The sequence below is a fragment of the Bacillus sp. FSL K6-0994 genome, from assembly GCF_038630815.1.
In the GTDB taxonomy this organism is placed as follows: Bacteria; Bacillota; Bacilli; order Bacillales; family Bacillaceae; genus Bacillus; species Bacillus safensis.
The window spans coordinates 802,611-917,953 of record NZ_CP152043.1; the positions used below are offsets into that span (position 1 = coordinate 802,611).

Below are 115,343 nucleotides of genomic sequence, written 5' to 3' on the forward strand. Positions count from 1 at the left end.
CGATGTCCTTATATGATTTTATTTTACGAAAAAGCCTGAATATGCCGATCAGCGGCTGGAAAACGATACGCATTTCCTGGATTGCGAACTCCTTTAACAGTGTTCTTGGATTTGGCGGTCTATCAGGAGCAGGGCTTAGAACGCTTCTCTATAAGGAGTACATAACAGATACGAAAAAATTGCTGAAAGGCATTGCCCTTTTGACTTCCTCTGTCCTTTTGGGCTTATCTATTTTCAGTGATTTGATCTTGGTCAGGGTGCTTCCAGTTGAAAGTATTATCAGCCAGGAGCCGTGGCTATGGGCATTTGTCATTATCTTTGCCTGTATTGTACCGATATATATCGTCATGGCATCCATTCGAAAAAGCTCGATTGAGAGCGGTGAAAATGGACTGAAGCATCCAATTTACGCTTATATCGGGGCATCGTTTTTAGAATGGCTGGCAGCTGGACTTGTCATGTACATGGCTGTCGTCTCTATGGGGATGAATGTCGATGTCCGAATTGTCTTAGGTGTATTTGCGATTGCGTCAATCGGCGGTTTAATCAGTATGGTTCCGGGCGGCTTTGGTTCGTTTGACCTTATCTTTTTACTGAGCATGCAATACATTGGTTTTGATAAAGAGATGGTGCTGACGGCGCTCGTCTTGTACCGCTTCGTGTACTCGATTTTCCCGTTTATTTTAGGGCTTTGTCTAGCTGCTTACGATTTAACGGGAACGACGCTTAGACGTCTTGAAGGCAATCCGAAAATGGCACCTGCCATTGAAACAACGAACGTTTTAATTGTTTTGCACCGTGCTTTATTAATCCGTTTATTGTACGGATCTTTATCGATTTTAACCTTTGGAAGCGGCTTGCTTATCATGGCATCTGTTGTGCTTCCAGTCGATCGATTAGGTGTGATTACCAGCATTCCGCGCTTTCTGTTATCAGGATTTAATGGTCTTTCTTTAATGTTCGGAATCATTCTGATGATTTTGTCCATTGAAGTGTATAAAAGAACGAAAAGATCGTACGTGCTGACAATGATCTCCTTAGCAGGCGGTTTTGTGTTTACTTTGTTAAAGGGGTTTAACCTCAGTCTGATCTTTATTTTGCCAGTCATCATGGCTGTGTTTTTCTCTCTTCGAAATCAATTTGTGAAGCAGCAGGCACCTTACTCCTTAAATCAGTTTGTGACGGCTGCCGCTGGTTATTTATTCGTGCTCTTTAACTATAATGTGATTGGCAACTTTATTTGGACAAAAATCGGGCATTTCTTGAGTAAGGATTACTTGGTGCATAATGAACGGCATATCACGATGACAAGCATGATCGCTCTCATCGGTGTACCGCTTTTCTTCTTCATTAGTAAATTGATTTTTAATAAGAAAGCCTTTCCGATTGGAGAAAAAGCAGATGATGAAAAATTAAAAACGTTTTTAGAAGAAAAGGGCGGAAATGCCCTCAGTCATCTTGGCTTTTTAGGCGACAAAAAACTATTTTTCTCAAGTGATGGAGAAGCAATGCTTCAGTTTGGGCGAATTGGCCGCTGCGTCATTGTGCTCGGAGATCCATCTGGACGTGAGGCGTCTTATCCGCTTGTACTTGAAGAGTTTTTACAGGAGACAGAAAAAGCCGGCTACCGCGTCGCTTTTTATCAAGTAGAACGAGAAGGGATGGCTCTTTATCATGACTTAGGCTTTCACTTCTTTAAGCTTGGGGAAGAAGCCATGGTCGATTTAGAAACGTTTACTCTGTCAGGTAAGAAAAAATCAAATTTACGAGCTGTGGCGAATAAATTTGAACGAGAAGGCTACACCTTTGAAATGCTGGAACCTCCCTTTTCAAATGAGTTGATCTCCACCTTAAAACAGATCTCTGACAGCTGGCTCGGAAAGAAAAAAGAAAAAGGATTTTCGCTCGGTTATTTTCAAGAAGACTATCTTCAAAAAGCACCGATTGCGATTCTAAAGGATGAGCAAGGGCAGATCATTTCCTTTGTATCATTGATGCCGATGTATCAAGAAGGGGAGATTTCCATCGATTTAATGCGTCATATGCATGATGCACCGAACGGGATGATGGATGCGCTGTTTATCCACCTGTTTCAATGGGCGAAAGAAAGAGGCTACAAATCGTTTAACATGGGAATGGCACCTTTATCGAATGTGGGGACGTTCCATCAGTCCTTTCTCACGGAGCGTTTGGCGAGTGTTATTTTCAACAATGTCAGATACATGTACAGCTTCAGCGGTTTACGGTCATTTAAACAGAAATATAAGCCTGAATGGCGCGGGAAATATTTAGCATATAAAAAGAATACGTCACTGCCTGTCACAATGGTGCTAGTCACCAAGCTGATCGGGATGGACCCAAATCGAAAGCGGCGTCCATAAACCAAAAGACCTTTACCTTTCACTAGGTGAAGGTTTTTTTAGACAAAAGAATAGCAAAAGTGGTAAAGTTGAAGGGTAAGGGGGATGTTCATATGACATTAAATGAATGGTTTACAAAGGGATTAGCTGAACGTACATATGTACACAACATGGAGAAAAACCGGGAAAATCTGCTCACGGTGTACAACCAGTATGCAATTCATCAAAAAGAAAAAGAGCTGCTTCAAAAGCTGCAAAAGAAAAAGCTCCGAGCGCTTGTCATCACAGCGGATTGGTGCGGAGATGCGATGGTCAATGTTCCGATTTTCATGCGTATTGCAAATGAAGCACTCATTGATGTGCGCTATTTCATTCGGGATGAGAATCTAGACCTGATGGATCAGTATTTAACGAACGGGACCGCAAGATCGATTCCGATTATCGTCATCATTGATCAGGACGGGAATGAAGTGGGCAAATGGGGACCTCGCTCAGCAGAAGCACAGCGCTTTGTCGATGAGAAAAAACCGGACAAAGATGCACCTGATTTTGAAGAAGCTTTTCAAGTATTTGCGAAAGAAGCCGCACATCACTATACGACCGACCGTTACTTATGGAAAGATATTGAGAAAGAAATAGTAGAAGTTTTGGCAAAAATATAAACCAAAAGACTACTTCGCCGCAATGGGAAGTAGTCTTTTTTTATCTTGTTTTTGCGTTTTACCTACAAAACCACCGCATAAAGATGTAGAAAACCGCAGAATTCTATCAAATACCGCAGAAAACCGCAAAGCACCACGATTTTCCCAACCACTTTTAGTTGAAAAACCTCATATATGCCATGAAATCAATGATTTTGCCCTTATCCAAAGGCTCATATAACGCACAACGGTTGGCTTTTTCCCAATACAAGAGGCCCAGCAACTATAGTAATCTAGTTGTAATCTCCTTTGAACGAACTAAAAAAATGACGGAAAAGGACAGGCGATCAATTTATGAAAAAAATCATTTATCTCGATCAAGAAAAAAAGAAGCTCGCTGAATCGAAAAAAAGAGAACAGCGTTCCATTAAATCACTGAGGCTGCTTGTGTTTTATGACGGACAAAGTCCTGCATGTGCAAAAATGATTGATTTATTAAGATCACTCGATTGGAAAAATCGGATTCACTTTGAATCCTTTAGACACTCGCAGCTGCTCAGGCTGAATAAAATCAGTGAAGAGAAGGCGGAAAAACGAATCGTGTCTATTTCCCTAGCCAAAAATCAAAAGAATTCAGGGATTTATACTTGGCTGCGTATGGCCTGCCATATCCCTGCTTTATGGGGAACGGTCCCATTCATCTTGCTCAGTATTTGGCTTGGCTTTGGACAGCATGCGTACGATTTCTTTGCAAAAAGACGGTATATTCATTCTGTCAAACCGGTGAACCATCATGACACAGATCAACAAGAGACCATTTAATAAATAGAAAAAGCATGACCTTCGATCGGCAGAAGGTCATGCTTTTTTGTAATAGGGAAGATATCCCGCTAAATGATCAAGAAGCTTTTTTGTATAGGACTGATACGTCTGCTCATCAAGCTCAGCACCTGCATAGGTAAGTAAGGTTCTAAGAGCAAACAAATATTCACTGTGCAGCTCATTGTGTTCAAAGTAAGGAAGGGCTGCTTCGACCAAATAGGTTTTCAAATCAAGAGGGTTTTCCTCAATCATCAATTTATAGATTTTGATCATATATAAACAGTTTGGCTGAATACGAGGCTGTTTTAACAGCTCGTGTATGTAGGGAAGTGCTTTTTTGCGGTCATATTCAGCATATAGTGTCGCAATTTCATATAGCGTTTCACAGTAACGATCTTCTATCTGTTCTTGATTAAAGTAATTGAGTGAATCTAGTAAATAAGGCACAGCTGAAGAGAAATCACCTTCACGTTTTAAGAGCACCCCGTAATAAAAATAAGCGGACATTTTAATAAAGGCATCAGGGTGAAGGGACGTGTGCAAAATCACTTCCTTTATATATTTCTTCGCAGTTTGATAGGCTTTTAGTTCAAGTGAGATCACGCCGTGAATAAGTGTACAGTGAATAATCCGCTTGAAATTGTTCTTTTGTCTATATAAATCCATCGCTTGATGTGTCGCTTCAAGCGCATCACCCAGCTGTCCCAAGTTTCCAAGTGCTTTTGCATAGTGATAATACAAATCACTTTGTTCAACTGAAGCGTAGGAAAAGCAGCTTTCAAGCTTTTTCAGTCCATCTTCAAGCTGACCAATTTTAATTTGATGAATGCCGTCAAGATATTCAAAAATTTCTTTTTCCGTTTCAATAAAGGTTTTTTCGAATTTTTTGAGCACGCGGTGTGTTTTTAAGGCAAGCGGCTGTTTATCCGTTAGTAAATAAAATTGAAATAAAGACAAATGATACTGAATGCCTAAATCGAGCGAAAAGAACTGCTCCTCGTGCTGAATGATCATTTCTGCATTTTGTTCAGCCTGATCGAGAGCATAGAAATACATATTCATTTGAAACTCATCCAAAAGTGACAGCAGATGACGCGCCTTTTGTGACAGCTTTTCTTGGCTGATGCCAAGCCGTTCAAGCAGCAGATTGATCGTATCTTGATTGGCCTCCTTTGAGCCATTTTCAATTTTACTTAAATGAGAGACAGAACAAATTCCTTCTGCCAATTCAGATTGGGTCATATTTTGTTTATAACGGTAGAGTTTAATGATTTGTCCAATATTAATTTTCATTCCATCCAGAAGCCTCCCTTCCAATCATGGTTGAAAGCCTTTTGACAAAAAAACAAGATCAGACAAAATGGGAATACTTGAAAATCATTTCATCATCTTGGCTTTTTTCTCAAAATTTGTTTAAAACGTAATATGATTGTAACATTACTTGAAAAAGTCAAACAACTATTTAGCAGACGGGGAGAAGAGATACTTGATTTGCAACTGCACGCGATGACGTTTATAATGTGAATGAGAATCAATTTCAATTAAGTTGATTGAAAGGATGACATTTATGCCAGAAATGAAACAACAAACAGAAGCGTTAACGGTTCGAGACGCTGTCAGATATAGACGATCGATTCGAAAATTCAAAGACACACCGGTGACGATTGAGCAGCTTCAGCCGCTATTAGAGGATGCAGTCTATGCACCTAATCATAAAATCACGGAGCCGTGGCGCTTTTTATATGCGGCGACGGATGAAGCCAAAGCGACTTTTGTAGAGCGCTTCATTGCTTTCTTTCAGCGCAACAACCCAGATGCAAAAGAAGAAAAAATCAATCAATACAGAGAATACTTTTCTAAGGTTCCGGCGCTTTTACTTGTCGTGCTAAAAGAAGACGAGAACCCTGTAGTGAGAAATGATGATTTTGCCGCTGTCAGCGCGCTCATTCAAAATCTTCAGCTGCTTGCGTGGGATCAAGGGATCGGTATGGTATGGAAGAGCGGACGTATTTTATACGACAAAGGCTTTCAACAAGACATGGGATTAAAGGAAAACGAACGGTTTGCTGCGATCCTTCATATAGGTTATCCAGAAGAGGTGCCTGAGGAAAAATCACGCCAGAAAGCATCAAGTCTTCTTACTGAAATCAAATAAAAGAAAAGCAGACCGCTGAATAAGGTCTGCTTTTTTACTTATTGTTTTTTGGCGCGCTGATCGGCTGCTTTCATACGTGCCATTGCTTTTACGTCATTCGGATCTGCAAGTTCTTTGGAAAATTCAACATATTCGCCATCCGTCTCTTGTGCCGCGAGCTCGTGGTTGGATTTTTTGTGTTGGTCTTTTTTCAAAGCCTTTCCCTCCTTTACAAGATCACTTTAGTTATGTGCTTGTTGGAGGGGAATATCCGCCTTATTTGTTTCTTTTTTCTGCTGCTCTTTCCGCTTTTTTGAATTCCTGCTGATACAGGACTTCCTGGGTTTTCTTCAGCTTCGAAGTTGGCTGGTGTTCTTTTTTCTTCATCAAAATCGCTCCCTCATCTCATTTCTAATAGGATGGGTGTTTTTGACAACATTTATTCCCCAGATTGCAAAATCGCTTCTTTTAGTTCAGGGTGCAAAAAGTCATAAGAAGAGAGCAGTGCTTTTTTTGGCAGAGCACGCTGGCCTTCTAAAACAAGTAATGACATTTCACCAAGCGCCGTTTTGATCACAAAAGATGGCACCTTCAGCCAATGGGGGCGGTGAAGGGCAGAAGCAATGGTTTGTCCAAGCTGTTTCATTTGAACAGGATTCGGTGATGTCGCATTGAGCGGACCTGACAGGTCATCATGATGAATCGCATAAGCAATGAGATGTGCCACATCCTCAACATGAACCCATGAAACCCATTGCGAGCCAGACCCAATTGTCCCGCCGGCAAACAGCTTGTAAGGAAGTGTCATCAGCGGCAATGTACCTTTTTCGCCCAACACGACGCCAAAGCGTGTGTAGACCGTACGAATGCCGAGGGCTTCAATCTTTTGTCCCTCAGCCTCCCAAAGCCTTGATGTATGACTTAAGAAATCAGAATCCGCAGGAGGTGATTCCTCCGTAAATTCTCCTGTTTGAGAAGTGCCATAAATCCCAACAGCACTTGCTTGAATCAGTACAGATGGTTTTGATTCCTGCGCTTCTATAATGCGTTTTACCTCTTGTGTTGATTTGAGACGGCTGGAGAGGATGCCTTCTTTTGCCTTGTCTGTCCAGCGTGTAAAAATGGATTTTCCAGCAAGGTTAATCCATACATCAATGGCAGGTAATTCATGCTCAGGCGCAGCACCTTCGGTCAGCCACTGCACATAATGTAAATGATTTTGTTCGGATTCCTTTGGATTTCTTGTTAAAATATATAGATGATGTCCCTCAGCAGCGAGCACTTTTGTGACATGCTGGCCGATAAAACCGGTTCCTCCGGTAATGGCGATATTCAATTGACATCTCTCCTCTCATATACATACCTATATCTTTCACGATTTTGAATCAGAAGAAACATCCTGACTGTTTTGGAAAAGGAGTGATCACAGGATGCCTTATATTACAAAAATTTCTGCTCAGAAAAACAATACCGAGCGGGTCAACATCTTTCTTGATGAAAAGTACGCCTTTAGCGTTGATTTAGATGTGCTCGTCCAGCACGATTTGAAAAAAGGAAAAGAGCTTGACGAAGCAGATATCATTGAGATTCAATTCGGTGATTCAGTGAAAAAAGGATTTCAGCAGGCCGTTGATTATTTATCCTACCGCATGAGATCAGTGAAAGAAGTCACCGATTATTTAACGAAAAAAGAAATCCCTGCACCTGCTATTAGTGAAATTATACACAAATTAAAGCATTATAAGTATGTAAATGATCTTGAATTTGCAGAAGCCTATGTCAGCACCCACCGGAAAACGAACAGCAAAGGACCGTCCGTCCTAAAAAAAGAATTGAAGCTCAAGGGGATAGACGATGACACGATTGAACAGGCGCTGTCGCAATACCCTGATGACCTACAGCTGGAGGAAGCTGTAAAGCAGGTTCTCAAGCTTGTCAAAAAAGAAAAAAATCGTTCTGCAAAAGAGATCGAGCAGCGCATCAAGCTGCAGCTACAGCGAAAGGGATTTTCGTTTGAGATCATTGATAAAGCCCTTCAAGAAGCCTATGATGGACAAGAAGAGGAAAAGGAAGAAGAAGCCCTCCTTTATATGCTGGAGAAGGCAAAACGCAAGGTAGGATATGACGGATCATTTGAAAAGAAGATGAAAGTGAAGCAATTTTTATTCAGAAAAGGCTTTGATCTCGATACAATTGATCACGTTTTAGACAAAGGGGAATGACAGATGGAAAAACGCTATAGTGAGATGACAGAATATGAATTGAAGCAGGAGATTGCCGCCCTTTCTGAAAAAGCACGAAAGGCTGAGCAGCTTGGCATTGTGAATGAATACGCAGTTTTAGAACGGAAAATTGATATGGCGAAAGCCTATTTATTAGATCCAGCCTTGATTCAAACGAAAACGACTTATCAAATCAAAGACACAGACGAAGAGTTTTATGTAGAATATCTAAATGGCGTTTTTGCGTGGGGATACAGAGTATCGGCTCCAAATCAGGAAGATGCCCTGCCGATTTCAATGCTGACGCAAAAGGACTGATCCTAAGTGATCAGTCCTTTTCTTTACTTCGAACGCTGTTTACGGACGTTGTTCTGAAGTACGATGTCGTGCTGCGTTTGCTGCGTTTCTCCGTTGACCTGAGAGGCAGAATGCTTTGCATTTGCCCATGGTTGAGGGTAAGCGGTTGTCCTTAATTGAACAAAGTCTGCCATATACGATTTCCCATTTGAACTCATATCTCAAGCACTCCCTTTGGAAAAATTAGCGTTTCCCTGATGCCCTCATACGTTCCTGTGGACGTGTATTCGTTTCACCATTCGGCCGTTTAGACGCATAAGCATCTGTAGCGCCTGGTTCGCCTTCAAACTTGTGATTTACCTGATTTGGAAAGCCTTTTGCTTTATTACGCATATCGATTCCCTCCAAACAATACAAATCATTTGCGTCTTTTGAAGACGTAAGGGTAGTATATGAAAAAAGAAGTTTTTTTAAAAAGGCACTTTCTGCTAGATGAAGGAGGAACAGGCATGGAACAATACTTTGAGCGACTAACAGAACAACTTATGGAAAAAAACAATATGCTGACATATGACGAAGCACGTACATGGGTAGAGCTGCTTTGGAGTGATTTTGAAACGACCTATGCAAAGGCTGGCCGTAAGTATAAAGGACAGGAAACAACAGAACGAATTGTCCAAGAGTGGATCGAGAGCTACGGAGCGCAGCTGCATTTATTTCAAAATAAACAATCAAAGGCAAACGAGCATCTGCAACAAAACAATCGAGGGCTGCTTCACTAAAAAGGCTGCCCTTTCACTTCCATTCATCTTTTTCAATAAATAGGAAAATATATAAATGAACAAACAATTTTATGAAACAATACCCAGTCTGTGATCAAAATTACAGGCTTTTTACAATGATTAAACTTAAAATTACATTAAATTCATCCTGCTGAAAATCAATGGAAATAAAACTCTGATATAATGAAACGATTAAAGAGACATGTAATTTATGGATAATAAAAAAGGGTTTCGTTTTCTGACAAAAAAGGAATAATGAACATATCAGACTATGTGAAAAAAGTGAAGAGAAGGTGCGATATGGAACGGGAACTGCTCTCTGTTATAATTCCTTCTTACAATGAAGGTGAAAACATCAGACGAATCTTTGAGGCACTCGAGGAAGAGTTTCGCGATTTTCATTATGACTTTGAAATCATCTTTGTGAATGATGGAAGCAAAGACAACACGCTTCAATACATGAGAGAGCTCTCTCGAAAAAGTGCAAAGGTTAAATATATTTCCTTTTCGCGTAACTTTGGAAAGGAAGCCGCTATTTTGGCAGGTCTTGAATATGCAAAAGGAGCAGCTGCGATTATTATGGACGCCGATCTGCAGCACCCGACGTATTTAATTCAGGACTTTGTCAGGGGATATGAAGAAGGCTATCATCAAGTCATTGCCAAACGAAATCGTAAAGGTGACAGCAAGCTGCGCTCTTACCTGTCATCCATGTACTATAAGGTGATGAACAAGGTAGTAGAAGTGGACTTGCGTGATGGCGTCGGGGATTTCCGTTTAATTTCACGCCAAGCCATCGATGCATTGCTTCAGCTGAAAGAGGGAAATCGTTTTTCGAAAGGGCTTTTTTGCTGGATTGGGTTTGAAGAAAAGGTCATCTATTATGAAAATGTAGAAAGACAGCATGGTGATACAAAATGGTCACTGAAGAAATTATTTAACTATGGCATAGATGGCGTCATTTCTTTTAACAACCGCCCGCTGCGAATTTGTTTTTATACTGGCATACTGATCTTATTTCTCTCATTGATTTACATCGTGGCCACCTTTATTCAAATCGTCAGAACGGGCATTATGGTGCCGGGTTATTTTACTTTAATATCGGCTGTGCTGTTCCTCGGAGGTGTCCAGCTTTTGAGTCTAGGTGTGATTGGAGAATATATTGGCCGTATCTATTATGAAACGAAAAAGAGGCCGCATTATTTAATCCAGGAATCAAATGTGATGGAACAAGAGACAAGCTCAAAGGAACAAGACCGAGTGTTAACACAGTTATTTAAATAACGTGGAGTCAAATAACCGGCAAGCACGAATCGCTTGCTGGGTTGTTTTGTTTCAAAGAAAAGTGGATCTTTTGTGGAAAGGATTTAGATGATGAAACGTAGATGGATAATGATAGGAATGTGCCTCATTCTCGCTTTATTAGGACACTCCTTTTTCTTATATGAATATACGCAAGGCCGGTATATGACAGGAGATGGAGACGGAATCTCACAAATGCTCCCATTTAAAAAGCTGCTTTACGATGAATACGTCAAAGGGAACTTCTTTTATTCCTATCAATTCGGTCTAGGCGGCGGTACATATACGCAATTAGGTTATTATTTCACAACGTCGACTGTCTTTATGGTCACAGTCGCTGTCGTCTGGCTGATGAATGCGCTTCATTTCATCCAGTCAACGGACATTCATTTCTGGGCAAATGCCGTCATTTGGCTGAGTGTGATCAAGCTGACGCTTATTCTTTTCATCGCTTACCGTGTGCTTCTTTCAATGGTTCAGCATAGGCTGAGCGCATTAACAGGAGCCGCAATTTACGGATTGTCTATTGTGTATTTTCGGCATCAAACATTTTGGGAGTTTTTCACCGACAGTATGATGTGGCTCCCGCTGCTTGTACTTGGGGTTGAACGGATTTTCAAAACAGGTAAGCCGGCTTGGTTTATTGCGGCGTGCAGCCTGATGCTTATCAACAATTTTTACTTTGCTTATATTCATTTTATCTTTTTAGCGATCTATCTTGTCTTCAGATATATCATCAAGCTTCGAAGTGAGGAGAACGGGTGGAAGGTGTTCTGGACGCTGGCGGTCTCTACGCTGTTATCCTTTGGAATCAGTGCCGCCTTTTTTGTCCCGTCTGTCTATGGCTTTCTGAATAATATAAGGCCGCCATATGATCAATCCATACCTTGGTTTGATCTGCATGATCATCTGCTGTTTACAAGCAGGGTGTATTTATTACCTGTGATCTTTCTCATTTGTATGTTCCTCGTTCCGATTTACCGGAACAGGTGGTTTTTCATGTTTACATCGATCAGCGTTCTGCTCATTGTTTTTCACTACAGTCCAAAGATGGCGAGCGTGTTTAATGGTTTCTCAGCACCGCAGTACAGATTTGAGTACATTCTTGCCTTTACAGTTGGAGCGGTCGCAGCCATCACCATCAAGCATTTCTCGCAAATCGAGTGGAAGTGGAAAAAGCGTGCGGTCTTAGGCGCTTGGATCGTGTTTCTTCTCGCAGTCATCTTATCAGAACGAGCAAAGGGAAATATGGATGTTGTTGTATTTACAGGCATAGGACTGCTTGTGATCAGCTTGTTTTTCCTTTTGATTCATGCGGAAAAACGCCAGCACCTTCGTCTCTTTTCAGCTGTGCTCATCGTTGTCAGCTTACTGACAGCAGGCGTGTATCAGCAGGGCTACTTATCTGAAAGAAGCAATATTAAGAGCGTATCAGATACGTATCTGAATAGTGAGGCTTATGCTGGACATGAGCAAATGAAGCTCATTCAGCAGATTCAAAGCCGCTCTTCAAAAGATCCGCTTGCCCGGATTGACTGGATGAACGGCGTGCGCAACAACACCCCGTTATTTGAAGGCTTTCAAGGCATGAGTGCGTATTCAAGTATATTGAATCAGCATTTACTCAATTTCTACTGGAATGACCTGCAAATCGATATGGGACGGGAAAGTGTCAGCCGTTATGCAACAATGGGGGACAGAGCGAATTTATACAGCCTGACCTATGGAAAGTATTATATGAGAACGAGCGCGATGCCTTACTCACCGCCAGCTTATTTTAAGCCAATATTGGAAAGCGAACATTATAAAGTGTATGAAAATACACGGCCGCTGCCATTTGCAAGAACAACAAGCACCGTTTATTCAGAAGAATCCTTAAAGGATGCCTCAGCACTTGATAGGGAGCATGCGATGCTGCAAGGTGTGGTTTTAGACAAAAAAGGAAACGCTGAAATTGAGCACGCGCCAGATCGAGTCAAGGATACAAATATTCATACGATACAAGCCATATACGAACATGGCGTGCTTGATGTATACGGAGAAACAGGCGGCCTGAATATCACGCTGCCAGATGATATGGCCCGCGCTGGGGATGTGTATGTGAGCTTTTATGTGAAGCGGACAGACCGTAACGAAGGATTTCAGTTATCTGTTGATCACTACGTCACCTCAAGAAAAAGCAATACATCCATCTACAAAACAGGCGTCAATGAAGTGACGATTCGAGTCCCTGCGGAAAAGATTCTCTCGATTCGAGTACCAAAAGGGACGTATGAGCTGAGTCAATTAAAGCTATATCAAGAGCCTTACCGCGTCCTAGAGAAGGCATATGAAAAAGAAAAACAGGATCATGGCAGCCAGCAAGTAAAGCTCGAAAACAACCGCTTTACGATTTCATATGATAACAAACGCGGCGATGATTATATGGTTCTGCCAGTACCATATGAAAAAGGCTGGGAGCTCACGGTGAACGGACAGCAGACCGATATTGAACAAGCCAATTACGCCTTTATCGGTTTTCCAATAGAAAAAGGCAAAAACGAGATTGTGTTAACCTACTATCCGCCTTATATCAGAATTCTCGGGTTGATTTCACTCGTCAGTTTGATTGGTGCGATCTTATATGCACGGAGAAAACACAAGAAACACCACTTTACATCATAAGTGGTGTTTTTTTATCTTTCTCATCATTGATACAATCTACATAAAAGCATGTAAATGGGGGAGAACCATTTGACGTTAAACAAAGAATCGATTATTGATTATTATGAACACTCCATTGAATGGGTACAGTCGCTAACGGAATTAACAGACAAAGAATGGCGAAGAGCGATCGCTGATGGAAAATGGAGCACCGCTGAAATCATCGCACATTTCGTTCCGTGGGATGAATTTATTTTAAACGATCGCCTAAAGGAATTTTGGAACGATCAGCCGTTACCTCAAGCTCCTGATGTGCACAAAATGAATCAGCAGTCAGCTGAAAGAGCGAGAAAGGAAAAGAAAAGCGAGACGATCGGTCGATTTATTGCTGTCAGAACAGAATTACTTCAAGAAATGAAGAAAATCGAACCATCTCGCTGGAATGAACTCTTTTTTATTGGTCAAACCAAGCTGACGTTATTAAGATACTTCCAAGGGCTGAACGAGCATGATATCCATCATATGAAGCAGATCATTAAGCTTCTTTCTCAAACGAAAACGTCGCATAATCAAACAAAAAATGAAACAACCAGAGGCTTAGGGCAAAGAGAATTTCCTCAGAAGTAGACAGTAAAATGCCGCCTACCAATTCATCTGATAAATAGACAGCACCCCAAATAAACAAAAGATGAATTGAAATGGCATAGAAAACGATAGAGCATTTTTTGGAACGGCACTTTCTCACAACTCTCATGAGCACATGCTCCACATGCTCAAAGGATATCCCAAGTATCACATAGATGCCCATAAATAAAAGCATCGATAAAATCGATTGATAAAAAGCACCCGTTAAATGAAAGAACAGCACACAAAACAACAAAAATATGTAACAGACAGCCGACGCCGCCATGAGCCATTTCAGCCCTTGCCATAAAGCGTGAACAGATTGCTGCATAGGTGAACAAACACTCCTTTACATGAAGATACCTGCAAAAAGGACAGCCTTTTTGCAGGAAGTTATATGTTAATCCTCTTTTTTTAGTGCAGCGATCACAGGATGTTTTTCAGTATCAAGCAGTTTTAAGAAATCTTCGCCTTGATCTAAATGATCAAGAACAAGCTGTTTCGGTGTGACCGCAAGCCACTGATTCAGTGAAATGTCTGCATAATGATCGCTCTTAAAGATTTCTAAGAAATAAAGCGGTTCGTCGCCTGTATTTTCTACATAATGCCCCATCGCAAATGGCACATAGCCAACGTCTCCCGCCTGATAGTTGAAGGTTCTCGCATGTCCATCAGAAGCAAATACCGTCATTCGTGCTTTTCCAGAAATAAAATATTGCCATTCATCCGTATTTGGATGCCAGTGCAGCTCTCGGATAGCACCTGGATCAACTTTCACAAGAGCGGATGCAATCGTTTTAGACGCTTTGAAATTGGTAGAGTCTGCAATCCACACTTGTCCGCCGCTTGACGTAATCGGCTCCTGTTTTAACAGCTCATATTTAAAGGAATTCGGGACTTCTCCTTGCTCTGTTTTCACCTTGTCACATTCAAGGGAACCAGGAATTCCTTTTTGGAAAATATACTTTTCTTTCTCTGGCAGCTTGTCAAACTGCTCTTTTGTCATACCGAAGTTCTTAAGCACGACTTCCTCTGGCGTGTGGGCAAGCCAATCAGTTACTTGGAACGTACTATTTTCTGAGAAAGACCCATCATCAAACACAAGCAAGAATTCAGCTCCTGGTTCAAGTGCTTGGATAGAGTGCGGCAGGCCAGAAGGGAAGTACCACAAATCACCCTCTGTCACATCCTCTGTAAAATTGCGCCCCTCTGCATCAACCGATGTAATCCGGGCTTCCCCATAAATCATGTACGCCCATTCCGCTTCCTTATGCCAGTGAAGCTCACGAATCGCACCAGGCTTTAGCCGCATATTAACAGATGCAAGACTTTTAGAGATCGGCAGTTCGCGGACTGTTACCTCGCGGGCGTAGCCGCCTTTTTCTAAACGATTGTGTGTATCAGAAAAAGAATATTTCAGATTGGAGACCGTTCCATGATCGGTTTCTGGCGGCGTGAGCATATCTGGATTTTGTCTGTCCCGCTCGAGATTACGTGGAATTTTGACCGTTGCGCCTTTTTCTCCTCGAATCGGCTGTGGTATTCCATTTTGCTTTTCACTCATGATAAAATCCCCTTTCAACATCGTATTGTGTGAGGTGACAAAAGGCCTTTCTTTTCGCCCTCGTTTTCATAAGGTGAAACGAATCAAGCAGATGTCAATCTGATTCATCATTTTTTTGAGCAGCGACTAATCGTTGGATGAGCTTGCTTAATTCATCAAACTTTCGTTCAAAGCGTGTCAGCAAGTAAACCGTCAAAATGGCAGGAAAGCCAGCCTGACCGAGCTGCTTCAGCCATTCCTCTGAAAAAAAGGTCTCCATTTGTCTCACCTCCCAGCGGATGCTCGTCTTCTATATAAGTGGTATGAAAAAAGAAAAAGGAAAGCAGAGGGGGATAAAATGAACCATTAGACCCGTTTCACGAAGTTTACTTTTTTTAACTTTTGTCCACTTAATGCTAGTAGAGGGAACAAAGGGGAGGATGCACATGGATTATCGGCTGTTATTGAAAGCAAAATGGAAGGAAATCATTGATCACCCGCTCATTCAGCAGTTTTTAAGCAACCCGAAAAACGAGCAGCTGCTCCGGCAAGTTATGGAAGAGCCAAACGAGGAAAATGCCAAAAAACTAGATTCCGAGTTCAAACAGTTCTATCAGAAAATCCGCATCATCAAGTATATCTCCACAATGATACGCATCTTTTCAGTCGACTTTGACAAACGAGTAAAAAAGAAGCAGCAGCGTTTTCCGCTCATACTCGATCATCCTGATACGCAAGAAGTGAAAGACCCTGTTCAAACAGATACGTATGAAGCCGTGCTCTTCAACCAGCAAGACCTAGGGGAGCATCTGCAAGATCAAACATTGTACAAGGCCTACCAGCAGCTCACAGACAAACAAAAAATGGTCCTAACCCAAATCTATGTCGAAGGCCAAACAATGAAGGAAATAGCCGATCAGTTAGGCGAAACAAGACAAAACATCTCAAACATTCACAAAAAAGCGCTCAACAAACTAAAAGAAGAAACAGGGGGAGATGTCCGTGCAAGAAGACAAAATGACCAATGGAGAAATGGAAGAACTCATTGAAACCTTCACACCCATGATCAAAAAGAAACTACAAAACACGGCATATCAAGAAAGAGAAGACCTCGAACAAGAACTCTATATCAAACTCATCGAAAAAGTAGACTGGCTGATTTATCAAGAAGGACCTGGCTTTTGGGAGTTTATTGTGGAATATATGACGAAGTTGTAAGAGTGAAGCACAAAAAAGACTCGCTCACACAGAGCCGAGTCTTAATTTTTTTTGCAGTTTTTCTTCACTGAAAATCCAGCCGGTATAGGAATTTTTGATTTTGTGGTCCATGTCGATATGGCAGATCGCGACAAAAGGATAATGACCTTTGCTGCGGTAGCGCAAATCAATGAACCGCACCTCGTAATGATCCTTGTATTTATCCACTTCCCACCGGTAGACAGGGGAGAAGGAGAGAAAGGCTGAAATGTTTTCATCTTGTTTGGCAATTTTCATAATTTCAGTATCAGGGACCGGCACCCGGTTAAAGGTGTCTAAAATGACAACCTCTCCATTCATACTGCGCCCAACATGGAAAGAGGATTTACATTTCACGGCAATGCGCCATTGTCTGAACTTCATTGTAGGCGAAATGATAATCTCTTCAATTTCATCGAATCGTGCACGCAGCTGACGTTTAATCTGAAGCTGCATGATGACCCTGACGATATAGTAACAGAAAATCACGGCATACAGCGTAATAAACGTATAGCCGGGATGTCCGCCAATCGCCCAAACGACAATGGCGACAAGGTGTGTAAAAAAGATAAACGGATCAAACGTATTAATGATCCCAAGAGCTACCCATTTCTTTGAAAATGGACGAATGGCCTGTGTGCCGTATGCATTAAATATATCTACAAACACATGAAGTACAACGGCTAATAGTGTCCATAACCAAAGGTGAAGTAAATTCGCCCCCGGCACAAATGGGAAAATCACAGCCGGAATCAGCAATGACCAGAACAGTACAGCCGGAATGGAATGTGTAAATCCTCGGTGATTTCTTATATAAACCGCATTATTTTTTAGTTTTAGCACAGTATCAATGTCTGGTGCTTGGGAGCCGGCGATTGTCGCGATCATCACGGCGTGTGCCATGTGTGGATCTGCGCTGACGGCTGGATCTAAAAGTGCAAGTCCCCCAAGAGAAATGCCCATTACTACATGAGTACCAGTGTCCAATTGATTACCTCCTAGTTGTCATGCTTAGGAACAATCATACAAAGTATACGTCTCCAATCAAGACTATGTGCAAAATCACTTTTGCTTTATCCCGATTTAATGTAACATGTTAACGTATCTACAAACAGTATACAACAAATAAGGTTCTATTCAGAACGTTAGCCCTCGGTCCAATGAGAAGGAGTATAGATATGAAAGACATTCAAGAAAAGCTGGACCGCAAAGATATTGCGGGATTTCAGCATGATTTAATTGATTGGTATGAAAAAGAACAACGAACACTGCCGTGGCGTGAAAATCAAGATCCATACCGCGTCTGGGTATCAGAAGTCATGCTCCAGCAAACGAGAGTAGATACGGTCATTCCGTATTTCAACCGGTTTATGGAGCAATTTCCGACGGTGAAGGATCTCGCTTTAGCTGATGAAGAAAAGGTCATGAAAGCATGGGAAGGTCTTGGCTACTACTCTCGAGTGCGTAATTTACAGGCAGCTGTGAAAGAAGTATATGAATCCTACGGTGGCGTGGTGCCTGATACGAAAGAGCAATTTTCAAAGCTCAAAGGTGTAGGCCCATATACGAGCGGCGCAGTGCTGAGTATTGCCTATAACAAGCCGTATCCTGCGGTAGACGGCAACGTGATGAGGGTCATTTCTCGTATTTTGTCCATATGGGATGATATTGCAAAACCAAAAACGAGAAACATTTTCGAATTTGCGGTCGATCAGCTCATTTCCCGGGAAAAGCCGTCAGAATTTAATCAAGGGCTGATGGAGCTTGGTGCGCTCATTTGTACCCCAACATCCCCTGCCTGCCTCATTTGCCCTGTGAACATGCATTGCTCGGCACTTGAGGAAGGCGTTCAGCATGAGCTCCCAGTGAAAAGCAAAAAGAAAAAGCCGACTGCAAAATCAATGGCAGCAGCGGTGTTATTTGATGACGCAGGCAACCTATATATTCATAAGCGGCCAAGTACAGGCCTCCTTGCGAATTTATGGGAATTCCCTAATATGGAAACCATGAAGGGAAGAAAAACGGAAAAAGAGCAGCTGATTGATTTCTTAAAAGAGGAGGCAGGTGTACAAGCGGAGCTTGGTGATTTAGAAGGCACCATTCAGCATGTATTTACCCACCTCATCTGGAATATTTCTGTTTTCTTTGGACGAGTTACCTCTATATCTGATGACACGATGCTGAAGAAAGTCACAACAGAAGAATTTGATGCGTATGCTTTGCCAGTCTCACACCAAAAAATTTGGAAGATGGCACTTGAGCAGCCTAGTCGTATTTAACTGTTGTACCGTGAGTATAATCTGCTTCATTTCGGTGCAGACCCCCGCGGTCTTCGATTTCAGAAATGATTTCTCGATACTTAGATTGCCCTTCTTCGTTCAAATAAGGTAAAATTTGTTGGAAAGCATGATGAAAGTAAGCAAGCTCAGTATCTTTCCATTGATCCTTGGACATCATGCCAAGCTGGCTTAAATCGCGTCCGACATACATGAATGTAACCTCCTAATAGGAATTTTCCTATTAGTGTGAAGCGAATGGACGAAAACTATTCAAATCAGGAGATGAACCATAATGAGTCAACGTAAATGTGCATTAATTACAGGAAGCAGCAGAGGAGTCGGGAAAGAAGTAGCCCTTCGCCTCGCTGAAAAAGGATATGACATTGTCATTAACTATGCAAGAAGCAAAAAAGCAGCACTTGAAACAGCTGAAGAAATTGAAGCGATGGGTGTTAAAACATTAGTTGTCAAAGCCAACGTTGGTCAGCCAGAGAAAATCAAAGACATGTTCCAGCAAATTGACGAAACGTTTGGCCGTTTAGACGTATTTGTGAACAATGCGGCATCTGGCGTTCAGCGCCCAATCATGGACCTTGAAGAAAATCATTGGGACTGGACAATGAATATCAATGCGAAAGCCTTGTTATTCTGCGGACAAGAAGCAGCGAAACTAATGGAGAAAAACGGCGGCGGACATATCGTCAGCATTAGCTCACTAGGCTCTATTCGCTATCTTGAAAATTACACAGTAGTCGGCGTATCAAAAGCAGCACTAGAAGCTTTGACACGTTACCTTTCTGTTGAGCTGTCACAAAAAAATATCGTTGTCAATGCTGTATCAGGCGGCGCAATCGATACCGATGCACTTAAGCACTTCCCGAACCGTGAAGAGCTTTTAGAAGATGCGAAGAAAAACACACCTGCCGGCCGAATGGTGGAAATTAAAGACATGGTCGACAGCGTGGAATTCCTTGTATCAGGCAAAGCAGACATGATTAGAGGCCAGACGATTATTGTGGATGGCGGACGTTCTTTGCTTGTTTAAAAAAATCATGAATAGGATCTGCACCTTCTGCACAAATTAATGTGCGTGGAGGTGATAATGATGGATCAACAACAAAACAAAACAAACGCGCAACAAGTGAAGAAACAAAACCAAGCTTCTGCACAAGGCGGTCAATTTGGTACTGAATTTGCTAGTGAGACTGACGTACAGCAAGTAAAAAAATACAACCAAAAAGCTGAGCAAAACAAACAACAAAACAGCTAATCACTGAAACAAAGGAAAGCACTTCATATACGAATGAAGTGCTTTTCTTTTTTGCCTCTCATCACCATCCGACAAAACCTGTAAAACCTCTACATAAACAGTCAAAGGATTTCTTCTTTCTTTCAAGAAATGGTATACAGACAAAAAGTGGATTCGATGAAAAGGGAGGAGTTAGATGTCTGATTTCGATCAGCTTGTAAAAGAACAAATGCAGCTCATGGATCAGCTGCTCGATGTGCAGGGAGAACTCGATCTATGCTTAGAAACAGAAAAACAATTGCAGCAGGATGAAAAAAAAGAAGAGTGGCATAGGCTTTGTGATCAGATCAAACAGAAACGTGAGGAACTGCAAAAAGTGCAAACCTTATTTACAAAACAGACAGAAGAGGTCATTAACTCATATAAACAGATGGAAAAGAGTTCTAGCGTGATGTAAGTCAGTGTGCCGTTCAATTGGGTTGAATGGCTTTTTCATTTCATTTTTTAATGATGTAACGGTATAATATAATAGAGACATGTTTAGTTGGGAAATTAGGTCTTTGGACTGTTAGGTTTGTTTGTTATAGAAAGTAGGGGAGAAAATATGGGCTATCCCAAGGAAGGAGAAACCATCCAAATTCAAAGCTATAAACATAATGGCTTGATCCACAGGATTTGGAATGAAACCACCATTCTGAAAGCAACGGAATTGTGTATCATTGGTGCAAACGACCGTACAATGGTGACTGAATCCGACGGCCGTACTTGGATGACGAGAGAACCGGCTATTTGCTATTTCCATGCAAAACAATGGTTTAATGTAATTGGGATGCTTAGAGATGATGGGGTATATTATTACTGCAACATCAGCTCTCCTTTTGCGACAGATGATGAGGCAATTAAGTATATTGATTACGATTTAGACGTCAAAGTCTTTCCAGACATGACGTACAATATTTTGGATGAGGACGAATATGCAGATCATAAGAGGCAGATGAATTATCCAAAAGAAATCGATAGTATCTTAAGAGAGCATCTGAATACATTACTGCATTGGATTCACCAGCGGAAAGGTCCGTTTGCTCCTGAATTTGTGGATATGTGGTATGAACGTTTTTTACATTATACAAAATAAGCAAGAGCATCAAAAAACCTGTTTGGCTTTTTAGGCTAACAGGTTTTTGACTGCGTACGGATAAGAGGCACTGATAGATTGGGAAGGAGATTTACATGGGGGTCATTAAACGCTACATGGCTTTTGTAACACCGTATAAAAAACAGATTGCATTGACAATGGTCATCGGAATGATTAAGTTCTCGATTCCCTTAACCTTGCCTCTGCTTTTAAAGTATGTCATTGATGATGTCATTCAAGGCTCGGGGTCAGCTGAAGAAAAGACATCAACTCTACTGATCATAATGGGAATCATGCTCGTATTATTTTTAGTGTTGAGGCCGCCTGTTGAATACTATAGACAATACTACGCTCAGTGGACAGGCAGTAAGGTATTATTTGATATTCGGGAAAAACTGTTCTCGCATATTCAAAAGCTAAGTCTTCGTTATTATGCCAACACGAGAACAGGAGAAATTATTTCAAGAGTGATCAACGATGTGGAGCAGACAAAGGAATTTGTCATCACAGGGCTCATGAACATTTGGCTGGATATGATGACTGTACTGATCGTGATCGCTATTATGTGTACACTGGATCTGAAGCTCACCATCGTGTCTGTCATTATTTTTCCGCTATACGCGTTTGCAGTAAAGTATTTTTACGGACGGCTTCGCAAGCTGACAAAAGAGCGGTCACAGGCGCTGGCTGAAGTGCAAGGGCACCTGCATGAGCGGGTACAAGGAATGCCGGTCATTCGCAGCTTTGCGATTGAAGAATATGAACAAGAGAATTTTCATGATGAAAACAAAAATTTCTTAAACAAAGCAATCAACCATACGAATTGGAACGCCAAAACATTTGCCGTCGTCAATACCATCACTGACATTGCACCGCTGTTAATCATTGCATTTGCTGGCTACACTGTGATTAATGGATCGCTTTCGATTGGGACCATGATCGCCTTTGTCGGCTATATTGACCGGATGTACAATCCGATTCGCCGTCTCATTAACTCATCCACGACGTTAACCCAGTCCGTTGCATCAATGGATCGGATCTTTGAGTTTATTGATGAGCCATATGAGGTCACAGACCGGCCGAATGCAAAAGAAGCCAATCATTTAAAAGGAGAGGTAGAGTTTAAAAATGTGTCGTTTCGTTATGAACACACGCAGGAAGAGATTCTGCACAATATCTCCTTGAAAGTAGAAAAAGGACAAACGGTTGCGCTTGTAGGAATGAGCGGTGGAGGGAAGTCGACACTCGTCAGCTTAATTCCAAGGTTTTATGATGTCACAAACGGGTCACTTGAAATTGACGGCATTGATATAAAAGAGTACAAAGCAAGAAGTCTTCGAAATCAAGTCGGAATGGTGCTGCAGGATACATTCCTATTCAGTGACACGATTAAAGAAAATATTGCGGTTGGTGACCCTGAAGCACCTTTTGAAAAAATCGTGTCGGCTGCAAAAGCGGCAAATGCGCATGATTTTATTATGTCTCTTCCTGAAGGATATGACACGAAAGTAGGAGAACGGGGCGTGAAGCTGTCAGGCGGACAAAAACAGCGGATTTCCATTGCAAGGGTATTTCTTAAAAATCCACCGCTTTTGATTTTAGATGAAGCGACGTCTGCACTTGATTTAGAAAGTGAGCATTACATTCAAGAAGCGATGCAAAAGCTGGCGAAGGATCGCACAACCTTTATTGTCGCACACCGATTATCAACCATTACACATGCTGACCAAATTGTGGTCATGGAACAAGGCGAAATTGTGGAAAAAGGAACACACGAAGAATTAATGAACCAAGACAGCCACTATCGTCATTTATTTACCATTCAAACATTAAATTAGTAGAAGCCTATCCGATTCTAGCGGATAGGCTTTTTTATGTTGTCAAAAACATGACATATTTCCCAGCTTGTCTCAATACAATTTTAAAAAGTATGACGGGGTGGTGAATATGTGAAAGAACAAGACGTGCTGCTAGATGTCAAACAGCTGTCCATTGCGTTTCAGCAGAAAAAGCAAAAAGTGCCCATCGTCCATCACATATCTTTCTCGATTCAAAAAGGGGAAACGTTAGGGATTGTGGGTGAATCTGGCTGCGGGAAAAGTATCACAAGCATGTCATTAATGGGTCTGAATCAGCAAACTGATACAACGGGCGAGGTTCATTTCGAAGGGCAAAATCTGCTGTCACTTTCAGAGAAACAGTGGCGAGAGATAAGAGGAAATGACATTTCGATGATTTTCCAAGAGCCTATGACATCTCTGAACCCATTAATGACCATCGGCAAACAAATGACGGAAGCCCTTTTCACACATCAAGCAATCGGTCAGAAAGAAGCAAAAGCGAAGGCGGTTGATCTTCTTCAAACAGTTGGGTTGAAGCAAGCGGAATCGTTACTTAAAAAATATCCACACGAATTATCAGGCGGCATGCGCCAGCGAGTCATGATTGCAATGGCAATGCTTTGTCACCCAAAGCTTATGATCGCTGATGAACCGACAACTGCACTTGATGTGACCATTCAAGCGCAAATCCTTCGTCTGCTCAAAAAGCTGAACGAAGAGATGGACACTGCTATTTTATTTATTACCCATGATCTAGGCGTCGTGCGGCAAATATGCCAGCGAGTCATGATTATGTATGCCGGTCGAATTGTAGAAGAAGGAACCGTTGACCGTATTTTTCAAAAACCTCTGCATCCCTACACGAAAGGTCTTTTCGCCTCAGTCCCGTCGTTTAAAGAGAAAAAAGAAAAACTCATCTCTATTGCAGGTCATGTGCCTAAGCCAGGGGCCATCCGGTCCGGCTGTCAATTTGCACCACGCTGCCCATACCAAATGCCGCAATGTCTTGAAAAAGATCCAGCCTTACAATCCATTGAACAGAATCACCGCGTGGCATGTTTTCTAATGGAAGGAGGAGAAGACACTGACTCACCCACTCTTGCAAGTGAATCAGCTGACAAAACGGTATGACACAGCCGCTTTTTTTTCTAAACATAAACAATCGACTTTGGCTTTAAATCAAGTGTCCTTTCACGTGAAGGAAGGAGAAACGCTTGGCATTGTTGGTGAATCAGGCTGCGGGAAATCAACACTTGGCAAAAGCCTAATGAGATTGACTGAACCGACGTCAGGCTCTATTCAATTAAAAGGGCAGGAGATCACCCTTCTAAAAGAACGAGACATGCGTTCCTTAAGAAAAGACATTCAAATGATCTTTCAAGATCCATATGCTTCTTTAAATCCAAGAATGAAAATCAAAGATATTTTAGAGGAACCGCTGATTGTCCATCAGCATGGGACGAAAGCAGAAAGACGGAAACGGGTAAAAGAGATGCTGCACATTGTTGGATTTGATCCTTCCTACGGAGAACGTTATGCGCATCAATTCAGCGGCGGGCAAAGGCAGCGTATCGGTATTGCTAGAGCACTTATTACGCACCCAAGTCTTGTCATTGCCGATGAACCAGTTTCGGCTTTGGATGTATCCGTTCAAGCGCAAATTTTGAATTTGATGCTTGAATTGCAAAAGACGCTTTCTCTGACGTATCTGTTTATTTCTCACGACCTTGGGGTTGTCAGATATATGAGCGACCGGATCGCCGTCATGTATGCTGGGCGCATTGTCGAGATGGGGCCTGCCGAAGATGTGTTTCACAGCCCGCTTCATCCTTATACGTCGCTGCTTCTGAAATCCATTCCACATATGGATCACGTACTAGAGGCGCAAGATGTGGCAGCAGAAGAGACCACAATGACGGAACGCGGCAGCTGTCCTTTCTACAAAAGGTGTCCAAAAAGATGGGAGAAATGCCTGAAAGCAGTTCCTGCTTTGTATGAGGAGGCACCGGGGCACGCAGCCGCGTGTTATTTATATCAAAAGGAGGAACACAATGAAGAAGACATGGTTATTCAGTAGTTTCATTTTTGTGCTGGCACTGGCGCTCTTTTTAGGGGGATGCTCATCTTCACCGACATCAGAAGAAAAGGCAACAAAAGATACCCTCGTATTTGGCAGAGGAGGAGATTCCACTTCACTAGATCCAATCACAACAACAGAAGGCGAAACCTTCAAGGTCACAGAGAATATATTTGAAAAGCTCTTGAATTACGGTGAGAAAGACACGACCATCCATCCTGGCCTCGCAACAGAATGGGATGTTGCAAAGGACGGAAAGTCATACACGTTCTACTTAAGAAAAGGTGTGAAATTCCACGATGGCACAGACTTTAACGCAGAAGCAGTGAAATTCAATTTTGAGCGCTGGATGAATGGAGACGCAGAAAAGTTTCCTTACTATGGTATGTTTGGCGGCTATAAAAAAGATAAAGGGCATGTCATTAAAGACATCATCGTCAAAGGCGAGCATGAAATTGAATTTCAGCTAAAGCGCCCGCAGGCGACATTCCTCAAAAACATTGCTATGTCACCATTTGGCATCGCAAGTCCAGCGGCTGTTGAAAAAAGCGGCGATTCATTTAGAGAAAATCCAGTGGGGACAGGACCATTCAAGTTTAAAGAGTGGAAGCAAAACGACCGTATCGTGTTAGAAAAAAACGAGGATTATTGGCAGAAGGATAAGCCAAAGCTGAATCAAATCATCTTCCGCTCCATTCCAGAAAACTCTGCTCGTTTAAATGCCCTTAAAACAGGCGAGATCGACTTAATGGATGGCGTGAATCCGTCAGATTTAGATGGCATTAAAACCGACAAAGCACTCCAGCTCATTGAAAGACCATCGATGAACGTAGGCTATATCGGACTGACTGTCACAAGAAAGCCGCTTGATAACAAGCTCGTTCGTCAGGCACTCAATTATGCGGTCGATAAAGAATCGATTATTGAGTCATTTTATGGCGGACTTGCTGAGCCAGCAAAAAATCCATTGCCGCCAGCTTTAGAAGGCTACAATGACGACATTGAGCCATATCCGTATGATCCAGAAAAAGCGAAAGAACTATTAAAACAAGCGGGCTTCCCTGACGGCTTTCGCATCAAGCTTTGGGCAATGCCTGTACCGCGTCCATACATGCCAGATGGAATGAAGGTAGCAGAAGTCATTCAGTCAAATTTTGAAAAGGTCGGCGTCAAAGCAGAAATTGTGACATATGACTGGGCAACCTACTTAGATAAAGCAAGTAAAGGGGAAGCAGATGTGTTCTTATTAGGCTGGACAGGGGACAATGGCGATCCTGATAATTTCATCTACACTCTGCTGGACAAAGACAGCATTGGCGGTAACAACTATACATTCTTCGAAAATGATAAAATGCATGACATTTTAATTGAAGCGCAAACAGACACAGATCAAAAGAAACGAAATGAGCTGTATAAAAAAGCGCAGGAAATCATTCATGACGAAGCGCCTTGGATTCCATTGGTGCATTCGATTCCAATGCTTGCCGCTTCTAATGATTTAAAAGGCTATCAGCCGCATCCAACTGGTTCAGAAGCTTTAACTGACGTGTATTTCGAATAAGCAAATAAGGGAGATCTTGTATCTCCCTTATTCAAACAAAGAAAAAGGCGGTGAAAGCTGTTTGTTTGCTTATTGTATGAAGCGGGCAGGAATGCTCATCCCAGTACTCATCGGAATGACATTGGTCGTGTTTTCAATTATTCGTTTTATACCTGGAAATCCAGCGCAGGTCATCTTAGGACAGCGGGCAACGAAAGAGGCAGTAGAACAATTAACGATCCAGCTCGGTTTAGATCAGCCATGGTACGTTCAATACGGTCATTATATGCTTGGCCTTTTAAAAGGGGATTTAGGAACTTCCATTCGAACAGGAGCGGCTATTGCCCAGGAAATGAAGCCTTACTTATTTGCGACGTTAGAATTGACCTTTTTTGCCATGGTGCTGGCGATTGTTGTGGGAGTGAATGCCGGAATCATTAGTGCTTGGTTTAAGCATTCTTTCTTTGATTATGCCGCGATGTTTATTGCACTCATCGGAGTGTCCATGCCAATTTTCTGGTTAGGTTTAATGGGGCAGTGGCTGTTCTCGATCGAATTAGGTATTTTGCCGACAACAGGCCGAGAAGATGTAAGGAATCCAGTCGAGTCGATCACGTATATTCATACACTGGACACGCTTTTGCAAGGCCGGTTTGATCAATTCACTGACAGCATCAAGCATTTGATCTTACCAAGTACAGCACTCGCCACAATTCCTGCTGCGATTATTGCGAGAATTACAAGGGCAAGTATGCTGGAAGTGCTTCATTCAGACTTTATTCGAACAGCAAAAGCAAAAGGAGTACGTTCATTTTTTATCATTTATCAGCATGGCCTGAAAAATGCGCTCATTCCGATCTTGACGATTATTGGTCTTCAAACGGGCCTCTTGCTTGGTGGAGCGATTTTAACAGAAACCATTTTTGCTTGGCCGGGAATCGGCCGGTATATATATGACGCCATCAGTTATCGTGATTACCCAGTCATTCAAACAGGTATTCTTGTCGTTGCGCTTATATTTGTCCTGATCAATTTCATTGTGGACATCTTGTATGCGGTCATTGATCCAAGGATTAAATATTAGGGAGGGAGAGTGACAATATGGAAGCACAAAAAGAGCTTGAACCACCTCAGACAAAAGATGAACGCTCTCAATCATTGATTCTTGAATCAATGAAGCAGTTCTTTCAGCACAAGCTGGCGGTCATTGGCAGTGTGATTGTCTTTTTATTTCTGATCCTAGCGATCTTTGCACCGCTCATTGCTCCTTATGGAATCAATGAGCAATCACTTGGTGAGCGATTTAGTGCCCCTTCAGCTGCGCACTGGTTTGGTACGGATGATTTCGGCAGAGATATATTTTCAAGAGTTGTGCATGGAGCACGGATTTCCTTATGGGTCGGTTTCTTCTCGGTTCTCGGGTCTGTCATTTTAGGCACACTGCTTGGATTGATAGCAGGCTATGGCGGAAGAGTGCTAGATGCTGTGATCTCCAGACTGTTTGATATTTTACTCGCTTTTCCTAGCATTCTATTAGCGATTGCTATTGTCTCCATCCTAGGCCCCTCCTTACAAAATGCCCTTATTGCCATTGCGATTATTAATGTCCCAACCTTTGGACGGCTCGTTCGTTCAAAAGTGCTGAGTATTAAACAAGAAGAATACGTTCTGGCAGCAAAGGCGGTTGGGATGTCAAACCGCCGCATCGTACTGCGTCACATCCTGCCAAATAGTATGGTGCCAGTCATCGTACAGGCAACGCTAGCAATCGGAACGGCAATTATTGAGGCAGCGGCTTTAGGCTTTTTAGGTTTGGGTGCACAGGCGCCAAGTCCAGAATGGGGGAAAATGCTCGCCGATGCGAGACCTTATCTCATTCAAGCCCCTTGGACATTATTCTTCCCAGGAATAGCGATCATGCTGACGGTTCTAGGCTTTAATCTGATGGGGGATGGATTAAGAGACACGCTGGATCCGAAAATGAAGAAAATAAAATAAGACCGATTCTCAGAATCGGTCTCAGCGCGCAGGCAAACCCTCGCATTCGGTGTCAGTCCTGCGTGCCGGTGCTCACGAATACTCAATTCGCTCCGCTCCGGTACTCGTTCTTCCTAGACTGCAAAGGTTTTCAGGTTACGCTGAAAAGAAGACAAAGAGCTAAAATCAAGATCATTTTAGCTCTTTGTCAACAATTTAAGACCGATTCTAGGAATCGGTCTTTTCTGTTTATGCTTCTTTTTCTTCTGTCTCAATTTCACTATCTTTTGGGTGATACGTCTGGAAGCTTGTAATCAATGTATCTAAATGCTCTAATTCATCACGGTATTCGATGATGCTGGACATGACATTCAGCATGTTGTAATCGAGTAAGTCGTTTTCTTGGTTTTGCTGATGCTGAATAAATGATTTCGTTAACGTCTCAAGGCGAAGAGAGCATTCATTTTGAAATTCATCATCCTGCGGCTTCATTTTTCCGACGAATTTCATCAATGTGCGCTCATGCCAATACAGTAAATAATCAATCTCATCCGTTAAGCTTTCCCTGAAATGCTCTGGCATTAAATGAATTTCATTTTCTAATTTATGAAGCTTTTTCAGCAAATACAGAGCGCGATTCGATGTCATAATGGCCTGCCTGAACAAAACAAGCTTTCTTGATTTGACATACGTGGTTTTCTTTAAATAGCTTCGTTCTTCTTTGTATAGCAAGTAAATATGATCTAATTTGATCATGCGTTCTTTTATTTGATCGATGTCATCCTTTAATGTGGAATGATCAGTAGACTGTCTGGAGCTCAGACGGATCCATTTTAAAATCTCCTCCGTATTTTCCATAATGTGATGAACAAGTTTTGTTTCATATTTTGGCGGCAGGAAGATTAAATTCACTAAAAATGAAGAAAGAACTCCTAACACCACAGTAGCTGTTCGGATTAGGGCAAAGGAAAGGAAATGATCCCCTGCACTTTCTAAAATCGCGATGACGGTTACAAGTGCAATCGGAATCGTGTGTTCAATCTTCAGCTTTAAATTAATGGCGATGACCATGACGGCGGTTAAACCGATAATGACTGGTCCTGTGCCAAAAAGCAGACCGAACGTAATGGCAAGCGCTGCTCCAATAATATTGGCTTGCACTTGATCAACAATGGTTAAAAAAGATCGATAAATAGATGGCTGGATAGCAAATACAGCTGCAATTCCCGCGAAGACGGGCGTTGGCAACCCAAGCCATGTTGCCAGGTAAAGCGCGAGTACAATGGCAATACCAGTTTTTAAAATACGGGCTCCAAGTTTCATTGGTTTTGTCCCTGCATTCCTTTCTTTTCGATAATAGATGATCACTCGTCATTTATCATTCATATTTTGATGAAACAACTAAGTAATATACAGCGGTCTTCCGAAATATTCAAGTGATTTTTGAAAGTTCATGAAAACATCAAAAGAAGGTATTGAGAAGAAATGTAACAGATTCGCACGCTTTTGACAAACAAGAGCTGGTAAATAAAAAAACAGGCGCATGTTTTTACGCCTGTTTGGGACTTCATTATGATTGTTTCAGCTGTGCAAATGCATGATCTACTGCTTGCAGCGTCTCAGAAATATCTTTTTCAGTATGTGCGATCGTTAAGAACCAAGCTTCATATTTAGAAGGAGCGAGGTTAATGCCTTGCGCGAGCATTAATTTGAAGAAACGGGCAAACATTTCGCCATCCGTATTTTCAGCCTGCTCGTAGTTCACAATCGTTTCTGTTGTGAAATAAATTGTGAGCGCTCCTTTTAAGCGATTCACTGTAATATCTACTTGATGCTTTTTGGCATGGGCTAAAATGCCTTCCTCTAACATAGCGCCTAGCTGATCAAGACGCTCGTAAACGCCGTCTTCTTTTAACAATTCCAAGCAGGCAATACCTGAAAGAATGGATGCAGGGTTTCCTGCCATTGTGCCAGCTTGATAGGCTGGTCCAAGCGGGGCAACTTGTTCCATAATTTCTTTTTTACCGCCGTAAGCGCCGATAGGAAGTCCGCCGCCAATAATTTTTCCTAATGCAGTGAGGTCAGGTTTTACTTGAAGCAAATCCTGTGCACCGCCATACATAAAGCGGAAAGCGGTAATGACTTCATCATAAATCACCAGTGCGCCTTTTTCATGTGTGAGGTCATTGACCTGCTGCAGGAAACCGTCCTTAGGTTCTACGATGCCAAAGTTCCCGACAATTGGTTCGACAAGGACAGCTGCTATTTCATCTCCCCAGCGATCTAATGCTTCTTTATAGCTGTCAATATCATTAAATGGAACGGTAATGACTTCATTGGCGATACTCTTTGGTACGCCCGCGGAATCGGGTGTTCCTAAAGTGGAAGGACCAGAGCCTGCAGCCACTAGCACAAGATCAGAGTGGCCGTGATAGCATCCGGCAAACTTAATGATTTTTGTTCTGCCTGTATATGCGCGAGCCACTCGAATTGTTGTCATCACCGCTTCTGTACCTGAATTGACAAAACGAACTTTGTCTAAAGCAGGCATGGCTTCCTTCAGCATTTTAGCAAAAGTGACTTCATGCTTCGTTGGTGTTCCGTAAAGGACACCTGTTTCAGCCGCTTTCGTGATGGCTTTTGTAATATGCGGGTGGGCGTGTCCTGTAATAATTGGACCGTATGCTGCCAGATAATCGATATAGCGGTTTCCGTCAACATCCCAAAAATAAGCGCCTTCTCCTCTTTCCATCGCAACGGGTGAACCGCCGCCTACTGCCTTATATGAACGAGACGGGCTGTTGACACCCCCAACAATGTGCTCCAGCGCCTCTTGATGTAATTTTTCTGATTCTGTGAATTTCATAAATAGCCTCCTATCTCAACGTATCACGTCGTCTATCATTATTTTAACATGCCGATGCAAGCGTCCTTAGTTGAATATCCTCTCAAAATTGGATAGGCTAATTAAAAAATAGGTTGGAGGGATTGTGTCATGACAATCGAAGTAGGGCAGCAAGTACCTGACATTGAATTAACCGGTGACAATGGGGAGAAAGTAAAGCTTTCTGATTTTAAAGGAAAACATATTGTTCTTTATTTCTATCCAAAAGATATGACACCAGGCTGTACAACAGAAGCATGTGATTTCCGCGACCGCCATCAAAGCTTTGCAGAATTAGATGCTGTCATTATCGGCGTAAGCCCAGACAGTCAGGACAAGCACCAAAAGTTTAAAGAAAAACATGATTTGCCTTTTCTTCTTCTTGTAGACGATGAACAGAAATTGTCTGAAGCCTTTGGGGTATGGAAGCTGAAAAAGAACTTTGGAAAAGAATATATGGGAATCGAGCGTTCAACGTTTCTGATTAATAAAGAAGGCACGCTTGTGAAAGAATGGCGAAAAGTAAAGGTAAAAGACCACGTAGAGGAAGCGCTTGAGGAATTGAAAGCTCACGCTTAATATCCTCACAGGATGAGATCGGCAGTCATGCCGGTCTTTTTTGTAAAGAAGAATAGGTAAAAAAGAGGATTGTAATTGACAAAGTTTCGGCTCTGGGGGTACACTATTTATAAAGATTATAATATAAGAATATTTTTGAAGAGAGGTGCATGATGAAATGGCTGCTCACGAACTAAAAGACGCTTTAGATGCTCTAAAAGAAACCGGTGTTCGAATTACCCCGCAGCGCCATGCCATCTTGGAGTTTCTCGTAAATTCTATGACACACCCAACCGCGGACGATATATATAAAGCACTTGAAGGAAAATTTCCAAATATGAGTGTCGCAACGGTTTACAACAATTTACGAGTCTTCCGGGAATCTGGATTAGTAAAGGAATTAACGTATGGTGATTCCTCAAGCCGATTTGATTTTGCGACATCTGACCACTACCATGCGATTTGTGAAAACTGCGGAAAAATCGTAGATTTTCACTATCCTGGCCTTGATGAAGTTGAACAGCTTGCATCCCATGTGACAGGCTTTAAAGTCAGTCATCATCGCTTGGAGATCTATGGAACTTGTCAAGAATGTGCGAAAAAAGAAAATCATTAATGAAAAAGCTGACCGTTTAAAAGGTCAGCTTATTTTTATGACTTTTTTCGATTGTAGGATTCATCAAACTCTTTACCTTCTAATGCTGGATCAAGTGTAAGCGGCTCCCTGCAATGCATGCACATGTCAACCCGCCCAAGCACTTTTGTTTCCTTCTCACAGCCTGGACAAACGACACGTACTGCCTTCGTAGAAAGCATACCAATCCAAAAGTAAACGGCTGTACTTAATCCAATCGATAAGACGCCAAGCAGCATAAAGAAAGTCGACAGCCAAATCGATTCCTTGAAGAACACACCGATATACATGATCAGAAAGCCAACAAAAACCAAACTAAGTGCAAATGTTCTGATTTTATTAATCTTACTGGAGTATTTCGCCATCCCTAGTCCCCCTTATCTCCAATATAGCACATTTTACCTTTCCGTTTGAATTAGTTATAGAGTTTTGTGAATAAATTGCTTATAATGATTCAATGATCTTTTTTCATGTATTGAAGGAATTTTGATTCTATGAGGAGAAATACATAGCATTAGAGAAGAACCTTACACCCGAGTATTGGAGGAATCACTATGGAAAATCTTCTCCGTCCTATTTATCAAGAGAGAGCAAGCCATCCAGACACATTAGCTGTGATTATAGTAGAAAGAAGACATAAAGTATCTTCTGAGACGGATAACTTTGATGCAGCACTTTTGGTCATCGTAAAAGAAGCGGAAGAGCCTTTATTTATCAAGCACTATGAATCCGATCACCAAACAGCTTCTTTAAATGTTGTCACAGACGATCAACTGAAGGAATGGATTACCCTCGGCACTAACCGCCGAATCATCGATTGGATTTTGAATGGAAAAGTCCTGTTTGATCGAAATGAATATATCTTCAACTTAATTGATGAACTAAGTACATTCCCGTTTTCAAACCGCAAGCTCAAAATCGGTTTAGAATATGGCAAGCTCATTCGCAGATATATAGAAGGAAAAGCATTTTTTGAGTCAAATCAATTCCTTGATGCATATAATTCCATTGTGCATGCCCTGCATCACCTAGCACGTATTGAAGTAATTGATAAAGGCTTCCACCCAGAAGTGACCGTTTGGAACCAAGTGCGTCATATGGAACCTGAAGTATACAAACTTTACTCAGAACTGATTGAAAGCCATGAAAGTCTGCATAAACGTTTGGAACTTTTATTTTTAGCAAATGATTTTTTGATCCATTCAAAAGCAGAAATTGGTGCCGCTCATTTGCGTCATGTCATGGAACAGAAGGATATATGGCTTTTTGGTGAGCTTCTTGCACACCCAGATCTAAAGTATTTCACGCCTGACCTTAGTGTTATGATTGATTTCTTTGTGGAAAAAGGAATTGTTCAAGTGGAGCCGATTGAGACAAAGGGACAAAAAATCTATCATCGAGGATATTTTGTGAAAAAAGATATTGACGCATGAATATTATGATGGTATATTATTAAACGTCGCTAATGAGCAACTGAGTTGCTTTGAAAGAAAAGCTGACAAAAAGAAATTCTAAAAAACGCTTGACGCACACGGCGCTCAAATGTTATATTAAGAAAGTCGCCTCTGAGAGACGACGAAGATGATCTTTGAAAACTAAACAAGACAAAACGTACCTGTTAATTCGAGTTTTTATAAAAAAATCCTATGATACTTCATAGGTAGTCAGTCAAACTGGCGAGGCAGGAAGTGATCACATGCTAAGTTCGCTACATCGTGTAGCAGCGCATGTGTGATATGCATCCTGCATACCTCGGAGAGTTTGATCCTGGCTCAGGACGAACGCTGGCGGCGTGCCTAATACATGCAAGTCGAGCGGACAGAAGGGAGCTTGCTCCCGGATGTTAGCGGCGGACGGGTGAGTAACACGTGGGTAACCTGCCTGTAAGACTGGGATAACTCCGGGAAACCGGAGCTAATACCGGATAGTTCCTTGAACCGCATGGTTCAAGGATGAAAGACGGTTTCGGCTGTCACTTACAGATGGACCCGCGGCGCATTAGCTAGTTGGTGGGGTAATGGCTCACCAAGGCGACGATGCGTAGCCGACCTGAGAGGGTGATCGGCCACACTGGGACTGAGACACGGCCCAGACTCCTACGGGAGGCAGCAGTAGGGAATCTTCCGCAATGGACGAAAGTCTGACGGAGCAACGCCGCGTGAGTGATGAAGGTTTTCGGATCGTAAAGCTCTGTTGTTAGGGAAGAACAAGTGCGAGAGTAACTGCTCGCACCTTGACGGTACCTAACCAGAAAGCCACGGCTAACTACGTGCCAGCAGCCGCGGTAATACGTAGGTGGCAAGCGTTGTCCGGAATTATTGGGCGTAAAGGGCTCGCAGGCGGTTTCTTAAGTCTGATGTGAAAGCCCCCGGCTCAACCGGGGAGGGTCATTGGAAACTGGGAAACTTGAGTGCAGAAGAGGAGAGTGGAATTCCACGTGTAGCGGTGAAATGCGTAGAGATGTGGAGGAACACCAGTGGCGAAGGCGACTCTCTGGTCTGTAACTGACGCTGAGGAGCGAAAGCGTGGGGAGCGAACAGGATTAGATACCCTGGTAGTCCACGCCGTAAACGATGAGTGCTAAGTGTTAGGGGGTTTCCGCCCCTTAGTGCTGCAGCTAACGCATTAAGCACTCCGCCTGGGGAGTACGGTCGCAAGACTGAAACTCAAAGGAATTGACGGGGGCCCGCACAAGCGGTGGAGCATGTGGTTTAATTCGAAGCAACGCGAAGAACCTTACCAGGTCTTGACATCCTCTGACAACCCTAGAGATAGGGCTTTCCCTTCGGGGACAGAGTGACAGGTGGTGCATGGTTGTCGTCAGCTCGTGTCGTGAGATGTTGGGTTAAGTCCCGCAACGAGCGCAACCCTTGATCTTAGTTGCCAGCATTCAGTTGGGCACTCTAAGGTGACTGCCGGTGACAAACCGGAGGAAGGTGGGGATGACGTCAAATCATCATGCCCCTTATGACCTGGGCTACACACGTGCTACAATGGACAGAACAAAGGGCTGCAAGACCGCAAGGTTTAGCCAATCCCATAAATCTGTTCTCAGTTCGGATCGCAGTCTGCAACTCGACTGCGTGAAGCTGGAATCGCTAGTAATCGCGGATCAGCATGCCGCGGTGAATACGTTCCCGGGCCTTGTACACACCGCCCGTCACACCACGAGAGTTTGCAACACCCGAAGTCGGTGAGGTAACCTTTATGGAGCCAGCCGCCGAAGGTGGGGCAGATGATTGGGGTGAAGTCGTAACAAGGTAGCCGTATCGGAAGGTGCGGCTGGATCACCTCCTTTCTAAGGATATATGGAGCAGCGTACGTTTTCGTCTTGTTTAGTTTTGAAGGATCATTCCTTCAAAACATGTCTCTAGCGAGACAGGATTGTTCTTTGAAAACTAGATAACAATAAGTAATACATTCACATTGAATGCAATGCAAAGTTCATCACACATAGTGATTCTTTCTAAAGTAAGAAATGGTTAAGTTAGAAAGGGCGCACGGTGGATGCCTTGGCACTAGGAGCCGATGAAGGACGGGACGAACACCGATATGCTTCGGGGAGCTGTAAGCAAGCTTTGATCCGGAGATTTCCGAATGGGGAAACCCACTGCTCGTAATGGAGTAGTATCCATACTTGAATACATAGAGTATGAGAAGGCATACCCGGGGAACTGAAACATCTAAGTACCCGGAGGAAGAGAAAGCAAATGCGATTCCCTGAGTAGCGGCGAGCGAAACGGGAACAGCCCAAACCAAGAGGCTTGCCTCTTGGGGTTGTAGGACACTCTATACGGAGTTACAAAGGAATGATATAAGCGAAGAGGTCTGGAAAGGCCCGCCAAAGAAGGTAACAGCCCTGTAACTGAAATGTCGTTCTCTCCAGAGTGGATCCTGAGTACGGCGGAACACGTGAAATTCCGTCGGAATCCGGGAGGACCATCTCCCAAGGCTAAATACTCCCTAGTGACCGATAGTGAACCAGTACCGTGAGGGAAAGGTGAAAAGCACCCCGGAAGGGGAGTGAAATAGATCCTGAAACCGTGTGCCTACAAGTAGTCAGAGCCCGTTAACGGGTGATGGCGTGCCTTTTGTAGAATGAACCGGCGAGTTACGATCCCGTGCAAGGTTAAGCAGAAGATGCGGAGCCGCAGCGAAAGCGAGTCTGAATAGGGCGCATGAGTACGTGGTCGTAGACCCGAAACCAGGTGATCTACCCATGTCCAGGGTGAAGTTCAGGTAACACTGAATGGAGGCCCGAACCCACGCACGTTGAAAAGTGCGGGGATGAGGTGTGGGTAGGGGTGAAATGCCAATCGAACCTGGAGATAGCTGGTTCTCTCCGAAATAGCTTTAGGGCTAGCCTCAAGGTAAGAGTCTCGGAGGTAGAGCACTGATTGGACTAGGGGCCCCTACCGGGTTACCGAATTCAGTCAAACTCCGAATGCCGATGACTTATCCTTGGGAGTCAGACTGCGAGTGATAAGATCCGTAGTCGAAAGGGAAACAGCCCAGACCGCCAGCTAAGGTCCCAAAGTATACGTTAAGTGGAAAAGGATGTGGAGTTGCTTAGACAACCAGGATGTTGGCTTAGAAGCAGCCACCATTTAAAGAGTGCGTAATAGCTCACTGGTCGAGTGACTCTGCGCCGAAAATGTACCGGGGCTAAACGTATCACCGAAGCTGCGGACTGTTCTTACGAACAGTGGTAGGAGAGCGTTCTAAGGGCTGTGAAGCCAGACCGGAAGGACTGGTGGAGCGCTTAGAAGTGAGAATGCCGGTATGAGTAGCGAAAGACGGGTGAGAATCCCGTCCACCGAATGCCTAAGGTTTCCTGAGGAAGGCTCGTCCGCTCAGGGTTAGTCGGGACCTAAGCCGAGGCCGAAAGGCGTAGGCGATGGACAACAGGTTGATATTCCTGTACCACCTCCTCACCATTTGAGCAATGGGGGGACGCAGGAGGATAGGGTAAGCGCGGTATTGGATATCCGCGTCCAAGCAGTTAGGCTGGGAAATAGGCAAATCCGTTTCCCGTAAAGGCTGAGCTGTGATGGCGAGCGAAATTTAGTAGCGAAGTTCCTGATTCCACACTGCCAAGAAAAGCCTCTAGCGAGGTGAGAGGTGCCCGTACCGCAAACCGACACAGGTAGGCGAGGAGAGAATCCTAAGGTGATCGAGAGAACTCTCGTTAAGGAACTCGGCAAAATGACCCCGTAACTTCGGGAGAAGGGGTGCTTCTTAGGGTGTTAAAGCCCCGAGAAGCCGCAGTGAATAGGCCCAGGCGACTGTTTAGCAAAAACACAGGTCTCTGCGAAGCCGTAAGGCGAAGTATAGGGGCTGACGCCTGCCCGGTGCTGGAAGGTTAAGAGGAGCGCTTAGCGTAAGCGAAGGTGCGAATTGAAGCCCCAGTAAACGGCGGCCGTAACTATAACGGTCCTAAGGTAGCGAAATTCCTTGTCGGGTAAGTTCCGACCCGCACGAAAGGCGCAACGATCTGGGCACTGTCTCAACGAGAGACTCGGTGAAATTATAGTACCTGTGAAGATGCAGGTTACCCGCGACAGGACGGAAAGACCCCGTGGAGCTTTACTGCAGCCTGATATTGAATGTTGGTACAGCTTGTACAGGATAGGTAGGAGCCTTGGAAACCGGAGCGCTAGCTTCGGTGGAGGCATCGGTGGGATACTACCCTGGCTGTATTGACCTTCTAACCCGCTGCCCTTATCGGGCAGGGAGACAGTGTCAGGTGGGCAGTTTGACTGGGGCGGTCGCCTCCTAAAATGTAACGGAGGCGCCCAAAGGTTCCCTCAGAATGGTTGGAAATCATTCGCAGAGTGTAAAGGCACAAGGGAGCTTGACTGCGAGACCTACAAGTCGAGCAGGGACGAAAGTCGGGCTTAGTGATCCGGTGGTTCCGCATGGAAGGGCCATCGCTCAACGGATAAAAGCTACCCCGGGGATAACAGGCTTATCTCCCCCAAGAGTCCACATCGACGGGGAGGTTTGGCACCTCGATGTCGGCTCATCGCATCCTGGGGCTGTAGTCGGTCCCAAGGGTTGGGCTGTTCGCCCATTAAAGCGGTACGCGAGCTGGGTTCAGAACGTCGTGAGACAGTTCGGTCCCTATCCGTCGCGGGCGCAGGAAATTTGAGAGGAGCTGTCCTTAGTACGAGAGGACCGGGATGGACGCACCGCTGGTGTACCAGTTGTTCTGCCAAGGGCATCGCTGGGTAGCTATGTGCGGACGGGATAAGTGCTGAAAGCATCTAAGCATGAAGCCCCCCTCAAGATGAGATTTCCCATTCCGCAAGGAAGTAAGATCCCTGAAAGATGATCAGGTTGATAGGTCTGAGGTGGAAGCGTGGTGACACGTGGAGCTGACAGATACTAATAGATCGAGGACTTAACCTATATTCTAATGTGAAGCATGAACATTGTTATCTAGTTTTGAGAGAACATTTTTAAAATATCTCTTGATTTATTTTGAATACATAGTATAATATCTTTTGTCACTAAATTGTCTGGTGATGATGGCGAAGAGGTCACACCCGTTCCCATACCGAACACGGAAGTTAAGCTCTTCAGCGCCGATGGTAGTTGGGGGTTTCCCCCTGTGAGAGTAGGACATCGCCAGGCTTTCTTCATTCCGCAGTAGCTCAGTGGTAGAGCTATCGGCTGTTAACCGATCGGTCGTAGGTTCGAATCCTACCTGCGGAGCCAATTTGGAGAGCTGTCCGAGTGGCCGAAGGAGCACGATTGGAAATCGTGTAGGCGGTAACCCCGTCTCAAGGGTTCGAATCCCTTGCTCTCCGCCACAATTTACATAATAAAGGGCCCGTTGGTCAAGCGGTTAAGACACCGCCCTTTCACGGCGGTAACACGGGTTCGAATCCCGTACGGGTCACCATTTTTATAGAATATACACCAGCATTTTTTATTCGGAGGATTAGCTCAGCTGGGAGAGCATCTGCCTTACAAGCAGAGGGTCGGCGGTTCGAGCCCGTCATCCTCCACCATATCTTTTATATCGTCGCGGGGTGGAGCAGTTCGGTAGCTCGTCGGGCTCATAACCCGAAGGTCGCAGGTTCAAATCCTGCCCCCGCAACCAAAATGGTCCGGTAGTTCAGTTGGTTAGAATGCCTGCCTGTCACGCAGGAGGTCGCGGGTTCGAGTCCCGTCCGGACCGCCATTTTTCAAAAGAATACTTGGCTCGGTAGCTCAGTTGGTAGAGCAACGGACTGAAAATCCGTGTGTCGGCGGTTCGATTCCGTCCCGAGCCACCACTATTTGCCGGTGTAGCTCAACTGGTAGAGCAACTGACTTGTAATCAGTAGGTTGGGGGTTCAAGTCCTCTTGCCGGCACTGTTTTTCAAAAGTGGAGGGGTAGCGAAGTGGCTAAACGCGGCGGACTGTAAATCCGCTCCCTCCGGGTTCGGCGGTTCGAATCCGCCCCCCTCCACCATTTTTTATTTTCATAGGGGCATAGTTTAAAGGTAGAACAGAGGTCTCCAAAACCTCCGGTGTGGGTTCGATTCCTACTGCCCCTGCCAATTTTCTTAATATGATTCATAACATCTATGGCGGTTGTGGCGAAGTGGTTAACGCACCAGATTGTGGCTCTGGCACTCGTGGGTTCGATTCCCATCAATCGCCCCATTTTATTAGTGGGCTATAGCCAAGCGGTAAGGCAACGGACTTTGACTCCGTCATGCGTTGGTTCGAATCCAGCTAGCCCAGTTGATGTGCGGAAGTAGTTCAGTGGTAGAACACCACCTTGCCAAGGTGGGGGTCGCGGGTTCGAATCCCGTCTTCCGCTCCAATAATGGCGGCATAGCCAAGTGGTAAGGCAGAGGTCTGCAAAACCTTTATCCCCGGTTCAAATCCGGGTGTCGCCTTTTTTGAAAAGACTGCCGGGGTGGTGGAATTGGCAGACACACAGGACTTAAAATCCTGCGGTAGGTGACTACCGTGCCGGTTCAAGTCCGGCCCTCGGCACCATGTTTTTTAATATAAGATGCGCTCTTTAATGATCATGCCGGTGTGGCGGAATTGGCAGACGCGCACGACTCAAAATCGTGTTCCTCACGGAGTGCCGGTTCGACCCCGGCCACCGGTATCTAGTTTTAGATATTCTTTATTGTCGTCAATTACAGAAGAATTAAGGAATATCAACGTTTAAAACGTCTTTCTACAAATTGTAGGAGGGCGTTTTTTATTTGTTTTTTAGCTGCTTCTTCATACGACAAAATTACTTCAAATCGCGTTCACTGCTGAAAGGGTGAATTAGCTAAGAGGAACATATTAAGGAGATTAACTTTTACTTTATTGATGGTTGTCTTATTATTAAACTAAAGGGGCAGGATAATTGAAGAAGGATTGGATAAATTGTACACAAGAGGTGTTGTAATGATTACGGTTAAAAATGCTGAAAGTTATCTTAAAGATAGCATTAGTGAAGATAACGATGATATAAAAAAGGTTTGGGAAACATTTAAGGCTTTTTCAAAGGAGACAGTTGAGGGCGAAGAAGATAAAGAAATTTTATTTCAGTGTGGTGTCTATGATTTTACAGGAGAGGACCTATTTCATTTTGACTTTGTACGTCAGTTTACAGTTTATGAAGAAGATGATTATTCTCACATGGAACAACTACACTGTGAATTTTTATTTAAACCAACAAGCGAGTTAAAAAAGTTAAAGGTGGTAGAAGAATGGTCAATGGATTATGACGATATCGATCATTTTTTTAATCATATTGAAAGTATTCATGAGTTTAAAATACCTTTGAGTTTAAAGCCGATAAAATCAGAAATATATCAGGAAGAACTTTAATTCTTTTCATTAACAGGGGCTTTACTTTAAGAGGGTATACCTTGCCTTTTTAGAATAATTTATCACGGAGTGCTGGTTTGACCCCGGCCACCGGTATCTTTTAAAATTTTCATGATTGGTTTTTCCATGAACCTAACGTTTCACCCTCGTGGTAAAACGTTTTTTTGTGGTTTAAATGAGTTATTTAGATAAAAAATAGGAACCTATTAGAAAATAATGAGTATGTACTTCTTTTGGCAGAATAATCTTTAGATGATTTGCAACATTTGATAAGATACATTTAACCATGTAAGGAAACAAAATGGAGCAGCACATTCACATAAAACAGTTGTACTACCTTTGAGTAACTAAATGAATATTTGTGGGTACATACACATCTTTAGCTGACATCAACATGGTGACCCAGTTTGAGGGGAGAATTTATGAAAAAACAAAATGATCATGAGGAGTTATTGACAGGTGGCAATGTCTCGAACGTATATCGTTCTGGAGATACGGTTCGTCGAGAAGTAAAGTCAGACAATATCAATATACGAAAGCTGCTAAAGCATTTAGAAAAAAAGAATTTCTCCTATGCTCCAAAGTTTTTAGGGGTTGATGAACAAGGTAGAGAGGTATTGTCCTTTATTGATGGCGTGGCAGGTCATGATCCTTTAAAAGAATACATGTGTACTCACGATGTTTTAAAAGAAATAGCGAGCATGTTAAGGCTTTATCATGATGCTGTTCAGGACTTCTCCATTTCAGATGATTGGGAACGAATGGACAATACGCCTAACAACATAGAGGTTGTTTGCCATAATGATTTTGCGATGTACAACATCATTTTCAAGGATAAAAAACCAGTAGGGATTATTGATTTTGATGTAGCTGCTCCTGGTCCAAGGCTTTGGGATATCGCATATACCCTTTATACATGTGTGCCTCTCAGTAGATTTTTTCGCACTGAAACAGGGGAGGTCGTGAATTATCTTTCATTAGACCATGCAGACCAGATAAAGCATAGAGTCAAACTGTTTTTTGAATCTTATGGCGAGGAAATAGCAGAAGATTATTTGGATATGGTGCTGCTTCGTTTAGAAGGGATATGTCAGTATATGAAACGACAAGCGTGTGAGGGTGATATCGCTTTTCAAAACATGATTCAAGAAGGACATCTTGAACATTATCAAAAAGACATTCAATTTATTCATGAACATAGAAAAGAATGGATGTAAAGAGGCGGCGTTGTGATCATGCAAACGAAGACGATATTACAGGCTATTATTCAAGACGAGGGAGTAAATGATTATCCTCTTTTTAGACAGTACTGTGTGAGAAAAGAACAGGGCCTGCGTAAAGATGCGCTAAAAGTTCTTCAGTCCTTTATTGAAGAGATGAAGGAGAACGATTTTGAAGAACAGCGTGAATTTGCTGCTTGGCTGTTTGAGTGGATTGAACGGTTTGAGGATGGTCATCATCTGCTTGTGTATCCGCTGGTAAATGGGGTGATCCAGCCTGTTTTTCAAACGTGGGAGAAAGTTGATCCATTGGATGTAAGACCGTATCGCTGGCAAGGTTTGTTTGTACATCAGGGAGAAGGGCTGCCTCATTTATTGTCCATCTGCTTGGCAGTGTCTGACGATATAATATGTTTTCATTGGATACACCTTTCATTGAGTATAAAAAAATCATCCAGTATTGGATGAGGATTTACGAAGATCTAGGTAAGCTTGTTCGTATCTGTTTCTTTATAGGGATCTGTGAGCTTGGAGGTCAGGTCTAGGTTGAACAAAAAATCATCGACGGTGTCTGTGCCAAAGGGAAGTGTGGAGAAGTTGACTGGGATGCTGTCTTCTTGCTTTTCTGAAGTGATTTGCTGTGCAGGCTGCTTTTTTCTCCAGTTCTTAAACAAGCGCATGTGAGGCCCCCTTTTCTTTGAAAAAGATGGATTTATACATAATATACGGGGAGAGTTGTCCAGGCGTCAAATGTTTTCTTCAAAAGGAACGATTCTATTAATAAAACAAGAGCCACAGGAAAGTGCGGCTCTTGTTGTCAGTTTAGAATGCGCGTTGTAATGCTTGCAGTAATTTACGTTCGCATCTTAAGTTGTATCGCTTCTTATGGAGTTTCTCCGTTTTAAACCTGCCTATGACACGTCGAACATCGGGATCATAAATGATGAGCTCCCTGCAAGTTTGTTCATGTAATAGTGTTTGAAACCAGCTATATTTTTTGAGATGTGCTGCGTTCCTCGAGATCTCCTCTTCATCCACTTGTAGAAAAGGGATATACACAGCAAGTGAAAAGATGTCTAGAATGAATCCCATTTTGCTGCCTCCTTTCATTGTTACTCATTACGTTTAGGAGAAGGCGAGGTTTCATTCAATAAACGTTAAAAACAATCCCAGTGCATAAACCATTCTTTTGATTCTTGGTCATAATAGAAATACATCGTGCCGTTATCACCAATCATGAAACGAGGTTTTTCTTCTGAGGCGATTTGGAGCATGAATTCGCCTTGTTGTTGATGGGGCGGGGATTGAATATACGCCCCATATCCACCGATTTTTGTGAACGAATAATTTGTGTATTGATTAAAGAAGTGGTCTGTCGCTTCTTCACTTTCGTTTACTTCTGTTAGGTCCACATATGACCATGCCTCTTCCCAGCAAGGGAAGTCCCTTTGCTCACTTTCGTTCCATTGGATTTGAAAAGCTTTGAGCCCTCTCACTTCTTCAGGAGTTTCAGCTACTTCTAAACCTTCGATTGATGAATATTCAATGAGCTTCCAGCCTTCACCGTTTTTGGTGAGATCAATCGGAAGTGTATTCTGATTAAGAAAAATTTGAATCAGCTTACATTCATTGAAGCCGTTCATTCCTCCTGGCACTTCTGGTAAATAAATTTGTAAAATCGGAATCATGGCTCCATCTTGATCTATCGGCCAGCCTTGATTAGGATCGATGAAAAAATGGCCTGCAAACCAGCTGTGTACAGCTGGATCAGGACGGAAGCCGCCAATTTTGGCGATGACTGGTGTTTTCCCAAACAGATTTAATTCTTGAAAAGCTTTGATTTCCATGGGTTATTCCTCCAGCCTTTAGCCTGCAATATGTGCATCATGAAATGTGCCATTTATATTTCCTTTGACAATAATGACATGCCCCCAAAATAAATCACCGTCATGATAGTAGACTTCAAACTCTCCCTCAGGGTAAACATGCAGGCTTTCAAGTGAAATGCGGCTTATAAATTGATTCATTGTGAGTTCTTCTTGCTCTTCAGCTGATTCGTCTTGTTCCTGCCAATCCTTTGCTAGATCTATCAGCTGATTCGCGGCAAATGATTTAATAGAAGAATCCCATTTGGCCTGTTCTTGCATGAGGTGGTTTGCTGTTCGAAGAGAGTCATTTATTTTTTCATCTTCTTCGAGGTTAAAGTAGAGAAGGCACTCTTCATTGCTCCATTGGATCGTTTTTTCAAATAAGTCTAGTCCTTTTACTAACTCAAAGGTTCCAAGTATGTCATCATGATAATACACAGGCTTTTGGGCTTCTTCTAAAATTTCTTGAAGCGCTTGATCCTGTGTATCTGTATCAATCAAAGATACAAGCATGAATTCACCTTCGCCTTTTCGGACCTGAAGTGTAACGATTGATTCTTTATGTAATTGTGCCTGTTTTTCCCTTAATCCCTCGTCATCTGTTAACCAGCAAAGTCTTACATTTTCGGTTGTGATACGGCCGTTTTCTTTCCAAGCAATCAGTGGAATAGAAGCGGTCCAAAGAGGTGCCTGTCCTGCTTTTCCTGCCCCTACGCCAGAAGGTCCTGTAACAGCAATGATTGTGATTACATCTTCTGAAAATCTCTTTTCAAAAGTGTTGATTTGTTTGTTCATCTTCATGTGATGTCCTCCAGCCTGATTTTTTTTGTCATGAACATATAAGTGTTGTGATCAAGTTCTACCTCTTTATCACACCGCACATCAGTAGGGGAAATCAAGCTTTTTTTGTTTTAAACTGTTTTTTTAGGGAGGTACATGGATTAATGGAGGTTGAGTCACAATAAAAGAAGCATGGATCGAATTTTGTATAAATTTGGGTAAATGAGTCGAAAAGCCTAGGTGATTCTTCCTTTTCTTTATAATTACTTTGACACGAATAGATGAAAAAAGTAAAGTAATACTGAGTGATTTACAAAACCTTCTTCATCCACTAAAACATGAAGTGTGCGTAAATTTAATGTAAATGGATATTTTTCCTTTTATTTACTCGTATTTTTTTTGAAACTTATGATGCTTCTCATTCGTTATATTAAAGGAGCGCATGTATCCGGCGGAGACAGAGCATCGGCATGCTTGGCGAAGAAGATTTACATTTGCAAAATGAATGTAAATTTTTTATGATTTCATTTATATCAGAACGATGATAAGAAAGAAGAGGTTTTATGAAAAAAATATTTGCAAACAAATATAGCTTTTTTGTTTTGGCTGTCCTTTTATTCTGGGCAAAATCGTACACAGCCTACAAAATGGACTTTAATTTAGGAGTAAAAGGTTCTTTTCAAGAGGGGCTTCTCTTATTGAATCCATTTAGTTCAGCCATCGTGTTTTTTGGACTTGCTCTCTTTTTGAAGGGGCGTAAATCTGCCATTGTTTTAATTGTTATTGATTTTATTATGACCGCACTTTTATATGCAAATGTAGCGTATTACCGTTTCTTTGATGACTTTTTGACTTTCTCAACAATGAAGCAGGCAGGAAATCTTGGGGGAGGCATGACTGGCGGTGTGTTAGCAAGCATTAAGCCGCATGACCTTTTATACTTCCTTGATATTATCATCTTGATTGCGATTGTCATTTGGAGACCAGAAGTGAAGAAGTTCCAAATGAAAAAGACGTTTGCACTGCTGATTGTAGCTGCAGGTATTGGCCTGTTCTTTGTAAACCTTCATTTGGCTGAAAAGGATCGTCCAGAATTATTAACGAGAACCTTTGATCATAAGTATGTTGTCAAATACTTAGGTGTTTATAACTATACGATTTATGACGGGGTACAAGCAGCACAAAACGCAACACAGGTAGCCAATGCAAGCAGTGAAGATTTAACGGATGTTGTGAACTATACGTCTTCTCACTATGCGAAGCCAAATGCAGAGTATTTTGGGAAAGCAAAAGGCAAAAACATTATTAAAATTCATTTAGAAAGCTTTCAGTCTTTCTTAATCGACTACAAATTAAATGGAGAAGAAGTGACTCCATTCTTAAACAAGCTGGCTCATGGGAAAGACGACTTTACGTATTTCGATAACTTCTTCCATCAGACTGGTCAAGGGAAGACATCAGATGCTGAGCTGATGATGGATAATAGTATGTTTGGCTTGCCAGAGGGAGCAGCATTTGTGACAAAGGGTGAAAATACCTTCCAATCACTACCTGCCATCCTAGATCAAAAAGCAGGCTATACGAGTGCAGTGCTTCACGGGGACTATAAATCTTTCTGGAACCGTGACACGATTTATAAACATATGGGAATTGATCAATTCTTTGATGCTTCCTATTACAACATGGATGAAGAAAACCTTGTGAATATGGGTCTGAAGGATAAACCGTTCTTCAAAGAATCAATTCCAATGCTAGAATCAATGAAAAAGCCATTTTATGCACATTTAATGACACTGACAAATCACTATCCATTTAATTTAGATGAAAAAGATGCGACAATCGCTAAGGCAACAACTGGCGATAAAACAGTCGATAACTATTTCCAAACAGCAAGATATTTAGATGAGTCATTAGAGCAATTCTTCAAAGACTTGAAAAAATCAGGTATGTATAAAGACTCAGTCATTTTATTATATGGTGACCATAACGGTATTTCTGAGAACCATAACCGTGCAATGAGTGAAATTCAAGGGAAAGAAATCACTCCTTATCAAAATGCACAAAACCAGCGTGTTCCGCTCATGATTCGTATTCCTGGTAAGAAGGGCGGCGTGAACCATACGTATGGTGGTGAAGTCGACGTTATGCCAACACTTCTTCACTTACAAGGTATCGATTCAAATGAATTCGTGAATTTTGGAACAGACCTATTCTCTAAAAAGCATGATGAGACTGTTGCCTTCCGTAATGGAAACTATGTGACACCGAAATACACACTTGTCGATAATACCGTTTATGATACGAAAACAGGTAAAGTGGTGAAACAAAATAAAAAGACAGAGGCGATTAAAGCCCGTGTTGATAATCAGTTAAGTCTTTCAGATAAAGTGCTCTATAGGGATCTACTTCGATTCCATAAGTTATCTGATTTCAAACCAGTGAATCCATCGGATTATTTCTATGGTAAAGCAAACAAAGAAAAAGAAGCGGATTCTTCTGCTAACTAACTGAGTTTTGGGCAAGCACAGAAAGGTGCTTGCCTTTTTCTCTCTCTTCGCTTGATTTGTTGGCAAAATATGTTTATATTTAGGGAGAAACAAGCGTGACGCCGGCTGGCAGCTGGTGACACACATTTCGTCCTTGGGGAATTCAGGAGGAGCTTATGACAACAAATACAAAAACACAAAAAAAGAAATCAGAATTATGGGGCTGGATCAAAGCCATCTTAATCGCATTTATTGCTGTTTTTATCATTCGGAACTTTTTATTCGCACCGTATATTGTGAAAGGGACTTCTATGAAACCAACACTGCAAGACACAGAGCGGGTGTTTGTGAATAAAACGGTTGATTATTTCGGTGATTATAAACGGGGACAGATCATTGTTCTTGATGGGGAAGACCGCAGCACTCATTATGTCAAACGATTGATTGGTTTACCTGGTGATAAAATTGAAATGAAAAATGATCAGCTATATGTTAATGGAAAAAAAGTGGCGGAGCCTTACTTAGCGTCAAACAAAAAGAAAGCAGCTGCAGATGGCACCTTGCTGACACCTGATTTTGGCCCTTTGACTGTTCCAAAAGGAAAGTACTTTGTCATGGGGGACAACCGCCAAAATTCAATGGACAGCCGCAACGGCTTAGGTCTTTTTACAAAGCGTGATATTCAAGGAACTACCTCATTTGTATTTTATCCTTTCCAAGACATTCGATTACTCAATCATTAATAAACAATAAAAAAGCACACGGCCGTGTGCTTTTTTCTATGTCATTGTCATTCAGACTGACTTTTTTTCATCGCCTGTTCAAGATCTTCAAGAATATCTTCAATCGCTTCTGTTCCAACAGATAAACGAATGAGCTCTGGTGTGACACCTGTCGCTTTTTGTTCTGCCTCGCTTAATTGCTGATGCGTTGTGCTGGCAGGGTGAATGATGAGGGATTTAGAATCACCCACGTTTGCGAGATGGGAGAAAAGCTGGACAGAATCAATGAGCTTTTTACCTGCTTCGCGTCCACCTTTAATACCGAATGTGAGGATCGCGCCTTGTCCTTTTGGTAAATAGGTTTGAGCAAGCTCATATGATTCGTGACTTTCAAGACCTGGATAGCTTACCCAATCGACAAGAGGGTGATCCTGTAAGAATTGTGCTGTTTTCAATGCATTTTCACTATGCCGCTCAAGACGAAGGTGTAATGTTTCTAAGCCCTGCAGAAGTAAAAATGAGTTGAATGGCGACAGAGCTGCCCCTAAATCACGTAATAGCTGTACTCGTGCTTTTGTGATATAAGCCGCTTCTCCAATTGCTTCTGTATAGGTCAGCCCGTGATAGCTTGGATCTGGTTCAGTCAGCCCTTTAAACTTATCGCTGTCAGCCCAAGGGAATCGGCCGCTATCAACGATGACGCCGCCAATTGATGTACCATGACCGCCAATAAATTTCGTCGCTGAGTGGACGACAATGTCTGCACCGAATTCAATAGGTCTTAATAAATAAGGGCTGGCGAGTGTATTGTCAACAATAAGCGGGATATGATGCTTGTGTGCAATGGCTGAGATGGCTTCAATATGTAAAATGTCGCCTTTTGGATTCCCAATGCTCTCTGCATAAACTGCCTTTGTTTTGTCAGTGATCGCTGCTTCGAGTTCTTCAAGGTTGGATGAATCGACAAATTTTACAGTAATTCCGAGTTTTTTGAGTGTATGGGCAAATAAATTGTAGGTGCCGCCATAAAGACTGCTTGAGGAAACGATTTCATCTCCGGCTCCTGCGATGTTTAAAATAGAATAAGTCGTCGCTGCTTGTCCAGAAGAAACAGCAAGTGCACCAATTCCACCTTCAAGCTCAGCGATACGCTTTTCAAATACGTCATTTGTAGGGTTCATAATACGTGAATAAATATTTCCCGGTTCCTGAAGACCAAATAAATTCGCTGCATGCTCACTGTCTCTAAAACCAAATGAGCTCGTTTGGTAAATAGGCACGGCTCTTGAATAGGTCGCTGAATCAAGCTCCTGACCTGCGTGAATGGCTTTTGTTTCTAAACGAAATGGACGTTCTTCTGACATGTGTGTATCCTCCTTTTGTTAGATAAAACCAACTGTTTTGATAAGAAATATTTAATAAGACTATAAATCTTGTTCCCTGCTCGGTCAATCATTTTTTAGATAAATCTGAAAAAACAATAAATATAGTTGACAGGTAGGAATAGTGTGTATTAACATGAGCATACTGAAAACACGAACAAGAATGGCTGATCGGTCAACCGAAGGCTCTATCACTCAAATATGAGTGAAGAGCCTTTTTTTATTTGAATGAGAAAGGATGAAGAAGATGGAAAAAAAGAAAAAACGAAAAAAATACAGAAAACATATGGATCTGACACTCGATATCTTGATTGAGCGGAACAAATATGAGATTTACAGTAACAAGGAACGAATAGAAGCGATTTACGATCGGATTGATGAAAAGCATACAAGGACAAAATAACCATTTTATAAATTTGAGTTGATTTATGGGATTAATATGATTTAGGATGGTGCTAACAAATCAATATGATTAGCTGATCGGACAACACGAAGGCTCTTATCTCTTTTTTGGGATAAGGGCCTTTCTGTGTATTTATCTGATCGTAAGAGGAGTGGAGGTTTCAATGACGATTTCAATTGATATTGTGGATAAATCCTTTTGGAAAGACAAACAGACCATTCGGGTACTTGAAGACTTAAGATTGAGCATTATTCCCGGTGAATTTGTGACAGTGATAGGTCCGAGCGGATGTGGGAAAAGTACATTGCTAAAGATCATAAGCGGCCTCGACACAGCGTATGATGGGCAAATTTTGATAGGAGGCAGACGGATCACAGAACCAGGAATGAAACAGGGCTTTATCTTTCAGGAACACCGCCTGTTTCCATGGCTGACGGTTGAAGAAAACATAGCGGCCAATTTCAATTTAAAACAACAGGATGTACGCCGCAAAGTGGATGAATTGATTGAAATTGTTCGATTAAAAGGATTTGAACATGCTTATCCACATGAGCTTTCAGGAGGAATGTCACAACGGGTTGCCATTGCGAGAGCACTCCTTCGTGATCCGGAGATCTTATTGCTTGATGAACCATTTGGTGCGCTGGATGCATTCACACGAAAGCACTTGCAGGATGTGCTGCTGGACATTTGGCAGGAGAAAAAAACAACGATGATGCTCGTAACTCATGATATTGATGAATCGATTTATTTAGGAAATGAAATTGTGCTAATGCAAGCGAGACCTGGCCGAATCCATAAGATTCTTCCTGTGAACCTGCCTTTTCCGCGTGATAGAACGTCAACCGCTTTTCAAAGCTTAAGACAAAAGGTGCTTTCAGAATTTGAGAAAACAGATGAATTGTTACTAACCGATGGCTTAGGGATTTAGGGAGGGGAAATCGCATGAAAAAGAAACAAATGATCGTTATCTTTTTGAGTCTGCTGCTTGTTTTAGCAGGGTGTGATCAAGCAGCAGACGGCTCGGAAAACAAGGTGAAAGAAATTAGGATTGGAATTCAGCAAAGTTTGAGCCCGCTGCTTTTAGCAAAGGAAAAGGGGTGGTTTGAACAATCATTTGAAAAAGAAGGAGTGAAGGTAAAGTGGGTGGAGTTTCAAAGTGGACCTCCCCAATTTGAAGGACTTGCTGCAAATCAATTAGATTTCACGCAAGTTGGAAACTCACCTGTTATAGCAGGTCAGGCAGCTGGTATTGATTTTAAGGAAATTGGTTTATCTCAGGATGGGCTGAAAGCGAACGGTATTTTAGTGAATAAGAACAGTGAGATTCAAAAAGTAGAAGACTTAAAAGGGAAAAAAATTGCTGTCGCTAAAGGGAGCAGCGGCTTTGACTTTTTATACAAAGTATTAGATCAGGCAGGTTTATCTGCGAAGGATGTTCAGATCATTCAGCTTCAGCCAGATGAAGCGATATCAGCATTTGAAAATGGGTCCGTTGATGCTTGGTCGATCTGGGAGCCGTTCTTATCACTTGAAACGATAAAGAAAGGAGCAAAGCTGCTGGTGAATGGGGAAGCGACCGATTTATATTCTCCAGGTTTCACACTTGTTCGAACTCAGTTTGCTGTTCAGCATCCTGAACTAGTGGTGAAATTCTTAAAGGTATATGACCATGCGGTGAAGTGGCAGAAATCACATCCAGAAGAGGCTGTTACTCTATATGCGCGTTTAAAAAATTTAGATAAGAAGGTTGTCACACAAGTATTAAACAATACGGAGCCACTCAATAAGCCCATTTCTAAGAAGATCATCAATGCCCAGCAGCATACCGCTGATTTTCAATACAAAAAAAAGGCGATCCAGCGGAAAATTGATGTTAATCAGGTTGTAGATAATTCGTTTATTGAAAAAATGCTGAAAGAGGAGATGGATGAATGAAAGCTGTATCGAATCCGGCTTTAGCATCTAAAATCGAGCGGGCAAAGAAAAAAAGGAGAAAAGCTTCTTCTTTATATAAGTTAAAGGGACTGGTATTACCTGTTCTACTTATTGCGGTTTGGCAGATCATAGCTGGTTCTCAAATTGTTTCTTCCACTGTACTTCCAGCGCCTGTCTTGATTGCAGAATCTTTTCGAGATTTATTTCGTTCTGGTGAACTGTTTGGCCATCTATACATCAGCATTTATCGAGCGATATGTGGATTTTTACTTGGGGGAGGTTTAGGTCTTTTGCTGGGCGTATGCGTAGGGTTTTCTAAAAAAACAGAGCAGTATGTAGATCCGACCTTGCAAATGCTGAGAACCGTTCCACATTTAGCGGTCACTCCTTTATTCATCCTCTGGTTTGGTTTTGATGAAACAGCGAAAATTTTATTGATTGCACTTGGGGCTTTTTTTCCGATTTATATTAATACGTTTCTAGGTATTCGCAGTGTAGACAATAAGCTGTTTGATGTGGCTCGCGTCTTAGAGTTTAATGTGTATCAAAGCATCACAAAGCTGATTTTACCGGCTGCTCTTCCTCATATTCTTCTGGGCGTGAGGCTGTCATTAGGAATTGCTTGGCTTGGTTTAGTGGTAGCTGAGTTGATGGGTTCAAGCAGCGGGGTCGGCTATATGATTATGGATGCAAGGCAATTCTCTCAAACGGATAAAGTGTTTGTAGGAATTATCATCTTTGCAGTAGTAGGTAAGCTGACAGATTCATTTGTACGTCTGTTAGAAAAGCGTCTGCTCAAGTGGCGCACTAGTTATCAAGGTGAATAATAACAGGGGGCGATGTCATGAATATTTTATGGTTTATTCCAACGCATGGAGACGGCCGTTATTTAGGATCAGCGAAAGGGGCAAGACAGGCAGACTATCCATATTTTAAACAGATTGCTCAAGCAGCTGATCAGCTTGGTTATACAGGGGTCTTGCTGCCTACTGGGAGATCCTGTGAAGATCCATGGCTGACGGCAGCTGCTTTAGCTGCGGAAACCACTCATTTAAAGTTTCTCGTGGCTCTTAGACCAGGGCTGATGCAGCCGTCTGTTGCTGCTAGAATGACGTCTACATTAGATCGTCTTTCAGGCGGGAGACTGCTGATTAATGTGGTAGCAGGGGGAAGTAAAGAGGAGCTTGAAGGAGATGGGCTGTTCATTTCTCATGATGAACGCTATGAGGCAACAGAAGAGTTTTTGACGATTTGGAAGCGGTTATTGAAAGGAGAAAATGTACAATTTCATGGCAAACATCTACAAGCAGAAAATGGCCGGCTGTTATTCCCACCAGCTCAAACCCCCCATCCACCAGTCTTTTTTGGCGGATCATCAGCAGCAGGAATTCAAGCAGCCGCCAAGCATACAGATGTTTATTTAACTTGGGGCGAACCGCCTGCACAAGTGAAAGAGAAAATTACACAAGTGAAGAAGCAGGCTGAAAAGGAAGGAAGAACGGTGAAGTTTGGCATTCGTCTTCATGTGATTGTGAGAGATACCGAAGAGGAGGCATGGCAGGCAGCGGAACATCTGATTCGTCATTTAGATCAAAAAACCATTGATGAAGCGCAAAAAGTGTTACAGAGGATGGACTCAGTAGGTCAAAGACGAATGGTGGAATTGCACCAAGGGAGGAAAGACAAACTTGAAATCAGCCCAAATCTTTGGGCAGGCATTGGTTTAGTACGCGGCGGTGCAGGAACAGCACTCGTCGGAGATCCGCAAACAGTAGCAGATCGTATCATAGAATACCAGTCTCTAGGCATTGATACATTTATATTTTCTGGATACCCGCACCTAGAAGAAGCTTATTATTTAGCAGAGCTTGTTTTCCCTCTCCTTCCATTTAAGAGATCTGGGGATACAGGACTCTCTGTGCCAGCCGGTGAAATCATTGGGAACAATCATTTTCCAGATGCAGCCTCTGCTGCTAGTTCCTCATAAATTTGAAAAAGCAAAGCAGTCTGCCATGGCTGCTTTGCTTTTTTCATAGAATAGGCGAGTCATTTGTTGTGTAGTGCTGAACAAGGTAAGGGCTTTTTTCCCAATCGATTTTCTTGTATATACATATTTTTAGAGTCAAGAGAAGAAGGAAAATGTGCTCACTCTTTTATCGGAATGATCAGTAAATATTTCATAATTGGCATTATTGCGACATATAATCAGGACTTTTATATCTGATATCTCGGGGGAATTCTTTCTATCTCACAAAAAGGAAAGAATAAATATGATAGATGATAAATATGGACTATTTGAAAAAAAGAAGAAAAAAGATGGCGAAAATGACATTAAATGGGTTTTGTGGTTCTTATGGGGTGTCAAAATCTAGTGAATAAGAGAGGGTTTAAACAGATGGAAGTGAATAATTGAATAAAAAGTCACATTTTAATCAAATGTATGTTCGGTCAAAAATGGGATGTTCTGTAGATGTTTGGCGTGTGACGCCTATGATACGATCATCATAAGCTGGGAGGTGAAAAGTATGACTTATGCAGCGCCGCAAGTTGACTATTCCACTATGGAACCTGCTATTATGGACCAAGCTTGGTTCTTAGTATTTGTTGCTGTCCTTCTTGGATTGGGAGCAACAGTCGTTCTAGGAGCAGCAGTTTGGTGTATCGCAAACGGCAAGGGCAGCTTTACAGGAGCCGTTCAGTGGGAAAGTGGCTTAAAAGTCCAAATTGAATGTAAGTAGCTATACTTAGGATTCATCTTTTTGCTTCTTAGATAAGACACCAGGGCTAAACCGTCTGTGGCGGGCGGTTTAGCCTGATCTGTTTTTAAAGAATATGCAGACACTTGGAGGTTATATGTTTACGATCGAGAATTTAACCAAGACGTATAAAAATAACGTGACTGCTGTCAATGATTTTCATTTAAAGATCGACCCTCATCAAATCGTTGCTGTTGCTGGACCGAATGGTTCGGGTAAAACAACGATGATTAACTGTATACTCGGCATTATTAAGCATACAGAAGGAAGGGTTCACTTGCAGGACGTCACAAATGATGAACCATCCTTTAAAAAACAAGTAGCCTATGTTCCAGATGACCTGCTGCTCCCTGAAGCATTGACTGGTGCTGAATATTTAGATTTTGTTTCTTCTATGTATGAATGTAAAACAATTCATAGAAGAAATCAACTAATTGAACTGTTTGATATGGACTCGGCTTTATCAAGACCGATCGAAACCTATTCACATGGGATGAAAAAAAAGACACAGCTGATTGCTGCATTTATGCTTGATAGTCAATTGGTGATCATGGATGAGCCCTTTAGAGGACTTGATATTGAAGCGGTTATAAACACAAAGAAACTGATGAAGCGGTATGCCGAGCACCATGGTGCGATCTTGCTTTCAACGCATGATATGCTTTCAGCGGAAGAGCTGTGCCACAAAATCGCCATTATTTCTAAAGGAAATAAAATGGATGAAGGAACGGTCTCAGCCTTAAAGGAGAAGTATCAATCAAGCACACTGGAACAGGTGTTTCTGAAAGCTTCAATGTTAAGTGATAGGGGTGCACATTTTGATGAAATCATTAATCATTTCTAAAATGATGCTTAAAATGTGGCAGCAGGAGATGTATAAGCTCTTTGATACTCAAACGAAGCGGATCATTGTGGTCTTATTCTTTTTGTTTGCCGTCACAATGGGAGCCATTATCGGATACAGCTTTACAGGTGTCTTTATGAAGGCTTTCTTAAATGGAGATGAACGTTCACTTGGATTACTCGTCGTGTCAATGGCGATCAATGCTTCTATATTTACAAGCTTGTTATTCGTTTTGATCAAGGTCAGAACACCTGAACAAGACCGGTTTTCTATGCAGCTCAGCTGGTTCCCGCTCTCTACCTTTCAGAAAAGTTTTGGATACTTCATTCCGATGGTGACAGTGGTGGCAGGGCTTGTTTTATTTTTTATCGGCATTCTGCTTTTACCTAATTTTATTGCCCAGGGAATTGGTATTTTTTTTATCTTCACTTTCTTTTTGATGGTGCTTTTGCAGTCGCTTTTTGTCTTAATGTTGCTCCAGTTTATTTACAATATCACTTATTTACTCGTTTTGAAATTAAAATTACCGTTGCAAAAATTTGCAGCGATATTTGTTTTATTGGCACTGGTCGTGGCGTATGGATTGACGCATTTTGATATTAGTCAAATTCAGCAATCATATATTCAGTTTGATTATCATTTGATGTATTTGACAGCACCGTTTTTCTTAGCGGCACAAGGAATGCCTCCTGAAGGGGTAAATTATGCCATTTTGATTCTGTTCATCCTCTTATCGGCAGGCGGGGCATTTCTTTCTCTTGCGATGATGCCGATTATGGCAGAGAAAAAAGCGCTAACCTTTTTACACAAGCTGCCGTTCTCTTCTTCAAAGAAGTGGTCGCTTATTGTGAAGGAAATGAAGTCACAGGTGCGAAATGAAGAAAACATTTTAAACTTTCTTATTCTCCTCATTGTGATCTTATTCGTCCGTTATCAGTTTGGATTCCGCTTTGAAGATGAAGCATTTTTTGTTCTATGCGCTCTTGCTGGTTTAACAGCCTTCAATTCGTTTGGCAATGATAAACGAATGCTGGGCATGTATAAAACATTTGGTCTGAGATCTTGGGAAGTGGCTTTATATAAATTTATCGGCCTTCTGCTCGTAGGTGTACTGCAAATTGTTTTATTCATGCTGACAACGCTGACGCTTCCTGATCAGATTTGGCACGCATTGATTGGTGCTGCTGTCTTATGCAATGCCACTGCGCTCTTTTATGTGGTAGGTATCTTACTTCCTCTAGATCGAAACAATCCCTACACAGGCATTTTTTCATTTGGAGCGCTTATTTTACTCATGATTCCGATTGTTTTTATTGGGAACTATGTCATAGGGGCGTCTAGTCAAGCGCTTCAGTGGCTGCTTATGGCTGCATTTGAGGGTCTGCTCATCTTTGCCATATACAAAGGTTTTTCATGGAGGTATTCACATGATTCAACTTCTTAACAATAAGCTAAAGATTGAGCGGGTACCGGCACTAGCGCCGTATGTGACCTTACAAAAGAGGCATCTCACGGATACGCAGTATGGAAGCACACTCCCGATCAATGAAAGTGCCTATCATATGTTAACGAAAGTGGACGGTAAAAGAACTGAAGCGAGTATTACCGCAGAGCTCGCCGATTTGTTTCAGGTCGATGAGTCGGTGATTGCTCGTGACTTTTATCAGCTGATGATGGGATTGAATCAGCATCACTTGCTGTCTATTCATTATCATTCACCATATCGGATTGTGACAGCCTGCTGTCAATTTTTCAAGCAGTATCAAGTCAAAATGAAGGAACGATTTGATTGTACTGGTCACTCGTTCCTTCACATTTTTGGGACGGCTTTGCTCATGGTGACACGTAAAATCATCTTTTTCTGGATGCTTTTCATGGTCATGGCAGGGATCGCTTTTTTATTCATTCCTGATCCGTCGATTGCAGCCATTGCGATTTATTTTACGATTATTTATTTCGGGTTAATTACCGGAACCGCCTTACATGAGGCGGCACATGGCTATGCGCATCGAAAATTTGCAGGGCGGGATGGGCCTCAAGGCTTTTTTGCGAGTGACATGATGTCAGTGAAGTTTGTAAGGCCCGTATTAGATCCATTTCAGAAAAAGCAGGTATGGATTACGCTGCTTGGTCCGCTTGTTCCCGGTGTGATTGGCGCAGCAGGCATCATTGTGACCATTTTATTTCTAAAAGAAAACCCGGTTTCGACAGCTTTTTTCATTTTTTCAATCACGTATTTTATTCAATTACTCTATCTTCTTCCGTTTATGGGGGATGGTAAGTCCATTATGAAGCAGCTATTGCTTGGGGGAATGGGAGGACAACGATCATGAACGTACAGGCGATGAAACAAGGCGCGATAGTTGGTAGTTTTCTCGGATTCTTAGGCTTTCCGATGCTGACAATCGGCGTACTGTTCTATCATTTATTTCAATCAAAAACGAATGATGCTTTATTATTTAACAGTCTCGCTTTTGAAATGGAAGGCTCGTCCGCATTTACTTTTCAGATCAAGCCTAACTTTTTTATTTATATGATGGTGATTTTTGCTGTGAGTTTTCTCATTGTGGCATTCCTATCAGCCATGAAACAGAAAAAAGCAAAAGGTTAGGAGAATTCTCCTAACCTTTTTTTAGTATAATAGGAAATAAAAAACACCAAAGGGGATCACAATGTTTAAAAAATGGAGCATTCTTTTATTCACAGTTTTTCTATTAGCAGGATGCGGCGAGAAGGCCGAAGAAACCACGACAACCGAGAAGACGGTTTCGACCATAAAAACAGAGCCTGCCACTAAAAACCAAGTAACCATCGAACAAATGAAACTCTCAAAAAAAGAAAAAAACTTACTAGAAGCAGCAACGGCTAATGAAAAGGTGGCTCTGACACTGAAAGGATTAACGAAGAAGAATAAGAGTATTACGTTTATCGGGAGTCATTACAAAAATGGACGATTAGTGAATAAGGAAGCATCATCTGCTACCTTTTCTTTACACCAGGATGGAACCGACCAAACGGTGAATGTACTTCTTCAATTACATCATGAGAAAGATACATATGAATCACAATTTAGTATTTGGTCAAATAAAAAGAATGATGGGATGACGAAAGCGACATCAAGCTTCCCGTTCAAAGTAAGTGACTATGTATTTTCTGCACAATCTGAAACTGTCAAAGTTGCTTCCGGAGGAAAGGCACTGATTGCGTATACAGCGGCGATGGGGAAAGACGGGGGTTCAACAATATTTGAAGAGATTGAGGAGAATCCAAAGCAAGCACTGAAGAATAAGTCACATGCATACTTATTTTATATCCAGCTAGATAAATAACTATTGTAATATATACGGAGAATATGAAGTTTTTTGACGAAAAATTTTCATATTCTCTTGACGAATTGTTAAGAAAGTTGTAACATAATAAAAGTCAACGCGATGACGTTGCTTTTAAAAGATTGATGCGGGTGTAGTTTAGTGGTAAAACCTCAGCCTTCCAAGCTGATGTCGTGAGTTCGATTCTCATCACCCGCTCCAATACATAATTTTGTTTATAACGCAGTATTTCGTTTCTTAGATAAACGAAGTGTTGCGTTTTTTATTATGTCAGTATAATGTGAAAAAGCACTGTCAGGCTACAGTGCTTTTTCAATGAGTTCATATTTGCTTTCTCCGCCATGTATTTGTACAAACATCTTCGTCAAGGATTGAATAAGAGCTTCACTCTTTTCCCGGGAAATAGATGGCGGGAAAAGGATGATTTGAAGAATGTTCTTTGTGTCTTGAGAAATTTGTGCTTTACTTGTTTGAGAAAATAATCCATTCAATCCTGCGCTGTCCTGCCATTCGATGTCACCAGCCTCATGTTTTGCCAGTGAAAGCGGTCCTTTGATGCGATCGGCATCTAATGTCAGGATAGGTAAGAAATATTTTAGTGAGAAAAATATCGACAAATCCTGTACGGAATTGGTCGAGTCAATAAATTGTTCCTTTTGGATGTTAGAAAGAAGTGGAAGGAAAGGAACGTCTTTTAAAAGATCCGTCCATTCTTTGATGGCTGGTACTTCTTCTAAGACTTTATCTTCGTATTCAAAAAATAAAGATTCTTGAAACAAGCGTAAGCGGCCTTTTAACATTTGAGGTGATGTACCCACTTCAATATGTGAATATTCAATCTGCCCAACATGGATAGACGGGTTTTGAGGATGAGAAATTTCCATATGTATCTTCACAGTGACTCACTCCAATCGGTCATGATACACTCGTATTATACTGAAAACAACAGAAGAAACAAAGAAAGGAGGTTTGCAAGGTGATTCATGTTGGAGAATTAAAAGAAGAATTGATTCAATATGCGAAAGAAATTGGTGTCGATAAAATTCGATTTGCAAGTGCCGATACATTTGATTCATTAAAGGACCGCCTCATCTTACATGAATCGTTAGGGTATTTGTCAGGTTTTGAAGAGCCTGATATTGAAAAAAGGACAAACCCTTCTTTGCTGCTTCCGAAGGCCAAATCAATTGTTGCGATAGCGCTCGCGTATCCTTCCAAAATGAAAGATGCTCCTCGAAGTACAAAGGATGCGAGACGGGGGATTTTTTGCCGGGCTTCATGGGGAACAGATTATCATGTTGTGCTGAAAAAAAAGCTTGATATGCTCGAAGAATTTCTGCGAAGCAAACATGTCGATATACGGACAAAATCAATGGTGGATACAGGAGAATTATCTGATCGTGCTGTAGCAGAACGTGCTGGCATTGGTTTTAGTGCAAAGAACTGTATGATTATCACGCCAGAGTTTGGATCTTATGTGTATTTGGCTGAAATGATCACAAATGTTCCGTTTGAACCTGATGAGAAAATTGAAGACCAGTGCGGAACTTGTAATAAATGTGTGGATTCGTGTCCAACGGGTGCGCTTGTGAATCCAGGGCAGCTGAATTCTCAGCGGTGCATTTCATTTTTAACGCAGACAAAAGGGTTTTTACCTGATGAGTTTCGTTCGAAAATAGGGAATCGATTGTACGGGTGTGATACGTGTCAAACTGTCTGCCCAATCAATAAAGGAAAAGACTTTCATCTGCATCCTGAAATGGAGCCAGACCCTGAAATTGCGAAGCCGCTGTTAAAGCCGCTTCTGACGATCAGCAATCGTGAATTTAAGGAAAAGTACGGTCATGTTTCAGGTTCATGGCGGGGGAAAAAGCCCATTCAGCGGAATGCAATTTTGGCACTCGCTCATTTTAAAGATGCATCTGCTTTACCAGTGTTAATTGAGTTGATGCACAAGGACCCAAGACCGGTCATTCGAGGAACGGCTGCCTGGGCAATTGGCAAAATTGGCGACGATCAGCAGCTTCCAGAGCTGGAAAAAGCCCTTGAACGGGAAAGTGATGAAGAAGCGAAAGAGGAGATTGTAAAAGGAATTGAGCTTTTACAGACACCTTTAAATACTAAATAACATCCCTGTGAACATAGAATGAACCAAACAAAGATTTTAAAAAATGTTTGGTGGTGTCTGTGTGAAACAATTATTAGAGAAAACTTTAGAAGACAGGCTGGCGTATTTAATCAATGACCGTGCAATCAAACAGCCGCAGCTTATGTCTGATGTGGAAGCAGTAGAGCGGAAAAAAGAGCTTTTTGCTAGAAGACAGGTTGAGATTGTGAAGGCGAAAGCAAAAACAAAACTTCTCGATTCAGCCATTCAAGATGATGGGGCTCAGCATGTGCAGTACCTTGCTCATCTCACATATGTATGCAAGGATGTAGACGATTCTTTTTATTTAGAGGAACAGGTGGAAAAAAGAGAAGCGTTTCTTTATAACAACATGCTTGTTAAAGATCGGATGATGTTAGAAGAGCGGCAAAGCGAAGAGCATATGGATGAGCGCTTTCAGACCGAAGAACAATTTGGGAGAGCCTTTCATTATGACCGGCGGGCTGCCGTGAAGTATGCGGAGACATATTGGAATAAACGGAATCCAGCCTATAAAAACTTTGAAGATAACTGTACAAATTTTATTTCACAATGTTTGAAAGCAGGGAATGCGCCAACGAGAGGGTATCCGAACCGCGGGTCTGGCTGGTGGGTGCGTCCGCATACGTGGAGCTATAGCTGGACGGTGGCTCATTCGATGAAAAATTATTTAGCGAATTCAAAAGCGGGTTTGAGAGCAAAGAAACTCAAAGAAGCCCACGAGCTTCAAATTGGTGATGTCATTTGCTACGATTTTGAAGGTGATGGAAGGTATAATCATACAACCATTGTCGTTGATCATGACAAAGGCGGAATGCCTCTTGTGAATGCACAGACGTATGACTCCCGCATGCGTTATTGGTCATACGAGGATTCGACTGCCTATACACCTGCTATTCGATATATGTTTTTTCACATTTTGGACGATGCCGCGAAGGATAGTTAGTGGTATAATGTTGAGCGGAAATGAAAATTAGAGGTGAACTTTTTTGGGACTTCATGTCGTTTTATATCAACCAGAGATTCCAGCTAATACTGGAAATATTGCGCGTACATGTGCAGCAACAAATACAACCCTTCATCTGATTCGTCCGCTTGGTTTTTCGACAGATGACAAAATGCTGAAGCGTGCAGGACTCGATTATTGGAAATATGCCAATGTGGTCTATCATGATTCACTTGATGAATTATTTGAGGCACATCCGAAGGGGCAATTTTTCTATATCACAAAATTTGGCCAAAAGCCGCATACAACATTTGATTACTCTCAGCTGGATGAAGACTATTTCTTTGTGTTTGGAAGAGAGACAAGTGGATTGCCAAAAGATTTGATTGAACAAAATATGGACCGTTGTCTTCGTTTACCGATGACAGAGCATGTTCGTTCTTTGAATCTGTCGAATACGGCAGCCATTCTTGTATATGAGGCACTTCGCCAGCAGCAATATCGCGATCTCATATAAGATCATGATTAAAAGCCGAGATACTGATCTCGGCTTTTTTATGTGAGTTAAGAAACAGGAAGATGAAAAATATGACTTAATTATACTTTTTTTGACATGTTAAAAAATAGGTAGTATGATAGATTGTGATCACGTTTTCAAAAAATGATGAATCCATTAGGAGGAATAATGAGATGAAAAAGCTACTGATCACTAGTGCCATTAGCTCAGCAATTTTAATGGGGACGCTTCCAGTCAGTATTCCAGGACTCTCTCAGACGCAGGAGATAGAAGCAGCGCAGTTATCAAAAGGGATTGGCGGGCGTACTTATATCAATAGTAACGGATCCATATTGGTCACAAAAATTCAACTCCCTTCCACAATGAGTGTGTCAAATGGTACAGCTTATATTTATTCTGGATTCACAGGTTCAAAGGAAGCGGATATTGGTCTTCAATACAGTTCAACCTATAATGTGTGGAAACCTACGATGAAAGTAGGAGCAAATAATCAAGAGACATATATCGAAGGAAAAGATGACTTCACGTATACAAAGGGATTTAAACCTGGAAGTACTGTTCAAATGACGATTTATAAAAATTTGAATGGGCATACAAGAGCGACGTTCTGGGGCACAAATAATGTTGGTTATACCGGCCGCATTATTACAGAAATTCAAAACTCAAACATTGGCTCTGTGACCAAGTGGAAACTACTGTCGACGGTAGCAGTAACTGACGATATTTATCGAAAAGACATTCGGGCGAATTTCTCTACTCGTTTTACTGACATCACATTGGATAATCGTGCCGTTACACCTGTGGTCGATACGCAAGACTTTACGAAGGTGCAGGTGTCAGGGAATACAGTGAATATGCAAGTGCTGAAAACAACGAACTAAATGAAAAAGGATGTTCCGCAAATGGAACATCCTTTTTTTCATTTACCAGGCTTGCCTTCGTAGCCAGCAGTGAAAATGGATACTAAAAACGTAATGATGACGCCCATCATAATGACCGTTCTCATATAAGCTCCCCCTTATCCCTTTGTTCCGTTCGCTGCCTGTTTCATATGATGTGAAGTTCACCTTGAAAAGCAGGAGAAGAAAATCATTTTTCTCCTATTTTTCCTTTATTATGAAGGGTCTTGCGGATGGTTGTCAATTCAGTTTGCCAATTCGTCATTTTGAAGAACGAAAGCATGTAATAGGACGCCTCCGCATAGATTGTAAAACAGTATCTGATTTCTAGCTTCAATCTTGAAAGAGGAGGTTCATATGGATATTTTAAAGAAAATCGAACAGCACAGAGAAGAAGAGCAGCGTCTCAAATGGGAAGGCACATTCAGCGATTATTTAGACATTATTAAGGAAAATCCACTTGTCGCTCAATCTGCTCATTCTCGCGTTTATCATATGATTAAAGACAGCGGGATTGAAGAGGAGAATGGGGTCAGAACCTACAAATTTTTTGATCAGGAGCTGTTTGGGTTAGAGGAATCACTCGAAAGATTAGTGGAGGAATATTTTCACCCTGCTGCAAAGCGGCTAGATGTCAGGAAGCGTATTTTATTACTGATGGGACCAGTAAGCGGGGGGAAATCGACGCTTGTCACTAGATTGAAAAGAGGACTTGAAGAATATTCACTCACAGATCATGGCGCAGTTTATGCGATCAAAGGCTGCCCTATGCATGAAGATCCGCTTCATCTCATTCCGCAAAATCTGCGGGAGGATTTCTATAGAGAATATGGGATTCGTGTGCAGGGGAATTTGTCGCCTCTGAACATGATGAGACTAGAAGAGGAATATGGCGGCAGAATTGAGGATGTAAGGGTCGAGCGGATCTTTTTCTCTGAAGATAAACGGACCGGCATTGGTACCTTTAGTCCGTCTGATCCGAAATCTCAGGACATTGCCGATTTAACAGGAAGCATTGATTTTTCAACCATTGCTGAATTTGGATCAGAGTCAGATCCCCGCGCCTACCGCTTTGATGGAGAACTCAATAAAGCAAACCGAGGGATGATGGAGTTTCAGGAGATGTTAAAGTGTGATGAGAAATTTCTCTGGCACCTTCTGTCATTAACGCAGGAAGGAAATTTTAAGGCAGGAAGATTCGCCTTAATTAGTGCAGATGAATTGATCGTCGCCCATACGAATGAAACCGAGTACCGGTCGTTTATTTCAAATAAAAAGAACGAGGCGCTCCATTCAAGAATTATTGTGATGCCAATTCCTTATAACTTAAAGGTCACAGAAGAAGAACGCATTTATCATAAAATGATTTCAGAAAGTGATGTCTCAGATGTGCATATTGCCCCGCATACGCTGAAGGTAGCAGCAATGTTCTCCATTTTGACGAGACTGAAAGAGCCGAAGCGTTCTGATATTGATTTGGTGAAAAAAATGCGTCTGTATGACGGAGAAAGTGTCGAAGGCTTCCAATCAGTCGACATTGATGAGATGAAAAAGGAATTTCATGACGAAGGGATGAGCGGAATTGATCCGCGGTATGTGATTAACCGAATTTCATCTACCATCATTCGAAAGAATATTGAATCGATCAATGCACTGGATGTCCTTCGCTCCTTAAAAGAAGGGCTCGATCAGCATCCGTCTATCTCCAGCGAGGATCGGGAGCGTTATTTGAATTTCATTTCAGTCGCGCGAAAAGAGTATGATGATATTGCGAAGAAGGAAGTGCAAAAGGCCTTTGTGTATTCCTATGAGGAGTCTGCGAAAACGCTGATGGATAATTACTTAGATAATGTCGAGGCATACTGCAATAAAAACAAGCTGCGTGATCCGTTAACGGGTGAAGAAATGAATCCTGATGAAAAGCTCATGCGTTCAATTGAGGAGCAGATTGGTATTTCTGAAAACGCCAAAAAGGCATTTAGAGAAGAAATTCTGATTCGTATCTCGGCTTATGCGAGAAAGGGAAAACGCTTTGATTATAATTCACATGAGAGATTGCGGGAGGCCATTCAGAAGAAGCTGTTTGCTGATCTAAAAGATGTGGTGAAAATCACGACATCGACGAAGACACCGGATGAACAGCAGCTGAAGAAGGTCAATGAAGTAGTGGCTAGATTAATTGATGAGCATGGCTATAATTCAACAAGTGCAAATGAACTTTTAAAATATGTAGGCAGTCTTCTGAATCGATAATAAATGAAGGAGGCATTATTGGCGCATCAGCACCGGTAATGTCTTTTTTAGAAATGATCGTCAACTTGGATGACGAGCAGCATAGGATAAAGGAATCGATGGCTAGAAGAATTGTGCAAATAGGTGAGGAGGGGGATGGATGTCCCGGCAAGAAAAAAGTCAGTTTATTGTGTCTCAGGAAGACTGGTCCCTCCATCGAAAAGGCTATGACGACCAGCAGCGTCATCAGAAAAAAGTCAAAGAGGCGATTAAAAATAATTTGCCGGATCTTGTTACAGAAGAAAGCATCATCATGTCGAATGGAAAAGATGTTGTGAAAATTCCGATCCGTTCATTAGATGAATATAAAATTCGGTATAACTACGACAAAAATAAACATGTGGGTCAAGGCGATGGAGACAGCGAGGTTGGCGATGTTGTTGCGCGTGACGGCTCAGACAGCAAGCAGGGTCAAGGAAAGGGGCAGGGTGCTGGAGATCAAGCTGGTGAGGATTATTACGAAGCAGAAGTCTCATTAATGGATCTCGAGGAAGCACTGTTTCGTGAACTGGAGCTGCCAAACCTCAAGCAAAAGGAGCTTGACGACATCATTGTTGAACAAATTGAGTTTAACGATATTCGCAAAACCGGGTTAACAGGAAATATCCACAAAAAACGAACGATGCTGTCGGCATTTAAACGAAATGCGATGACAGGCAGTCCTTCCTTTTATCCGATTTACCCAGAGGATATCAAGTATAAAACGTGGAATGAAGTGACCAAACCAGAGTCGAAAGCTGTCGTTTTGGCGATGATGGATACGAGCGGAAGTATGGGGCTTTGGGAAAAATATATGGCGAGAAGTTTTTTCTTTTGGATGACACGTTTCTTACGGACAAAGTATGAGACGGTCGATATTGAATTTATTGCCCACCATACAGAGGCGAAGGTGGTAGACGAAGAACATTTCTTCTCACGGGGTGAGAGCGGGGGGACCATTTGCTCGTCTGTCTATCGAAAGGCACTAGAGCTCATAGACGAACGATACCCGCCGTCGCGATATAATATTTATCCTTTTCATTTTTCTGATGGTGACAATTTGACCTCAGACAACGCCCGGTGTGTGAAACTTGTTTCTGAGATCATGAAAAAAGCCAATTTATTCTGCTATGGTGAAGTCAATCAATATAACCGGCATTCTACGTTAATGTCAGCATATAAACACATTCAGGATGAGAAATTTAAGCATTATATTTTGAAGCAAAAATCAGACGTTTTTCTCGCACTAAAAAAATTTTTTCAGCAGGAAGAAGTTCATTCATAACGAGCACATTTGAAAAAACCTTTCAGCATAAGGGCTGAAAGGTTTTTTGTGTGGAGAAGGAAAGGATCGCCAAAAAAAAAGTAAAACTTTCTCTTTGACATTTCAATTTTCATTTATTAATATTTAATCTTGTTAAATATAAGTTTTTCAAAAAAGATGCCGATCGTCTTTTCTTCTTTTTCTGCTCTTTGCTCATAAGTGAACAATAAGTATAAATGGGCTGCACACCATGATAGGGGCGGGAGTAGAAGAAGGGAAAAGGACAGAGTGTTGAGCTTGTTTCATATTCTGTCAGATGATGGGCATTCTAAGTTTGCTAAAGCAGATGACACTATATTTTTATACATGAAAGGAGAAACAAAACATGAACAGAGGGCGTTTATTGCTAACGAACATTATTGGCCTTATTGTGATTCTTGCCATTATTGCCGGAGGTGCTTATTACTACTATGAAAGCACAAACTTTGTCAAAACAGATGAGGCAAAAGTGACAGGTGACATGTATCAAATTACAGCACCAGCAGCTGGACAAATCAAAGGCTGGGATATCAACGAAGGTGACGAAGTGGAAAAAGACAGCACAGTTGCAAAAGTTGAAGGACAAACAAAAACAAACATTAAAGCAGTGGCTGATGGCACATTAGTCAAAAAAGAAGTACAAAACAATCAACAAGTGCAGCCTGGTACAGTTCTTGGTGAAACAATTGATTTAAGCAAGCTTTACATCACAGCAAATATTAAGGAAACAGATATTAAAAACATTGAAAAAGGCGACAAAGTCGACATCGTTGTAGATGGAGATCCTGATACAACATTTGAAGGAACTGTTGAACAAATTGGTTATGCGACAAACTCAACATTCAATATGCTGCCAGCAACTAATTCAAGTGGCAACTATACAAAAGTAACGCAAAAAGTAGCAGTGAAAATTTCAATTAAAAATCCATCAGACAAAGTGCTTCCAGGTATGAATGCTTCTGTCAAAATTTCATCTTAATGATGATTGATATCAAAATATGAAAGGAGGTTGTCTGAGATGGCAAATCAACCTGCAGCGACAAAACAGGGAACAGGCTCCTTGTCTTTACTGATCATTTTAATGGCCGGTTTGTTCGTAGCGATTTTAAACCAAACGCTTTTGAACGTAGCTATGCCCCATTTAATGACAGAATTTAATGTGAGTGCAACGACGATTCAGTGGCTGACAACAGGCTACATGCTTGTCAACGGTGTGCTGATTCCGTTGTCTGCGTTTTTAATCACACGTTTTGGACAGCGCAGCTTATTCCTAGTGGCTATGATCTCGTTTACACTAGGTACATTTATTTGCGGCATTGCGCCAAACTTTTCAACGATGCTTATTGGCCGTTTGATTCAGGCTGTCGGCGGCGGTATCTTACAGCCGCTCGTTATGACAACAATCCTTTTTATTTTCCCTCCGGAAAACAGAGGGAAAGGAATGGGGATTTTTGGTCTTGCGATGATGTTTGCTCCTGCAGTAGGACCAACATTATCTGGTTACATTATTGAACATTATTCTTGGCGTATTATGTTTTATGGACTTGTGCCAATCGGTGCGATTGTCATTATCGCGGCTTTCTTTATGTTTAAAAATATTGTAGAGCCTAAAAAAATCAAGCTGGACAGTCTTGGTGCGATTCTTTCAATCGTCGGTTTTGCTTCCCTTCTATACGGTGTGAGTGAAGCAGGAAGTGATGGTTGGACAGATCCGATCGTCTTATCTACGATTATTATTGGTGCGATTGCGATCATTCTCTTTATTTTCCAACAGTTGAAAGTTGATAATCCGATGCTTGATTTCCGCGTATTTAAATACAGCATTTTCTCATTATCAAGTGTCATTAACATCATTATTACGGTTGCTTTATATACGGGGATGTTCTTACTTCCGATTTATCTGCAAAACCTCGTTGGGTTTACGGCATTGCAATCTGGGCTATTAATGCTTCCAGGGGCACTCGCGATGCTCATTATGTCCCCGATTTCAGGGATCTTGTTTGATAAATTTGGACCTCGTCCGCTTGCCATTGTGGGGATGCTCATTACCGTTGTCACGACGTATGAGTTTACGAGGCTGACCATTGATACTTCCTATAGTCACATTGTGCTCATGTATGCAGTACGCGCATTTGGTATGTCACTCTTGATGATGCCGGTTATGACAGCAGGGATGAACCAATTACCGCAGCACTTAAACAGCCATGGTACAGCGATGTCTAATACATTAAGACAAATTAGTGGTTCCATTGGTACGAGTTTGATCACAACGATTTATACGAATCGGACGACATTCCATTATTCCAATATGGCGGATCAAACAAATACTGCGGACCCGTTCTTTATGAATTCATTCCAGGCGGCTGTATCGAATGTGATGCATCATATGGGCATGACAGCAGAAGCTGCTCAAAAATATGTATCTACCCAGCTCTTTACAAAAGCACAGGTTGATTCAAACGTGATGGGCATCAACGATGCTTACATGTGGGTGACATTATTCTGTGCCGCTGGTGTCATTCTCAGCTTGTTCCTGCGAGATGTTCGTAAGGATAAAAAGCGAAAAGAACAGCAGCATAAGAAACAAGAAATATCACTGCTTCCGGCACCTAAGGAAGCTAACCAAGATGCAAGATAAGTGTGGAGGGACCGTACATGAAAATTTATGTTGTATACGATAGTGAAGGTGACCATACAAAAGCACTTGCAGAAGCGATTGCAGCAGGCGCAGGTGAAACAGAGCAAGCTGAAGTATTCATTGATCACGTGAAAGATGCAGACATTCGCAAACTCGATCAAATGGATGCGATCATTTGGGGCTGCCCTGGTCACTTTGGTACCATTAGTTCTGGGTTAAAGACATGGATTGACCGTCTCGGCTACTTATGGGCAGAAGGAAAACTAATCGATAAAGTCGGTGCTGTTTTCTGTACAACTGCTACAACACACGGCGGTTTAGAAATGACAATGCATAATTTGATTACACCAATGTTCCACCAAGGAATGCTTGTTGTCGGCCTTCCTGGAAATGTTCCAGAGAATGCTTTATACGGCTCTTACTATGGAGCTGGTGTGACATGTCCGATCGATTCAGATGAATTGATTTCGACTGAAGGCATTGAACTTGGAAAAGCACTAGGAAGACGTGTAGCATCAGTCACTGCATCATTTAAGCGATAAGGAGAGGGTTCTTTTGGCGACGATTATTGTAGCGTTAGTAGCTGCTGTTCTAGTCATTATTGGATTAGTAGCGTTCAATGTCAGACACGCATCAGCCGATAAGGAAGAGATCAAAGAAGATGTCTCCAATCAGCCTGACGTGCCGCATAGCGAGCCAGAAGCTGTGGCGAGACCTGTAGAGCCTGAAGTTGAAAAAAAAGCGTCAGAGCCTTCTCGAACGGATGATGCTGCGTCTGGCGACGATTTCTATAGACAGGCGCTTCAAAAGTTTAAACAGCCAGAACCACCTGTCAAAGAAGAAGAACCAGAGACAAAAATGAATGATGATATGTATCGTTCTGCTTTGCAGAAGCTAAAGCAGAAGGACAAATAAAAAAGAGAACCTCTCAACAGGTTCTCTTTTTTTATGGCACAAAAAAACCGCCGGCAGAAGCCGGGCGGTTTTCCTTCACTCTATAAAGTGCTAAAAGAGCAGATGCTCTTAAATTACGCTTTGTTAACGTTAGCAGCTTGTGGTCCACGGTTACCTTCAACGATTTCGAAAGAAACTGATTGACCTTCTTCTAAAGTTTTGAAGCCTTCGCCTTGGATAGCAGAGAAGTGAACGAATACATCGTCTTGACCTTCTACTTCGATGAATCCGAAACCTTTTTCAGAGTTGAACCATTTTACTTTACCTTCTAACATGAAATTTCCTCCTAAAGCGATCTTAACGCTTAAATTCACTATTCTTGCTCTTACACAAACTTCAAAGACGAAAACTCTTTCAAAACTTTCTTCTTAAAGATGATACGAACAAAAATAATTACCTTTACTTTACCAGTGTTTGCGGGAAAAAACAACTGTTATACGAAAACTTTTTTAAAAATAATTAGTGCTAACAAATTGAGGAAAATGCCTATGTTAAATGGTCTTTTTTTCTCTCTGAAAAGCTCACTTGATTTCGGCCAGACTCCTTCGCTTTATAGAGCTCCTGGTCAGCTATAATTGGTAATTGCTTGATGTCTGCACTCGTTCCATGAGAATAAGCACATCCAATTGATACCGTAGTGTGAATGGACATACCATTTTTTAAATAAATCGGCTGATCGGCTATTTTTTTTCGTAAGCGTTCTGCAATCTGCCATGTTTTTTCAATTGTACAATTTGGTAGAAGGACAGCGAATTCTTCACCGCCAATCCGACCAATATAATCAGAGCTTCTTGTGTTTTTAATCAGCCTTGTACCGATTTCTTTTAAAACAATATCTCCCTCATGATGCCCATATTGATCATTGATGGTTTTGAAGTAATCGATGTCTAGGTAAATAAGGGACATTTGATGGATAGGCTGCTTCAACTTCTTAGTAAAAGCTTCTCTTAATACCTCATCGAACTTCCGTTTATTTAAAACACCTGTTAAAAAGTCATAATGAGCTTGGAATTTATATAAATTTAACAGCTGATATGCTTTTGTTTGATGTTCAATGACATAAAAGTTAAACAATCCAGCAATATATGAGAAAATCCAATATGTAGAATGCAGCTGAAATGATGTCTCATGCACGATCAAGATGAACAGGCTTGTGGCAACCACATTACCAATCGTAATGGATAACAGCATTTTCACAACATGATTCATATGACGCTCTGCAATCAAAAAAGAAGAGGCTGCGATAAACATCATGGAAAAAATATTGATGGAAGAAGCGATGTTGGCTTCAATTAATAATCGGCCAATGATCACAATAAAAGCTGCAATCATTGTTTGGGCGATGCCTCCATAAAAGGCCGTTAAAATAAGGGGAATATGTCTTAAATCGATGATCGCTGGTCCTGTTTTAATAGAGAAGAACATTAAAAGGACACCGAGTAACCCAGAAAGCATGCCTTTGCATATTTGTCTGAGTAAGGTATCTTCTTTCTTCAGAAAATTCTCTTTAAACACAAGCATAAATAAATAATGGAAAGTGACAAGAATTGTTAAATTAATAAAGAGGTCTCTTAGCAAAATAGAATCACCTTTTTAAAATTACTAAAATTTGTTGCAAAAGAAAAGGGGAAAAAGGATAATTAATAAAAATTTTAATGATGAGGAATTGAAGAAAATGCGGGGAAAACGCTTTCCAGATCAAACGGACTGGCTTTCTTTTTTTGAAAAAATGCCAGATGCCGGATTTGAAAAAGAAATGCCGGTTGAATATCAAGATTTGACGTTTCGGTTCGAGAATCAGGAGGAGCGATTTGTTGTGAACATGTCGCTTGCTATGCAGGAGTTTACCTTAAAGGTCGTTCGAAAAAAGACCGAATCCGTTTTAGGAATATATGATTTTAAAACAGTCCAGCATGTAGAGATTAAAAAAGATCGGAAGGAAGAAAAGGAGCTGTTGCTGATATTAGAGCATCGTGACGACTTCATCACAACAATCGAAATCACATTTCTACCTTCCTTTTGTCTTATGGTCAAAGAACATTTTTCAGGAGAATAAACAGGAGCCTCTTTTTATGAAGGCTCCTGTTTTATTATTTGTGCTCGATGTCATTGATGACTTGCTGGATCGATTCATCATCCATCACATTCATCACACTTTCATCAATGTGAAGAGATTGCGCATAAGATTCTCTTGGCTGATGAGTTCTTGATGGTGATTGGTGCTGGTTCGTTTGATTTGGCTGGACAGCTGTGAATGCCTGCTTGATCATTTGGCCAACTTCACCTGTTCCTTTTGATTCCTTATGTGAGCGGGACTCATGACGAGATGAATCTTGGTGCTGATGGTTTGCGCCTTTCATCATTGAAGACATATTCATTTGTGTCATGCTTTTCAGTCTTCTTCGTAAAACCGGGGAGAATAATGCAATGATAGCTGTTGATACTGCGATCATTGCGCCAGTGCTCATACCTTTTCTTTTTTTAAACAAACGAATCCCTCCATTTGATCGTGATGATCTTTCATCAAGTTTAGGATGACCAATCACAGCTGAATTATGAATTCATTTTGCGGAAAGAGAGGATATGTGCATAAAAAGCCGGCTGGATGAAAAACCTATGAGCAAAAGGAGGGAATAATTGATGAATAAGAAATGGATGCTATCTTTACTGCTCGTGCCAACATTAATCACCGCTGGGTGTGGAATGAACAACCAAGGCGATGAGCGTAGAGGAACAATGAAAAGGCAGTATGAAAATGTCACATATAAAAATGACAACATGAGACAGGATCAGCCAGATGTTCAAACACCTCAGAAGGTCAAAGTGGCAGATAAGGCGTCAGAGCTTGTAGCCAATATGTCTGAAGTGAAGACAGCAAACGTGCTTGTCACAGGAAAAAATGCATTTGTTGCCGTTGTACTTGAAGGCAATAAAAGCGGTGATGTGACGGACGATCTGAAAAAGAAAATTTCAGACAAAGTCAAATCAACGGATCAACAAATCGACAACGTGTATGTATCTGCTAATCCAGACTTTGTCGATCGTATGCAAGGTTATGGAAAACGTATTAAAAGCGGAGAGCCGATTTCAGGATTTTTCGATGAATTTACTGAAACGGTTAGACGTGTCTTCCCTGAATCAAAATAGCTGCGACAAAAGCCGTATGTCATATGCGGCTTTTTTGTTTGGAACCGCACCTCACGCACCTGACTGCATAAAGTAAAAAATATATCACCTCTTGTTGATCTTTGTTTTTTCATAGAGAGAGAAAGAGGGTGCAGGATGAATTCAGGTGGGGAGCAAATGAAAGCAGGGCCGTCATTGATTCATAAAAAACTTGTAAGCGGGATGATTGCAGCAGGTCTGATTTTTTATGCTTTCACCGCGTACTTGATTTATGTTGCGTTTCAGCTGACAGGACAATATTTGGAGCAGTCTTCTCCTAAAACGGTTATCACGGAGGGACTCAATAAGCAAGTCTATGAACATATTCGAATCTACTATGCAGAGGAAGAGGATGCTTTTGTTGATCTGACCATAGAGGCCATGAAGCAGGCAGAGAAGAGGACAGCGTCAGTGTTTCAATTTGAAGCTGACAGACCTTTAGACGTTATTTATTTTGATGATAAAGAGACGATCGAACAAATCGCTGGTATCAAGCATATTACGGGATTTTACTCCGATCATGATCAAATGATTGGGTTATATCCAGATAAACGGGAAGCATTATTGAAGAAAGAGACACTGCCTTTATACTTTTTCAATACGCTTTTTATTCATGAGTATGCTCATTTTGTTTTCTATGAAAAGGTCCATTCATATGAAGTATCTCCAGGCATTTTTCCGCTTTGGTTTCACGAAGGAACAGCAGAGTGGACGGCCTATGATGTGTTAAATGCTACGTCTGAACGCTTCGATGTAATTCCATTTCAATCTCTTCATTCTGATCAAGACTGGCAGAACTCCCGGGTAACGTATGAGACAGATGTCTATTTACAAAGCTATTATATGATCTATGAGCTGGTGCAGCTTTACGGACGAGACATCATACATGAGATCATGGAGGAAACTGCGAAAACGGGCCAATTTGCTAGCGGTTTTGAACAGGCGACGGGGGAGAGGCTCACAGATTTTGAAGAACAGTTTAAAGTGATGTATCAAAGAAAAAACGGCTGACCAGAGAAGGGGTCAGCCGTTTTTTTAATGAAGCGGTTTTTGTTGATCTGCCTTGCTAGGAGGCATTTGAACCTGCCCCTGAAGCGGTGCAAAAGCTGACGTCATGGCTGTCATATCTTGTTTGGAAAGCTGAGGAACTTGATAGTAGCCATGCTTGTTTTGATACAAGAAAATTTCATATGCCATTTCGATAAAGTTCGGAATCTGCGCAGCAAGCACACGTCTGACAACAGGATTTGTTACTTCTAATGCGGACATGGAAAGTAGCCCAGCGTGTGATTTGACTAGGCTGAGCATATGTCCTGTGATGCCTAAGTCTTTTACATCCTGTAATGACTGATTCGGCTTCTTCGGCTGAGAAGGTTTGATTCCGTATGTCACTTGTGTGTGTTCTTTCATCATATAAGTAGCGGTTTCTTCACTAGGCTTTTGGCCTGTAGAAAAACAATCTACAGTGACATTGTACTGTGATAAAACGAACTGATATTGTCGATCCAGGATGTCGCATAATGCAGGATCTTGAATAAATTGCCGCAGGATCATATATTGATCCAAAATATTAATCGTGCCGGCTAAAATTTCATGTAAATCGAATAACTCATGCCCGCCATGGTTGAGCTCAGGCTGCTGAGCGCTTCCTTGAAACATTGGCTGCTGATCGTTTTGCATTGATATTCCTCCTTCTGTTTATACAATCTGTTTTAATGTGAGGATATTTTCTCGTTTTCATGCAAAAAACATTATTTACAATTAGAGGGTTTTCTTTCTTTTTGTCGAAAAAAAGTATCAGACGAATGAACATGGGGGTACCAGATGCAGGACAAAATCATTAATCGTTTGATAGAAGACGAACATGTGCAGGCACCAGTGATCGGCATCGGTGTTTCGCCGTTTGAACAGCATCATCTTGAGGCTTTTTTTCAATCGTTGCCACATGAATTAAATGCCTCTTTTATTGTTGTGCAAAATCACGTGACAGGCGATTGTATAACAGATTTGGAAGCACTTGTTTTACCGATTGGCTACCGGGCAAAAACGATTAAACATGGTGAGAAAGTCATGAAGAAGACCATCTATTTTTGTCCGCAGCATGCGGCTGTGACGTTAACAGAAGATCATCGGCTTCATGTATCTGAGCAGCTGCCAACAAACAAGGGATGCTCTGTCGACTCGCTTTTTAAGTCACTTGCCAGTGTTCAAAAGGAAGAGGCGTTTGCGATCTTTTTTCAAAAAGGTCATTGTGTGGGGAGTGGATTGCTTCGGTTGGTAGAGCAAGGCGGTACAGCGTTATCGTGCAGTGAGGTAGAGAGTGGTTTTGACAGCATGTATCATCACACATTCAAAAATCCATCCACCCTTGCAGCTTATATGGCCAATATCATCAATGTCCCGCATGCGGATGAGACGGATCCAGCTTTACTAAGAATCATTGAACGTCTCGAAATGTATAAAGGGATTGCCTTTTCAACCTATGAAAAGAAAAGGCTGCTTTCTGTTATTCAAAAACGCATGCGCACTGCAAACGAACCAATGTCATTATTAACAGAGTACGATCGTTTATTAGAAAGAGAACCAGATGAGCTTGACCGCCTGCATGCCCAGCTCCTAAGCGGCACGACTGCTTTCTTTAGAGATATGGAGGCTTTTCGAGTATGTGAACAGAAGGTGATCCCGTCAATCATTGACCATTCGATGAACAACGGGAAATCTCGGTGCCGAATTTGGATTGCGGGATGTTCGACAGGGGAAGAAGCTTATTCTTTTACGATTTTATTTTTAGAAGAAATGAAGCGAAGAGATGTGTCCATTGAACTTCAAGTCTTTGCGACAGATATCAACCGAAAAGCCATTCAAATAGCTAGTAAAGGTCTTTACTCGATAGAGTCTATGGCAAGCATACCGGAAAAATGGCGGGCGCGATATTTCGAAAAAAAAGGTGACGCTTTTATTGTGAAGCAGTCGCTTAGAAAACATATTGTTTTTGCTCCTCACAATTTATTGATTGATTCACCTTTTATCCACCTCGATTTTATCAGTTGCCGAAATGTTCTGATGTACTTTGAGCCAGAAGTACAAAAACGAGTATTATCCCGATTCCAATATGCTTTAAAAGATCAAGGGGTGTTAATCTTAGGGCCAAATGAAACTGTTCCCAATATTCCTCGATTGTTTCAATTGTTCAATGAGAAGTGGAACATTTACACCTATTCAAATGTTCCTGCATCTAGTGTCCCTTGGGTATATGACGCTCGTGATGCCGAGTTAAAAAAGCGAGCTGCACAATATATGGAAGAAGTGGGCGGAGAATATGACGCATGCATGGTGATCAATGATTGTGACAAAATTCTGGCGATGTCAAATGGGGCCTATTCCTTTTTAGACCGTACAGAAGTGTCAGATCAATCATGTGAATATGTCACACCTGATTATTTGAAAGAGATGTTGAGTCAAACCTTTCAAAAGGTATGGACGGACGAGACAGAGGTTGTGTTTCAGCATGTCCTCATTTCGGAAAAAGGAAAAAAACAGTATGCGGATTTTATTGTAAAGAGTTTTGATCACCGTTTTAAAGGGGTATACGTCATTCTCATTCGAATGAATGAGAGAGGGAAAATTCAAAAGAACAGCAGGGAAAAAGGGATGCCAGATCAGAATTCAGTTTATCAGCAGCGTATTGTCGATTTAGAAATTGAACTCAATGAAATTAAACAAAAAGAGCAGGAGGCAAGGGCTCAATTAAAAGTGAAAAACACGCAAATAGCGGAGCTTGAGAAAAAACATGAACATTTTATTAATATCATAAACAACTTAAGGGTAACAAGGGAAGAACTGTATAGACCTTCTGTCAAGCCTCAGCTTGCGACGTTGTTTGTGGACCGGGACATGAATATTCGCTATTACACTCCTACAGCCGCCTCTTTATTTACTTCAGCACAAATAAGGCAACAGCAATCCTTTCAGGCGATGGCTAAAAAGCTTACACAGGAAACGCTCTATCATGACATACAATCGGTTATCTCGGACAGGCGCGTCATCGAACGAGAAATTGAAACGAATGAAGGAGAACAATTTACTGTTCACATCACACCTATCTTTGATCAAGATCATGAGGGAGCGGTGATGACGTGGATTAAAATGACGGAAATGACAAAAATCAAACAGTCACTCCATCTAGCGGTAACAGCACTGGATAACAGCCATATCCATATTGTTGTTGCAACTGAGGAAGGGGTCATTCAATGCGTGAATCAGCGCTTTTGCCAGTTTGTACAGCAGCATGAATATGACCTGATCGGCAAAGATATTTTTTCTGTCTATCATTCGCTGTGTCAATGTGATGATTTAGAAAAGCAATGGGACGTTTGTTTAAAAGAAGGCAGCTGGACTGGTGAGCTGTACTTTCAGGATTTATCAGGCCGTGAACGATGGGAGAGAGTCTCTTTACACCGAATTGATGATCCTGACAAAATGCAGTCAACCGTGATGCGGATTTCTGAGGACATTACCAATCAAAAGCAGTCAGAGAAGATGCTGATGAAGTCCGAGATGCTGTCCGCAGTTGGTCAGCTTGCAGCCGGCATCGCCCATGAGATACGGAACCCGCTGACGTCGTTAAAGGGATTTTTACAGCTGATGATTCAAAGTAAGAAATATCAGAAGGATTATGCAGATGTGATGATGTCTGAATTTAATCGGCTTGAAGCCATTATTAATGAATTCCTTGTGCTCTCTAGAAGCAAATCGGTGAAATTTGAGCCGGTACATGTCAATCTTCTGCTCGAAGAAGTGATCATGGTCGTTGAATCACAGGCGGTTTTAAAAGGCGTATCTATTCAGAAGAATTTGTCTCCGTCGCTGCCAAACATTCAAGGTATACCAAATGAGCTGAAACAAGTTTTCTTAAACATTCTTAAAAACGGTATTGAAGCGATGGATGGTGTGACAGGTGTCATTCAAGTCACATCCGTATTGGAACATAATCAGATGATGCTGATTTTTGAAGACCAAGGAAAGGGCATACCAGAAGAAGAACTAGGGAAACTGGGTGAACCTTTTTATACAACGAAAGAAAAAGGGACTGGTCTTGGTTTAATGATGACGATTAAAATCATTGAAAGCCATGGCGGCAGCATTCGTTTTGAAAGCAAAAGCTTTGAGGGGACACGAGTGATTATTACGTTTCCAATGAGCTGACAGACATAAAATTTACAAGAAATCCATCTACCATCAATATTTACTTAGTACACTATGAGAGATAAAGCTCGGAAGGGGAGGGTCTAATGAAACGTGTTCGATCCATTCGTATGATCTGCTGTCTGGTTTTAGTGATCTTTAGTCTGCAATCCTTACTGCCTGGCATGATTACAGCAGAACAAGCCATTGCGTCTGAAAAGAAGGAAACGGTTTGGAACCAAAAGAAGCCAATGAAAATCAAGAAAGCCCGTCTGCTGATCGGAGAAACGGTGACGGTGAGTGGAATTGTGACAGCAGACCAATCGGCTATAGGCAATGGGAAACTGTCAACGTACATTCAAGACAAATCAGCAGGAATCAATATTTATTCAGTACAGCCCAACAACTTCCCAGAACTGAAAACAGGCATGAAGGTGACAGTAACGGGGAAGATCACGTCTTATAAAGGACTGATTGAAATTGTGCCGGATCGAGATGCCCTGAAGGTAGATGCTGTCAATCAAACCTTGCCAAAGCCAAAGCGAGTCTCACTGAAACAACTAGAAACGGATCAGGCACATAAACATGAAGGAAAACTTGTGAAGATCAAAGGCTATGTTGAATCAAAGCCAGAGCAGCCGGCTGGCGGTGGATATAATGTCGTGATTATTGATAAAAAATATCACAGCACCATCCTTAGAGTGATGGTGGATACAAGTGCCATTGATGAAGTAAAGACAGGGAAATGGTATGAGTTTACAGGAGTTTTAAGCAGATATGATACGCTGCAGGTGCTTCCAAGACACAAGGGTGATGTCAGTCTGCTGAAACGCCAGCCAAAGCCGCCAAAAATCAAGAAAGAATACGAGGCAACGGTTGACCGGGTAGTGGATGGTGATACGATTCATTTAAAGAAGCCTGTGCTTGGTACAACAAAGGTGCGCTTTGTGAATATGGACACGCCGGAAACGTACCATAAGCCAAAAAATGAATTAGATCAAAACCAGCTGCGTTTTGGACAGAAGGCGGCGGACTATTTAAATACTCTGCTCTCAAGCGGAGATAAAGTCACATTAAAGATTGGTCCTGAAGCGAAGGACGACTATGGACGTCTTTTAGCTCAAGTGAAAACCAAAAAAGGGGTCAATACGAATTTAGAGCTTGTGAAAAAAGGATATGCTCCTACGTATTTCATCTGGCCGATTGGAGATGAAAAGGACTATCAGATGTTCCAAAAAGCGGTCAAAGAGGCGAAAGAAAAAGGGCTGGGCATATGGAACGAAGCGGACCCGCTGCTGGAACAGCCGTTTGAATTTAGGGCACGTGAACAGAAAAAAGGACTGACACGCTACGTCGGTGATTCATCAGCGAAAACGTACGTATCGCCTGACAGCTGGAAAGAAATCGCTGTAGATAAACGCATCTTTTTTGCTTCAAAAGAAGAAGCAGAACAGGCTGGCTATCAGCCGGCAGAGGAAGCTGGGGAAGTCCCGTTAACCATTTTAAGCATGAATGATTTACACGGAAAAATTGATCAACAATACGAGCTGGATCTAAAAGGTGATGGCAATAAAGGAACGTACGGACGGATGGATTATGTGGCGGCTTATATGAAACAAAAACAAGCAGCACACAAAAATACGATCACAGTTCACGCCGGAGATATGATTGGCGGCAGCTCTCCAATATCGTCTCTTCTGCAGGATGAACCAACTGTTGAACTCATGGAGAACATTGGTTTTGATGTTGGCACGGTCGGCAACCATGAATTTGATGAAGGGGTGGACGAGCTATTACGGATCATAAATGGCGGAGATCATCCTAAAGGCACAAAGGGATATGACGGACAGAATTTTCCACTCGTTTGTGCAAACTGTGAATACAAGGATACAGGTAAACCACTTTTACCTGCTTATGAAATCATAGATGTCGAGGGAATTCCTGTAGCATTTATCGGTGTTGTGACAAAGTCAGCCGCAGGAATGGTGATGCCAGAAGGGATTAAAGACATTCAGTTTACAGATGAAGTCAAGGCCGTTAATGAAGCCGCGAAGGAATTAAAACAAAAAGGGATCAAAGCCATTGCGGTCTTAGCTCATATGACAGCCTCTCAAAATGGAGATACCATCACTGGAGAAAGTGCGAAGCTGGCCAAAGAAGGCGATGATGAAATTGATGTCATCTTTGCAGGGCATAATCACGAAGTGGTAAACGGAGAGGTCAATGGGAAATTAATTGTTCAAGCCTTTGAATATGGGAAGGCCGTTGGCGAAGTCAATGTAACACTTGACCGCAAAACGAAGGATATTGTCAAAAAGAGTGCAAATATCCAGTATGTAGATCAGTCTGGTATTGAAAAGGACAAGGAAGCAGCCGGCATCTTGGCTCATTACGGGAAAGAAGTTGAGCCGATTATTAGTGAGGTCGTTGGAGAAGCTGGTGTCAAAATGGAGGGCGGCTATTCAAATGATGGAGACACGCCGCTCGGTAATTTGATTGCTGATGGTATGAGGTATTCTATGAAAAGTGATTTTGCCATGATGAATGGCGGCGGCATCAGGCAAAACCTTGAAAAAGGGCCGATTACGTGGGGAGATCTGTTTAATATTCAGCCTTTTGGCAACGTCTTAGTTAAACTTGAGATTAAGGGGAAAGACTTGGCTGAGATCATTGAAGCGCAAATTTCTCCTCAATTTGGACCAGATTATAGCATTTCGGGTTTTTCATATTCCTATGATCCGGTAACATATAAAGTAGTCGACTTAAAGCTGCCAGATGGATCAGACGTTGCGCTCGATCAAACGTATACACTCACGGTGAATAACTTTATGGCAACTGCAACTGGCAGTAAGTATGCACCGATAGGAAGGCTGGGGAAAAATCCTGAAACAGGTCCAGAGGATTTAGAAGCCACTGTCGCTTTTGTGAAGAGCTTTGAAGGAGCTTCCATTGTGTATCAAAAAGAGGGACGCATTCAAAAAGCAAAACAAGAAGAAAAAGCAGCAAGCTAAAGAGCGTTTCATCTAAGGAAATGTAACAGGTAAAGGAGTTTAAGCATGAAAAAGTGGCTTGCACTTACTGTGATGACAGCAGGAATTGTCTTGCTCGGCTGGGGAATTTGGCAAATCGCCTCTACACACCTTCAAACAGCACAATCATTAGAAGCCGCGAAGAAAGCGGTAGCGGACGATCAAAGGATGTCAAAGAAGCAGTTTTCTCCTGAAGTGGGGAAAGCCTCTGGCATCCTGACGATTCCGAAATTAAAAGCAGACCTTCCCATTGTCGAAGGGACAGATGCGGATGATCTTGCCAAAGGAGTCGGGCATTACAAAGGCAGTTATTACCCTGATCAAAAGGGACAAATCGTCCTATCTGGCCATCGCGACACGGTATTTCGCCGAACAGGTGAGCTGGATATTGGGGATCAGCTGAAAATCACTGTGCCGTATGGTGAGTTTCTTTATGAAATCACACATACGAAAATCGTGGATCAGCATGATACATCCATTATTACTTTGCAGAATGAAAAAGAAGAGCTCGTGTTAACGACATGCTATCCATTTCATTTCGTCGGCAATGCACCAGAGCGATATATTATTTATGCAAAAAGAGCATCTGTCTAATGAAGAAAGAGCCTGCATTTAATCAGCAGGCTCTTTTTTAATGAATGATCTCGTCCATGAGCTGAGCCATATCTGGTGGAAGCGGCGCTTCTATGCTCAGATGCTCACCTGTAAAAGGATGTGTCATGTCTACTTGTTTGGCGTGAAGAGCGCATCTGTTGATATAAGCGCGAGCACCGCCATAAAGTGAATCCCCGGCTAAAGGATGCCCAAGACTGCTAAGATGGACACGAATTTGATGTGTTCTTCCGGTCTCTAATTGCAGCTTAACGGCTGTCATTTGCAGGCGTTTATTGGTGTCCATAACCTGAAAATGAGTCACAGCACTTTGACCAGTAGGAGAGATTCTTCGTCTGACGGCATGATGCTTGTCACGTCCGATCGCTGCATCGATCGTGCCTTTCTTTTTCTTGAAAAGTCCTTCTGCGATAGCGATGTAAGTTCGGGTGATCGTTTTTTTAGAAAGCATTTGATCAAGCACAGCATGAGCTAATCTGTGTTTAGCAAAAATGACCGTGCCGCTTGTGTCTTGATCGAGTCTGTGAATATGTCTCACTCGCTTTTCCTCGCCATTTGCTTGAAAATGAAAGGCCACAAGGTTTGCCAGTGTGCCCGTTTGTCCCTTTTCATTCGGGTGCGTTGGCCGTCCAGCGGGCTTTTGCACAATCAATAAGTGCTCGTCCTCAAAGAGCACCTCTAATTCACCATATTCTGGCGTCACATCACTTTCTTCCGTTTCAAATAAATCGATCAGGATGTGATCGCCTGTACTGACTTTTGCCGCGTGATGGGCAGGCTTTTGATTTAAACGTATTTTTTGATGCTCCATCCAAAAATGGATAATCGGTTTTGAGGCCGATACGGCAGTTTTTAAAAACTGACTAAGTGAAGTGTCATGATGCTGCTCACCTGCTTTTAGTGAGAGCGTGTGCCCGTTAATATTCATAATATCCGTTCCTCTCTTTGGGTATATATAGGAAACACTTACCTTGGCGAACGCCTTTTTTTCTGTGCTATTCTGAATGGAGAACTAACGACAGAGAGGTAGATGCCACGTGAGAATAATGAAAGCTGCTACAGACCTGCAAGAGCAGGCAATTGAAGAAATATCAAAGGATGTTGAAGATCTTCTATCCCATGCTGTCGGTGAAAACCCAGTTGCGCGTCAACAAGAACGCCCGCTGACCTTTGTTGAAGGGGTTTATAACGGAACGATGGACGATGCTTTTCGTATTTTATCGGGACTTCAGCTATTACATACCATTATTGTAAAACCTAAACGCCATATGACAAAGCGTGATCGTGAGCTATTCGAGCGAAACCGTGAGCAGGTCAATGCATGCGGCTTTTCTTTTCCGTTTGATTTAGACGATTTTGCCAGCCGCCGCCTTCAAAATGCGTAAAAGTTGGTGTGAACTTCCTTGTTAACTTACAAGGCTGCCGCACATACTATTTTTAAGGGAACGGAGAAACCTTTAGATCTGTAATACCAAACCCGCTCTTTTTCAACATTGCCTATTTCTCCACGAATCGGAGCGCTTGGACCTCTTGCAGAATAAACCGAACACGGGTAGGAGCCTGACAAAATGGTACAGGCTCCTTTTATACATAATTATTTTAGCAGACATTCATCTTTGAAAGTCAATTTTATTCACGATATGATAGCATTGAGTATCATATTAAAGACTTTCGTAAAAAAAAGGAGTGGCCTCGTTGGTAAAGGCGATTATATTTGATTTTGACGGATTAATTTTAGATACAGAAACACATGAATATGAAGTTTTACAAGAAATGTTTGCGGAGCATGAGTCGGAACTGCCTCTTTCTGTATGGGGCAACGTCATCGGGACGCAGGCGGGCTTTAAGCCTTTTGAATACTTAGAAAAGCAGCTAGGAAAGACGCTCGATCATGAGGCACTCACAGCGGACCGGCGTTCTCGTTTTCAAAAGAGAATGAAGGATGAATCAGCACGACCTGGCGTAGAAGCTTATTTACAGGCAGCGAAGGAGCTTGGAATCAAGATTGGACTTGCTTCCAGCTCAGACTATAAATGGGTGTCTGATCACCTGAAGCAAATTGGTCTTTTCGATTACTTTGAATGTATCCGTACGTCAGATGATGTGGAAGAAGTCAAACCTCATCCAGAGCTTTATTTGCAAACCGCAAGCTGCTTAGGTGTAGAGCCAAAGGATTGTGTGGCATTTGAGGATTCAGTGAATGGATCAATTGCTGCCAAACGTGCAGGCATGAAATGCGTCATCGTCCCAAACAAAGTGACGAGCACGCTGCAGTTTGAAGAATATGATGTCAGATTAGAATCCATGGCTGAAATCGAATTGCTCCAGCTATTCCATCAGCTTGAAAAAGAGGATCAGTAAGGGGGCAAAAACATCATGGCAGAAAAACTCGATTTAACGCGGTTTGAAAAAAGAATGGTGATCCGTAATATCCGGGAAGAAGATATTGACCGAATCATCGCCTTGCAGGAGGTATGCTTTCCGGGCATGGACCCTTGGAAACGAGAGCACCTTGAAAGCCATCTTGAGCATTTCCCAGAAGGTCAGTTTTGTGCTGAATTTGAGGGGGAAATCATTGGCTCTTGTTCAAGTTTATTAATTAACTTTGATGAATACGATGACCGTCATACTTGGCAGGACATCACAGATGATGGGTACATCACTAACCATAATCCAGATGGGATGAATATGTATGGAATTGAAGTGATGGTTAGTCCTGAATACCGCCGCATGAAAATTGGCCATCGTTTGTATGAAGCAAGAAAAGACTTAGCGAGAAGATTAAATTTAAAAAGCATCATCATTGGCGGACGCATCCCGAATTATCATAAATACCAAGAGGAAATGACGCCTCGTCAATATGTGGAGCAGGTCATGCTTCACCAAATTTATGATCCTGTTTTATCTTTTCAGCTGTTAAATGAATTCAGCCTCATGCGGATCAACCCGAATTACTTGCCGGATGATAAGGCATCGAGCACATATGCGACGTTAATGGAATGGAATAATGTTGATTATCGTCCGCAATCGAAAAGATTTTATAAATCGGCGTTCCCAGTTCGCATTTGCGTCATTCAATATGCGATGAAACAAATTCATTCCTTCGAGGAATTTATGAATCAGGTGGAGTATTATGTTGATGTCGCATCAGATGCGTCAGCTGACTTTGCCGTATTCCCAGAAATTTTTACAACGCAGCTCATGTCTTACTTAGAGGAGCGCTCCCCAAGTCTTGCAGTTCAGCGGATCACGGAATATACCGAGGATTACATTAATTTGTTTACAGACCTTTCTGTGAAGTACAACATTAACATCATCGGCGGATCACATTTCGTTGAAGAGGAAGGGAAAATCTACAATATCGCTTATTTATTTAGACGTGATGGAACAATTGAAAAGCAATATAAGCTCCATATCACACCGAATGAAAGAAAATGGTGGGGGATTTCAGCAGGTGATCAGGTTCGGGTATTTGATACAGACTGCGGTAAAATTGCGATCCAAATTTGCTACGATATTGAATTTCCAGAGCTTGCTCGGATTGCAGCTGATAAAGGAGCGAAAATTATTTTTACACCGTTCTGTACAGAAGACCGTCAAGGCTATTTAAGAGTGCGTTACTGTGCACAGGCTAGAGCGGTTGAAAATCAGATTTATACCGTGATTTCAGGAACTGTCGGAAACCTTCCGCAAACCGAAAATATGGATGTCCAATATGCACAATCAGCGATTTTTGCCCCATCTGACTTTGAATTTGCAAGAGATGGAATTGTAGGAGAGTGTAATCCGAATATAGAAATGGTTGTCGTTGGCGATGTCGATTTAGAAATTTTAAGAAGACAGCGGCAAGATGGAACGGTACGTCAGCTCAAAGACCGAAGAAGAGACGTGTACCATATTGAATATAAGAAATAATGAAAGGAAGCGCCTATTGTTGAGGCGCTTCTTTTTGATGACATCAGATTTTTTCAATTGACAAAGGGATGCCGGAGCAAAATCTGAATATACTGAAAGGAGATCATGTGTTCAAAAAGGAGAGGAACATGGGACGACAAGCTAAACATTTGTATATCAATTTGCCGGTAAATCATGTGAAGGAATCTATCGCTTTTTTTGAGCGGCTGGGTTTTGACTTTGAGCAGCAGTTCACGAATGATCAGGCGGCCTGTTTGGTCATTGATGACACGATCGCCGTCATGCTGTTATCTCTTAGGCATTTTCAATCCATTTCAGAGAAACAATTAGTGGATGCAAAAAAAGCATCAGAGGTGATAATCTCTATGCGCGTTCATTCACGGGAAGAGGTCGATGAGCTGGTGGAGCAGGCGATGGCAGCAGGCGGGTCACCGTTTAAGGAAAAGCAGGATCATGGGTACATGTATGGCTGGAGCTTTCAGGATCTTGATGGTCATTTGTGGGAAGTGTTCTATTTGGATGAAGAGAGAAGCGGCCTTTCATAAGGGTGCTTCTTTTTTATTGTTTAGCAGTGGTATGATTATGAGGAAGAATAGGAATTCATCTAGAGAAAAGTAGGTGCAGCATGGAGTTTTTAATTGTCTTACTGCCAGTGTTCGGTATCTTTCTTATCGGGTATATTGGGCAGAAGGCCATTGGTTTTGACATACATACGCTCTCATCAATGTCTTTATATTTAATGTCACCATTTCTTGCGTTTGAAACCTTTTATCAAAACAAAGTATCGATGGACTATGTGTACCTATCTATTTTTGTCGTCGGACTTTGTCTTTCACTTGTTTTATGCGTTTTTATTTTATCTCGTATTTATGGTTATTCGAATGAAATGTATTGTGCCATGATTCTGTCGTCAGCATTTATGAACAATGGGAATTACGGCACACCCGTTGTCCTGCTTGTCTTCGGAGCTGCTGGTTTAGATATTGCCATCGTTTTAATGGTACTGCAGCAGCTTGTCATGAGTACAATCGGTATGTATTATGCAGCAAAGGGCGGAGAGGATGCAGGAGATGGAAAGGTTGTGCTGAAAAAAGTACTGCGTATGCCTGTTGCATATGGGGCACTCCTCGGGCTATTATTTCAGCTGCTTGATCTTTCATTACCTAAAGAGGTGATGACGGGTGTCCAGCTTGTGGGGGATGCCGCCATACCGACGATTATGCTTATTTTAGGCATGCAGCTCGCCGTCATTTCTTTTAAGCAAGTGGATTATCGAAATATTTCTTATGCTGTATTGCTGAAGCTGTTTATCTCACCTCTCATCGCATTTGGTTTTACGCTCATTTTACCGGTAGATGATTTGGTGAAACAAATTATGATCTTAGTTGCAGCCATGCCGACAGCAGCAAATACCACGCTGATGGCTGTACAATTTCGAACGAAGCCTGAGTTTGTCTCAAGCACGACATTTCTCAGTACCGTTTTAAGCATCGTGACATTACCAGTTTTATTATGGATTTTATCTATGCACCCTCTGGGATAGGGGATAGGCGGCAAAACAAAGGGGGACATATCAATGAATGCAGATGTTCATTTTCAAGTGAGTGATGTGTTGAAAACAAAGTATTTTGCCCATGCAAAAGTGTTAGCAGGAGAAAAGGGATTGTTTCGGCAGGTCAAATGGGTCCATGTGCTAGAAGTGCCTGCTGTAGAAGATTTGTTAAATGGGGGAGAGCTCATACTAACAACAGCCGCAGGCTTTCATGATCAATTGGATGTGTTTCAAGCATTTTTAAAACAGCTGATCGATTCTGGTGCGGCAGGCTTGTGTATTGAATTTGTTCCGCTCAGATTCGATGTGCCGGAAGAACTGATTGCGTATGCAGAAGAAAGAGATTTTCCGCTGATTCTGTTTACAAAAGAAGTGAAATTCGTCAACATTACACAGCATCTCCATACGAGGATGATTGAACGCCAGTATCAAATGATGGCTGATTTAGAAGCACTGTCATCAAAGCTGAATGAGCTTTTATTGACTCCCCATCCGCAGATGGATATTTTGGATCAAGTGTATCAGCACGTAAGGGGCATTCTTTTACTCATTCCTGTTCAGGGGGAGCCGATTATTTTATGTGATTCCTCTAAACAAACCGAAGAGCTGGTCATGAATTATTTACAGTTTGCTTCCTTGCCAAAAGGATATGAAGTGACCAAAAAAGAAGTGCTTGCACTCAAGCAGACATTTGCAGACCTTGTGCTCATTCATCAAACAAACACACTCTCAGAATTCGAACTGCTCGTTATGGATAAAGGAGCAAATGCTCTTGCCCAGCAAACGCTAAGAGAGCTTTATACAGAAGAATTGAAGAAGACAAAAGAGAACGAATGGCTGCAAAAATGGTTCCAAGAAGAGCATTCAGAAAGAGATATTTTAGAGCATCTTGAAGAAACAGAAGGATTGAAAAAACCAACCGGCTGTGTGGTCATGCTCTTTCAAAAGAATCATCAAATCGAAGAAATTGCAGGAAATCTTTATTTTCTCGTATCGTGCCGCTCCATCATTCAGCGAGCAGGTTTCCACTTGATTCCGTATGAGCATCAAGGACAAACCTTGTTTATTTTATTGAACACGAGAAAGAAGGAGGACTGGAAAGAGCGTGCAGAGAAGGCGGCAGCTGACATCAAACAATTGTATGATCGGGAGCAGCCACGAGGAACTGTGATCAATTTTGGCATCGGTCCATATTGTGAACAGTTTCAGCATATGAGAAAAAGCTTTCAGGCAGCCAAGGAAGTGCTGCATATAAAGAAAGTGATGCCCCAGCGGGTTGAAAGCCCATTTTATCAAGATTTGCATATGCTCCGTCTTATGCCTGTCATGCAGGAAAGCGGACTGCTTGAATGTATGGTGAAAGAGTATTTGGAGCCTGTGATTTTATATGATAAGCAAAATAGCGGAAGACTCTATCAAACGCTGAATATCTTTTTACAGACAAACGGTTCTAAAAAGGAAACTGCAAGCCGGCTCTATATTGTCAGGCAGACCCTTTATCATAGACTCGATAAACTGCATGCATTGCTTGGTGAGGATATGATGCAGGCACCGAAACGACAGGCGCTTGAATTTGCGATTCTTGCATATGAATTCCTGCAAGGAAATCGTCGTTAACAACGTATGTTAGATTTGCTAAGGCAACCGAGTAGAGTGTCTTATGGTTCTTTTCAATCAGTTGACGATCTGTCTAATGTAATCAGCCCGTCCCCTTTTTTATAATGAAAGTAACGATTGGTTCTCTCTTACGGGCGGCCTAGTTTCAGTTTCATATGCCTCCCTTTTCATCCATATAATGAATGGAGAGGCAGTGTGCTGCTGAACCGGTCTAAGCTTCTTTAATGATGAAAACGGATACATGGGGGCGGGAAGATGAAAATACATGAGCAGGCTCAAAATCTTCAGGCGAAAGATGATCAGTTGATCTGGCACCATATGAAAGGGACAAACAAGGAAAATGAAAGCATGGTCATTCACGAGGCAGAAGGCGCATGGGTGACTGATATTCATGGGAATCGATATTTAGACGGGATGTCAGGTCTTTGGTGTGTAAATGCCGGTTATGGCAGAAAAGAGCTGGCAGAAGCTTCATATAAGCAGCTAAATACAATGCCTTACTATCCGCTGACGCAAAGCCATGTGCCAGCGATTCAGCTGGCTGAAAAGCTAAATGAATGGCTTGGCGGGGACTATGTCATCTTCTTTTCTAACAGCGGTTCTGAAGCCAATGAAGCCGCATTTAAGATCGCCAAACAATATCATGCGCAAAAAGAAGAGAGCACAAGAACAAAGTTCATCTCCAGGTATCGGTCGTATCACGGCAATACAGCAGCAGCCCTTGCCGCAACGGGGCAGGCGCAGCGTAAATATAAATATGAACCATTAGGTCAAGGCTTTATCCATGTCGCACCGCCTGATATGTATCGTCATCCTGAGGATCAAGATACATTGGCAAGTGCAGCGGCAATCGATCAAGCCATGACGTGGGAACTAAGTGAGACCATTGCTGGGGTCATTATGGAGCCGATTATTACAGGCGGCGGTATCTTAATGCCTCCGAAAGGGTATTTGAAGAAGGTCAAAGACATCTGTGAGGCTCATGGAGCGCTTCTCATTGTGGATGAAGTCATCTGCGGATTTGGCCGGACAGGGAAGCGGTTTGGTTTTATGCATGAGGAAGTAAAGCCGGACATTATCACAATGGCAAAAGGGATCACAAGCGGCTACTTACCTCTTTCTGCAACGTGCGTGAAACGAGAAATTTATGAAGCGTACGCAGGGGAAGATACGTATGACAGGCTGCGCCATGTAAATACATTTGGCGGTCACCCTGCTTCTTGTGCGGTTGCACTTGCCAACCTAGAGATCATGGAAAACGAGAAATTAGTAGAACGGTCTGACACGCTTGGGCAAGACATGCTCGAACGTTTGCAAGAGTTAAAAGAGCATCCATTTGTCGGTGATGTCAGAGGGAAAGGCCTGCTGTTTGGAATTGAGCTTGTCCAGGATCAACAGTCCAAAAAACCAGCTGATCCACAGGTTGTCGGTCAATTGATTGCTGAATGTAAAAAACGCGGACTGATCATCGGGAAAAATGGTGATACGGTTGCCGGCTATAATAACGTTGCCCAGCTTGCACCTCCGCTAAATATAACAGCCGAAGACGCTTCGTTTATTATCAACACGCTAAAAGAAAGCATGGCACAGTTATAGCAGAGAGATTTCTCTGCTTTTTTCTATGGAAAAAGCACATACATAGATCCAGTAAGATGCTGCTAGGTGAAATCGGCATTGGATACACTAGGTGTATTGAAAAATAGAAGATATTCTATTACTGTTAGGAGAAGACTGAACCAATACACTTAGAAGGAGACGGCATATGAGTTTTCATGATCAACCCATTCTACCTGCTGTTCGCAATATGAAGCAATTTGAGGAATTTTTAAAAAGTCCATTTACATATGGGGTCTTACTTGATGTCCATTTAGGCCGGCTAAAGGGCATCATGAATGAGGCAAATGCTCATCATAAAAAAATGTTTGTTCATGTCGATCTCATTCATGGGATCAAACATGATGAGTATGGAACGGAATTTATTTGTCAGGAAATGAAGCCGGCAGGAATTATTTCTACTAGGTCTTCTGTCATAGTAAAAGCCAAGCAAAAGAAGGTATATGCCATTCAGCGAATGTTTTTACTTGATACAAGTGCCATGGAAAAAAGTATGGAGTTCGTAGGGAAACATCGCCCAGATTTTATTGAAGTATTGCCAGGGGTTGTGCCGGATTTAATTACAGAAGTGCGCGAGCGAGCTGGTATTCCAATATTTGCAGGCGGGTTTATCCGCACAAAAGAAGATGTAGAAAGAGCACTTGAAGCAGGAGCTACAGCTGTGACAACATCGAATACAGCCCTTTGGAAAGCGTTCCAAAAGTGAAAAAGATAAAATGTGAAAATTGATTGACAACGTTTTCATCCTCTGATACTATAGCACTAAGTTAATATCATGTGATGGAGAAACGGAGATCCACAACAGCGCTTTACTAGGTGACAAATGACCCTGATGTAAAGTATGTTTGTTGTGGATCTTTTTTCTTTATCTTTTTTTACACATTCATAGGGGATGGCAACTGAACCAGAGGAGGAATTTTCATGACACCATTTTGGGGTGAAGTCGTAGGTACAATGCTTCTCATTATTTTTGGAGGCGGTGTATGTGCGGCAGTCAATTTAAAGAAATCGCTCGCATATCAGTCCGGCTGGATTGTAATCGCTTTCGGATGGGGATTTGCAGTAGCCATAGCAGCTTATGCAACAGGTGGAATCAGCGGAGCGCATTTGAATCCAGCACTAACAATTGGTCTTGCGCTTGAAGGAAGTTTTCCTTGGGCTGATGTACCAATGTATATTGCCGGTCAAATGCTTGGCGCATTAATAGGAGCTATTATTGTCTTTTTACATTACTTACCGCACTGGAAAGCAACAGACGATCCAGGTGCAAAGCTGGGTGTATTCTCAACTGGTCCTGCGATTCCGCATACTTTTGCAAACGTACTTAGTGAAGTCATCGGTACATTTGTATTGGTTCTAGGAATCTTAGCGATTGGTGCAAATAAATTCGCAGACGGAATCAATCCGCTGATTGTTGGATTCTTAATTGTGGCAATTGGTCTTTCATTAGGCGGAACAACTGGTTATGCAATCAATCCTGCACGTGATTTAGGTCCGAGAATTGCACATGCGATTCTGCCGATTCCAGGTAAAGGTCCATCGAATTGGAAGTATGCTTGGGTGCCAGTCGTTGGTCCAATTTTAGGCGGCGCATTTGGCGGTGTTTTCTACAATGCAGCCTTTAAAGCGAACATCACTCCAGCCTTTTGGATTGTAAGCGTTATTTTAGTTGTGGTATTGTTAGGACTCTATGTCTCTACGAAAAATCAAACAAATGCTGTAAATGAAAGTATGTAAGGGGAGGAAAACATCATGGCAAAAGAAAAATATATTCTCGCTTTAGATCAAGGGACAACAAGCTCAAGAGCGATCTTATTTGATCAAGAAGGCAAAATTGCTCATACAGCTCAGAAGGAATTTAATCAATATTTTCCGAACCCAGGCTGGGTAGAACATAATGCAAATGAAATTTGGAGCTCTGTTCTATCCGTCATTTCAACTGCTTTAATTGAATCAGGCATTGAAGCAGATCAAATCGCCGGTATCGGAATTACGAACCAGCGTGAGACAGCAGTTGTTTGGGATAAACATACAGGCGCACCCGTTTATAATGCAATTGTTTGGCAGTCTAGACAAACGTCTGGCATTTGTGAAGAGTTAAAAGCGCAAGGACACAATGAAACGTTTAGAAATAAAACGGGTCTTCTCATTGATGCTTATTTCTCAGGGACAAAAGTAAAATGGATTTTAGATAATGTAGAAGGTGCTCGTGAGAAAGCAGAAAATGGCGACTTGCTGTTTGGCACAATTGATACATGGCTCATTTGGAAGATGACAGGCGGTCAATCACACGTCACAGATTACTCCAACGCGTCAAGAACATTAATGTTCAACATTTACGATCTGAAATGGGATGAAGAATTACTTGATATTCTTGGCGTACCTGCTTCTATGCTTCCAGAGGTGAAACCATCCTCACACATCTATGGTGAAACAACAGACTATCACTTCTTCGGCAGAAATATCCCGATTGCAGGAGCGGCGGGAGACCAGCAGTCTGCACTATTCGGTCAGGCTTGCTTTGAAGAAGGAATGGCGAAGAACACGTATGGTACAGGATGTTTCATGTTGATGAATACAGGGGAAAAAGCAATTAAGTCGGATCATGGTTTATTAACGACAATTGCATGGGGCATTGACGGTAAAGTTGAATATGCTTTAGAGGGAAGTATTTTCGTAGCTGGTTCAGCGATTCAGTGGCTGCGCGACGGACTGAGAATGTTTAAAGACTCAAAAGACAGCGAAGCCTATGCAAAGCGCGTTGAGTCAACAGAGGGCGTATATGTCGTTCCAGCATTCGTTGGTCTAGGCACACCATACTGGGACAGTGATGTCAGAGGCGCTGTATTCGGATTAACACGGGGTACTTCTAAAGAGCACTTTGTCCGTGCAACGTTAGAATCACTTGCTTATCAAACGAAGGATGTTTTAGATGCGATGGAAAAGGATTCAAACATCTCATTAAAAACGTTGCGTGTGGATGGCGGAGCTGTAAAGAATGATTTCTTAATGGGCTTCCAAAGTGATTTGCTGGATGTACCAGTAGAGCGTCCAGAAATTAATGAAACGACGGCACTCGGTGCGGCCTATCTTGCGGGAATAGCAGTTGGCTTCTGGAACGACCGTTCAGACATTGCAAAACAATGGAACCTTGACAAGCGCTTTGACCCTAAAATGGAAGAGGACAGCCGCGACTCGTTATACAGCGGGTGGAAAAAGGCTGTAAAAGCAGCTCAAGCTTTCAAATAAACCAAAAGTATGGTATACTTCAAGTAAGTTAATAGAACGGTTGGAGAACTGGAGAGACCGCAGGCACCGAAGTGTAGAAATACGCTTTGGGTGTTTGCGGTCTCTTTTTCTTTACCGTACAACATGGGAGGAACAAGAGATGACTTTTTCTAGCTTAGAAAGAGAACAAATGCTGCAGGAAATGACAAAAAAACCATATGATGTGTTTATCATTGGTGGGGGTATAACAGGCGCTGGTACAGCACTTGACGCGGCTTCACGCGGAATGCGTGTCGGTCTTGCAGAAATGCAGGATTTCGCAGCAGGTACGTCTAGCCGCTCAACGAAACTAGTGCACGGCGGACTTCGTTATTTAAAACAATTTGAAGTGAAAATGGTCGCAGAGGTCGGTAAAGAGCGTGCCATTGTATACGAAAATGGTCCTCATGTCACAACGCCAGAATGGATGCTTCTTCCGATGCATAAAGGCGGGACATTTGGTAAGTTTTCAACCTCTATTGGGCTTAGAGTGTATGACTTTTTAGCTGGCGTAAAGCATAGCGAACGCAGAAGCATGCTAAGTGCAAAAGAAACACTTGAAAAAGAACCGCTTGTCAAAAAGGACGGCTTAAAAGGCGGCGGCTACTATGTTGAATACCGTACAGATGATGCACGCCTCACAATCGAAGTCATGAAAGAGGCTGTGAAATTTGGAGCGGAGGCGGTCAACTATGCGAAAGTAAAAGAATTTATTTATGATAAAGGCAAAGTGGTTGGTGTTGTCATTGAAGATGTCATGACACAGAAAACCTACGATGTGTATGCGAAGAAGATCGTCAATGCGACAGGTCCATGGGTAGATCAGCTGAGAGACAAGGACCACTCAAAAGAAGGAAAACACTTACAGCATACAAAAGGAATTCACTTAGTATTTGACCAATCGGTCTTCCCATTAAAACAAGCGATTTACTTTGACACACCTGATAAACGTATGGTCTTTGCCATTCCAAGAGAAGGCAAAACGTACGTTGGAACAACAGATACAGTGTACAAAAAACAGCTGGAGCACCCGCGTATGACAAAGGCCGATCGTGACTATGTTATCCAAGCGATTCAGTACATGTTCCCTGATCTCAATATTACAGAAAAAGATGTAGAATCCAATTGGGCCGGTCTTCGTCCGCTCATTCATGAAGAGGGCAAGGATCCTTCAGAAATTTCTCGTAAAGATGAAGTGTGGACATCATCTTCAGGCTTAATCACCATTGCTGGCGGTAAATTAACAGGCTACCGTAAAATGGCTGAGCATATTGTCGATCTAGTACGTGATGGACTGAAACAGGAAACGGGCAAAGATTATGGACCATGTAAAACAAAACATATGCCAATTTCAGGCGGCCATGTAGGCGGATCTAAAAACATGGCAGCCTTTGTTCAAGCGAAAACAGCAGAAGGAGCATCTGTTGGTTTAACAGAACCGATTGCACAAAAACTAGCTGAAAAATATGGCTCAAATGTCAGCAGTCTCTTCAAACGTGTCGAGCAGCTTCAAGGGGAAGCAGACAAACGAAATATTCCAGCGTATGTACTGGCAGAGCTTGTCTATGCGATTGAAGAAGAATTAGCCGTTACTCCTGTTGACTTCTTCTTAAGAAGAACAGGAAGCCTATTATTTAATATCAATTGGGCAAAAAAATATGCACAGCCAGTCATCGATTATATGGCAGAACGTTTTGGCTGGGATGAAGCAGCAAAACAGAAATATCAAACAGAATTAGATCAACTATTCCATGAAGCAGTCGTACCGCTTGATGCTGAATAAAAAGAAGACAAAGGGCTAAAGCAAGATCATTTTAGCCCTTTGTCAAAAATCTGAAAGCCGATCATGTATCGGCTTTTTTTATTTGTGCAGCATTTTTTCCAACTGCTAATGATATAGCATGACATAAAGGATGATTCCATATAAAATAACAGTAGATGTTATTTTATTGATGATAAGAGCTGGGGAGGACGACCATGAGTTGGAAGACGAATTATGAGCGATGGATCAATGAGAAGCACCTGGATACTGAGCTAAGGGAATGGCTGGAGGCACATCAAGATGATCAACAAGCACTTGAAGACTGTTTCTACAAAAACCTTGAGTTCGGCACTGGAGGAATGCGCGGGGAGATTGGTGCAGGCACGAACCGAATGAATGTGTACACGGTTCGTAAAGCATCTGCAGGCCTTGCTGCGTATATTGCGAAACATGGAGAGGATGCAAAAAATAGAGGCGTCGGCATTGCATATGATTCACGCCATAAATCGCCTGAATTTGCAATGGAAGCAGCCAGAACACTTGCTTCACAGGGCATTCAAACGTACGTATTTAATGAATTGCGTCCGACACCAGAGCTCTCCTTTGCGGTTCGTGAGCTGCATGCATTTGCTGGAATCGTCGTGACAGCAAGTCATAATCCACCAGAATATAATGGCTATAAAGTGTATGGTGAAGATGGCGGGCAGCTGCCTCCATTTGAAGCAGATCAAGTCATTCAAGAAGTAGATGCAATTGAAAATGAACTGTCGATTTCAGTTGATTCTGAAGAAACGTTGAAACAGCAAGGGCTGATCAAAATAATCGGAGAAGAAATCGACCATGCTTATATTGAAAAATTAAAAACCATTAGTGTGCACCCTGAGCTGGCACATGAGGTCGATGTCAAAGTCGTGTTTACTCCGCTTCATGGGACAGCCAATCACCCTGTCAGAAACGGGCTGCAGGCTCTTGGATATCAGCATGTCACTGTTGTGCCTGAGCAGGAAAAACCAGATCCGCAATTCTCAACAGTGACCTCGCCGAATCCAGAGGAGCATGCAGCATTTGAGTACGCCATCAAGCTTGGTGAAAAACAAAATGCAGATATTCTCATTGCCACAGACCCAGACGCTGACAGGTTAGGTATTGCGGTCAGAGATCACGAAGGAGAATTTACTGTCTTAACAGGCAACCAGACAGGCGCCCTGCTGCTTCATTATTTATTGTCTGAAAAACAAAAGCTGGGTCAATTGCCGCCTCGTCCCGTTGTGATGAAAACCATTGTCACAAGTGAGCTTGGGCGCGCTGTAGCATCAGCTTTTGGTGCCGACACGATAGACACACTCACAGGCTTTAAATTTATTGGAGAAAAAATTAAGCAGTTTGAAAAGAGCGGAGAATACACGTTTCAATTCGGTTATGAAGAGAGCTATGGCTATTTAATTGGTGATTTTGCCCGAGATAAAGATGCGGTGCAAGCGGCACTTTTAGCCGTTGAAGTTGCTGCCTTCTATAAAAAGCAGGGCAAGTCCTTGTACGATGCGCTTGTCGATATTTTCAAGCAGTTTGGATTTTACCGGGAAGGATTAAAGTCGTTAACCTTAAAAGGAAAAGAAGGAGCAGAGCAGATTTCAGCGATCCTTCATACCTTTAGAACAAATCCGCCAGCTGCCATCGCAGGGCAGCGCATCACAGTGATTGAGGATTATCAATCAAGTCAAAGACAACTTGTGGCTGAAAAGAAAGAGGAAACCATTCACCTGCCAGCATCAAATGTGCTGAAATATTTCCTTGAGGATGGTTCGTGGTTCTGCTTAAGACCTTCCGGCACTGAGCCTAAAGTGAAATTTTATATTGCAGTCAAAGGCACGTCTTTAACAGATAGTGAAGAAAAGCTAAAGCATTTGTCAGAAGAAGTGATGAAAGTCGTTTATGATATTGTGGAAGAAACAGCGAAATAACGAAAGACAAGGCCATCGTGTATGAATGCATGATGGCCTTTTCTCAGCCAAAAGGATGAGAAGAAATCATTCTTTTGGAGAAAGAGCGACGAGGGGGCTCATGGTATAATGAGCGTAATGATAAGTGAAGGCTGCAAATGCCGGGGGTAAACAGTATGGGAGAATACCAAGAGAAGGTTGAAACATTAAAAACGTTAAAAGAAATTGCTGAAAAGCTAAATGAAGGCATGGAAATGAAAGAAACACTCCATGAAGTGCTCCATATGCTGATGGATGTCACAGGTTTTCATTCAGCATGGATTTATTTTATAGAAAAAGACGGGTCATATGAACTGATGGCAGAGGTTTCCTTACCTGAAGCACTCGCAAAGCATCAAAAGCAGCTCATGTGTCAAAATGATTGTTATTGCATCAACCGATACACAAAAGGCTCGCTGCAATCAGCCACCAATATTATTAACTGCAAACGGATTGAAACGGCAATTGAAGAAAAGCTCGGGGATACAGAAGGAATTACTCATCATGCAACCGTACCGCTAAAAGCGTGTAAGCGTACGTTCGGCTTATTAAATGTGGCGGCAAAAGGAAAAGTCACATTTACGCAAGAGGAGCTGAATTTGCTTGAAAGCATTGCACTTCAAATTGGCACCGCCATTCAGCGGATGAAGCTTGTGCAAAATGAACAGCAGCACGCACTTCTGGAAGAAAGAAACCGGCTCGCACAGGACTTGCATGATTCTGTCAACCAAATGCTGTTCTCTGTGAGTCTGACTGCTAAGGCTGCACGGCAAATGACAAGCGATCAACATCTAGGGGAAATGATTGATTTTATTCAGCATTTGTCTCAAGACGCTCTAATTGAAATGCGGTCACTCATTTGGCAGCTGAGACCAAGAGGCCTTGAAAAAGGGTTTACGACAGCAATTGAAGAGTATGCACAGCTTTTAGGATTACGCTGCACTTTATCTTTATCAGGCTGTATAGAAATGGACCATTCTCACAATGAAACTTTGTTTCGGGTATGTCAAGAAGCGCTCAATAACTGTCAAAAACATGCGGAAGTAGAAGAAGTCGAGGTCAAGCTTGAGCAATCAAAAGACACGTTGGAGATGAAAATCATTGACAACGGAAAAGGTTTTCAATATGACGAGCAGATGAGCCTTCTTTCACTTGGGCTGAAAGGGATGTCTGACCGCATCCGAAGAGCAGGTGGTACATTTTGTATCCATTCAGAGTTAGGTAAAGGGACTACGATTCATGTAAAAGTGCCATTTTCACAAGAAAGGAAGGGATCGTCATGAGAGTTGTCATTGCAGATGATCATCATATTGTGAGAAAAGGGCTTGTGTTTTTCTTGCAGACACAGTCTGATGTGGACATCGTTGGTGAGGCGTCCAATGGGCAAGAGGCATTAGAGGTTGTCAGAGAAACCCGGCCTGACATTGTCTTAATGGATTTGTCTATGCCTGTAATGAATGGCATTGAGGCAACGAAACAAATGACGCTGGAAATGCCGGACTCCCGCATTGTGATCCTGACAAGCTATGCGGATAAAGATTATGTCATTCCCGCCATTCAAGCAGGGGCGAAAGCCTATCAATTAAAGGATGTAGCACCAGAAAAGCTGCTTTCGACCATGATTGAAGTTCAAAATGACACCTACCAGTTAGATGGTCATATCACGACCTTTCTCGTGCAGCATCTGACAGAGCCAAAAGAGCAGAAATGGGCATTGATGAAAGAGCTCACCAATAGAGAGCGAGATGTCTTATTTGAGATTGCAAAAGGCAAAAGCAACAAAGAAATTGCCTCATCGCTGTTTATTTCTGAAAAAACTGTTAAAACGCACGTATCTCATGTATTATCAAAATTAGAGCTGGCAGATCGAACCCAAGCGGCTCTGTATGCAGTGGATTATCAAAAAAATCAGCCGAAAGAGCTGCTATGACAGAAGGAGATCTAGGCGTCATGCTAAAACTTTTAAGCGCACATTCAATTCAATGAATTGAATAAAAAAGAGAAGCATGAACAGTCTAATTTCTAATAGAAAAACCATAAAAGACTTGATGAGTGTATGCTCATCAAGTCTTTTTTTATTTTAAAGGAGGTGATGAACCGGTCAATCACAGGTGAATGTAAAATAGGAGGGGAACTAGTGGAGGCATATGAATTAGTAAGTGATTTTCGTCATGATGACAAATTAAAAGAGAACTTGAATAAGCTTGCGATCCATACATTATCTCTAACGCTTCCCATTACAGCGCACTGCTAATTGTATATAAAAGGGAAGGGCTAAAAAAAATTCATTTTAGCCCTTTTTCTTTATGTGTACATCGGTTGTGAATAAACTTCAGAAGCAGCAGCCTCTGAAGCATGATCAATGTACTGCAGGAGCCCATATAAACATTTTTCAACATCTGCATCGTTCCGGTTAAATTGATACGCATGTAAGAAATGCTCAATACGTTTCGAGAGCAAATCATCTTGCGTACGTACCATAAGAATAAGTAAATTATCCCATTGCGAGCGATGCGTATAATAAAGTGCTTTATCATAATCCGCCACATTCATTAAACCTTCTCCTTTCCCTTGAGAAGTCTTCATTAGTTTGCGCGGATCATATCGACTTTTTCAGGGGAAAAGTTGGTGTCCGCATCAATCGTGTACCGGGAATTATAGGCTGAATAATTGCTTCATGTATGAAAAAGGACCGGCCAGCTAAACCTAAACAAAACATATATGAAAGTGAGTTCAATGATATCATGCAGCCGAAATGGTGGATGCTTATTGCAGCAGGAATCGTTTTGCTTGGCAGTTTGATGATTCATCCTGCATCAAAAGCAGCAGTGCAGCCGTTTGAAAATTGGGAAAGACTTGCGTACACAGCGTTTAAAGATGAATATAAAGGTGCCGCTTTAAATGATTATCATTACATTGGCCGGACAGAAGTGAATGATGAGCAGACAAAAGATGTGTTTCGCGTCACTGTAAAGGAAGGATCAACTCGCTTTGCCGCACATGCAGAAATTTATTTTCATCCGGTGACTGGTCATTTGATTAGTATTAACGTGTTTCGACTATAAAGAAGTACCTTTTTTTGTAAAGGGTGCTCGAGGCGTTCAGTCAAAAAAGACAAGGGGCTAAAATAAAGATCATTTTAGCCCTTTGTCCAACAATTTTTTTCGAAATGGAATTATTTCATGCTACCTTGAAGATAAGCGCGAATATCCACACCAAGTGAATCTGCTAATCGCTGGCCGTAATCTTCATCGGCACGATAGAAGTTGCAGATTGCAAGTAATTTTGTTTGGTCATTCACATCTTTCAAATCAGCTGTTAGGTTTTTAATCAATGCTTGTTTCTCTTCTTCAGAGTAGCTTCGATATTTTTCTCCAGCTTGTTTGAAATCGTTCGGTTTTTCAATTTTTTGTCTCACCATACGGTCACCGTGAAGAACTGGCTCACTTTCTTTGTAGTGAGGGTTTTCTTTTGGCTGATCGGCATAACGGTTTGGTTCATAGTTAATATGACCGCTTGGACGAGTCGTTGTCATAAAGCCATCCTGCTGGTTATTGTGTACAGGTGCATAAGGGCAGTTAACCGGAATGCGCATGTAGTTCGCACCAAGTCGGTGGCGCTGCGTATCAGGATATGAGAACAGACGGCCTTGAAGCAGTTTATCTTCAGATGCCTCAATTCCTGGAACAAATGCACTTGGCGTGAAAGCAGACTGTTCTGTTTCAGCAAAGAAGTTTTCAGGATTGCGGTTGAGTGTCATGCGTCCTACTTTTTGAAGCGGGTAATCTTCCTCGCTCCACGTTTTTGTTGGGTCACATGGATCATAATCAAGTTCATCATAATCGCTAAGCGGCATAAGCTGAACATATAAGTCCCATGCTGGGAAGTTGCCTTTTTCAATGCGGTCATATAAATCTCTTGTCGCATGCTGGAAATCGTTTGCTTGAATTTCCGCTGCTTCTTCCATAGATAAGTTGCGAATACCTTCAGAAGGTCTCCAGTGATATTTTACATATTTTGCTTCGCCGTATTTATTCACCCATCTAAATGTATGCACACCAGAACCGCGCATTTCAGCATAGCTTGCAGGGATTCCTTCATCAGAGAAAAGCCATGTGAGCATATGAGTGGATTCAGGCGTTAAGGTCATAAAATCCCAATAACGGTCAGGATCTTGAATATTGGTTACAGGATCTGGCTTGAGAGAGTGAACCATATCAGGGAATTTCAATGCATCACGAATAAAGAAGATCGGCAAGTTGTTACCAACGAGATCATAGTTGCCTTCTTCTGTATAAAATTTGACAGCAAAGCCGCGCGGGTCACGCAATGTTTCAGGTGAACCTTTCGGATGAATAACGGTGGAGAAGCGAACAAAAACGTCTGTTTGTTTTCCTTCTTCACTTAAGAAGGCTGCTTTTGTATGTTTCTCCATGCTGTTTTCTACTTCAAACACACCGTAAGCGCCGGCGCCTCTTGCATGAACGACGCGCTCTGGAATACGTTCACGATCAAAGTGTGCGAGTTTTTCAATCAAATGGTAATCATCAAGAAAGGTAGGTCCGCGGTGACCAGCTGTTCTTGAGTTTTGGTTATCGCCAACAGGCACGCCTTGGTTCGTTGTCAAATTTTTATGATTTGAATTTGTCATTCTTTTCTCCTCCTGTAAACAAAAAAGTGTTTTCTAGCAATCTATATACCCTAATTATATTGAATCAAACATGATAGTCAATATTTATTTATAATAATTTTAAATAAATTATTATTACAAGAAGGTAAAGAAAAAGACGAAAGAATAAATTCTTTCGCCTTAAAGCAGGAGCTCTCTAAGAGCATCTTTGTTTTGTGTTAAATCGTTTAGTGTGTATCGGTCTAGAACGCTTAAATAAGCAGTGAGTGCTTCATGAAGTACATGCTTTAATGAACAAATTGGGGAGATAATGCAGCTGTTTTTCTTTGGATCAAAGCATTCAACCATGACTAAATCATCCTCTGTATAACGGACAACCTCTCCAATATTAATGCTTTCTGGGCTTTTTCCAAGCCTGATCCCGCCATTTCTTCCGCGAATCGTTTCCACATACCCGCGTTTTCCAAGATGATAAATCACCTTTGTCAGATGATTTTTAGAAATGCCATAAACATCGGCGATCTGCTGAATATTTGACAGTTCATTATTTTCTCTCGAAGCTAAATAAATGAGTACCCTTAATGAGAAATCTGTGTAATTCGTAAGTTTCATTTTGACGACCTCTAAACCTAATAGAGTTTTGTATCATCGTAACACATTTTAGACAAAAACTGTTCGAGAAAGTGTAAAATGTGACAACATTTAAAACATGTATTATAAATATTGCTTTTAGAGACTGTCATCCATTACGATAAAGATGTATTTAAAATACTTCTTTTGAAAGAAGGAATGACGATGTTATCTAAAGATCAAATGAATGCAATAAAGCAATCAGCTCCTCTACTAAAAGCCGAGGGAACCAAACTTGTCACTGTTTTTTATCAAAATATGATTCGCCAGCACCCAGAGCTGCTCAATCAATTTAATAAAACAAATCTGATGAACGGAAGTCAGCCAGAGGCACTTGCTGCGACACTATATCAAGCTGCACTGCACATTGATCGATTAGAAGAATTACTTCCTGCGGTCAAACAAATTGCCCATAAGCATGTCAGTGTCATGGTCAAAAAAGAACAATACCCAATTGTCGGATATCACCTGATTGAAGCGATGAAAGATGTGTTTGGCTTAAGAGAAGAAGATGCCACTTTATTAGCTTGGAAAGCTGCATATGACATCATTGCGAATATTTTCATTACCATAGAAGCAGAAATGATGGATGAAAATGTGAAACAGACAGGCGGATGGGCAGATGTGAAGCCGTTTGTGATTAAGAAAAAGAAGCAAGAATCTCCATCGCTTATCTCTTTTTATTTAGTACCAGAAGATGAATCAGAGCTGCCATTGTATCAAGCAGGCCAATACATTACGGTTCAGGCAGATATGCCAGGAGAAGCCTATATGTGCAGCAGACAATATAGCTTATCAGACGAGCATCATCCATCTTATTACCGTATTACAGTGAAGCGTGACGGTCATGTGTCTACATTTTTGCATGATGAAATGGAAGAAGGGGACGTTCTTCAAGTGAGTATGCCGCAGGGAATGTTCTGCTTGCAAGGAGACACAAAAGAGCCTGTTTATTTCATCAGTGCTGGGTCTGGTGTCACACCAATGATTGGTTTAGTGAAAACTGCCGCACAAAACAGTCAGACATTCACGATGATTCATGCAGATCGATTAGAGGATGTAAATGCTTTTGAAAATGAGTTTGAACGCGTTCTAGCTTCAGCTTCCCATGGGCGCATCATCCTATGTAACGAACAATTTGCGCAGTCTGGAAAGGGTGAGCTTGTTGAGAAAGCGTCTTCCCGCATTGACCGTCCATTTCTTCAATCGGTGATCGGAGAAGGGAAAGGCCAATTTTATCTATGCGGTTCCCCGGTGTTTACACAGGAGATCATTCATATTTTAAAAGAGCTTGGAATTCCATCGCGCAATATTCATTTCGAAGCATTTGGCGGGCAATCCACAAAAGAAATGGAAGTCGTCTAAACGGTTGGCGGAACATCATGTTTTTTTACATACGCTCATATAGTAGGGATAAGTCCGATGAGGAGGGATGGTTTCCTTGAGCGTATCTGAAAAACGTCTTTTACAAAGAGCGATTGATGAAATTACAGAAATTGCAGAAGGATTTGGTCTAGATTTTTATCCGATGAGGTATGAAATCTGTCCCGCGGAAATTATTTATACGTTCGGTGCATATGGAATGCCAACACGATTCAGCCACTGGAGCTTTGGGAAGCAATTTCATAAAATGAAGCTTCATTATGATTTAGGATTAAGCAAAATTTATGAACTGGTGATCAATTCAAATCCTTGCTACGCCTTTCTACTAGATAACAATACGCTCGTTCAAAATAAATTAATTGTGGCTCATGTATTGGCACACTGTGATTTCTTCAAAAATAATTGCCGTTTCCAAAACACAAAACGAGATATGGTCGAAAGCATGTCAGCAGCGGCAGAGCGGATCAAAGAATATGAGCATATCTACGGAACAAAAGAAGTCGAAGCCTTTTTAGATGCCGTATTGGCTATCCAGGAGCATATTGATCCGTCTCTTGTTCGATCAAAATTAAGCTGGAATATGGACGATGAAGAAAGTGAAGATGATAAACCAAAACGTCAAACGCCTTATGATGATTTGTGGGGAATGGATGAGCCGAAAATGCGTGAGAAAAAGAAAACCGTTAAGCAGTTTCCGCCAAAGCCTGAAAAGGATCTTTTACTCTTTATTGAAGCGCATTCCCGGGAGCTGGAGCCATGGCAGCGGGATGTTCTTACCATGCTGAGAGAAGAAATGCTCTATTTTTGGCCGCAGCTGGAAACAAAGATTATGAATGAAGGCTGGGCATCGTATTGGCACCAGCGGATTATGCGGGAGCTTGATTTGGATTCAAGTGAATCGATAGAATTTGCGAAATTAAATGCAGGTGTGGTGCAGCCATCTAAAACAGGCATCAATCCTTACTATTTAGGGCTGAAAATTTTTGAAGATATTGAAGAACGCTATAACAACCCATGTGAAGAATTAAAAAAAGCAGGGGTCACAGAAGGATCTGGCCGCAGTAAAATGTTTGAAGTCAGGGAAATTGAATCGGATATTTCTTTTATTCGAAACTACTTAACGAAAGACCTTGTGATGAGAGAAGACTTGTACTTGTTTCAAAAGCAGGGGAGAGATTATAAAGTCATTGATAAAGAATGGAAGGCGGTTCGTGATCAGTTAGTCAGTATGAGAGTGAATGGCGGCTTTCCGTATTTGACCGTGATCGATGGCGACTATTTAAAAAATAACGAACTTTATATCAAGCATTGGTATGAAGGCATTGAACTTGATCTGAAATACTTAGAAAAAGTCCTTCCGTATTTATATCAGCTGTGGGGAAGAAGTGTGCATATCGAGTCAGTTCTTGAAGGAAAAGAAGTGATGTTTTCTTATGATGGAAAAGGGGTTCATAGGAAATATCTCGCTTAATGATCATAAAAAAAGATGTCCTCAAACGGACATCTCTTTTATGTGACTGGGGCTGGATTAAATAGACACAAATCGTTATGAATCCCCCAATGATCGGCCCATGTTTCTTTCCGGCCGCTGGCGATATCTAGTATATAATGAAACAGGTCTGTACCGACTTCCTCGATTGTTGCTTCTCCGGTTGCAATACGGCCGGCATCAAAATCAATAAGATCCGGCCATTGTGTCTGTAAGCTGGTTTTCGTAGAAACTTTTATTACAGGTGCTGCTGCTAGGCTGTATGGAGTTCCTCGTCCTGTTGTGAAAATTTGTACATTCATACCAGAGGCGAGCTGCAGTGTTCCGCAAACAAAATCGCTTGCCGGCGTTGCAGCAAATATCAGCCCTTTGGTGGCCGCTTTCTCACCAGGCCCAATCACACTAGATATTGGACTTGTGCCAGATTTGGCGATAGAACCAAGCGCCTTTTCTACGACATTGGATAAACCGCCTTTTTTATTTCCTGGGGAAGGATTTGCACTTCTATCTGCTTGACCTCTGCTTAAATAGTCATCGTACCATTTCATTTCCCGTATAAGTGCCTGCCTCGTTTCTTCATTCAAAGTTCTTGGAGTTAATAGGTGAATGGCATCACGCACTTCTGTCACTTCTGAAAAAAGAACCGTTGCTCCTGCTTTGACAAGGAGGTCTGCTGCATATCCAACGGCGGGGTTTGCTGTTACACCTGAGAATGCATCGCTTCCACCGCATTGTAAGCCTACCACTAAATCCGATACAGGACATGGGACGCGTGTCCGCCTATTGAGTTTCTTTAGTTTGTGCTCTGCAGCCTTCAGAATGGAGGTAATCATTGAAGAAAAGCCTGATTCCTCCTGTAATGTTAAAATATCGTCTTGCCGCTCTTCTGACACAATGCGTGATGGTATGAGTTTTTCACAGCCTAATCCAATGACGAGCACTTCTCCGCCAAAGTTCGGATGTGTGGCTAAGTTTTGGATGGTTCTGATCGGAATGACCGCATCTGGTGCATGAATGGCCACACCGCAGCCGTATTGGTGGTGGAGGGGAATTACGTCATCCACATTTGGATATTTCGGCAGCAGATCTTCCTTGATTTTTTTGACCGCATAGTCAAGAACCCCAACGACACATTGCACGCTTGTTGTAATCCCGAGAATATTTTTAGTACCAACAGAATGATCTGGATTTCGGTATCCCTGAAATTCATAACCATCAAGCTTTTTAAGCGGAGGACCGCTGTATGTTAGGCATGATAATTTGTCTAAAGGAGGAGGAGCTGGCATTTGAACGAGCTCTTCTTTCACCCAGCTTCCCTGTATGATGGTTTCGTTAGCGTATCCAATGATTTCACCATATCGCACAATTGGTGCATGCTGTTCAATTGTCTTAAGTGCAACTTTATGCCCTTGAGGGATGCGTTCAGTTAACGTCAATCCACTTGAAAAGCTGGTGCCAGCTGGTAGTCCGCCATCATTTACGATGATTGCTACATTATCCTTTGAACTTACCTGAATATATAAAGGTGCTTCCTTTGCTTTTTGATTCAAGAGATCACTCCTTTGAAAGCGTTGTCTTTTTAAGGGGAGAGGAAGCATATCCGCTTCCATATCATGGCGTTTGATTTAATCCTTTTAAAATCTTATCACGTACAAACTTCAAATGTTCATGCATATGGAAGTGTGCTTGATATGGGTCTCTAAGCTGAAGAGCTTCATAAATTTTCTGATGATAATTAACGGTCACGTTTTTTTCTCGATAAGGAATTTGGCTGTCAATCTTGGCGTGTGATACTAAAAGCGCCTGAATCATGCCTTCAACAACTGGATTGTTTGCACTTAAGGCAATAATCCGGTGGAATTCTTTATCGGCTTCACCATAGTTGTTATCTGTACTTTCCTCAATCATTTCAATGGTTCTTTCTAATTTTTTTAATTCTGCATCACTAATTTTCTCAGCAGCAACGGTGACAAGGCCTAGTTCTAGTACCATACGAGCTTCTAGAATGGCTGGTAAATTATCTTGAGCCAGTGCGAGCATAACTGAAAATGGCTGATTGCTAATTTTATCATTAAAATATGTACCGCCTCGTGTTTTTCTAGTGATAACGCCTAATGTTTCAAGAGAACTTAAAGCTTCGCGCAACACAGGGCGGCTTACCGATAAAATATCCATGAGTTCCATTTCTGTTGGCAGTTTGTCACCAGCTTTTAATTGTCCGCTAGACAATAAATGAACGATACGTTCTATGACTTGTTTTGCTAATGTTTTTCGATTCACTGTTTCAAATTTAAGTTCATCCATACTTTCATTCACGAGTCATTCTCTCCCTTCAGTTGTTCAATTGTAAGACAAAATGAAGGGGAATACAATCATTTACAGTCAAACTACCGAATCAAACACGGTTTTTTCGGGTCGAATGTCCAGCCATTCATGAGATATTGCATCTGAATGGCATCATTTCTTGCACCAAGCTTCATTTGTTTATATAAACGGTTGGCTTCCTCTATCTTTTCTAGATCAATTTGAATACCCAGCCCGGGTTCTTGTGGCACTTTGACACGACCTTCTTTGATTGAAAGTGGGTTCCTTGTTAAATGCTGGCCATCTTGCCATATCCAGTGGGTATCAATCGCTGTTATATGACCTGGTGCAGCAGCGGCAACGTGTGTAAACATGGCCAGAGAAATATCAAAATGGTTGTTTGAGTGCGATCCCCAAGTCAAGCCGTTATCATGACACATTTGAGCGACTCTAACTGAACCTTCCATTGTCCAAAAGTGCGGGTCAGCCAGTGGAATATCAACTGCATGTAATTGGATGGCGTGTGACAATTGACGGAAATCAGTTGCGATCATATTTGTAGCCACTTGAATGCCGGTAGCTCGTTTGAATTCGGCCATAATTTCTCTTGATGAGAATCCGTCTTCTGCTCCACATGGATCCTCTGCATATGCAAGCACATGTTGTTTTCCTTTGCAAAGCTGAATGGCTTCATCAAGAGACCACGCTCCATTAGGATCAAGTGTGATGCGCGCATTTGGAAAACGTTTTGAAAGAGATTCTACAGCTTCCATCTCTGCTTCCCCGGAAAAGACACCGCCTTTTAACTTGAAATCCTGAAATCCATAGCGTTCATAAGCCGCTTCAGCCAAACGGACAATGTCCATCGGTGTTAGTGCTTTTTGACGCCTTAGCCGGAACCAGCTGCAAGATGAATGATCTTCTTTCAAATAGGGGAGAGGGGTTTTCATTTGATCCCCTATGTAAAATAAATACCCAAGCATGTCAACGACCTGTCTTTGTTGACCTGTTCCTAATAAAGAGGCAACCGGTTCTTCTAAAAATTGACCTAATAAATCCAAGAGAGCCGCCTCTATCGCTGTAACAGCATGTATTGTTGTCCGTAAGTCAAAGGTTTGATTGCCTCTCCCGCTTCTATCGAGGTCTTGATATGTTTGCTGCACCGATTGCAGGATGGCATGATATTGCCCAATTGGTTTTTGGAGGACAAGTCTGGCGGCTTTTTCAAGTGTTTGTCGAATGTTTTCACCGCCGGGAACTTCTCCGACTCCTTGACGGCCGCTGCTGTCTGTTAGTATGACAACATTTCTTGTGAAAAAAGGTCCATGCGCTCCGCTTAGATTCAAAAGCATACTGTCATAGCCGGCAACAGGAATCACCTTCATGTCAGTAATGTAAGGGAGATTGTTTGCTCGTTCCTTTTTGACTTCTTTTAAGTATTGATTCATATAAATCCTCCTTTATATAAAGCGCTTTCAAATAGAGCTGGATGGGACTTGGGCCGGAGGTGTTGAAGGGGGTTCTTTTAACTTCACACGTTTAATGGGACCCACAAGGAATAAATAACTTAAGATTGCAATAACGGCATTACTGCCGACAAAGACGAGCGCACCACTGAAAGAGCCTGTCGCATTGACAATATATCCAATGATAATGGGTGTTGTAATGGATGCAATGTTGCCAAAGGTATTAAATAAACCGCCGCTTAACCCGGCACATTCCTTTGGGGAGGTATCTGATACAACGGCCCAGCCAAGTGCACCGAATCCTTTTCCAAAGAAAGCAAGCGACATAATCGCAACAACAATCCATGAAGATTCTGTATAGTTGCAGATGATCATACTGCATGAAAGAAGCATGCCGATAATAATGGGTGTCTTTCGTGCGAAAGTAAGCGATTTCCCGCTTTTTAATAAAAAATCGGATAACAAGCCGCCAAGGATTCCGCCTAAAAAACCGCAGAGAGCTGGCAGGGAAGCAACAAAACCTGCTTCGAGAATGGACATTCCTTTTGCTTGAACAAGATACACAGGAAACCACGTCAAGAAAAAATAAGTGAGGGTGGTAATGCAATATTGAGCAATATAAACCCCAATTAACATCCGATTTGAAAGTAATTGTTTCACGTATGGCCATTTGGATTCTTTGTTTTGCTGGCTCTTTTCATCGTCCATTGAGGTCAAAGCCCCGCCTTTTGATATGTAATCGAGCTCTGCTGCGTTAATTTTCGGGTGTTGTTTTGGATTAAAGACGGTTTTTATCCAAAGAAAAGACAGCAAAATACCGAGGATTCCCATAACAACAAAAACAGAATGCCATCCTAAAGAATGTGTAAGCCAGCCCATAATTGGAGAGAAAATGACAAGCGCAAAATACTGAGCTGAATTAAAGAAAGCAGAAGCTGTTCCACGTTCAGAACTAGGAAACCATGCAGCCACTACACGGCTATTGCCTGGAAAGGAAGGAGCTTCCGCCAGCCCTACTAAAAATCGCAGGGTAAAAAGGAGAATAATCGCAGTACCCGCTGTAAAAAAACCTATGGCACCTTGAAACAATGTAAACAAAGACCAAAAGAAAATACTGCAGGCAATCACCATTTTAGAACCGAATTTATCCAATAAATAACCGCCAGGCAATTGGCCAATGACATATGCCCAGCCAAAAGCAGAAAAGACATAACCCATTGATACAGAGCTAAGACCAAGGTCATGTTGAACAGAATCTCCAGCAATAGAAAGGGTAGCACGATCTGCATAATTGACAGAAGTGACAAGAAACAGCATGAAGACGATAAACCAGCGGACAGACGTTTTTTTATCAGTTTGTGAAGCATGGAAGAGGTTATTTATCATCATTTCTTCTCCTTTTCTAAAATAGAGAATTGAGGAGGGCAGATGCCCTCTCAAATGCTTCAATTTTACGATTTAATGAAAACGGTTTGAATGGCTGTAAAGAATTCCTTTGCCGCTTCTCCTTGTTCACGAGAATGAGAGCTTGATTGTTTCATTCCACCAAATGGTGCCTGTAACTCTACACCAGCACTTTCTGCATTAATTCTAATGAGCCCAGCTTGGATATTCTGAATAAAGGACAGCATACGACCGATATTTTGTGTGAAAATAGAAGCGCTTAAGCCAAAAACCACATCATTGGCAATGTGAAATGCTTCATTGATATCTTGCACTTTGATTAAAGCAATGACAGGACCAAATATTTCTTCTTGAGCGATGGTCATGTCTGAGGTGACATGTTCGAAAATAGCAGGCTCAATAAAATAACCATTCTGATAATCACCATCTGTTAATGGTTCCCCGCCAAAAAGGAGGGTGGCACCTTCTTTTTTTCCAGTTTCAATATAGGAAAGGCATTGATCAAGCTGCTGTTTGCTTGCGATCGGACCCATCCATACGTCTTTTTTTAAACTGTCCCCAATAGTGATCTCTTTCGTTTTTTGAACGAGTTTTTCTTTAAAGGCATCATAGATGTCTTCTTGGACAATGACTCGGCTCGTTGCTGTACATTTTTGTCCAGTTGACCGGAAGGCTCCTGTAATGGCTGCTTCTACCGCAAGATCAAGATCCGCATCATTGGCTACGATAACGGGGTTTTTTCCTCCCATTTCAAGCTGATACTTAATCCCGCGATCAAAGGCTTTTTGACCGATGGCTTTACCCGTTGCATTTGATCCAGTAAATGTAATTCCTTGGATATTTGGATGTTCAATCATTCCTTGACCTACGACAGCTCCCGATCCTGTGACCATATTGACTACTCCTTTTGGAAGGTGGGCATCTGCAAAGCAGGCCATGATTTTTGCGCAAGTAACGGCAGTTTCTGTCGCAGGTTTAATGACGACCGTGTTCCCATAAATGAGTGCAGGAGCCATTTTCCAAATAGGGATGGCAATAGGGAAATTCCAAGGAGAGATGATGCCTACAACACCTAATGGAACCCTTTTAGTGAACATGAGTGCCTCTCGGTCAGTAGAAGGAATGACATCGCCTTCTTTGCGCATTCCTTCGCCGGCATAGTAGCGGAGAATGGCTACACCGCGTGCCGCTTCTCCTTTTGCCTCAGGCAGAGTTTTACCCATTTCTTTTACAGCAGTAATGGCAATGTCATCGAGACGTTCTTCCAGCAAATCAGCTGCTTTATAAAGATATTGTCCTCGTTCTGCACCTGATAAATCTCGCCACATCGTCTTTGCTTCATGAGCTGCAGTGATGGCTCCGTTTACATCTTCGAGACTTGAGCGCTGCACATATCCAGCAGCCTCCTCTTTGTCGGCAGGATTTTGAATGGGGATCACTTCTCCTGTGGAAGCCTTTACCCATTCACCATTGATATAATTGAAGTACGTTTTTTGTTTCACTGAAGTGGACATAATATGAGCTCCTTTCTTTCGTTAATTCACAGCCGCTTTTTTCGGGAAGCGTTCCATTGCGTGCTGTAAAATGTTTTCTAGTTCTTGATAGTGTTCTTTTTCTACAGGAACAACAGGCGGTCTTGCTGAATTGCGGACAGAATGTCCCATGATGTTCATGCCGGCTTTAATGAGTGAGACGGCATAGCCCTTTCTCTGTTGGCGAATCCGGTTAATCGGTAGAATAACAGTTGTGTAAATGTCCTTGACCGTTTCTTGATCACCCGTTTTTAGTGCGTGATAAAACATTCTTGAGATGTGCGGGATATAATTAGAAATTGCGGAGGAATAAGAATGAAAACCAATCGGTAAGTAAGCCGGCATTGTGACCTCTGCCATAGGCAATCCATTTATATAGCTGAGCCTGCTGCCTATTGTATAGGAAAGATTCACGTTTAAATCCATATCACCGACCCCATCTTTTACACCAACAAGCTGTTCAAAAGAAGTGAGCCGTTTGATTTGCTGCACAGAAAGAACAGCATTATCTCGTTGATATAAGATAGCATTTAGGTTTGTACTTTCTATAATGGTTTTGGCGTATTCATATAGTCCTTCTTGTTCACCATGAATTAAATAAGGAGGGAGTAATAAGTAACCGTCAACGCCTTTTTCCTCGGAAATTTTCGCCCACTCCAGTGCGGTATTTAAATTTCCGCCAACTCCTGAATAAACAGGAACTTGACCACCGGCAGCTGCAAGTGCCACATCAATCATTTGCTCGTATTCTTTTTGACTAATAGACTGAAATTCTCCCGACCCACATGCAATAAAAATGGCATCGAGCCCTTCGTCTAGTAAGAATTGAATGTTTTGAAATAGTGCTTCCTCAGAAAGCTGACCATTTGCTTGAAAAGGAGCGATAGGAAAACCTAATATGCCTTCTGGTGCTCTTCTACCTTGAATCATTGCTAAAAACCTCCTGTAATTTGTTAAAAAGAAAGGTAAGCGCTACCAAAAACTCTTTTGTTTAATTGTAAGACAAATAAACAATTTGTCAATATCTTTATTTTCAGAAATTTCAACTAGAAGATTGAACAATAAAAAGAGCAGGCATTTTCTACACCTGCTCTTACAATGTTCTTCGTTTTATTGATGAAGTAATTTAAAGATATGTTTCGCTTGATCTGTATTTTCCATGAGACCTTTTAGCTGCTGGCTTGTTGGGCCATACGCAAAGAATGGCACTTCGTCACCGGTATGACCAGATGTTGTCCAGCCTGTATGTGATCTCGTGTTGATCACTTCTTCAATCGCATCATCAATTTTAACAGTATCCTTTGTTTCAGCGGCCTTTTGAATAGAGGCTGTTTCTTCTTTTGTGAAATCAAGATTGATATATTGTTTCAGCGCTGACTCGACAGGCATGCCGCTGACAATTTTGTTTGCAATAAAGTCAGGCGTTTTTTTCGCTGCTTTGACCGGTTTGTAATCCCAGCTGCCTGAACCGTCTGCTCCGAAGGAAAGTCCGCCAGTTGAATGATCTGCGGTCGTGATGACTAACGTGTTTTTATCCTTTTTCGCAAAACGAATCGCTTCTTCAAATGCTTTTTCAAAATCCTTCATTTCGCTCATTGCACTGACAATATCATGATCATGTCCAGCCCAGTCAATTTGACTGCCTTCGACCATAAGGAAAAATCCTTTTTTGTTTTTAGACAGCTGTTTGATAGCTGAGGATGTCATATCTTGCAGGGAAGGCGTCGTTTGATCACGATCAATGGCTTTATCAAGACCTCCATCAGCAAAAATACCTAACACCTTTTGATTTTTG

General features: G+C 42.0%; 108 protein-coding genes, 17 tRNA genes, 3 rRNA genes and 2 pseudogenes (2 of these 130 cut by a window edge). 95 read left to right on the forward strand and 35 right to left on the reverse strand.

Annotated features, from left to right (window positions below; all coding sequences use genetic code 11):
- The 3 genes from mprF to MHB69_RS04020 form a co-directional block, all read left to right on the forward strand.
- Window positions 1–2,381: the 3' portion of a bifunctional lysylphosphatidylglycerol flippase/synthetase MprF gene (gene mprF, locus MHB69_RS04010; RefSeq protein WP_034283750.1), read on the forward strand. 190 nt of this gene lie to the left of the window's left edge; 2,381 of the gene's 2,571 nt are visible here — the last part of the coding sequence; its start codon lies off the left edge, out of view; it ends in the stop codon at window positions 2,379–2,381.
- Window positions 2,382–2,473: 92 nt separating this feature from the next.
- Window positions 2,474–3,022 (forward strand): thioredoxin family protein, encoded by a 549-nt coding sequence (locus tag MHB69_RS04015; RefSeq protein ID WP_034283751.1) that lies wholly within the window; start codon window positions 2,474–2,476, stop codon window positions 3,020–3,022.
- Between the two features lie 333 nt (window positions 3,023–3,355).
- The gene (locus tag MHB69_RS04020; RefSeq protein WP_034283752.1) at window positions 3,356–3,823 is read left to right on the forward strand and encodes a DUF393 domain-containing protein; all 468 of its coding nucleotides are present in this window, start codon (window positions 3,356–3,358) and stop codon (window positions 3,821–3,823) included.
- Window positions 3,824–3,859: 36 nt separating this feature from the next.
- Here MHB69_RS04020 and MHB69_RS04025 read toward each other — a convergent pair whose 3' ends face one another.
- Entirely contained in the window at window positions 3,860–5,116 is a 1,257-nt protein-coding gene (locus MHB69_RS04025) for a transcriptional regulator (protein ID WP_034283753.1), read from the reverse strand.
- Window positions 5,117–5,390: 274 nt separating this feature from the next.
- Between MHB69_RS04025 and MHB69_RS04030 the strand changes: the two genes are divergently transcribed.
- Window positions 5,391–5,978, forward strand: a complete 588-nt coding sequence (locus tag MHB69_RS04030) for a nitroreductase (protein ID WP_342496031.1) — start codon at window positions 5,391–5,393, stop codon at window positions 5,976–5,978.
- A gap of 38 nt (window positions 5,979–6,016) precedes the next feature.
- On the opposite strand, the gene MHB69_RS04035 is transcribed toward MHB69_RS04030, so the two are convergent.
- From MHB69_RS04035 to MHB69_RS04045, 3 genes are all read right to left on the reverse strand, one after another.
- Complete coding sequence (locus MHB69_RS04035) at window positions 6,017–6,172, reverse strand: YfhD family protein (RefSeq protein WP_024425223.1); 156 nt, start codon at window positions 6,170–6,172, stop codon at window positions 6,017–6,019.
- A 61-nt stretch (window positions 6,173–6,233) separates the two neighbouring features.
- Window positions 6,234–6,344, reverse strand: coding sequence for a YfhE family protein (locus tag MHB69_RS04040; protein WP_017358836.1), 111 nt, complete (start codon window positions 6,342–6,344; stop codon window positions 6,234–6,236).
- A gap of 52 nt (window positions 6,345–6,396) precedes the next feature.
- Entirely contained in the window at window positions 6,397–7,293 is an 897-nt protein-coding gene (locus MHB69_RS04045; RefSeq protein WP_342496032.1) for a TIGR01777 family oxidoreductase, read from the reverse strand.
- Window positions 7,294–7,387: 94 nt separating this feature from the next.
- On the opposite strand from MHB69_RS04045, the gene recX reads away from it, so the two are divergent.
- Window positions 7,388–8,179, forward strand: a complete 792-nt coding sequence (gene recX, locus MHB69_RS04050) for a recombination regulator RecX (protein ID WP_024425808.1) — start codon at window positions 7,388–7,390, stop codon at window positions 8,177–8,179.
- 3 nt (window positions 8,180–8,182) lie between these two features.
- Window positions 8,183–8,497 carry a YfhH family protein gene (locus MHB69_RS04055; protein WP_251232603.1) on the forward strand — a complete coding sequence of 105 codons (315 nt, stop codon included), beginning with the start codon at window positions 8,183–8,185 and terminating at the stop codon, window positions 8,495–8,497.
- A gap of 23 nt (window positions 8,498–8,520) precedes the next feature.
- Here the strand turns inward: MHB69_RS04055 and MHB69_RS04060 are convergent, their stop codons facing one another.
- Window positions 8,521–8,694 carry a YpzG family protein gene (locus tag MHB69_RS04060; RefSeq protein WP_008360604.1) on the reverse strand — a complete coding sequence of 58 codons (174 nt, stop codon included), beginning with the start codon at window positions 8,692–8,694 and terminating at the stop codon, window positions 8,521–8,523.
- Window positions 8,695–8,719: 25 nt separating this feature from the next.
- On the reverse strand, window positions 8,720–8,869 hold the full coding sequence (locus MHB69_RS04065) for a small, acid-soluble spore protein K (RefSeq protein ID WP_003217849.1): 150 nt from the start codon (window positions 8,867–8,869) through the stop codon (window positions 8,720–8,722).
- Window positions 8,870–8,985: 116 nt separating this feature from the next.
- On the opposite strand from MHB69_RS04065, the gene MHB69_RS04070 reads away from it, so the two are divergent.
- The 4 genes from MHB69_RS04070 (at window position 8,986) to MHB69_RS04085 (ending at window position 13,830) form a co-directional block, all read left to right on the forward strand.
- The gene (locus tag MHB69_RS04070; RefSeq protein ID WP_024425219.1) at window positions 8,986–9,258 is read left to right on the forward strand and encodes a YfhJ family protein; all 273 of its coding nucleotides are present in this window, start codon (window positions 8,986–8,988) and stop codon (window positions 9,256–9,258) included.
- Window positions 9,259–9,558: 300 nt separating this feature from the next.
- Entirely contained in the window at window positions 9,559–10,542 is a 984-nt protein-coding gene (locus tag MHB69_RS04075) for a glycosyltransferase family 2 protein (RefSeq protein ID WP_284384723.1), read from the forward strand.
- Between the two features lie 87 nt (window positions 10,543–10,629).
- Window positions 10,630–13,224 carry a YfhO family protein gene (locus MHB69_RS04080; protein ID WP_342496033.1) on the forward strand — a complete coding sequence of 865 codons (2,595 nt, stop codon included), beginning with the start codon at window positions 10,630–10,632 and terminating at the stop codon, window positions 13,222–13,224.
- 69 nt (window positions 13,225–13,293) lie between these two features.
- Window positions 13,294–13,830, forward strand: coding sequence for a DinB family protein (locus tag MHB69_RS04085; protein WP_260983473.1), 537 nt, complete (start codon window positions 13,294–13,296; stop codon window positions 13,828–13,830).
- On the opposite strand, the gene MHB69_RS04090 is transcribed toward MHB69_RS04085, so the two are convergent.
- The 3 genes from MHB69_RS04090 to MHB69_RS04100 all read right to left on the reverse strand — a co-directional run bounded on the left by MHB69_RS04090 (window position 13,739) and on the right by MHB69_RS04100 (window position 15,650).
- Window positions 13,739–14,158 carry a regulatory YrvL family protein gene (locus tag MHB69_RS04090; RefSeq protein WP_120208565.1) on the reverse strand — a complete coding sequence of 140 codons (420 nt, stop codon included), beginning with the start codon at window positions 14,156–14,158 and terminating at the stop codon, window positions 13,739–13,741. The genes MHB69_RS04085 and MHB69_RS04090 overlap by 92 nt on opposite strands.
- Window positions 14,159–14,227: 69 nt before the next feature.
- Entirely contained in the window at window positions 14,228–15,391 is a 1,164-nt protein-coding gene (locus tag MHB69_RS04095) for an oxalate decarboxylase family bicupin (RefSeq protein WP_065215152.1), read from the reverse strand.
- Between the two features lie 94 nt (window positions 15,392–15,485).
- Complete coding sequence (locus MHB69_RS04100) at window positions 15,486–15,650, reverse strand: YvrJ family protein (RefSeq protein WP_073204399.1); 165 nt, start codon at window positions 15,648–15,650, stop codon at window positions 15,486–15,488.
- Window positions 15,651–15,816: 166 nt separating this feature from the next.
- Here MHB69_RS04100 and MHB69_RS04105 point away from each other — a divergent pair, with 166 nt between their 5' ends.
- Complete coding sequence (locus MHB69_RS04105; RefSeq protein WP_024425214.1) at window positions 15,817–16,419, forward strand: sigma-70 family RNA polymerase sigma factor; 603 nt, start codon at window positions 15,817–15,819, stop codon at window positions 16,417–16,419.
- A complete protein-coding gene (rsoA, locus tag MHB69_RS04110) occupies window positions 16,367–16,588 on the forward strand; it encodes a sigma-O factor regulator RsoA (RefSeq protein WP_047947016.1) in 222 nt (73 codons plus the stop codon). The genes MHB69_RS04105 and rsoA overlap by 53 nt, the downstream gene beginning before the upstream one ends.
- Window positions 16,589–16,612: 24 nt before the next feature.
- On the opposite strand, the gene MHB69_RS04115 is transcribed toward rsoA, so the two are convergent.
- Window positions 16,613–17,593: a metal-dependent hydrolase gene (locus tag MHB69_RS04115; protein WP_342467361.1), complete on the reverse strand. Its 981-nt coding sequence runs from the start codon at window positions 17,591–17,593 to the stop codon at window positions 16,613–16,615.
- Window positions 17,594–17,784: 191 nt separating this feature from the next.
- Here MHB69_RS04115 and mutY point away from each other — a divergent pair, with 191 nt between their 5' ends.
- Window positions 17,785–18,885: an A/G-specific adenine glycosylase gene (gene mutY, locus MHB69_RS04120; protein ID WP_342496034.1), complete on the forward strand. Its 1,101-nt coding sequence runs from the start codon at window positions 17,785–17,787 to the stop codon at window positions 18,883–18,885.
- Here mutY and MHB69_RS04125 read toward each other — a convergent pair.
- Window positions 18,872–19,096, reverse strand: a complete 225-nt coding sequence (locus MHB69_RS04125) for a hypothetical protein (protein ID WP_003217808.1) — start codon at window positions 19,094–19,096, stop codon at window positions 18,872–18,874. The two genes, mutY and MHB69_RS04125, sit on opposite strands and share 14 nt — an antisense overlap.
- Before the next feature lie 81 nt (window positions 19,097–19,177).
- Between MHB69_RS04125 and fabL the strand changes: the two genes are divergently transcribed.
- The 10 genes and pseudogenes from fabL (at window position 19,178) to MHB69_RS04175 (ending at window position 28,725) form a co-directional block, all read left to right on the forward strand.
- Complete coding sequence (fabL, locus tag MHB69_RS04130; protein ID WP_024425211.1) at window positions 19,178–19,930, forward strand: enoyl-[acyl-carrier-protein] reductase FabL; 753 nt, start codon at window positions 19,178–19,180, stop codon at window positions 19,928–19,930.
- Between the two features lie 75 nt (window positions 19,931–20,005).
- A pseudogene (locus MHB69_RS04135) lies at window positions 20,006–20,155 on the forward strand (gamma-type small acid-soluble spore protein); the annotation flags it as partial.
- Window positions 20,156–20,330: 175 nt separating this feature from the next.
- Window positions 20,331–20,591 (forward strand): YgaB family protein, encoded by a 261-nt coding sequence (locus MHB69_RS04140; RefSeq protein ID WP_034284208.1) that lies wholly within the window; start codon window positions 20,331–20,333, stop codon window positions 20,589–20,591.
- A gap of 147 nt (window positions 20,592–20,738) precedes the next feature.
- Window positions 20,739–21,269 (forward strand): DUF402 domain-containing protein, encoded by a 531-nt coding sequence (locus MHB69_RS04145; protein ID WP_024425209.1) that lies wholly within the window; start codon window positions 20,739–20,741, stop codon window positions 21,267–21,269.
- 95 nt (window positions 21,270–21,364) lie between these two features.
- The gene (locus MHB69_RS04150; protein ID WP_101676725.1) at window positions 21,365–23,107 is read left to right on the forward strand and encodes an ABC transporter ATP-binding protein; all 1,743 of its coding nucleotides are present in this window, start codon (window positions 21,365–21,367) and stop codon (window positions 23,105–23,107) included.
- A gap of 111 nt (window positions 23,108–23,218) precedes the next feature.
- A complete protein-coding gene (locus MHB69_RS04155) occupies window positions 23,219–24,241 on the forward strand; it encodes an ABC transporter ATP-binding protein (RefSeq protein WP_342496035.1) in 1,023 nt (340 codons plus the stop codon).
- Window positions 24,210–25,187, forward strand: coding sequence for an ABC transporter ATP-binding protein (locus MHB69_RS04160; RefSeq protein WP_342496036.1), 978 nt, complete (start codon window positions 24,210–24,212; stop codon window positions 25,185–25,187). The genes MHB69_RS04155 and MHB69_RS04160 overlap by 32 nt, the downstream gene beginning before the upstream one ends.
- Window positions 25,162–26,748 carry an ABC transporter substrate-binding protein gene (locus MHB69_RS04165; RefSeq protein ID WP_061110602.1) on the forward strand — a complete coding sequence of 529 codons (1,587 nt, stop codon included), beginning with the start codon at window positions 25,162–25,164 and terminating at the stop codon, window positions 26,746–26,748. The genes MHB69_RS04160 and MHB69_RS04165 overlap by 26 nt, the downstream gene beginning before the upstream one ends.
- A gap of 61 nt (window positions 26,749–26,809) precedes the next feature.
- Entirely contained in the window at window positions 26,810–27,811 is a 1,002-nt protein-coding gene (locus MHB69_RS04170) for an ABC transporter permease (protein WP_070326863.1), read from the forward strand.
- Window positions 27,812–27,828: 17 nt separating this feature from the next.
- Window positions 27,829–28,725, forward strand: coding sequence for an ABC transporter permease (locus MHB69_RS04175; protein WP_101676728.1), 897 nt, complete (start codon window positions 27,829–27,831; stop codon window positions 28,723–28,725).
- Between the two features lie 228 nt (window positions 28,726–28,953).
- Here the strand turns inward: MHB69_RS04175 and MHB69_RS04180 are convergent, their stop codons facing one another.
- On the reverse strand, window positions 28,954–30,027 hold the full coding sequence (locus tag MHB69_RS04180) for an aromatic acid exporter family protein (RefSeq protein WP_034284217.1): 1,074 nt from the start codon (window positions 30,025–30,027) through the stop codon (window positions 28,954–28,956).
- A gap of 247 nt (window positions 30,028–30,274) precedes the next feature.
- On the reverse strand, window positions 30,275–31,570 hold the full coding sequence (locus MHB69_RS04185; protein ID WP_034284215.1) for a glutamate-1-semialdehyde 2,1-aminomutase: 1,296 nt from the start codon (window positions 31,568–31,570) through the stop codon (window positions 30,275–30,277).
- 129 nt (window positions 31,571–31,699) lie between these two features.
- Here MHB69_RS04185 and bcp point away from each other — a divergent pair, with 129 nt between their 5' ends.
- Window positions 31,700–32,167: a thioredoxin-dependent thiol peroxidase gene (gene bcp / locus MHB69_RS04190; RefSeq protein ID WP_024425791.1), complete on the forward strand. Its 468-nt coding sequence runs from the start codon at window positions 31,700–31,702 to the stop codon at window positions 32,165–32,167.
- 157 nt (window positions 32,168–32,324) lie between these two features.
- Window positions 32,325–32,762 (forward strand): peroxide-responsive transcriptional repressor PerR, encoded by a 438-nt coding sequence (gene perR, locus MHB69_RS04195; RefSeq protein WP_012009347.1) that lies wholly within the window; start codon window positions 32,325–32,327, stop codon window positions 32,760–32,762.
- A gap of 35 nt (window positions 32,763–32,797) precedes the next feature.
- Here perR and MHB69_RS04200 read toward each other — a convergent pair whose 3' ends face one another.
- A complete protein-coding gene (locus MHB69_RS04200) occupies window positions 32,798–33,145 on the reverse strand; it encodes a YgzB family protein (protein ID WP_024425201.1) in 348 nt (115 codons plus the stop codon).
- Window positions 33,146–33,334: 189 nt separating this feature from the next.
- Here MHB69_RS04200 and MHB69_RS04205 point away from each other — a divergent pair, with 189 nt between their 5' ends.
- The 23 genes and pseudogenes from MHB69_RS04205 to MHB69_RS04315 form a co-directional block, all read left to right on the forward strand.
- Window positions 33,335–34,213, forward strand: coding sequence for a nucleotidyltransferase-like protein (locus tag MHB69_RS04205; RefSeq protein WP_024425790.1), 879 nt, complete (start codon window positions 33,335–33,337; stop codon window positions 34,211–34,213).
- A 316-nt stretch (window positions 34,214–34,529) separates the two neighbouring features.
- Window positions 34,530–36,078 (forward strand): 16S ribosomal RNA (locus MHB69_RS04210).
- A 182-nt stretch (window positions 36,079–36,260) separates the two neighbouring features.
- Window positions 36,261–39,191 (forward strand): 23S ribosomal RNA (locus tag MHB69_RS04215).
- A 109-nt stretch (window positions 39,192–39,300) separates the two neighbouring features.
- Window positions 39,301–39,416, forward strand: a 5S ribosomal RNA gene (gene rrf, locus MHB69_RS04220).
- Together the 16S, 23S and 5S rRNA genes with 16 tRNA genes alongside form the textbook arrangement of a ribosomal RNA operon.
- A 9-nt stretch (window positions 39,417–39,425) precedes the next feature.
- Window positions 39,426–39,500: transfer RNA gene (locus MHB69_RS04225), tRNA-Asn, on the forward strand.
- A gap of 4 nt (window positions 39,501–39,504) precedes the next feature.
- A tRNA-Ser gene (locus tag MHB69_RS04230) sits at window positions 39,505–39,595 on the forward strand.
- A gap of 17 nt (window positions 39,596–39,612) precedes the next feature.
- Window positions 39,613–39,687: transfer RNA gene (locus MHB69_RS04235), tRNA-Glu, on the forward strand.
- Window positions 39,688–39,720: 33 nt separating this feature from the next.
- Window positions 39,721–39,796: transfer RNA gene (locus MHB69_RS04240), tRNA-Val, on the forward strand.
- Window positions 39,797–39,811: 15 nt separating this feature from the next.
- Window positions 39,812–39,888: transfer RNA gene (locus tag MHB69_RS04245), tRNA-Met, on the forward strand.
- 4 nt (window positions 39,889–39,892) lie between these two features.
- A tRNA-Asp gene (locus MHB69_RS04250) sits at window positions 39,893–39,969 on the forward strand.
- 18 nt (window positions 39,970–39,987) lie between these two features.
- A tRNA-Phe gene (locus MHB69_RS04255) sits at window positions 39,988–40,063 on the forward strand.
- A 6-nt stretch (window positions 40,064–40,069) separates the two neighbouring features.
- Window positions 40,070–40,142: transfer RNA gene (locus tag MHB69_RS04260), tRNA-Thr, on the forward strand.
- Between the two features lie 15 nt (window positions 40,143–40,157).
- Window positions 40,158–40,242, forward strand: a tRNA-Tyr gene (locus tag MHB69_RS04265).
- A 14-nt stretch (window positions 40,243–40,256) separates the two neighbouring features.
- Window positions 40,257–40,330, forward strand: a tRNA-Trp gene (locus tag MHB69_RS04270).
- Between the two features lie 30 nt (window positions 40,331–40,360).
- Window positions 40,361–40,436 (forward strand) — tRNA-His (locus MHB69_RS04275).
- Between the two features lie 9 nt (window positions 40,437–40,445).
- Window positions 40,446–40,517, forward strand: a tRNA-Gln gene (locus MHB69_RS04280).
- A gap of 7 nt (window positions 40,518–40,524) precedes the next feature.
- A tRNA-Gly gene (locus tag MHB69_RS04285) sits at window positions 40,525–40,599 on the forward strand.
- 5 nt (window positions 40,600–40,604) lie between these two features.
- Window positions 40,605–40,675, forward strand: a tRNA-Cys gene (locus MHB69_RS04290).
- A 14-nt stretch (window positions 40,676–40,689) separates the two neighbouring features.
- Window positions 40,690–40,778, forward strand: a tRNA-Leu gene (locus MHB69_RS04295).
- 36 nt (window positions 40,779–40,814) lie between these two features.
- Window positions 40,815–40,896, forward strand: a tRNA-Leu gene (locus tag MHB69_RS04300).
- Between the two features lie 290 nt (window positions 40,897–41,186).
- Window positions 41,187–41,612 carry a hypothetical protein gene (locus tag MHB69_RS04305; RefSeq protein ID WP_342496037.1) on the forward strand — a complete coding sequence of 142 codons (426 nt, stop codon included), beginning with the start codon at window positions 41,187–41,189 and terminating at the stop codon, window positions 41,610–41,612.
- A 422-nt stretch (window positions 41,613–42,034) separates the two neighbouring features.
- Entirely contained in the window at window positions 42,035–42,829 is a 795-nt protein-coding gene (locus MHB69_RS04310) for a phosphotransferase (RefSeq protein WP_340899134.1), read from the forward strand.
- A gap of 18 nt (window positions 42,830–42,847) precedes the next feature.
- Window positions 42,848–43,210: pseudogene (locus MHB69_RS04315) on the forward strand (hypothetical protein); the annotation flags it as partial.
- A 104-nt stretch (window positions 43,211–43,314) separates the two neighbouring features.
- Here MHB69_RS04315 and MHB69_RS04320 read toward each other — a convergent pair.
- The 4 genes from MHB69_RS04320 to MHB69_RS04335 all read right to left on the reverse strand — a co-directional run bounded on the left by MHB69_RS04320 (window position 43,315) and on the right by MHB69_RS04335 (window position 45,501).
- Complete coding sequence (locus MHB69_RS04320; RefSeq protein WP_034282315.1) at window positions 43,315–43,512, reverse strand: hypothetical protein; 198 nt, start codon at window positions 43,510–43,512, stop codon at window positions 43,315–43,317.
- Between the two features lie 142 nt (window positions 43,513–43,654).
- Window positions 43,655–43,924, reverse strand: coding sequence for a hypothetical protein (locus MHB69_RS04325; protein ID WP_034282314.1), 270 nt, complete (start codon window positions 43,922–43,924; stop codon window positions 43,655–43,657).
- A gap of 65 nt (window positions 43,925–43,989) precedes the next feature.
- Window positions 43,990–44,679, reverse strand: a complete 690-nt coding sequence (locus MHB69_RS04330; protein WP_034282312.1) for a DUF1963 domain-containing protein — start codon at window positions 44,677–44,679, stop codon at window positions 43,990–43,992.
- Window positions 44,680–44,697: 18 nt separating this feature from the next.
- Complete coding sequence (locus tag MHB69_RS04335) at window positions 44,698–45,501, reverse strand: DUF2262 domain-containing protein (RefSeq protein WP_061109581.1); 804 nt, start codon at window positions 45,499–45,501, stop codon at window positions 44,698–44,700.
- Between the two features lie 542 nt (window positions 45,502–46,043).
- Here MHB69_RS04335 and MHB69_RS04340 point away from each other — a divergent pair.
- A complete protein-coding gene (locus tag MHB69_RS04340; protein ID WP_024427404.1) occupies window positions 46,044–47,987 on the forward strand; it encodes an LTA synthase family protein in 1,944 nt (647 codons plus the stop codon).
- A gap of 155 nt (window positions 47,988–48,142) precedes the next feature.
- Window positions 48,143–48,709, forward strand: coding sequence for a signal peptidase I (gene lepB, locus MHB69_RS04345; protein ID WP_081124139.1), 567 nt, complete (start codon window positions 48,143–48,145; stop codon window positions 48,707–48,709).
- A 47-nt stretch (window positions 48,710–48,756) separates the two neighbouring features.
- Here the strand turns inward: lepB and MHB69_RS04350 are convergent, their stop codons facing one another.
- Window positions 48,757–50,052, reverse strand: coding sequence for a homocysteine synthase (locus MHB69_RS04350; protein ID WP_061109582.1), 1,296 nt, complete (start codon window positions 50,050–50,052; stop codon window positions 48,757–48,759).
- 265 nt (window positions 50,053–50,317) lie between these two features.
- Between MHB69_RS04350 and MHB69_RS04355 the strand changes: the two genes are divergently transcribed.
- From MHB69_RS04355 to MHB69_RS04410, 12 genes are all read left to right on the forward strand, one after another.
- The gene (locus MHB69_RS04355) at window positions 50,318–50,473 is read left to right on the forward strand and encodes an FbpB family small basic protein (RefSeq protein WP_029707817.1); all 156 of its coding nucleotides are present in this window, start codon (window positions 50,318–50,320) and stop codon (window positions 50,471–50,473) included.
- Window positions 50,474–50,636: 163 nt separating this feature from the next.
- The gene (locus MHB69_RS04360) at window positions 50,637–51,404 is read left to right on the forward strand and encodes an ABC transporter ATP-binding protein (RefSeq protein WP_024427408.1); all 768 of its coding nucleotides are present in this window, start codon (window positions 50,637–50,639) and stop codon (window positions 51,402–51,404) included.
- A gap of 14 nt (window positions 51,405–51,418) precedes the next feature.
- Window positions 51,419–52,411, forward strand: coding sequence for an aliphatic sulfonate ABC transporter substrate-binding protein (locus MHB69_RS04365; protein ID WP_342496038.1), 993 nt, complete (start codon window positions 51,419–51,421; stop codon window positions 52,409–52,411).
- Window positions 52,408–53,238, forward strand: coding sequence for an ABC transporter permease (locus tag MHB69_RS04370; protein WP_342489886.1), 831 nt, complete (start codon window positions 52,408–52,410; stop codon window positions 53,236–53,238). The genes MHB69_RS04365 and MHB69_RS04370 overlap by 4 nt, the downstream gene beginning before the upstream one ends.
- Before the next feature lie 17 nt (window positions 53,239–53,255).
- Window positions 53,256–54,398, forward strand: coding sequence for an FMNH2-dependent alkanesulfonate monooxygenase (gene ssuD, locus MHB69_RS04375; protein WP_342496039.1), 1,143 nt, complete (start codon window positions 53,256–53,258; stop codon window positions 54,396–54,398).
- Window positions 54,399–54,936: 538 nt separating this feature from the next.
- Complete coding sequence (locus MHB69_RS04380) at window positions 54,937–55,149, forward strand: hypothetical protein (RefSeq protein WP_012009371.1); 213 nt, start codon at window positions 54,937–54,939, stop codon at window positions 55,147–55,149.
- 115 nt (window positions 55,150–55,264) lie between these two features.
- On the forward strand, window positions 55,265–56,011 hold the full coding sequence (locus MHB69_RS04385) for an ABC transporter ATP-binding protein (RefSeq protein ID WP_024427412.1): 747 nt from the start codon (window positions 55,265–55,267) through the stop codon (window positions 56,009–56,011).
- Window positions 55,989–57,455 (forward strand): hypothetical protein, encoded by a 1,467-nt coding sequence (locus MHB69_RS04390; protein WP_034282304.1) that lies wholly within the window; start codon window positions 55,989–55,991, stop codon window positions 57,453–57,455. The genes MHB69_RS04385 and MHB69_RS04390 overlap by 23 nt, the downstream gene beginning before the upstream one ends.
- The gene (locus tag MHB69_RS04395; RefSeq protein ID WP_025093297.1) at window positions 57,439–58,344 is read left to right on the forward strand and encodes a PqqD family protein; all 906 of its coding nucleotides are present in this window, start codon (window positions 57,439–57,441) and stop codon (window positions 58,342–58,344) included. Before MHB69_RS04390 ends, MHB69_RS04395 begins: the two co-directional genes overlap by 17 nt.
- Window positions 58,341–58,622, forward strand: a complete 282-nt coding sequence (locus MHB69_RS04400) for a hypothetical protein (RefSeq protein ID WP_024425332.1) — start codon at window positions 58,341–58,343, stop codon at window positions 58,620–58,622. The genes MHB69_RS04395 and MHB69_RS04400 overlap by 4 nt, the downstream gene beginning before the upstream one ends.
- 61 nt (window positions 58,623–58,683) lie before the next feature.
- Window positions 58,684–59,340: a hypothetical protein gene (locus MHB69_RS04405; RefSeq protein WP_120207532.1), complete on the forward strand. Its 657-nt coding sequence runs from the start codon at window positions 58,684–58,686 to the stop codon at window positions 59,338–59,340.
- A 127-nt stretch (window positions 59,341–59,467) separates the two neighbouring features.
- Window positions 59,468–59,541: transfer RNA gene (locus tag MHB69_RS04410), tRNA-Gly, on the forward strand.
- Between the two features lie 98 nt (window positions 59,542–59,639).
- Here MHB69_RS04410 and MHB69_RS04415 read toward each other — a convergent pair.
- The gene (locus MHB69_RS04415) at window positions 59,640–60,236 is read right to left on the reverse strand and encodes a hypothetical protein (RefSeq protein ID WP_241770685.1); all 597 of its coding nucleotides are present in this window, start codon (window positions 60,234–60,236) and stop codon (window positions 59,640–59,642) included.
- A gap of 83 nt (window positions 60,237–60,319) precedes the next feature.
- On the opposite strand from MHB69_RS04415, the gene queG reads away from it, so the two are divergent.
- The 10 genes from queG to MHB69_RS04465 all read left to right on the forward strand — a co-directional run bounded on the left by queG (window position 60,320) and on the right by MHB69_RS04465 (window position 70,975).
- A complete protein-coding gene (gene queG / locus MHB69_RS04420; RefSeq protein ID WP_075623684.1) occupies window positions 60,320–61,468 on the forward strand; it encodes a tRNA epoxyqueuosine(34) reductase QueG in 1,149 nt (382 codons plus the stop codon).
- Window positions 61,469–61,529: 61 nt separating this feature from the next.
- On the forward strand, window positions 61,530–62,432 hold the full coding sequence (locus MHB69_RS04425) for an amidase domain-containing protein (RefSeq protein WP_046310336.1): 903 nt from the start codon (window positions 61,530–61,532) through the stop codon (window positions 62,430–62,432).
- A gap of 43 nt (window positions 62,433–62,475) precedes the next feature.
- The gene (gene trmL, locus MHB69_RS04430; protein WP_034282301.1) at window positions 62,476–62,949 is read left to right on the forward strand and encodes a tRNA (uridine(34)/cytosine(34)/5-carboxymethylaminomethyluridine(34)-2'-O)-methyltransferase TrmL; all 474 of its coding nucleotides are present in this window, start codon (window positions 62,476–62,478) and stop codon (window positions 62,947–62,949) included.
- Between the two features lie 173 nt (window positions 62,950–63,122).
- Entirely contained in the window at window positions 63,123–63,830 is a 708-nt protein-coding gene (locus tag MHB69_RS04435) for a YrpD family protein (RefSeq protein ID WP_034282300.1), read from the forward strand.
- A gap of 375 nt (window positions 63,831–64,205) precedes the next feature.
- Entirely contained in the window at window positions 64,206–66,101 is a 1,896-nt protein-coding gene (locus MHB69_RS04440) for a PrkA family serine protein kinase (RefSeq protein WP_305933601.1), read from the forward strand.
- A gap of 139 nt (window positions 66,102–66,240) precedes the next feature.
- A complete protein-coding gene (gene yhbH / locus MHB69_RS04445; protein WP_034282299.1) occupies window positions 66,241–67,404 on the forward strand; it encodes a sporulation protein YhbH in 1,164 nt (387 codons plus the stop codon).
- Between the two features lie 364 nt (window positions 67,405–67,768).
- Window positions 67,769–68,401, forward strand: a complete 633-nt coding sequence (locus tag MHB69_RS04450) for an HlyD family efflux transporter periplasmic adaptor subunit (protein ID WP_024425324.1) — start codon at window positions 67,769–67,771, stop codon at window positions 68,399–68,401.
- 39 nt (window positions 68,402–68,440) lie between these two features.
- Window positions 68,441–70,060, forward strand: coding sequence for a DHA2 family efflux MFS transporter permease subunit (locus tag MHB69_RS04455; RefSeq protein ID WP_041116922.1), 1,620 nt, complete (start codon window positions 68,441–68,443; stop codon window positions 70,058–70,060).
- Between the two features lie 17 nt (window positions 70,061–70,077).
- Window positions 70,078–70,602 carry a flavodoxin family protein gene (locus MHB69_RS04460; RefSeq protein ID WP_024425322.1) on the forward strand — a complete coding sequence of 175 codons (525 nt, stop codon included), beginning with the start codon at window positions 70,078–70,080 and terminating at the stop codon, window positions 70,600–70,602.
- Between the two features lie 13 nt (window positions 70,603–70,615).
- Window positions 70,616–70,975, forward strand: a complete 360-nt coding sequence (locus MHB69_RS04465) for a hypothetical protein (protein WP_034282297.1) — start codon at window positions 70,616–70,618, stop codon at window positions 70,973–70,975.
- 113 nt (window positions 70,976–71,088) lie between these two features.
- On the opposite strand, the gene cspB is transcribed toward MHB69_RS04465, so the two are convergent.
- A complete protein-coding gene (gene cspB, locus MHB69_RS04470) occupies window positions 71,089–71,289 on the reverse strand; it encodes a cold shock-like protein CspB (RefSeq protein ID WP_008349061.1) in 201 nt (66 codons plus the stop codon).
- 211 nt (window positions 71,290–71,500) lie between these two features.
- Window positions 71,501–72,592, reverse strand: a complete 1,092-nt coding sequence (locus tag MHB69_RS04475; protein ID WP_065214165.1) for a diguanylate cyclase — start codon at window positions 72,590–72,592, stop codon at window positions 71,501–71,503.
- 97 nt (window positions 72,593–72,689) lie between these two features.
- On the opposite strand from MHB69_RS04475, the gene MHB69_RS04480 reads away from it, so the two are divergent.
- Window positions 72,690–73,070, forward strand: a complete 381-nt coding sequence (locus MHB69_RS04480; protein ID WP_041116926.1) for a hypothetical protein — start codon at window positions 72,690–72,692, stop codon at window positions 73,068–73,070.
- 34 nt (window positions 73,071–73,104) lie between these two features.
- Here MHB69_RS04480 and MHB69_RS04485 read toward each other — a convergent pair whose 3' ends face one another.
- The gene (locus MHB69_RS04485; RefSeq protein ID WP_024426613.1) at window positions 73,105–73,503 is read right to left on the reverse strand and encodes a hypothetical protein; all 399 of its coding nucleotides are present in this window, start codon (window positions 73,501–73,503) and stop codon (window positions 73,105–73,107) included.
- 151 nt (window positions 73,504–73,654) lie between these two features.
- On the opposite strand from MHB69_RS04485, the gene MHB69_RS04490 reads away from it, so the two are divergent.
- Window positions 73,655–74,161 carry a YhcN/YlaJ family sporulation lipoprotein gene (locus MHB69_RS04490; RefSeq protein WP_034282294.1) on the forward strand — a complete coding sequence of 169 codons (507 nt, stop codon included), beginning with the start codon at window positions 73,655–73,657 and terminating at the stop codon, window positions 74,159–74,161.
- A gap of 156 nt (window positions 74,162–74,317) precedes the next feature.
- Window positions 74,318–75,190 carry a hypothetical protein gene (locus tag MHB69_RS04495; protein WP_034282333.1) on the forward strand — a complete coding sequence of 291 codons (873 nt, stop codon included), beginning with the start codon at window positions 74,318–74,320 and terminating at the stop codon, window positions 75,188–75,190.
- A gap of 24 nt (window positions 75,191–75,214) precedes the next feature.
- On the opposite strand, the gene MHB69_RS04500 is transcribed toward MHB69_RS04495, so the two are convergent.
- The gene (locus MHB69_RS04500; protein ID WP_034282292.1) at window positions 75,215–75,859 is read right to left on the reverse strand and encodes a spore coat protein; all 645 of its coding nucleotides are present in this window, start codon (window positions 75,857–75,859) and stop codon (window positions 75,215–75,217) included.
- 144 nt (window positions 75,860–76,003) lie between these two features.
- On the opposite strand from MHB69_RS04500, the gene MHB69_RS04505 reads away from it, so the two are divergent.
- The 3 genes from MHB69_RS04505 (at window position 76,004) to MHB69_RS04515 (ending at window position 82,986) form a co-directional block, all read left to right on the forward strand.
- Window positions 76,004–79,384, forward strand: a complete 3,381-nt coding sequence (locus MHB69_RS04505; protein ID WP_034282291.1) for a CheR family methyltransferase — start codon at window positions 76,004–76,006, stop codon at window positions 79,382–79,384.
- 86 nt (window positions 79,385–79,470) lie between these two features.
- Window positions 79,471–82,374 carry a 5'-nucleotidase C-terminal domain-containing protein gene (locus MHB69_RS04510; protein WP_342496040.1) on the forward strand — a complete coding sequence of 968 codons (2,904 nt, stop codon included), beginning with the start codon at window positions 79,471–79,473 and terminating at the stop codon, window positions 82,372–82,374.
- 45 nt (window positions 82,375–82,419) lie between these two features.
- Window positions 82,420–82,986 (forward strand): class D sortase, encoded by a 567-nt coding sequence (locus MHB69_RS04515; protein WP_034282287.1) that lies wholly within the window; start codon window positions 82,420–82,422, stop codon window positions 82,984–82,986.
- Window positions 82,987–83,023: 37 nt separating this feature from the next.
- Here the strand turns inward: MHB69_RS04515 and MHB69_RS04520 are convergent, their stop codons facing one another.
- Window positions 83,024–83,932, reverse strand: a complete 909-nt coding sequence (locus MHB69_RS04520) for an RluA family pseudouridine synthase (RefSeq protein ID WP_342489325.1) — start codon at window positions 83,930–83,932, stop codon at window positions 83,024–83,026.
- A 109-nt stretch (window positions 83,933–84,041) separates the two neighbouring features.
- On the opposite strand from MHB69_RS04520, the gene MHB69_RS04525 reads away from it, so the two are divergent.
- The 14 genes from MHB69_RS04525 to MHB69_RS04590 all read left to right on the forward strand — a co-directional run bounded on the left by MHB69_RS04525 (window position 84,042) and on the right by MHB69_RS04590 (window position 100,640).
- Window positions 84,042–84,389, forward strand: a complete 348-nt coding sequence (locus MHB69_RS04525) for a DUF5365 family protein (RefSeq protein ID WP_342496041.1) — start codon at window positions 84,042–84,044, stop codon at window positions 84,387–84,389.
- Window positions 84,390–84,699: 310 nt separating this feature from the next.
- Window positions 84,700–85,365 (forward strand): HAD family hydrolase, encoded by a 666-nt coding sequence (locus tag MHB69_RS04530; RefSeq protein ID WP_034282284.1) that lies wholly within the window; start codon window positions 84,700–84,702, stop codon window positions 85,363–85,365.
- A 15-nt stretch (window positions 85,366–85,380) separates the two neighbouring features.
- Window positions 85,381–86,919 carry a bifunctional GNAT family N-acetyltransferase/carbon-nitrogen hydrolase family protein gene (locus MHB69_RS04535; protein ID WP_034282283.1) on the forward strand — a complete coding sequence of 513 codons (1,539 nt, stop codon included), beginning with the start codon at window positions 85,381–85,383 and terminating at the stop codon, window positions 86,917–86,919.
- Window positions 86,920–87,047: 128 nt separating this feature from the next.
- Complete coding sequence (locus MHB69_RS04540) at window positions 87,048–87,464, forward strand: VOC family protein (protein ID WP_342496042.1); 417 nt, start codon at window positions 87,048–87,050, stop codon at window positions 87,462–87,464.
- A gap of 80 nt (window positions 87,465–87,544) precedes the next feature.
- A complete protein-coding gene (locus tag MHB69_RS04545; protein ID WP_034282279.1) occupies window positions 87,545–88,462 on the forward strand; it encodes an AEC family transporter in 918 nt (305 codons plus the stop codon).
- Window positions 88,463–88,495: 33 nt separating this feature from the next.
- On the forward strand, window positions 88,496–90,088 hold the full coding sequence (locus MHB69_RS04550; protein ID WP_342496043.1) for a PucR family transcriptional regulator ligand-binding domain-containing protein: 1,593 nt from the start codon (window positions 88,496–88,498) through the stop codon (window positions 90,086–90,088).
- A 255-nt stretch (window positions 90,089–90,343) separates the two neighbouring features.
- A complete protein-coding gene (locus MHB69_RS04555; RefSeq protein WP_034282275.1) occupies window positions 90,344–91,684 on the forward strand; it encodes an aspartate aminotransferase family protein in 1,341 nt (446 codons plus the stop codon).
- 166 nt (window positions 91,685–91,850) lie between these two features.
- Entirely contained in the window at window positions 91,851–92,408 is a 558-nt protein-coding gene (locus MHB69_RS04560) for a glycerol-3-phosphate responsive antiterminator (RefSeq protein ID WP_024425304.1), read from the forward strand.
- A gap of 215 nt (window positions 92,409–92,623) precedes the next feature.
- Window positions 92,624–93,439, forward strand: coding sequence for an MIP/aquaporin family protein (locus MHB69_RS04565; RefSeq protein ID WP_024425303.1), 816 nt, complete (start codon window positions 92,624–92,626; stop codon window positions 93,437–93,439).
- A gap of 15 nt (window positions 93,440–93,454) precedes the next feature.
- Entirely contained in the window at window positions 93,455–94,951 is a 1,497-nt protein-coding gene (gene glpK, locus MHB69_RS04570) for a glycerol kinase GlpK (protein WP_034282273.1), read from the forward strand.
- A gap of 139 nt (window positions 94,952–95,090) precedes the next feature.
- Window positions 95,091–96,752: a glycerol-3-phosphate dehydrogenase gene (gene glpD / locus MHB69_RS04575; RefSeq protein WP_034282271.1), complete on the forward strand. Its 1,662-nt coding sequence runs from the start codon at window positions 95,091–95,093 to the stop codon at window positions 96,750–96,752.
- 194 nt (window positions 96,753–96,946) lie between these two features.
- Window positions 96,947–98,692, forward strand: coding sequence for a phospho-sugar mutase (locus MHB69_RS04580; protein WP_342496044.1), 1,746 nt, complete (start codon window positions 96,947–96,949; stop codon window positions 98,690–98,692).
- Window positions 98,693–98,847: 155 nt separating this feature from the next.
- Window positions 98,848–99,993, forward strand: coding sequence for a GAF domain-containing sensor histidine kinase (locus tag MHB69_RS04585; RefSeq protein WP_120207513.1), 1,146 nt, complete (start codon window positions 98,848–98,850; stop codon window positions 99,991–99,993).
- Entirely contained in the window at window positions 99,990–100,640 is a 651-nt protein-coding gene (locus tag MHB69_RS04590) for a response regulator transcription factor (protein WP_268480431.1), read from the forward strand. The genes MHB69_RS04585 and MHB69_RS04590 overlap by 4 nt, the downstream gene beginning before the upstream one ends.
- 374 nt (window positions 100,641–101,014) lie before the next feature.
- On the opposite strand, the gene MHB69_RS04595 is transcribed toward MHB69_RS04590, so the two are convergent.
- Window positions 101,015–101,263, reverse strand: coding sequence for a YhdB family protein (locus MHB69_RS04595; protein WP_024426598.1), 249 nt, complete (start codon window positions 101,261–101,263; stop codon window positions 101,015–101,017).
- 248 nt (window positions 101,264–101,511) lie between these two features.
- On the opposite strand from MHB69_RS04595, the gene MHB69_RS04600 reads away from it, so the two are divergent.
- A complete protein-coding gene (locus MHB69_RS04600) occupies window positions 101,512–101,775 on the forward strand; it encodes a YqzG/YhdC family protein (protein ID WP_224426432.1) in 264 nt (87 codons plus the stop codon).
- Between the two features lie 110 nt (window positions 101,776–101,885).
- On the opposite strand, the gene MHB69_RS04605 is transcribed toward MHB69_RS04600, so the two are convergent.
- The gene (locus MHB69_RS04605; RefSeq protein ID WP_024426596.1) at window positions 101,886–103,361 is read right to left on the reverse strand and encodes a catalase; all 1,476 of its coding nucleotides are present in this window, start codon (window positions 103,359–103,361) and stop codon (window positions 101,886–101,888) included.
- A gap of 159 nt (window positions 103,362–103,520) precedes the next feature.
- Window positions 103,521–103,952 carry an Rrf2 family transcriptional regulator gene (locus tag MHB69_RS04610; protein ID WP_024425294.1) on the reverse strand — a complete coding sequence of 144 codons (432 nt, stop codon included), beginning with the start codon at window positions 103,950–103,952 and terminating at the stop codon, window positions 103,521–103,523.
- 183 nt (window positions 103,953–104,135) lie between these two features.
- Here MHB69_RS04610 and MHB69_RS04615 point away from each other — a divergent pair, with 183 nt between their 5' ends.
- Together MHB69_RS04615 and MHB69_RS04620 are read left to right on the forward strand one after the other, a co-directional pair.
- Window positions 104,136–105,335 carry a globin domain-containing protein gene (locus tag MHB69_RS04615; protein WP_046310376.1) on the forward strand — a complete coding sequence of 400 codons (1,200 nt, stop codon included), beginning with the start codon at window positions 104,136–104,138 and terminating at the stop codon, window positions 105,333–105,335.
- 76 nt (window positions 105,336–105,411) lie between these two features.
- Complete coding sequence (locus MHB69_RS04620; RefSeq protein WP_041116958.1) at window positions 105,412–106,824, forward strand: SpoVR family protein; 1,413 nt, start codon at window positions 105,412–105,414, stop codon at window positions 106,822–106,824.
- Window positions 106,825–106,862: 38 nt separating this feature from the next.
- Here MHB69_RS04620 and garD read toward each other — a convergent pair whose 3' ends face one another.
- From garD to MHB69_RS04655, 7 genes are all read right to left on the reverse strand, one after another.
- Entirely contained in the window at window positions 106,863–108,440 is a 1,578-nt protein-coding gene (garD, locus tag MHB69_RS04625) for a galactarate dehydratase (RefSeq protein ID WP_046310379.1), read from the reverse strand.
- A gap of 13 nt (window positions 108,441–108,453) precedes the next feature.
- On the reverse strand, window positions 108,454–109,158 hold the full coding sequence (locus MHB69_RS04630) for a FadR/GntR family transcriptional regulator (RefSeq protein WP_101677415.1): 705 nt from the start codon (window positions 109,156–109,158) through the stop codon (window positions 108,454–108,456).
- Between the two features lie 71 nt (window positions 109,159–109,229).
- Window positions 109,230–110,594, reverse strand: coding sequence for an enolase C-terminal domain-like protein (locus MHB69_RS04635; protein ID WP_342496045.1), 1,365 nt, complete (start codon window positions 110,592–110,594; stop codon window positions 109,230–109,232).
- Between the two features lie 27 nt (window positions 110,595–110,621).
- A complete protein-coding gene (locus MHB69_RS04640; protein WP_342496046.1) occupies window positions 110,622–111,998 on the reverse strand; it encodes an MFS transporter in 1,377 nt (458 codons plus the stop codon).
- Window positions 111,999–112,063: 65 nt separating this feature from the next.
- Window positions 112,064–113,530 (reverse strand): alpha-ketoglutaric semialdehyde dehydrogenase GucD, encoded by a 1,467-nt coding sequence (gucD, locus tag MHB69_RS04645; RefSeq protein ID WP_342496047.1) that lies wholly within the window; start codon window positions 113,528–113,530, stop codon window positions 112,064–112,066.
- A 21-nt stretch (window positions 113,531–113,551) separates the two neighbouring features.
- Window positions 113,552–114,478: a 5-dehydro-4-deoxyglucarate dehydratase gene (gene kdgD / locus MHB69_RS04650; protein WP_046310385.1), complete on the reverse strand. Its 927-nt coding sequence runs from the start codon at window positions 114,476–114,478 to the stop codon at window positions 113,552–113,554.
- Between the two features lie 180 nt (window positions 114,479–114,658).
- On the reverse strand, window positions 114,659–115,343 hold the 3' portion of the coding sequence (locus tag MHB69_RS04655; protein WP_268480436.1) for an alkaline phosphatase. The gene runs 677 nt beyond the window's last position; the window shows 685 of its 1,362 coding nt (coding positions 678–1,362); its start codon lies beyond the right edge, outside the window — the gene reads right to left on this strand; it ends in the stop codon at window positions 114,659–114,661.

Coding starts and splice junctions, on each gene's coding strand:
- ssuD (WP_342496039.1), top strand. CDS start 53,256: ATGAATATTTTATGGTTTATTCCAACGCATGGAGACGGCCGTTATTTA.
- MHB69_RS04460 (WP_024425322.1), top strand. CDS start 70,078: ATGAAAATTTATGTTGTATACGATAGTGAAGGTGACCATACAAAAGCA.
- MHB69_RS04340 (WP_024427404.1), top strand. CDS start 46,044: ATGAAAAAAATATTTGCAAACAAATATAGCTTTTTTGTTTTGGCTGTC.
- MHB69_RS04635 (WP_342496045.1), bottom strand. CDS start 110,594: ATGAATCAATACTTAAAAGAAGTCAAAAAGGAACGAGCAAACAATCTC.
- MHB69_RS04070 (WP_024425219.1), top strand. CDS start 8,986: ATGGAACAATACTTTGAGCGACTAACAGAACAACTTATGGAAAAAAAC.
- MHB69_RS04545 (WP_034282279.1), top strand. CDS start 87,545: ATGGAGTTTTTAATTGTCTTACTGCCAGTGTTCGGTATCTTTCTTATC.
- MHB69_RS04030 (WP_342496031.1), top strand. CDS start 5,391: ATGCCAGAAATGAAACAACAAACAGAAGCGTTAACGGTTCGAGACGCT.
- MHB69_RS04510 (WP_342496040.1), top strand. CDS start 79,471: ATGAAACGTGTTCGATCCATTCGTATGATCTGCTGTCTGGTTTTAGTG.
- MHB69_RS04400 (WP_024425332.1), top strand. CDS start 58,341: ATGAACGTACAGGCGATGAAACAAGGCGCGATAGTTGGTAGTTTTCTC.
- gucD (WP_342496047.1), bottom strand. CDS start 113,530: ATGTCCACTTCAGTGAAACAAAAAACGTACTTCAATTATATCAATGGT.
- glpD (WP_034282271.1), top strand. CDS start 95,091: ATGACTTTTTCTAGCTTAGAAAGAGAACAAATGCTGCAGGAAATGACA.
- MHB69_RS04555 (WP_034282275.1), top strand. CDS start 90,344: ATGAAAATACATGAGCAGGCTCAAAATCTTCAGGCGAAAGATGATCAG.
- MHB69_RS04065 (WP_003217849.1), bottom strand. CDS start 8,869: ATGCGTAATAAAGCAAAAGGCTTTCCAAATCAGGTAAATCACAAGTTT.
- MHB69_RS04175 (WP_101676728.1), top strand. CDS start 27,829: ATGGAAGCACAAAAAGAGCTTGAACCACCTCAGACAAAAGATGAACGC.
- MHB69_RS04320 (WP_034282315.1), bottom strand. CDS start 43,512: ATGCGCTTGTTTAAGAACTGGAGAAAAAAGCAGCCTGCACAGCAAATC.
- mutY (WP_342496034.1), top strand. CDS start 17,785: ATGAAAGACATTCAAGAAAAGCTGGACCGCAAAGATATTGCGGGATTT.
- MHB69_RS04585 (WP_120207513.1), top strand. CDS start 98,848: ATGGGAGAATACCAAGAGAAGGTTGAAACATTAAAAACGTTAAAAGAA.
- MHB69_RS04355 (WP_029707817.1), top strand. CDS start 50,318: ATGGAAAAAAAGAAAAAACGAAAAAAATACAGAAAACATATGGATCTG.
- MHB69_RS04040 (WP_017358836.1), bottom strand. CDS start 6,344: ATGAAGAAAAAAGAACACCAGCCAACTTCGAAGCTGAAGAAAACCCAG.
- glpK (WP_034282273.1), top strand. CDS start 93,455: ATGGCAAAAGAAAAATATATTCTCGCTTTAGATCAAGGGACAACAAGC.
- MHB69_RS04605 (WP_024426596.1), bottom strand. CDS start 103,361: ATGACAAATTCAAATCATAAAAATTTGACAACGAACCAAGGCGTGCCT.
- MHB69_RS04020 (WP_034283752.1), top strand. CDS start 3,356: ATGAAAAAAATCATTTATCTCGATCAAGAAAAAAAGAAGCTCGCTGAA.
- MHB69_RS04310 (WP_340899134.1), top strand. CDS start 42,035: ATGAAAAAACAAAATGATCATGAGGAGTTATTGACAGGTGGCAATGTC.
- MHB69_RS04600 (WP_224426432.1), top strand. CDS start 101,512: ATGATTCATCCTGCATCAAAAGCAGCAGTGCAGCCGTTTGAAAATTGG.
- MHB69_RS04360 (WP_024427408.1), top strand. CDS start 50,637: ATGACGATTTCAATTGATATTGTGGATAAATCCTTTTGGAAAGACAAA.
- MHB69_RS04495 (WP_034282333.1), top strand. CDS start 74,318: ATGAAAGCAGGGCCGTCATTGATTCATAAAAAACTTGTAAGCGGGATG.
- MHB69_RS04025 (WP_034283753.1), bottom strand. CDS start 5,116: ATGAAAATTAATATTGGACAAATCATTAAACTCTACCGTTATAAACAA.
- MHB69_RS04330 (WP_034282312.1), bottom strand. CDS start 44,679: ATGGAAATCAAAGCTTTTCAAGAATTAAATCTGTTTGGGAAAACACCA.
- MHB69_RS04060 (WP_008360604.1), bottom strand. CDS start 8,694: ATGAGTTCAAATGGGAAATCGTATATGGCAGACTTTGTTCAATTAAGG.
- MHB69_RS04100 (WP_073204399.1), bottom strand. CDS start 15,650: ATGGAGACCTTTTTTTCAGAGGAATGGCTGAAGCAGCTCGGTCAGGCT.
- MHB69_RS04140 (WP_034284208.1), top strand. CDS start 20,331: ATGTCTGATTTCGATCAGCTTGTAAAAGAACAAATGCAGCTCATGGAT.
- MHB69_RS04395 (WP_025093297.1), top strand. CDS start 57,439: ATGATTCAACTTCTTAACAATAAGCTAAAGATTGAGCGGGTACCGGCA.
- MHB69_RS04520 (WP_342489325.1), bottom strand. CDS start 83,932: ATGAATATTAACGGGCACACGCTCTCACTAAAAGCAGGTGAGCAGCAT.
- MHB69_RS04490 (WP_034282294.1), top strand. CDS start 73,655: ATGAATAAGAAATGGATGCTATCTTTACTGCTCGTGCCAACATTAATC.
- MHB69_RS04595 (WP_024426598.1), bottom strand. CDS start 101,263: ATGAATGTGGCGGATTATGATAAAGCACTTTATTATACGCATCGCTCG.
- MHB69_RS04500 (WP_034282292.1), bottom strand. CDS start 75,859: ATGCAAAACGATCAGCAGCCAATGTTTCAAGGAAGCGCTCAGCAGCCT.
- MHB69_RS04370 (WP_342489886.1), top strand. CDS start 52,408: ATGAAAGCTGTATCGAATCCGGCTTTAGCATCTAAAATCGAGCGGGCA.
- MHB69_RS04385 (WP_024427412.1), top strand. CDS start 55,265: ATGTTTACGATCGAGAATTTAACCAAGACGTATAAAAATAACGTGACT.
- MHB69_RS04350 (WP_061109582.1), bottom strand. CDS start 50,052: ATGTCAGAAGAACGTCCATTTCGTTTAGAAACAAAAGCCATTCACGCA.
- MHB69_RS04095 (WP_065215152.1), bottom strand. CDS start 15,391: ATGAGTGAAAAGCAAAATGGAATACCACAGCCGATTCGAGGAGAAAAA.
- MHB69_RS04015 (WP_034283751.1), top strand. CDS start 2,474: ATGACATTAAATGAATGGTTTACAAAGGGATTAGCTGAACGTACATAT.
- MHB69_RS04440 (WP_305933601.1), top strand. CDS start 64,206: ATGGATATTTTAAAGAAAATCGAACAGCACAGAGAAGAAGAGCAGCGT.
- MHB69_RS04390 (WP_034282304.1), top strand. CDS start 55,989: ATGAAATCATTAATCATTTCTAAAATGATGCTTAAAATGTGGCAGCAG.
- rsoA (WP_047947016.1), top strand. CDS start 16,367: ATGTCCGTGCAAGAAGACAAAATGACCAATGGAGAAATGGAAGAACTC.
- perR (WP_012009347.1), top strand. CDS start 32,325: ATGGCTGCTCACGAACTAAAAGACGCTTTAGATGCTCTAAAAGAAACC.
- MHB69_RS04455 (WP_041116922.1), top strand. CDS start 68,441: ATGGCAAATCAACCTGCAGCGACAAAACAGGGAACAGGCTCCTTGTCT.
- MHB69_RS04055 (WP_251232603.1), top strand. CDS start 8,183: ATGGAAAAACGCTATAGTGAGATGACAGAATATGAATTGAAGCAGGAG.
- MHB69_RS04185 (WP_034284215.1), bottom strand. CDS start 31,570: ATGAAATTCACAGAATCAGAAAAATTACATCAAGAGGCGCTGGAGCAC.
- garD (WP_046310379.1), bottom strand. CDS start 108,440: ATGCTTCCTCTCCCCTTAAAAAGACAACGCTTTCAAAGGAGTGATCTC.
- MHB69_RS04480 (WP_041116926.1), top strand. CDS start 72,690: ATGCGGGGAAAACGCTTTCCAGATCAAACGGACTGGCTTTCTTTTTTT.
- MHB69_RS04125 (WP_003217808.1), bottom strand. CDS start 19,096: ATGTATGTCGGACGCGATTTAAGCCAGCTTGGCATGATGTCCAAGGAT.
- MHB69_RS04075 (WP_284384723.1), top strand. CDS start 9,559: ATGGAACGGGAACTGCTCTCTGTTATAATTCCTTCTTACAATGAAGGT.
- kdgD (WP_046310385.1), bottom strand. CDS start 114,478: ATGATTCAAGGTAGAAGAGCACCAGAAGGCATATTAGGTTTTCCTATC.
- MHB69_RS04325 (WP_034282314.1), bottom strand. CDS start 43,924: ATGGGATTCATTCTAGACATCTTTTCACTTGCTGTGTATATCCCTTTT.
- MHB69_RS04450 (WP_024425324.1), top strand. CDS start 67,769: ATGAACAGAGGGCGTTTATTGCTAACGAACATTATTGGCCTTATTGTG.
- MHB69_RS04550 (WP_342496043.1), top strand. CDS start 88,496: ATGAATGCAGATGTTCATTTTCAAGTGAGTGATGTGTTGAAAACAAAG.
- MHB69_RS04505 (WP_034282291.1), top strand. CDS start 76,004: ATGCAGGACAAAATCATTAATCGTTTGATAGAAGACGAACATGTGCAG.
- MHB69_RS04435 (WP_034282300.1), top strand. CDS start 63,123: ATGAAAAAGCTACTGATCACTAGTGCCATTAGCTCAGCAATTTTAATG.
- bcp (WP_024425791.1), top strand. CDS start 31,700: ATGACAATCGAAGTAGGGCAGCAAGTACCTGACATTGAATTAACCGGT.
- recX (WP_024425808.1), top strand. CDS start 7,388: ATGCCTTATATTACAAAAATTTCTGCTCAGAAAAACAATACCGAGCGG.
- MHB69_RS04105 (WP_024425214.1), top strand. CDS start 15,817: ATGGATTATCGGCTGTTATTGAAAGCAAAATGGAAGGAAATCATTGAT.
- MHB69_RS04380 (WP_012009371.1), top strand. CDS start 54,937: ATGACTTATGCAGCGCCGCAAGTTGACTATTCCACTATGGAACCTGCT.
- MHB69_RS04615 (WP_046310376.1), top strand. CDS start 104,136: ATGTTATCTAAAGATCAAATGAATGCAATAAAGCAATCAGCTCCTCTA.
- MHB69_RS04640 (WP_342496046.1), bottom strand. CDS start 111,998: ATGATAAATAACCTCTTCCATGCTTCACAAACTGATAAAAAAACGTCT.
- MHB69_RS04205 (WP_024425790.1), top strand. CDS start 33,335: ATGGAAAATCTTCTCCGTCCTATTTATCAAGAGAGAGCAAGCCATCCA.
- fabL (WP_024425211.1), top strand. CDS start 19,178: ATGAGTCAACGTAAATGTGCATTAATTACAGGAAGCAGCAGAGGAGTC.
- MHB69_RS04610 (WP_024425294.1), bottom strand. CDS start 103,952: ATGAAACTTACGAATTACACAGATTTCTCATTAAGGGTACTCATTTAT.
- yhbH (WP_034282299.1), top strand. CDS start 66,241: ATGTCCCGGCAAGAAAAAAGTCAGTTTATTGTGTCTCAGGAAGACTGG.
- MHB69_RS04145 (WP_024425209.1), top strand. CDS start 20,739: ATGGGCTATCCCAAGGAAGGAGAAACCATCCAAATTCAAAGCTATAAA.
- MHB69_RS04305 (WP_342496037.1), top strand. CDS start 41,187: ATGATTACGGTTAAAAATGCTGAAAGTTATCTTAAAGATAGCATTAGT.
- MHB69_RS04590 (WP_268480431.1), top strand. CDS start 99,990: ATGAGAGTTGTCATTGCAGATGATCATCATATTGTGAGAAAAGGGCTT.
- lepB (WP_081124139.1), top strand. CDS start 48,143: ATGACAACAAATACAAAAACACAAAAAAAGAAATCAGAATTATGGGGC.
- MHB69_RS04200 (WP_024425201.1), bottom strand. CDS start 33,145: ATGGCGAAATACTCCAGTAAGATTAATAAAATCAGAACATTTGCACTT.
- MHB69_RS04365 (WP_342496038.1), top strand. CDS start 51,419: ATGAAAAAGAAACAAATGATCGTTATCTTTTTGAGTCTGCTGCTTGTT.
- cspB (WP_008349061.1), bottom strand. CDS start 71,289: ATGTTAGAAGGTAAAGTAAAATGGTTCAACTCTGAAAAAGGTTTCGGA.
- MHB69_RS04090 (WP_120208565.1), bottom strand. CDS start 14,158: ATGCAGCAATCTGTTCACGCTTTATGGCAAGGGCTGAAATGGCTCATG.
- MHB69_RS04580 (WP_342496044.1), top strand. CDS start 96,947: ATGAGTTGGAAGACGAATTATGAGCGATGGATCAATGAGAAGCACCTG.
- MHB69_RS04165 (WP_061110602.1), top strand. CDS start 25,162: ATGAAGAAGACATGGTTATTCAGTAGTTTCATTTTTGTGCTGGCACTG.
- MHB69_RS04560 (WP_024425304.1), top strand. CDS start 91,851: ATGAGTTTTCATGATCAACCCATTCTACCTGCTGTTCGCAATATGAAG.
- MHB69_RS04150 (WP_101676725.1), top strand. CDS start 21,365: ATGGGGGTCATTAAACGCTACATGGCTTTTGTAACACCGTATAAAAAA.
- MHB69_RS04515 (WP_034282287.1), top strand. CDS start 82,420: ATGAAAAAGTGGCTTGCACTTACTGTGATGACAGCAGGAATTGTCTTG.
- MHB69_RS04080 (WP_342496033.1), top strand. CDS start 10,630: ATGATGAAACGTAGATGGATAATGATAGGAATGTGCCTCATTCTCGCT.
- MHB69_RS04565 (WP_024425303.1), top strand. CDS start 92,624: ATGACACCATTTTGGGGTGAAGTCGTAGGTACAATGCTTCTCATTATT.
- MHB69_RS04405 (WP_120207532.1), top strand. CDS start 58,684: ATGTTTAAAAAATGGAGCATTCTTTTATTCACAGTTTTTCTATTAGCA.
- MHB69_RS04180 (WP_034284217.1), bottom strand. CDS start 30,027: ATGAAACTTGGAGCCCGTATTTTAAAAACTGGTATTGCCATTGTACTC.
- MHB69_RS04540 (WP_342496042.1), top strand. CDS start 87,048: ATGGGACGACAAGCTAAACATTTGTATATCAATTTGCCGGTAAATCAT.
- MHB69_RS04335 (WP_061109581.1), bottom strand. CDS start 45,501: ATGAAGATGAACAAACAAATCAACACTTTTGAAAAGAGATTTTCAGAA.
- MHB69_RS04535 (WP_034282283.1), top strand. CDS start 85,381: ATGGCAGAAAAACTCGATTTAACGCGGTTTGAAAAAAGAATGGTGATC.